Annotated in this window: 93 protein-coding genes, 2 tRNA genes and 1 pseudogene (1 of these 96 only partly in view); 50 read left to right on the top strand and 46 right to left on the bottom strand. The window is 62.1% G+C overall.

Translation table 11 applies throughout. The features are described 5' to 3' along the window. Both L0977_RS02925 and L0977_RS02930 read left to right on the top strand, forming a co-directional pair. Nucleotides 1-666, top strand: partial view of an OmpA/MotB family protein gene (locus tag L0977_RS02925; protein WP_234263209.1) — the 3' portion only. Its footprint begins 195 nt before the window's first position; the window shows 666 of its 861 coding nt (coding positions 196-861); the start codon falls outside the window, past its left edge; the stop codon is at nt 664-666. A gap of 42 nt (nt 667-708) precedes the next feature. Beyond that, a tRNA-Ala gene (locus L0977_RS02930) sits at nt 709-784 on the top strand. Nucleotides 785-1116: 332 nt separating this feature from the next. Here L0977_RS02930 and L0977_RS02935 read toward each other — a convergent pair. Genes L0977_RS02935 through L0977_RS02955 form a run of 5 tightly spaced genes read right to left on the bottom strand, consistent with a single transcriptional unit; the run spans nt 1117 to nt 5242 of the window. Continuing rightward, a complete protein-coding gene (locus tag L0977_RS02935) occupies nt 1117-2130 on the bottom strand; it encodes a Bug family tripartite tricarboxylate transporter substrate binding protein (RefSeq protein ID WP_234263210.1) in 1014 nt (337 codons plus the stop codon). A 17-nt stretch (nt 2131-2147) separates the two neighbouring features. Continuing rightward, nucleotides 2148-2945, bottom strand: a complete 798-nt coding sequence (locus L0977_RS02940; RefSeq protein ID WP_234263211.1) for an alpha/beta fold hydrolase — start codon at nt 2943-2945, stop codon at nt 2148-2150. Continuing rightward, nucleotides 2945-3775, bottom strand: a complete 831-nt coding sequence (locus L0977_RS02945; RefSeq protein WP_234263212.1) for a 2,3-dihydroxyphenylpropionate 1,2-dioxygenase — start codon at nt 3773-3775, stop codon at nt 2945-2947. The genes L0977_RS02940 and L0977_RS02945 overlap by 1 nt, the downstream gene beginning before the upstream one ends. Beyond that, a complete protein-coding gene (locus L0977_RS02950) occupies nt 3768-4088 on the bottom strand; it encodes a subunit of meta cleavage enzyme (protein ID WP_234263213.1) in 321 nt (106 codons plus the stop codon). Before L0977_RS02950 ends, L0977_RS02945 begins: the two co-directional genes overlap by 8 nt. Beyond that, entirely contained in the window at nt 4085-5242 is a 1158-nt protein-coding gene (locus tag L0977_RS02955) for an alpha/beta hydrolase family protein (protein ID WP_234263214.1), read from the bottom strand. Before L0977_RS02955 ends, L0977_RS02950 begins: the two co-directional genes overlap by 4 nt. Before the next feature lie 248 nt (nt 5243-5490). Between L0977_RS02955 and L0977_RS02960 the strand changes: the two genes are divergently transcribed. Next, nucleotides 5491-6621, top strand: coding sequence for an FAD-dependent oxidoreductase (locus tag L0977_RS02960; protein ID WP_234263215.1), 1131 nt, complete (start codon nt 5491-5493; stop codon nt 6619-6621). A 26-nt stretch (nt 6622-6647) separates the two neighbouring features. On the opposite strand, the gene L0977_RS02965 is transcribed toward L0977_RS02960, so the two are convergent. The 13 genes from L0977_RS02965 to aceA all read right to left on the bottom strand — a co-directional run bounded on the left by L0977_RS02965 (nt 6648) and on the right by aceA (nt 18909). Then, nucleotides 6648-7652, bottom strand: coding sequence for a helix-turn-helix domain-containing protein (locus L0977_RS02965; RefSeq protein WP_234263216.1), 1005 nt, complete (start codon nt 7650-7652; stop codon nt 6648-6650). Continuing rightward, complete coding sequence (locus L0977_RS25665) at nt 7591-7947, bottom strand: IS3 family transposase (RefSeq protein ID WP_442786604.1); 357 nt, start codon at nt 7945-7947, stop codon at nt 7591-7593. Before L0977_RS25665 ends, L0977_RS02965 begins: the two co-directional genes overlap by 62 nt. Nucleotides 7948-8298: 351 nt before the next feature. Then, nucleotides 8299-8375, bottom strand: a tRNA-Pro gene (locus tag L0977_RS02970). Nucleotides 8376-8410: 35 nt separating this feature from the next. After that, nucleotides 8411-8845 (bottom strand): MerR family transcriptional regulator, encoded by a 435-nt coding sequence (locus L0977_RS02975; RefSeq protein WP_234263217.1) that lies wholly within the window; start codon nt 8843-8845, stop codon nt 8411-8413. A gap of 135 nt (nt 8846-8980) precedes the next feature. Beyond that, nucleotides 8981-9307 carry an integration host factor subunit alpha gene (locus L0977_RS02980; RefSeq protein ID WP_234263218.1) on the bottom strand — a complete coding sequence of 109 codons (327 nt, stop codon included), beginning with the start codon at nt 9305-9307 and terminating at the stop codon, nt 8981-8983. A 35-nt stretch (nt 9308-9342) separates the two neighbouring features. Next, nucleotides 9343-11766, bottom strand: coding sequence for a phenylalanine--tRNA ligase subunit beta (gene pheT / locus L0977_RS02985; RefSeq protein WP_234263219.1), 2424 nt, complete (start codon nt 11764-11766; stop codon nt 9343-9345). A gap of 33 nt (nt 11767-11799) precedes the next feature. After that, nucleotides 11800-12873, bottom strand: coding sequence for a phenylalanine--tRNA ligase subunit alpha (gene pheS / locus L0977_RS02990; RefSeq protein ID WP_234263220.1), 1074 nt, complete (start codon nt 12871-12873; stop codon nt 11800-11802). Between the two features lie 122 nt (nt 12874-12995). Further along, nucleotides 12996-13358 carry a 50S ribosomal protein L20 gene (gene rplT, locus L0977_RS02995; protein WP_234263221.1) on the bottom strand — a complete coding sequence of 121 codons (363 nt, stop codon included), beginning with the start codon at nt 13356-13358 and terminating at the stop codon, nt 12996-12998. 24 nt (nt 13359-13382) lie between these two features. Then, complete coding sequence (gene rpmI, locus L0977_RS03000; RefSeq protein ID WP_234263302.1) at nt 13383-13586, bottom strand: 50S ribosomal protein L35; 204 nt, start codon at nt 13584-13586, stop codon at nt 13383-13385. A gap of 184 nt (nt 13587-13770) precedes the next feature. After that, on the bottom strand, nt 13771-14433 hold the full coding sequence (gene infC, locus L0977_RS03005; protein ID WP_234263222.1) for a translation initiation factor IF-3: 663 nt from the start codon (nt 14431-14433) through the stop codon (nt 13771-13773). A 37-nt stretch (nt 14434-14470) separates the two neighbouring features. Further along, nucleotides 14471-16378, bottom strand: coding sequence for a threonine--tRNA ligase (gene thrS / locus L0977_RS03010; protein ID WP_234263223.1), 1908 nt, complete (start codon nt 16376-16378; stop codon nt 14471-14473). 211 nt (nt 16379-16589) lie between these two features. After that, nucleotides 16590-17414, bottom strand: coding sequence for a glycosyltransferase family 2 protein (locus L0977_RS03015; protein ID WP_234263224.1), 825 nt, complete (start codon nt 17412-17414; stop codon nt 16590-16592). Nucleotides 17415-17577: 163 nt separating this feature from the next. Beyond that, the gene (aceA, locus tag L0977_RS03020) at nt 17578-18909 is read right to left on the bottom strand and encodes an isocitrate lyase (RefSeq protein ID WP_234263225.1); all 1332 of its coding nucleotides are present in this window, start codon (nt 18907-18909) and stop codon (nt 17578-17580) included. Between the two features lie 301 nt (nt 18910-19210). Here aceA and L0977_RS03025 point away from each other — a divergent pair, with 301 nt between their 5' ends. Beyond that, the gene (locus L0977_RS03025) at nt 19211-20158 is read left to right on the top strand and encodes a DMT family transporter (RefSeq protein WP_234263226.1); all 948 of its coding nucleotides are present in this window, start codon (nt 19211-19213) and stop codon (nt 20156-20158) included. Between the two features lie 20 nt (nt 20159-20178). On the opposite strand, the gene L0977_RS03030 is transcribed toward L0977_RS03025, so the two are convergent. After that, a complete protein-coding gene (locus L0977_RS03030) occupies nt 20179-20838 on the bottom strand; it encodes a sulfite exporter TauE/SafE family protein (protein WP_326491043.1) in 660 nt (219 codons plus the stop codon). Nucleotides 20839-20910: 72 nt separating this feature from the next. Then, nucleotides 20911-22290 carry an oxygen-independent coproporphyrinogen III oxidase gene (hemN, locus tag L0977_RS03035; protein WP_234263228.1) on the bottom strand — a complete coding sequence of 460 codons (1380 nt, stop codon included), beginning with the start codon at nt 22288-22290 and terminating at the stop codon, nt 20911-20913. A 180-nt stretch (nt 22291-22470) separates the two neighbouring features. Here hemN and fnr point away from each other — a divergent pair, with 180 nt between their 5' ends. Next, nucleotides 22471-23190, top strand: coding sequence for a fumarate/nitrate reduction transcriptional regulator Fnr (gene fnr / locus L0977_RS03040; protein ID WP_234263229.1), 720 nt, complete (start codon nt 22471-22473; stop codon nt 23188-23190). A gap of 50 nt (nt 23191-23240) precedes the next feature. On the opposite strand, the gene L0977_RS03045 is transcribed toward fnr, so the two are convergent. The 9 genes from L0977_RS03045 to L0977_RS03085 all read right to left on the bottom strand — a co-directional run bounded on the left by L0977_RS03045 (nt 23241) and on the right by L0977_RS03085 (nt 31293). Continuing rightward, nucleotides 23241-23549 carry a hypothetical protein gene (locus L0977_RS03045; RefSeq protein ID WP_234263230.1) on the bottom strand — a complete coding sequence of 103 codons (309 nt, stop codon included), beginning with the start codon at nt 23547-23549 and terminating at the stop codon, nt 23241-23243. Between the two features lie 61 nt (nt 23550-23610). Next, nucleotides 23611-23991: a nitrogen fixation protein FixH gene (locus L0977_RS03050; protein ID WP_234263231.1), complete on the bottom strand. Its 381-nt coding sequence runs from the start codon at nt 23989-23991 to the stop codon at nt 23611-23613. Then, a complete protein-coding gene (gene ccoG, locus L0977_RS03055; protein ID WP_234263303.1) occupies nt 23951-25363 on the bottom strand; it encodes a cytochrome c oxidase accessory protein CcoG in 1413 nt (470 codons plus the stop codon). Before ccoG ends, L0977_RS03050 begins: the two co-directional genes overlap by 41 nt. 119 nt (nt 25364-25482) lie before the next feature. After that, the gene (ccoP, locus tag L0977_RS03060) at nt 25483-26397 is read right to left on the bottom strand and encodes a cytochrome-c oxidase, cbb3-type subunit III (RefSeq protein ID WP_234263232.1); all 915 of its coding nucleotides are present in this window, start codon (nt 26395-26397) and stop codon (nt 25483-25485) included. A gap of 29 nt (nt 26398-26426) precedes the next feature. Then, nucleotides 26427-26564, bottom strand: coding sequence for a cbb3-type cytochrome oxidase subunit 3 (locus L0977_RS03065; protein WP_234263233.1), 138 nt, complete (start codon nt 26562-26564; stop codon nt 26427-26429). A gap of 12 nt (nt 26565-26576) precedes the next feature. Then, nucleotides 26577-27218 carry a cytochrome-c oxidase, cbb3-type subunit II gene (gene ccoO, locus L0977_RS03070; protein ID WP_234263234.1) on the bottom strand — a complete coding sequence of 214 codons (642 nt, stop codon included), beginning with the start codon at nt 27216-27218 and terminating at the stop codon, nt 26577-26579. Nucleotides 27219-27234: 16 nt separating this feature from the next. Next, nucleotides 27235-28680 carry a cytochrome-c oxidase, cbb3-type subunit I gene (ccoN, locus tag L0977_RS03075; RefSeq protein WP_234263235.1) on the bottom strand — a complete coding sequence of 482 codons (1446 nt, stop codon included), beginning with the start codon at nt 28678-28680 and terminating at the stop codon, nt 27235-27237. Nucleotides 28681-28748: 68 nt separating this feature from the next. After that, on the bottom strand, nt 28749-28886 hold the full coding sequence (gene ccoS, locus L0977_RS03080; protein ID WP_234263236.1) for a cbb3-type cytochrome oxidase assembly protein CcoS: 138 nt from the start codon (nt 28884-28886) through the stop codon (nt 28749-28751). Nucleotides 28887-28923: 37 nt separating this feature from the next. Beyond that, nucleotides 28924-31293 (bottom strand): heavy metal translocating P-type ATPase, encoded by a 2370-nt coding sequence (locus tag L0977_RS03085; RefSeq protein WP_234263237.1) that lies wholly within the window; start codon nt 31291-31293, stop codon nt 28924-28926. Nucleotides 31294-31406: 113 nt separating this feature from the next. Between L0977_RS03085 and L0977_RS03090 the strand changes: the two genes are divergently transcribed. After that, nucleotides 31407-31850: a universal stress protein gene (locus L0977_RS03090; protein WP_234263238.1), complete on the top strand. Its 444-nt coding sequence runs from the start codon at nt 31407-31409 to the stop codon at nt 31848-31850. A gap of 90 nt (nt 31851-31940) precedes the next feature. Here the strand turns inward: L0977_RS03090 and L0977_RS03095 are convergent, their stop codons facing one another. The 5 genes from L0977_RS03095 to L0977_RS03115 form a co-directional block, all read right to left on the bottom strand. Beyond that, nucleotides 31941-33482 (bottom strand): malonate--CoA ligase, encoded by a 1542-nt coding sequence (locus tag L0977_RS03095; protein WP_234263239.1) that lies wholly within the window; start codon nt 33480-33482, stop codon nt 31941-31943. Nucleotides 33483-33520: 38 nt separating this feature from the next. Further along, entirely contained in the window at nt 33521-34288 is a 768-nt protein-coding gene (locus tag L0977_RS03100) for an enoyl-CoA hydratase/isomerase family protein (protein ID WP_234263240.1), read from the bottom strand. Between the two features lie 3 nt (nt 34289-34291). After that, on the bottom strand, nt 34292-35113 hold the full coding sequence (gene lgt, locus L0977_RS03105; RefSeq protein ID WP_234263241.1) for a prolipoprotein diacylglyceryl transferase: 822 nt from the start codon (nt 35111-35113) through the stop codon (nt 34292-34294). A gap of 113 nt (nt 35114-35226) precedes the next feature. Beyond that, nucleotides 35227-37080: a dihydroxy-acid dehydratase gene (ilvD, locus tag L0977_RS03110; protein ID WP_234263242.1), complete on the bottom strand. Its 1854-nt coding sequence runs from the start codon at nt 37078-37080 to the stop codon at nt 35227-35229. A gap of 93 nt (nt 37081-37173) precedes the next feature. Beyond that, nucleotides 37174-37413, bottom strand: coding sequence for a TIGR04438 family Trp-rich protein (locus L0977_RS03115; protein ID WP_234263243.1), 240 nt, complete (start codon nt 37411-37413; stop codon nt 37174-37176). A 122-nt stretch (nt 37414-37535) separates the two neighbouring features. Between L0977_RS03115 and L0977_RS03120 the strand changes: the two genes are divergently transcribed. Then, complete coding sequence (locus L0977_RS03120) at nt 37536-37841, top strand: c-type cytochrome (RefSeq protein WP_234263244.1); 306 nt, start codon at nt 37536-37538, stop codon at nt 37839-37841. 92 nt (nt 37842-37933) lie between these two features. Here L0977_RS03120 and acs read toward each other — a convergent pair whose 3' ends face one another. Then, a complete protein-coding gene (gene acs, locus L0977_RS03125) occupies nt 37934-39928 on the bottom strand; it encodes an acetate--CoA ligase (protein ID WP_234263245.1) in 1995 nt (664 codons plus the stop codon). Between the two features lie 184 nt (nt 39929-40112). Between acs and L0977_RS03130 the strand changes: the two genes are divergently transcribed. After that, nucleotides 40113-40715 (top strand): TIGR00645 family protein, encoded by a 603-nt coding sequence (locus L0977_RS03130; RefSeq protein WP_234263246.1) that lies wholly within the window; start codon nt 40113-40115, stop codon nt 40713-40715. A gap of 41 nt (nt 40716-40756) precedes the next feature. Here L0977_RS03130 and fumC read toward each other — a convergent pair whose 3' ends face one another. Next, entirely contained in the window at nt 40757-42145 is a 1389-nt protein-coding gene (gene fumC, locus L0977_RS03135; RefSeq protein WP_234263247.1) for a class II fumarate hydratase, read from the bottom strand. A 161-nt stretch (nt 42146-42306) separates the two neighbouring features. Between fumC and L0977_RS03140 the strand changes: the two genes are divergently transcribed. The 3 genes from L0977_RS03140 to L0977_RS03150 all read left to right on the top strand — a co-directional run bounded on the left by L0977_RS03140 (nt 42307) and on the right by L0977_RS03150 (nt 45226). Then, the gene (locus tag L0977_RS03140) at nt 42307-43860 is read left to right on the top strand and encodes a fumarate hydratase (RefSeq protein ID WP_234263248.1); all 1554 of its coding nucleotides are present in this window, start codon (nt 42307-42309) and stop codon (nt 43858-43860) included. Next, complete coding sequence (gene murI / locus L0977_RS03145; RefSeq protein ID WP_234263249.1) at nt 43857-44678, top strand: glutamate racemase; 822 nt, start codon at nt 43857-43859, stop codon at nt 44676-44678. Before L0977_RS03140 ends, murI begins: the two co-directional genes overlap by 4 nt. 137 nt (nt 44679-44815) lie before the next feature. Further along, nucleotides 44816-45226, top strand: a complete 411-nt coding sequence (locus tag L0977_RS03150) for a DUF4332 domain-containing protein (RefSeq protein ID WP_234263250.1) — start codon at nt 44816-44818, stop codon at nt 45224-45226. 7 nt (nt 45227-45233) lie between these two features. Here L0977_RS03150 and L0977_RS03155 read toward each other — a convergent pair whose 3' ends face one another. Then, nucleotides 45234-46559 (bottom strand): MFS transporter, encoded by a 1326-nt coding sequence (locus L0977_RS03155; protein WP_234263251.1) that lies wholly within the window; start codon nt 46557-46559, stop codon nt 45234-45236. Between the two features lie 49 nt (nt 46560-46608). Next, complete coding sequence (locus tag L0977_RS03160) at nt 46609-47229, bottom strand: DUF6806 family protein (protein ID WP_234263252.1); 621 nt, start codon at nt 47227-47229, stop codon at nt 46609-46611. Between the two features lie 283 nt (nt 47230-47512). On the opposite strand from L0977_RS03160, the gene L0977_RS03165 reads away from it, so the two are divergent. From L0977_RS03165 to L0977_RS03175, 3 genes are all read left to right on the top strand, one after another. Further along, nucleotides 47513-48715: a tyrosine-type recombinase/integrase gene (locus L0977_RS03165; protein WP_234263253.1), complete on the top strand. Its 1203-nt coding sequence runs from the start codon at nt 47513-47515 to the stop codon at nt 48713-48715. A 138-nt stretch (nt 48716-48853) separates the two neighbouring features. Beyond that, the gene (locus L0977_RS03170) at nt 48854-49237 is read left to right on the top strand and encodes a type II toxin-antitoxin system RelE/ParE family toxin (RefSeq protein ID WP_234263254.1); all 384 of its coding nucleotides are present in this window, start codon (nt 48854-48856) and stop codon (nt 49235-49237) included. Then, nucleotides 49221-49523 carry a helix-turn-helix domain-containing protein gene (locus tag L0977_RS03175; protein ID WP_234263255.1) on the top strand — a complete coding sequence of 101 codons (303 nt, stop codon included), beginning with the start codon at nt 49221-49223 and terminating at the stop codon, nt 49521-49523. Before L0977_RS03170 ends, L0977_RS03175 begins: the two co-directional genes overlap by 17 nt. Before the next feature lie 295 nt (nt 49524-49818). Here L0977_RS03175 and L0977_RS03180 read toward each other — a convergent pair whose 3' ends face one another. Further along, nucleotides 49819-51222: a sigma-54 interaction domain-containing protein gene (locus L0977_RS03180; protein WP_234263256.1), complete on the bottom strand. Its 1404-nt coding sequence runs from the start codon at nt 51220-51222 to the stop codon at nt 49819-49821. Between the two features lie 503 nt (nt 51223-51725). Here L0977_RS03180 and L0977_RS03185 point away from each other — a divergent pair. From L0977_RS03185 to L0977_RS03220, 8 genes are all read left to right on the top strand, one after another. Beyond that, entirely contained in the window at nt 51726-52856 is a 1131-nt protein-coding gene (locus L0977_RS03185) for a branched-chain amino acid ABC transporter substrate-binding protein (protein ID WP_234263257.1), read from the top strand. Between the two features lie 132 nt (nt 52857-52988). Further along, nucleotides 52989-53918, top strand: a complete 930-nt coding sequence (locus L0977_RS03190; protein ID WP_234263258.1) for a branched-chain amino acid ABC transporter permease — start codon at nt 52989-52991, stop codon at nt 53916-53918. Between the two features lie 18 nt (nt 53919-53936). Continuing rightward, a complete protein-coding gene (locus L0977_RS03195) occupies nt 53937-55034 on the top strand; it encodes a branched-chain amino acid ABC transporter permease (RefSeq protein WP_234263304.1) in 1098 nt (365 codons plus the stop codon). A gap of 103 nt (nt 55035-55137) precedes the next feature. After that, entirely contained in the window at nt 55138-55908 is a 771-nt protein-coding gene (locus L0977_RS03200) for an ABC transporter ATP-binding protein (protein ID WP_234263259.1), read from the top strand. Between the two features lie 130 nt (nt 55909-56038). After that, nucleotides 56039-56794: an ABC transporter ATP-binding protein gene (locus tag L0977_RS03205; protein WP_267966311.1), complete on the top strand. Its 756-nt coding sequence runs from the start codon at nt 56039-56041 to the stop codon at nt 56792-56794. A 31-nt stretch (nt 56795-56825) separates the two neighbouring features. Next, the gene (locus L0977_RS03210; RefSeq protein ID WP_267966312.1) at nt 56826-58403 is read left to right on the top strand and encodes an AMP-binding protein; all 1578 of its coding nucleotides are present in this window, start codon (nt 56826-56828) and stop codon (nt 58401-58403) included. A gap of 15 nt (nt 58404-58418) precedes the next feature. Next, the gene (locus tag L0977_RS03215; RefSeq protein ID WP_234263261.1) at nt 58419-59183 is read left to right on the top strand and encodes an enoyl-CoA hydratase/isomerase family protein; all 765 of its coding nucleotides are present in this window, start codon (nt 58419-58421) and stop codon (nt 59181-59183) included. A 39-nt stretch (nt 59184-59222) separates the two neighbouring features. Beyond that, nucleotides 59223-59915 carry a glutathione S-transferase family protein gene (locus L0977_RS03220; RefSeq protein ID WP_234263262.1) on the top strand — a complete coding sequence of 231 codons (693 nt, stop codon included), beginning with the start codon at nt 59223-59225 and terminating at the stop codon, nt 59913-59915. A gap of 24 nt (nt 59916-59939) precedes the next feature. Here L0977_RS03220 and L0977_RS03225 read toward each other — a convergent pair whose 3' ends face one another. Both L0977_RS03225 and L0977_RS03230 read right to left on the bottom strand, forming a co-directional pair. Beyond that, nucleotides 59940-60854 (bottom strand): nucleotidyl transferase AbiEii/AbiGii toxin family protein, encoded by a 915-nt coding sequence (locus L0977_RS03225; RefSeq protein WP_234263263.1) that lies wholly within the window; start codon nt 60852-60854, stop codon nt 59940-59942. Next, on the bottom strand, nt 60851-61588 hold the full coding sequence (locus tag L0977_RS03230; protein WP_234263264.1) for a type IV toxin-antitoxin system AbiEi family antitoxin: 738 nt from the start codon (nt 61586-61588) through the stop codon (nt 60851-60853). Before L0977_RS03230 ends, L0977_RS03225 begins: the two co-directional genes overlap by 4 nt. A gap of 353 nt (nt 61589-61941) precedes the next feature. Between L0977_RS03230 and L0977_RS03235 the strand changes: the two genes are divergently transcribed. Genes L0977_RS03235 through L0977_RS03255 form a run of 5 tightly spaced genes read left to right on the top strand, consistent with a single transcriptional unit; the run spans nt 61942 to nt 72545 of the window. Next, nucleotides 61942-63474 (top strand): TIGR02677 family protein, encoded by a 1533-nt coding sequence (locus tag L0977_RS03235; protein ID WP_442786603.1) that lies wholly within the window; start codon nt 61942-61944, stop codon nt 63472-63474. Continuing rightward, a complete protein-coding gene (locus L0977_RS03240; protein ID WP_234263265.1) occupies nt 63471-64742 on the top strand; it encodes a TIGR02678 family protein in 1272 nt (423 codons plus the stop codon). Before L0977_RS03235 ends, L0977_RS03240 begins: the two co-directional genes overlap by 4 nt. Then, nucleotides 64739-68908, top strand: coding sequence for a TIGR02680 family protein (locus L0977_RS03245; protein ID WP_234263266.1), 4170 nt, complete (start codon nt 64739-64741; stop codon nt 68906-68908). Before L0977_RS03240 ends, L0977_RS03245 begins: the two co-directional genes overlap by 4 nt. 5 nt (nt 68909-68913) lie before the next feature. Then, a complete protein-coding gene (locus tag L0977_RS03250) occupies nt 68914-70215 on the top strand; it encodes a TIGR02679 family protein (protein WP_234263267.1) in 1302 nt (433 codons plus the stop codon). 56 nt (nt 70216-70271) lie between these two features. After that, a complete protein-coding gene (locus L0977_RS03255) occupies nt 70272-72545 on the top strand; it encodes a hypothetical protein (RefSeq protein WP_234263268.1) in 2274 nt (757 codons plus the stop codon). Nucleotides 72546-72790: 245 nt separating this feature from the next. Here the strand turns inward: L0977_RS03255 and L0977_RS03260 are convergent, their stop codons facing one another. Further along, entirely contained in the window at nt 72791-73336 is a 546-nt protein-coding gene (locus L0977_RS03260; RefSeq protein ID WP_234263269.1) for a hypothetical protein, read from the bottom strand. A 335-nt stretch (nt 73337-73671) separates the two neighbouring features. Further along, complete coding sequence (locus tag L0977_RS03265) at nt 73672-73878, bottom strand: hypothetical protein (protein WP_234263270.1); 207 nt, start codon at nt 73876-73878, stop codon at nt 73672-73674. 535 nt (nt 73879-74413) lie between these two features. Here L0977_RS03265 and radC point away from each other — a divergent pair. The 7 genes from radC (at nt 74414) to L0977_RS03300 (ending at nt 85608) form a co-directional block, all read left to right on the top strand. Then, on the top strand, nt 74414-74923 hold the full coding sequence (radC, locus tag L0977_RS03270; protein ID WP_234263271.1) for a RadC family protein: 510 nt from the start codon (nt 74414-74416) through the stop codon (nt 74921-74923). Between the two features lie 581 nt (nt 74924-75504). After that, nucleotides 75505-76671: a dsDNA nuclease domain-containing protein gene (locus L0977_RS03275; protein WP_234263272.1), complete on the top strand. Its 1167-nt coding sequence runs from the start codon at nt 75505-75507 to the stop codon at nt 76669-76671. Next, nucleotides 76668-77147 carry a hypothetical protein gene (locus L0977_RS03280; protein WP_234263273.1) on the top strand — a complete coding sequence of 160 codons (480 nt, stop codon included), beginning with the start codon at nt 76668-76670 and terminating at the stop codon, nt 77145-77147. The genes L0977_RS03275 and L0977_RS03280 overlap by 4 nt, the downstream gene beginning before the upstream one ends. Then, nucleotides 77144-78952 (top strand): hypothetical protein, encoded by a 1809-nt coding sequence (locus L0977_RS03285; RefSeq protein WP_234263274.1) that lies wholly within the window; start codon nt 77144-77146, stop codon nt 78950-78952. Before L0977_RS03280 ends, L0977_RS03285 begins: the two co-directional genes overlap by 4 nt. A 184-nt stretch (nt 78953-79136) precedes the next feature. After that, entirely contained in the window at nt 79137-82493 is a 3357-nt protein-coding gene (locus tag L0977_RS03290) for a DEAD/DEAH box helicase (protein WP_234263275.1), read from the top strand. Nucleotides 82494-82702: 209 nt separating this feature from the next. Beyond that, complete coding sequence (locus tag L0977_RS03295) at nt 82703-83818, top strand: DUF4062 domain-containing protein (RefSeq protein ID WP_234263276.1); 1116 nt, start codon at nt 82703-82705, stop codon at nt 83816-83818. A gap of 11 nt (nt 83819-83829) precedes the next feature. After that, nucleotides 83830-85608, top strand: a complete 1779-nt coding sequence (locus L0977_RS03300; protein WP_234263277.1) for an alkaline phosphatase family protein — start codon at nt 83830-83832, stop codon at nt 85606-85608. A 271-nt stretch (nt 85609-85879) separates the two neighbouring features. On the opposite strand, the gene L0977_RS03305 is transcribed toward L0977_RS03300, so the two are convergent. Further along, nucleotides 85880-86770: a hypothetical protein gene (locus L0977_RS03305; protein ID WP_234263278.1), complete on the bottom strand. Its 891-nt coding sequence runs from the start codon at nt 86768-86770 to the stop codon at nt 85880-85882. A gap of 660 nt (nt 86771-87430) precedes the next feature. Here L0977_RS03305 and L0977_RS03310 point away from each other — a divergent pair. Both L0977_RS03310 and L0977_RS03315 read left to right on the top strand, forming a co-directional pair. Continuing rightward, nucleotides 87431-87985: a thioesterase family protein gene (locus tag L0977_RS03310; protein ID WP_234263279.1), complete on the top strand. Its 555-nt coding sequence runs from the start codon at nt 87431-87433 to the stop codon at nt 87983-87985. Between the two features lie 206 nt (nt 87986-88191). Continuing rightward, nucleotides 88192-88539 carry a DUF2958 domain-containing protein gene (locus tag L0977_RS03315; protein ID WP_234263280.1) on the top strand — a complete coding sequence of 116 codons (348 nt, stop codon included), beginning with the start codon at nt 88192-88194 and terminating at the stop codon, nt 88537-88539. Nucleotides 88540-88572: 33 nt separating this feature from the next. Here the strand turns inward: L0977_RS03315 and L0977_RS03320 are convergent, their stop codons facing one another. After that, nucleotides 88573-89241 carry a DUF6988 family protein gene (locus tag L0977_RS03320; RefSeq protein ID WP_234263281.1) on the bottom strand — a complete coding sequence of 223 codons (669 nt, stop codon included), beginning with the start codon at nt 89239-89241 and terminating at the stop codon, nt 88573-88575. Nucleotides 89242-89775: 534 nt separating this feature from the next. Here L0977_RS03320 and L0977_RS03325 point away from each other — a divergent pair. The 4 genes from L0977_RS03325 (at nt 89776) to L0977_RS03340 (ending at nt 94855) form a co-directional block, all read left to right on the top strand. Then, nucleotides 89776-90603, top strand: a complete 828-nt coding sequence (locus L0977_RS03325) for a DUF932 domain-containing protein (protein ID WP_234263282.1) — start codon at nt 89776-89778, stop codon at nt 90601-90603. 94 nt (nt 90604-90697) lie between these two features. Continuing rightward, nucleotides 90698-92707: a ParB N-terminal domain-containing protein gene (locus L0977_RS03330; protein ID WP_234263283.1), complete on the top strand. Its 2010-nt coding sequence runs from the start codon at nt 90698-90700 to the stop codon at nt 92705-92707. 342 nt (nt 92708-93049) lie between these two features. Continuing rightward, nucleotides 93050-93805 (top strand): hypothetical protein, encoded by a 756-nt coding sequence (locus L0977_RS03335; RefSeq protein ID WP_234263284.1) that lies wholly within the window; start codon nt 93050-93052, stop codon nt 93803-93805. Nucleotides 93806-94543: 738 nt separating this feature from the next. Continuing rightward, nucleotides 94544-94855 carry a DUF736 domain-containing protein gene (locus L0977_RS03340; protein ID WP_086920778.1) on the top strand — a complete coding sequence of 104 codons (312 nt, stop codon included), beginning with the start codon at nt 94544-94546 and terminating at the stop codon, nt 94853-94855. 58 nt (nt 94856-94913) lie between these two features. Here L0977_RS03340 and L0977_RS03345 read toward each other — a convergent pair whose 3' ends face one another. After that, nucleotides 94914-95204 carry a helix-turn-helix domain-containing protein gene (locus tag L0977_RS03345; RefSeq protein WP_234263285.1) on the bottom strand — a complete coding sequence of 97 codons (291 nt, stop codon included), beginning with the start codon at nt 95202-95204 and terminating at the stop codon, nt 94914-94916. 312 nt (nt 95205-95516) lie between these two features. Between L0977_RS03345 and L0977_RS03350 the strand changes: the two genes are divergently transcribed. The 10 genes and pseudogenes from L0977_RS03350 to L0977_RS03395 form a co-directional block, all read left to right on the top strand. Then, nucleotides 95517-95870, top strand: a complete 354-nt coding sequence (locus L0977_RS03350; protein WP_234263286.1) for a DUF2958 domain-containing protein — start codon at nt 95517-95519, stop codon at nt 95868-95870. A 292-nt stretch (nt 95871-96162) separates the two neighbouring features. After that, nucleotides 96163-96984, top strand: coding sequence for a DUF2285 domain-containing protein (locus L0977_RS03355; RefSeq protein ID WP_234263287.1), 822 nt, complete (start codon nt 96163-96165; stop codon nt 96982-96984). Nucleotides 96985-97068: 84 nt separating this feature from the next. Next, the gene (locus L0977_RS03360) at nt 97069-97377 is read left to right on the top strand and encodes a helix-turn-helix transcriptional regulator (protein WP_234263288.1); all 309 of its coding nucleotides are present in this window, start codon (nt 97069-97071) and stop codon (nt 97375-97377) included. Nucleotides 97378-97412: 35 nt separating this feature from the next. Continuing rightward, the gene (locus L0977_RS03365) at nt 97413-98258 is read left to right on the top strand and encodes a replication initiator protein A (RefSeq protein ID WP_234263289.1); all 846 of its coding nucleotides are present in this window, start codon (nt 97413-97415) and stop codon (nt 98256-98258) included. Nucleotides 98259-98502: 244 nt separating this feature from the next. Then, complete coding sequence (gene parA, locus L0977_RS03370) at nt 98503-99141, top strand: ParA family partition ATPase (RefSeq protein ID WP_234263290.1); 639 nt, start codon at nt 98503-98505, stop codon at nt 99139-99141. After that, nucleotides 99138-99410, top strand: a complete 273-nt coding sequence (locus L0977_RS03375) for a chromosome partitioning protein ParB (RefSeq protein ID WP_234263291.1) — start codon at nt 99138-99140, stop codon at nt 99408-99410. The genes parA and L0977_RS03375 overlap by 4 nt, the downstream gene beginning before the upstream one ends. Continuing rightward, nucleotides 99407-99988: a DUF2840 domain-containing protein gene (locus tag L0977_RS03380; RefSeq protein WP_234263292.1), complete on the top strand. Its 582-nt coding sequence runs from the start codon at nt 99407-99409 to the stop codon at nt 99986-99988. Before L0977_RS03375 ends, L0977_RS03380 begins: the two co-directional genes overlap by 4 nt. Continuing rightward, nucleotides 99985-100536: a S26 family signal peptidase gene (locus tag L0977_RS03385; RefSeq protein WP_234263293.1), complete on the top strand. Its 552-nt coding sequence runs from the start codon at nt 99985-99987 to the stop codon at nt 100534-100536. The genes L0977_RS03380 and L0977_RS03385 overlap by 4 nt, the downstream gene beginning before the upstream one ends. 271 nt (nt 100537-100807) lie before the next feature. Next, nucleotides 100808-102763, top strand: coding sequence for a relaxase/mobilization nuclease domain-containing protein (locus tag L0977_RS03390; RefSeq protein WP_234263294.1), 1956 nt, complete (start codon nt 100808-100810; stop codon nt 102761-102763). Between the two features lie 126 nt (nt 102764-102889). After that, nucleotides 102890-103432, top strand: a pseudogene (locus L0977_RS03395) (IS5 family transposase); the annotation flags it as partial. Between the last annotated feature and the right edge of the window lie 121 nt (nt 103433-103553).

The following is a 103553-nucleotide window of genomic DNA, read 5'->3' on the forward strand; positions in this document are numbered from 1 at the left end:
TTTTCCGGACCACCCCAGTCCCACCTGCCCTCCACCGAGAGTCCCGACACCGTCACCGCAGCCACGACCGCCTCGCCGACCTCCACGCCCAGTAGCGCTGCGAACGAAGCCAGCACCAGCAACCCGCTGAACGCCGCCACCACGGCGGGCACAGGCACACCCAGCATCGTGCCACCACTGCCCCTGCCCGTGCCTCAGAGCGGGCCCACCGCTCCCGCCGCACCGCCGCCGCCGTCCCCGCTGGACCAACTCGGACGCGACGTGGAGGTGCTGCGCTCGGAACAGGGCGTGCGCCTGCGCATCAACAGCGAGCTGCTGTTCCCGTCAGGCACGGCAAGTCTCGGCGAAAGCGGGCGTCAGGCGCTGAGCCAGATCCTGCCCGCCCTCAAAGCCGAGCCCCTGATGCGCCTGACGGTAGAAGGCCACACGGACAGCACCCCGATCCACACCGAGCGCTTTCCGTCCAACTGGGAGCTGTCGGCCAGCCGGGCTGCCGCCGTGGCCCGATACCTCATCGACCAAGGCATCGCCCCCCAACACATCGAAGCGACCGGCTACGCCGACACCCGCCCGATCGCAGCCAAGGAAAACCCGGTCGACCGCGCCCGCAACCGCCGTGTGGAACTGGTGCTCGAAACCCCGAAGCCCGCGACTCCGTCACGTTGAAGCACCCCGAAGGCGCCCACCTTTGATAAGATCCAGCGTTGTGGGGACGTAGCTCAGCTGGGAGAGCGTCGCGTTCGCAATGCGAAGGTCGGGAGTTCGATCCTCCTCGTCTCCACCATGTGAATTTCCAGGGAAGTCCCAAGACGCCCCACCAAACTCAAAAAGCCCTTAGGAATCAACGCCTTGGGGCTTTTTTCTTGCCCGGAAAGCCGGGGGTGCCCACCTTCGCCTCACACGACCGACCGCTCGGCCAGGCCCCGGCACTCATCGTCCTGCACAGTGCCGGCGCCTACCAAGGAATTGCGGCATGCGAGGCCAGTTCGGGGCCGTGCATCCAGGCCAGGAAGGGCCCGCTGAGGTCGCCCCGAGGGCCATGATGGAGTGGTACACCACTTGCTGCGGAGGGTCCAGCCGGTCCACGTCCGGCAAGGCAAAGCGCGACTTCATGCTTCAGGTGGTGGTGGCGGTGAAGTTGAAGGACTTCACGATAGGTCGCCATTTTTCAATGTCCGCCTTGAGCCGGGCACCCAGATCGGCAGAACTGGTCCAGCGCAGTTCCAGGCCACGCTCCTCCATGGCCTTGACCAGCGCCGGGTTGCCCAGCGCCGACTTGAGCGCTGCGTTCAGGGCGTCGACCCTGGCCGCTGGGGTGTTGACCGGGAGGAAGAAGCCGAACCAGTCGTCGAGCACGACCTCTTTGAATCCCTGTTCCACAAAGGTGGCCACCGTGGGGGCAAAGCGGCTGCGTTTCTCGCCCGTGGTGGCCAGCAGGCGGCACTTGCCGCCGGCCACGAACGGAAGAAAGTCGCCCAGGGGGGCGCACACGGCGGCGATCTGGCCACCGACCATGTCCTGAATCGCAGGCAGAGTGCCACGGAAGGGCACATGGGTGAGCTCAGCGCCGGCCGAGCGGGCCGCCATGCCGCCCGCGAAGTGGGGCGTGGAGCCGGCAGCGGGCGAGCCGAAGTTGGCCGCACCCGGGTTCTGCTTGCACCATTTGAAGAAGTCGGCCATGGTGGTCACGCTGGCGGGCACCTGGGGACCGACCGCGAACGCCAGATCGAACACCCCGCCCATGGACACGGGGACGAAGTCCGCCACCGGGTCATAGGGGAGCTTGGCGTAGGTGTGCGGAAAGATGCCCATCATGGGCATGGGGGTCATCAGAATGGTGTTGCCGTCTGGCGCAGCGGCCTTCACCGTCGACACCGCGATCTGGCTGGCCGCCCCCACCTTGTTCTCGACCAAGACAGTGCGCGCATAGCCCGGTGAGATGGCCTCGGCCACGCGGCGCGCAAACAGGTCGACCAGGGTGCCGGGCGGTGGCCCGACGACGATCCGAGCCAGCTCGGACGGCGCTGCGGCACCTTGCGCTCGCGCCCAGGGCAGGCCGCTGGCCGAGGCAAGTGTGGCCGCCGCCAGTTGCAGGCAGCGGCGACGGGAAGGGATATGGGACGGTGTCATGGTGGTCTCCGTTGGTGTTATGGGGAAGCAGGGGAATCCATCGATTGCACGAGAAAGGCGCCCACGGTTTCCGCGAACGCCAGAGGCAGTTGCACGTTGCCGATGTGACCGGCCCCGGGCAGCGTGGTCAGGGTGACATGGGGCAGCCGGTCGGACATCAGCCGGGCCAGTGCGGGCGGAGCGGCCGCGTCGAGCTCCCCAGCCACCACCAGGGTGGGCGCGGTGATGCGGTGCAACTGGTCGAGGTGGTCCAGCCGCTGGATCGCGCCGATGGCCGCGGCGTAGCCGTCGAAAGGGGTGGACGCAATCTGCTCCGCGACCCATTGCAGCGTCATGGGTGCCGACGCCGCAAAGTCGGGTGGGAACCAGCGGCCCAGGATGCCCGGAACCTGCGCAGCCATGCCTTCGTCGGCCGCCTGTTGCAGCCGGGAGCTCCACAGGTCGCGGATGGTGGGCTCGGTACGGGCGCTGGTGTGCGCCAGCACCAGGGCCTGGGTGCGCTCGGGCCAGGCGAGCGCAAAGGCCTGCGCCACCATGCCGCCCAACGACAGCCCGACCAGGGCCGCGCGGCCCACCCCCAGGGCGTCGAGGACATGCCGGACCTCAGCGGCGTATTGGCTCAGGGTGGTGACGTCGGGCAGCACCGGGCTGCGCCCATGTCCGGGCAGGTCGACGCAGACCACCTGGAACCGGGTGGTCCACGCGGGCAACTGCGGAAGCCAGAGAGCACTGTGGGTGGCCAACGGATGCAGCAGCACAACCACGGGCGCGCCGTCCGGCCCATGCACGCTGTGAAAAAGGCGGGGAGCGCTCATCACACGCCCCCGGTGCGCCAGCGGCCGAGACCGATGCCGGTGTACCAGGCCGGCACGGCCTTGTAGTACAGGGTGTCGAAGGCGCCGCCGTCGGCCACGCCATGGGCCACCAGCCAGGTGCGCACTTCCTCGGCGCCGTTGCCGGCCTCGTGCACGCGGTGGGTCGCGTGGTCCAGCAGGCGGGCGTCGTCGCCCGCGGCCAGCAGGCGCAGGAACTCGCGGTCGAAGGCTTCGTTCACCAGGCCCATGCGGGGGGTGGCGATGTCGTGGCTCAGGCCGCCGGTGGCCAGCACGGACACCCGTTCGCAGCCGCCGTAGCTGCGCAGCGCCTGGCCCAGCAGGCGGCCCCACTGCAGCGCGCGCTTCATGGGCGGCAGCGGGGGCTGCACGCAGTTGATCAGCACCGGCACCACCACCACTTCGCGGGCGATGCCCGCCAGGTGCAGCGGCGCGAGCGTGCCGTGGTCGAGGGTCAGCGCCATCGAGAAGGCTGGGTCGAAGCCGCCTTCGAGCGCGCTGGTGATGAGGTGCCCGCCCAGTTGCACGTCGCCGCGCAGTTCGTGCTGGTCAATCTTGAGCCAGTGCTCCACCGGCGACTTCCAGGATGCCGCGGCGCCGATGCAGACCGCCGGCAGGTTGTCCAGGAAGAAGTTGTGCACATGGTCGTCCGAGACCACGACCACGGCGTCCGGACGGGCCTGCCGGATCTCTTCGCCCACCTGCCGGAAGCCGGCAAAGATGCGCTCGCGATCTTCGTCCGGTATGGCACCAGGGAAGTTGATCATCACCGGCGTGTGGCTGGTGGCGTGTACCGAAACGATCTCAGCCATGGGAGGCCTCCCCAGTCGAATCGTGGACCACCGCGCGCAGCGAGTCCAAGAACGCGGCCTCGGAAATCCGCAAGCCCAGACAGTGCGCGCGCAGCAGCAAGGGGTTGACGCCGGCGAGGTACATGGCACCGATGTCGTTGTCGCGGATCGCGGCCTTCATGGCGGCGGCCAGCGGCACCTCGGCCATGTAGGTGTCGGGGTCGACCTTGTAGCGTTGCAGGTGGCTGTCGACGTGGTGGATGTCGTAGAGCACGCGGTTCATCCAGTAGGCTTCGGCCGTCGGCATGATCTGGCGCCAGTTGCTCTGCGTCATGCGCTGCCCTTCTGGCGCAGTTGCCGCTCCAGCCAGTCCACGATGGTGGGCAGCGTCATCGGCGTCAGGCCCATATGACCCCCGGGGAACATGCGAACCGACTTGGGCCAGCCGTGGTCGAGCAGCAGGTGGATGTCGGCCACCGGGCACTGCTTGTCCTCCTTGCCGTTGACCAGCAGCAGCGGTGCGCAGGGCCGGTCCAGCAGGCCCTGATCGAGCAGCGAGAGCCGCCCGAAGCCGGCGACGTATTCGTCGTCGTTGGTGGCGCCCAGCATGCGGCTGCGGGTTTCGACCAGTTCCATCAGGTAGCTGTCCGGGTAGCGCGAGGCCTGCACCCACTCAGGCTGAAACATGTGGTGCACACCGCCACCCCAGTTGACCGCGCCGGCCAGGGCATCCGGCAGCAGGTGCGCGAGTTTGGTGGCCCAGTAGCCGCCGAAAGAGCGGCCGAAAACAGCGGGCCTGGCGCCGTCCAGATCGGGCTGCGCAGCGATCCATTGCAGCGCGGTGATGAACTGGCGCTCGGCGTCCGGCACGCCTTTGACGGGCGACTCTCCGGTGCCGGCGTTGTCCATCGCCACGGTGGCCACGCCCCGCGCCAGCAAGGCATCGCACGCGGCGGTCATCTGCTCCTTGCAGGCGTCGACACCACCCCACATCAGCACCACGGGCGGGCGCGTCACGCCCACCGGTTTGCGCACCAGCACCACCACCTGCGACCCCTCACCGGCGTGACCGGCAAAGGGGATCTCGACGCGCTCGATGGGTTCGCGCCAGTGGCGGCTAACGGCCAGGTAGGTCTCGCGCTCGGCGACCGCGCAGCGCTCCTTCGCGGGGTGATTGGGGCAAGGAAACCGCCCCATGAAGAAAAGCCCGCTGGCTTTCTGGTACAGGGCCGCAGCCCGGCCGGCGTCGCCGGCCTGTTCGGCCTGGGCGGCCTCGCTGCGCACGCGCTCGCCCAGACCGAACCAATAGCCACCCCAGGTGGCGCCGTCCAGACCGGGCACGCCGTCGATGAAGGCGGGGCCGTCGTCCAGGTCGATGGCGTTCATCGGATGAAAGCGGGAGGCCAACCGCTGGTGCATCCACCGTTTGGACTCGTCGAGGGTCTTGGGGCGGTCGGCAACATCAGCGACCGGTACAGCGTGGCTCAAGGCGGGAACTCCTGTGGTGGGGCAAGGCGGTCTTGCGGGAACTGGCAGGAGGGATCGTAGGAAAAAGAAACCCACGATGTTGTTCTGTCCGTGTAGCGCCATTTGACTGGGCCTGCGATGCGTTTTGCCTGGGATGGCGACAGGCCCCTGGTCGCATTGACGGCCCTTGTTCAGCCCACGCCTAATGCCCGCATCGGCTCCCGATCCGGGCAGCCCGGCCACTTGTCTGCATCCATTTTTCGAACACCATGAACACCTCATCCAAGCGCAGGGCCTTGATCGTTGGCGGCGGCATCGCGGGCATGTCCACCGCCATCACACTGAGAAAGATCGGCATGGCCGTGGACCTGATCGACCTCGACCCGCAGTGGCGGGTGTACGGCGCGGGCATCTCGATCACCGGCCCCACGCTGCGCGCCTTCGGGGCGCTCGGCATCCTGGATGAGGTGCGGCGCGAAGGCTTCACCGGCGACGGCATCCAGGTCTGCGATGCGCAAGGCGCACCCTCGCACGTGGTGCCCACGCCCATCGTGGCCGACGATGACGTGCCAGGCTCGGGCGGGATCATGCGCCCGGTCCTGCACCGCATCCTGTCCGAGAAGACCCTGGCCAGCGGCGCGCAGGTGCGCCTGGGCCTGACGGTGGACCGGCTGGACTCGGACGTCGACGGGATAACGGCCTGCCTGTCCGACGGGACCTCGGGACGGTACGACCTGGCGGTGGGCGCGGACGGGGTGTTTTCCAAAGTCCGGCACCTGCTGTTTCCAGAGGCACCCGGGCCGGTCTACACCGGCCAGTGTGTCTGGCGCGTGACCGTGCCGCGCCCGCCTGAGGTGGAGCGCCGCATGTTCTTTCTCGGCGGGCCGCTGAAGGTCGGGCTCACGCCGGTGTCGCGCGACGAGATGTACATGTTCGTGCTAGAGACGGGGCCAAAGCGCCCCCCCATGCCAGACGATCAGTTGCCGGGCGAACTCCAGCGCCTGCTGGCCGGTTACGGCGGCGTGCTGCGGAACGTTCGCGAGGGTTTGAATCCGTCGTCCCACGTGGTGCTGAGACCGCTGGAGGGCTTCCTGCTGCCGCGCCCCTGGGAAAGAGGCCGCGCCATCCTCATCGGCGATGCGGCGCACCCGACCACCCCGCACCTGGCCTCGGGCGCGGGCATGGCGGTGGAGGACGCCCTGGTGCTGGGCGAAGAGCTGGCCCGAAACGGATCGGTCGAGGCGGCCTTCGAGGGCTTCATGAACCGGCGCTACGAGCGCTGCCGCCTGGTGGTGGAGAACTCGCTGGAGATCGGGCGGCGCGAGCAGTCCCGTGCACCGATGCACGAGCAGGCCGAGCTGGTGGAGCGCTCGCTGCGCATCCTCGCAGAGCCCATCTGAGGCCTGCGAGCCGGGACCGCCACCGCTCAGCGGCGAATGGCCGGAACCGCGTCTGCCAGCGCCCGGGACCGACGGAACTCTCGCGGGCCGATGCCGAATTCGGCCTTGAAAGCACGACTGAAATGCGACACATTGCTGAAGCCCCAGGCGTAAGCAATCTCGCCGATGGACCGGGACCTCAGGGCCGACGCCGACAAGTCGCGGCGGCACAGCGCCAGACGCTGTTTCCACACCGACCTCATCAGCGGATGACCACCCGGCTCGTCGAACAGTTCGTAGACATGGCGCTGCGACAGGCCGACACCCCGCGCGATGGACAGCGCGCTGAGCTGGCTGTCCCAGAGGTGGTCGCGCACATAGGCCAGGATGCGCTGGCGATGCAGCGTCTTCAGCCGCGTGGGGGAAGAATCCGTTTCATCCAGCAACGTGCGTAGCGCGGGCGCCAGCAGGCGGGGCAAGGCCTCGGCAATGTCGTCGGCCGTGTCTTCGCCGATGTCGGGCACCATGGCGAACAACTGGTCCAGCAGGCCTGTGAACAGCGCGCCGGTCTTCACGCCGGGCCGGATGGCGCGCGCCGTCAGCATGTCCCAGTGCGGCAGCACCTGGCGCAGGGCCTGGGGCTCCAGATAAACCGAATGCACGGCGCTGTCGGTGGTCTGGATGTGGAAGGGCCGAGATGGGTCGATCACGAAAAAATCACCCGCCTCGACGCGGCTCTCGCGGTCACCTTGCGCCACCACGGCGGCCCCCTGCCGGTGGTACGACACCAGCAACCGGGACTCGCTCGCGTTCCGGGTCCGGGTGGACACCGTGGAATGGGCCGAGAACCGCAGTGCAGCAAAACGGAGTTTGCGACCGAAGTAGCCCTGCACCTCCGCCGTCAAGGGCGTGGCAGGCGGGCTGCTGATGGCCAGGTGCATGGCGAAGGTGGACTGCATCTCCTGCTGGAACCGCTGAGCCCGAAGTGGCTCAGGGGTGCTGTCCATCGTGAAATGACAGGCTTTGCCGGGCACGGCGGTGGCGGTTTTCATGTTGTCTCCAACGGGTCTTCTGTGCGCTGGGACCCGATGAGACATTAAAACCCGATCGGCAAAACCAGACCGACAAACGGGTTGTGCAACGCGCCCCTCCCGAACGAACCTCTGCAGCACCTGGTCTTGTCAGGCATTCATGAGCTTCCGGGATGCGACACATACGCAGTTGCAGGCCTTCGAGCCGGGACAAGCGACGCACCCGCGTCTTGCCCACCTGCCAGCCCTCCCGTTTGAGCATCACCAGAACCCTCTGGTAACCCAACCGCGGCCGGCTCATTGCGATGTCCCGGATACGTTATCGAGGCGCACTTTGGTCGCATGCCTCGCACTTGACATACCAGATCGGGCGCTGCAGCAGCGCCCGTCGGCACGAGTGGTGCACCCTCACCTTGAAGCGTGCCTGCATCCAGGCGGCCAGCTCGCGGCGCTTGGCAGCGGATACGCAATCCGCTCCTCGCTGAATCGGGACTTCTTCATCGCTTCTACCTGCCTCTCTCGGGGCCTTGGGAAGCAACCGTACCTATGGTTTTGACCCATCGCGGTTTTTCGGGGAACGTCACATATGCCGCTGAACCTGATGATCCATGGTGCGCGGCGCAACAAAAAAGCCCGAAGTCGTGAGACTCCGGGCTTTCGCAAAAAATGGTCGGCGTGGCGGGATTCGAACTCGCGACCCCTTGCACCCCATGCAAGTGCGCTACCAGGCTGCGCTACACGCCGACAAGCCTTAGATTATAGCCTGACTGAAGCCACTTTCAGAACGGCTCGTCAAGAAGATTGCGGATCTCCCTCAACTCCTGGCGAACACGGGGCAACCAGCCCCCCGGACCGTCGCTTTCAGCGCTCATCGGTGTCTGCACCAGCACCGCCTCCTGCACGGCACCCTCGGCGGACCGCTCATCGGTTGGAGCGTCATCATGCCGGTCCGGTTGGCCTGCAAGCTCCTGAAGCCGGTTGCGCGCCCCGCTGATGGTGAACCCTTGGTCGTAGAGCAGCTCGCGGATGCGCCGGATCATCAGCACCTCGTGATGCTGGTAATAGCGCCGGTTACCGCGGCGCTTCATGGGCCGCAACTGGGTGAACTCCTGCTCCCAGTACCGAAGCACATGGGGCTTCACACCACAGAGGTCGCCCACTTCACCGATGGTGAAGTAGCGTTTGGCCGGGATGGGTGGCAGCGCGTTTTCCATGAAAAATCAAGGCGATACAAGCCGAACCTTGAAATTTACTCTAAGCGCGGTGCGCTGAAACTCCAGATCGGCAAATAGGTGTCGACATGTTGTGTTCCCGCCCCTGAAGGCGGGAAAAACACCCATGCGCAGCGATCAGGCCCCGGTGATCGCAGCTTGCACCTGCTCCTTGAGCTTGGGGCTCGCATGGAAAGTGACCACGCGCCGCGCCTCGATGGCCACGGGCTCCCCGGTGCGGGGATTGCGGCCCGGGCGGGCCGCCTTGGTCCGGATCTGGAAGTTGCCGAAGCCGGAAATCTTCACGTCCGTGCCATTGACCAGGCTGTCGGTGACCAAGTCAAAAAACGCGTCGATCATGTCCTTGGACTCGCGCTTGTTCAGCCCGATCTGGTCAAACAGCAGTTCGGCCAGCTGCGCTTTGGTCAGCGCGGGCGTTTCCAGGCTTTCGACGGCCAGTTCCATGTGTGCTCCTGTGTCTTGTTGTGGTGCGGGCCAAGTCAGCGCAAGCGCGCTGCCACACCATGGGCCAGCGCCTTGAGCACCGACTGTACCGACGCTTCAATTTCGTCGTCGGTCAGTGTAGCGTCGTCCCGGCTCAGCGTCAGGCGAATCGCCAGACTCTTTTCATCTGCAGCCAGCGCACCGCTAACGCCATCGGCCTGCTTCTTGGGCCGGTACAGGTCGAACAGGGCTGCCTGCCTCAGCAGCGGCAAACCCGATGTACGGATGGTCGCCATGACGGCATCGTGCGACACCGACTCCTTGACCACGATGGCGATGTCCCGCTCCACGGGCTGGTGGCGGCTGACGGGCTGGAACACCGGGACATCGCGCCGCAGCACGGCGTCAAGCGCCAACTCGAACATCACAGGCGCCTGGACCATGTCGTAGGACTGCCGCCATTTGGGGTGCAGTTCACCCACATGCCCGATGCAGCGATCATCCAGCCACACGCTGGCGCAGCGCCCGGGGTGCATAGCGGGGTGTTCTGCGGGTTTGAAAACGGGCTGCAGCGGTGCCAGCAGCGCCTGCACATCGCCCTTGACATCGAAAAAGTCCACCAACCGATCGGCCGTTCCCCATTGCAGGCCATCCGCACCGCCATAGGCCAGGCCGGCCACGTGCATGGGCTGGTCGAAACCCGCCACGGTCGTGTCGCTGTCCACCACCGCAGCGTCCTTGCGGAACACGCGCCCCAGTTCAAAGAGCCTCACGCGCTGGGCCTTGCGATCCAGATTGAACTTGAGGACCGCGATCAGACTACCCAGGAGGGACGAGCGCATCACGCTCATCTGGCTGGCAATCGGATTGAGCAGCTTGATCGGGTCGGCATTGCCCGCAAGCTCGCGCTCCCAGCGTTCTTCGACAAAACTGAAGTTGATGGTTTCCTGGTAGCCCAGTTGTGCCAGTTGGCGGCGCACGGCAAACGGTCCCCGCTGGCTTTCGGTACGCAGCTTGGCGGTGATCGGTGCCAGTGGCGGATTGGTCGGCAATTGCTCGTAGCCGATGACCCGCGCGACCTCTTCGATCAGGTCTTCCTCGATCTGCAGGTCAAACCGGAAAGCCGGCGGTGCAACCGTGACCGTCCCGTCACCTTCGGAGACCTCGAGGCCGAGGCGGCGCAATGCGCCGGCACACTGGGCTTGTGTCACCGGCATCCCGATGACCTTGACCGCCCGCGCCACGCGCAGCGTCACCGGCTTTCCCTCCGGCAGAGCCAGGGTCTGGTCGTCCAGCGGTCCGGCCTGGCCGCCGCAGATGTCGAGCACCAGTTGCGTGATGCGCTCGATATGTTCCACCGTGGTCGACGGATCGACACCCCGCTCGAAGCGGTGACCGGCGTCGGTGCTGAAGTTGTAGCGGCGCGACCGGCCGGCAATGGCCTGCGGCCACCAGAACGCCGCCTCGATGAAGATGTTCTGCGTCTCGTCGGACACCGCCGTGGCGTCGCCTCCCATGATGCCGGCAAGCGATTCGACCTGATGGTCGTCCGCGATCACGCCCACGGCGCCGTCGACCACAACGGTATGGCCGTTGAGCAGCTTGAGTTGCTCGCCCTCACGCCCCCAGCGCACCTGCAGACCACCGTGAATTTTGTCGAGGTCAAAGATGTGTGAAGGTCGCCCCAGCTCGAACATCACGTAGTTGGAAATGTCCACCAACGGCGAAATGCTGCGCTGACCGCAGCGCGCCAGACGGTCGACCATCCAGCCCGGCGTCTGCGCCTGGGTGTTCACACCCCGCACCACTCGGCCACTGAAACGGCCGCACAGGTCACTCGCGTGCACGGTCACAGGCAGACGGTCGGCCACGCCCGCAGGAACCGGCGGGAACTCGGGCTGCAAGAGGGGGGTATCGGTCAAGGCAGACACCTCGCGCGCAATGCCGTACACGCTCAGGCAATGCGCCAGATTGGGCGTGAGCTTGAGCGTGAACAGCATGTCATCCAGCGCCAGTTGCTCGCGGATGTTGCGCCCGATCACGGCGTCGTCGTCCAACTCCAGCAGACCATGGCTCTCTTCCGAGATCTTCAGCTCCTTGGCCGAACACAACATGCCCTGGCTTTCCACGCCACGCAGCTTGCCCAGTTTGATGGCGAAGGGCTTGCCGTCTTCACCCGGAGGCAGCAAGGCGCCTACCGTCGCGCAAGGCACCTTGATGCCGGCACGGGCATTGGGTGCACCGCAGACGATGTTGAGCGGAGCACCCTGCCCCACGTCCACCTGGCACACACGCAGGCGGTCAGCGTTGGGGTGCTGCTCGGCACTCAGGATCTGCCCCACCACCACCCCCGTGAACGCGGGCGCCACGGGGTGCAGCTCTTCGACCTCCAGACCGGCCATGGTCAGGGTGTCAGCCAGTTGCTGACTGGTCAAGGACGGATTGCAGAAGGCTCGCAGCCAGGACTCGGGAAATTGCATGGAACGACTCGGTAAGCGACGACGCGAAGATGTTTACTGGAATTGCTTCAGGAAACGGATGTCGCCGTCGAAGAACAGGCGCAGATCGTTGACGCCGTAGCGCAACATGGTCAGGCGATCGGGCCCCATGCCAAAGGCAAAGCCGATGTACTTTTCGGGGTCCAGCCCCATGTTGCGCACCACGTTCGGGTGCACCTGGCCGGAGCCAGCCACTTCCAGCCACCGGCCAGCCAGCGGGCCGCTCTGGAACTGGATATCGATTTCGGCACTTGGCTCGGTGAACGGGAAAAAGCTGGGGCGAAAGCGCAGCACCAGGTCATCGCTCTCGAAGAAGGTCCTGCAGAAGTCGGTAAAGACCACTTTCAGATCCTTGAAGCTCACATTCGCACCGATCCAGAGACCTTCGCACTGGTGGAACATGGGCGAGTGGGTCGCGTCGCTGTCCACCCGGTAGGTACGCCCAGGAGCAATCACCCGAATCTCGGGCATGTCACCACCAAAAAGTTGGCCGGAACGCGGATCGAAACCGTTCCCGTGCTTGCGCACGTGCGCATGCGCATACCGGATCTGCATGGGGCTGGTATGCGGCCGCAGAGGCAGCAGCAACCCATCGGCACTGCGGCCGTCCACATAGAACGTGTCCTGCATGGAACGCGCCGGGTGGTTGGGCGGGTTGTTCAGGGCTGTGAAGCTGAACCAGTCGGTTTCGATCTCGGGACCATCGGCCACATCGAACCCCTGGGAGGCAAAGATCGCCTCAATGCGCTCCATCGTCAGACTGACCGGATGCAAGCCACCTTGCCCGCGCTGGCGCCCCGGCAGAGTCACATCGAGCGCTTCGGCTTTCAGCTGAACCTGCAACTCGGCATCGGCCAGGGCTTGGCGCCGCTCGGTCAACGCCGCTTCAATCGCCTGCTTGGCCACATTGATCGCTGCCCCCCGGGTCTTTTTCTCATCGACCGACAAGGCAGCCATGCCCTTCATCAGCTCCGTGATGCGGCCCGACTTGCCCAGGTACAGCGCCTTGGCATTTTCGAGATCGGCCGGTGTGGTGGCCTGGGCAAACGCACCCCGGGCACCGTCCACCAGAACATCCAACTCGTTCATGTGTGTCTTTCGGCAAAACAATGAAAAAGGGGCTGAAGCCGGCGGCAAACCGCTCAAGCCTCAACCCCTTCAAACGACGTGACCGCCAAGCTACCGAAGAGGCAGCCCTCGGCCGTCGGAAATCAAGCGGCGGCCAGCTTGGCTTTGACTTGTTCCACGATGCTGTTGAAGGCAGCAACGTCGTTGACGGCCAGATCGGCCAGAACCTTGCGGTCGATGGCGATCTCGGCTTTCTTCAGGCCATTGGCGAACTGGCTGTACGTCAGGCCGCAAGCACGGGCACCAGCGTTGATACGCGCAATCCACAGTTGGCGGAAAACGCGCTTCTTGGTACGGCGATCACGGTAGGCGTATTGGCCCGCCTTCATCACCGCCTGCTTGGCGATGCGGAAGACGTTGCCGCGACGGCCGCGGAAACCCTTGGCCAGAGCCAGAACTTTCTTGTGTCGGGCGCGAGCCGTGACACCACGTTTGACGCGAGGCATGTGTGTTCTCCTTGTTCGTCGTGATTACAGGCCAGCCGAGGGCAGCATCTGTGCCATGTGACCCATGTTGGTCTCATGCACCGTCACCGCACCGCGAAGGTGGCGCTTGTTCTTGGTGGTCTTCTTGGTCAGGATGTGACGTTTGAAGGCTTGACCGCGCTTGACGGTCCCACCCGGACGAACGCGAAAACGCTTTTTCGCGCTGCTCTTGGTCTTCATTTTGGGCATTCTCATGCTCCTGTTTTGTTTGTGCTCGTGAGGCGCCGCGAACCTTCCGCGAACTTGTTGGCCCCGAGACACTTCTGATGAGGCTCCCGAAAGAGCCCCCGATCGGCCATGGTTTTCACCCTGGCCTGCGATGAAAAGGCCCGAAGACCTTATCACCCCTTTCTGTTCAACCGACCTGCCTCAATCAGGCGGCCTGCCCAGCTGGCGCTTCAGCCGCCTTGGGAGCGGAACCACCACCAGCCTTCTTGCGTCCAGGCGCGATCATCATGATCATTTGCCGCCCTTCCAGCTTGGGGAACTGCTCGACGATGATCGCATCACCCAGGTCGTCCCGGATGCGATTCAGCAGTGCGAGACCCAACTCCTGGTGGGTGATTTCGCGACCGCGAAACCGCAGCGTGATCTTGCATTTATCACCGTCGTCCAGAAAACGGCGGATGTTGCGCATCTTGATGTTGTAGTCGCCGTCGTCGGTACCGGGACGGAACTTGACTTCCTTGATCTCGATGACCGTCTGCTTGGCCTTGGCCTCAGCCGCCTTCTTCTGCTCCTGGTACTTGAACTTGCCGTAGTCCATCAGCCGGCAAACCGGCGGAGTGGCCGTTGCCGCAATTTCCACCAGATCCACATCCAGCTCACCGGCCATGCGCAACGCCTCTTGGAGACTCACGATGCCCAGTGGCTCGTTTTCCGGTCCATTGAGGCGAACCTCCGGAGCCATGATTTCTCGGTTCAGGCGGTGTGCACGCTCTTCACGCTGGCGGCGGTCGCGAAAATTGGTAGCTATGGCGGTTTCCTTGGATGGGCAAGTTAAAAAAACGGCGACATCCCCATCGGGGACGCACATACGAAGGAAGCAACAGCCTATGCGGCTCCGGAAGGATTTACACCTTGGAAGCTATATCTGCCGCCACAAGCCTGGAGAAGTCCTCCAGCGGCATGACACCGAGGTCTTTGTTGCCTCGCGCCCGCACGGCCACGGCTCCAGCAGCTTTCTCTTTGTCGCCCACGACAAGGATAAAAGGCAGCTTTTGCAACGCGTGCTCCCGTATTTTATACGTAATTTTTTCGTTGCGCAGATCAAGAGCCACCCTAAGCCCTTGATTTTGCAGCATTTCGGTGATTTCGCGACAGTAATCGGCTTGGGAATCGGTGATATTGAGCACCGCCACCTGCACAGGGGCCAGCCATGCAGGCAGCGCGCCCGCATGCTGTTCGATCAAGATACCGATGAAACGCTCCAAGCTGCCGACAATGGCCCGGTGCAGCATGACAGGGCGATGGCGGCTGCCATCCTCACCGACAAACTCCGCATCCAGGCGCTCCGGCAGATTGGGATCGACCTGGATCGTGCCGCACTGCCATTCGCGCCCCAGCGCATCCTTGAGCGTGTACTCGATCTTGGGCCCGTAGAAAGCCCCCTCACCCGGCAGATAAGTGAACTCGCACCCCGACGCCCGCAAACCCTCGGCCAGCGCCGCCTCGGCCTTGTCCCAGCTCTCCTCGGTCCCGATCCGTTTTTCCGGGCGGGTGGACAGCTTGTAGATGATGTCGGTGAAGCCGAAGTCTTTGTAGACCTTCTGCAGCAGTGTGGTGAACGCCTGGACCTCACCCTGGATCATGTCTTCCGTGCAGAAGATGTGACCATCGTCCTGCGTGAAAGCGCGTACGCGCATGATGCCGTGCAGACCACCCGTGGGCTCGTTGCGGTGACAGGCGCCAAACTCGCCATAGCGCAGCGGCAGGTCGCGATAGCTCTTGATACCCTGCTTGTAGATCAGGATGTGACCAGGGCAGTTCATCGGCTTGAGCGCGTACTCGCGCTTTTCCGACTCGGTGGTGAACATGTTCTCGCGGTACTTGTCCCAGTGGCCCGTCTTCTCCCACAGCGACTTGTCGAGAATCTGCGGCCCCTTCACTTCCTGGTAGCCGTTCTCACGGTACACCTTGCGCATGTACTGCTCGACCTCTTGCCAGATCACCCAACCCTTGGGGTGCCAGAACACGGTCCCCGGGGAATGCTCGTCAAGGTGGAACAGGTCCAGCTCGCGGCCGATCTTTCGGTGATCGCGCTTCTCGGCCTCCTCCAGCATGGTCAGGTACTGCTGCAGATCGTCCTTGCTCGCCCAAGCCGTGCCATAGATGCGCTGCAGCATCTCGTTGCGATGATCGCCGCGCCAGTAAGCGCCCGCCACCTTCATCAGCTTGAAGTGCTTGAGCTTGCCCGTACTCGGCACGTGCGGCCCCCGGCAAAGGTCTTCGAACGCCCCTTCGCGATAGAGCGACACGTCTTCGTTGCTGGGAATGCTGGCGATGATCTCGGCCTTGTAATGCTCACCCAAACCCTTGAAGTACGCCACCGCCTCGTCACGCGGCAGCACACGGCGCACCACAGGCTCGTCCTTGGCGGCGAGTTCGGTCATGCGCTTTTCGAGCGCCACCAAATCTTCGGGCGTGAAGGGGCGCTTGTAGGAGAAGTCGTAATAGAAGCCGTTGTCGATCACCGGACCGATAGTGACCTGTGCCTCGGGAAACAGTTCCTTGACCGCATAAGCCAGCAAATGCGCGGTCGAGTGACGGATCACCTCAAGACCATCGGCATCTTTGGCCGTGACGATGGACAACGGGCTGTCCTGGCTGATGAGGTGGCTGGTATCCACCATCTTGTCACCGATCTTGCCGGCCAACGCAGCCTTGGCCAGGCCACTGCCGATCGAGGCAGCGACATCGGCGACCGTGACCGGCCCGGGAAACTCGCGTTGGGAACCATCGGGAAGCGTGATGTGCAACATGGCGTATCCGAAAAACAAAAAGCGCGGCAGAGGCCGCGCTAGGAGAGGGAGGAGCAAGAAATCGGGCAGGCGCGAACTGCAGGCCTCAAAGGGCCAGAAAAACCACCTCCGGTGTAGTTCGCGGTGTCATAACCTGAATGCCTTTCTCGATCTTGCTGATCAAACTGCCTTGCATTCTCTCATACATCGGCCAACCGCTATCACCCGATGCTCAGCCGAGCGGATGCCCCGGAGCCCCCTCTCGTGCGTCCGCGTACCAGCCGAGGAGCACCGACCAGGAAGGATGTTTGTCACGCAACAGAACATGGGCACGCCGGTTGGCCACCAAGAGCTCGGGCGTTTTGGCGCCGTTAGAGCTTCCCTGCCCCATGTGATAGACGAGCGAGTCTTTGACGCACACCACCCGCCGGCCAGCCAGAATCGTGCGGTAGCTGAAATCCGTCTCCTGTCCGTAGTAGACAAACGATTCGTCAAAATAGCCCAGACTGACCATCCAGTCCCTGCGCACGCCATAGCAATACCCATAGCCGTAAGGATCGTCCAGAACGATGGAGGGAAGCTGGCTCGCAAGGGCATCCATCTGGGCCTCGATAAGGCTTCCTGCTGCGTCAAAAACCTCAGGCGCATCGAGCGCCTGCAATCTGGAGCAAGGATCCCCCGCGCCACCACCCCGGTAGGGCATCGAGGGGCTGGCAACCGCGACCGACGGCATGTCCAAGGCACGCAGCAGCGCACTGGCCCAGCCGGCGCCGCAAATGATGTCCGGATTGACGAAACACAGGTACGGCGCCCGCGACTGTCTGGCAAACGCATTCCAGATCTGCGTGAGGCTGCGGTTGTCCGCGTTGTTGTCGATCACGGTCAACCGGTAGGGCACATCCGTTTTGGCACGAATGCTGTCGATGGCCGCTCGCTCGAACGCCTCGCTCCGGTATGTGACCATGAGGATGTCAAGCACAGGCGCGTCGTCGGGCGCCCCCTTTTCCCGACCATGGGTGTCCTGACAGGAAGCAAGGAATATCGAAAGATTGTTCATGTAACGGGACCAGCGATCGGCAGCGACGGAATATAAACCCCTCCTGCCATGCCACACACCCCGCACGACACAGCACCTGGAAGGCCTGCGACCATCACCGCATGCAAACAAACAAGCCCAAGGCTCACGCCTTGGGCTTGAGATGCCCGACTGATGCCGTGGATCAGTGGAACTGCTCTTCTTCGGTCGAACCGGTCAGCGCCTTGACGCTGGACGAGCCACCCTGGATCACCGTGGTCACGTCGTCAAAGTAGCCTGCGCCGACTTCCTGCTGGTGCGACACGAAGGTGTAGCCCTTCTCACGAGCGGCGAACTCAGGCTCTTGCACCATTTCCGTGTAGTGCTTCATGCCTTCGCCCCGGGCGTAGGCATGGGCGAACTGGAAGGTCTGGAACCAGTTGATGTGGATACCGGCCAGGGTGATGAACTGGAACTTGTAGCCCAGCGCGGACAGGTCTTCCTGGAAGGAAGCGATCTGTTTTTCGTTGAGGTTCTTCTTCCAGTTGAACGAGGGCGAGCAGTTGTAGCTCAGCAGCTTGCCGGGGCAGGCAGCATGCACGGCCTGGGCGAATTCGCGGGCGAAGCCGATGTCGGGCACGCCAGTTTCACACCACACCAGATCGGCGTAGGGGGCGTAGGCCACGCCGCGGCTGATGGACTGCTCCAGACCGTTCTTGACGCGGAAGAAGCCTTCCTGCGTGCGCTCCCCGGTGAGGAAGGGCTTGTCGTTGGCATCGTGGTCGCTGGTGATCAGGTTGGCGGCCTCGGCATCGGTGCGGGCCAGCACGATGGTCGGCACGCCCATCACGTCGGCGGCGAAGCGCGCGGCGATCAGCTTCTCCACGGCCTCCTGCGTCGGCACCAGCACCTTGCCACCCATGTGGCCACATTTTTTGACCGCAGCCAATTGGTCTTCAAAGTGCACGCCAGAGGCGCCGGCAGCGATCATGTTCTTCATCAGCTCGAAGGCGTTCAGCACGCCGCCGAAACCGGCCTCTGCATCGGCCACGATGGGCAGGAAGTAGTCGATGAACTCAGCGCTGCCCGGCTCGACACCACGGCCCCACTGGATTTCGTCAGCGCGTTTGAAGGTGTTGTTGATGCGGCGAACCATGGTCGGCACGGAGTCGTAGGCGTACAGCGACTGATCCGGGTACATGGTTTCCGAGGTGTTGCCGTCGGCAGCGACTTGCCAGCCCGACAGATACACGGCTTCCAGGCCGGCCTTGGCCTGCTGCATGGCTTGACCAGCGGTGATCGCGCCGAAAGCATTCACGTAGCCCTTCTTGGCGCCGCCGTTGATCTTGTCCCAGAGTTTTTCCGCACCACGCTGAGCCAGCGTGTATTCGGGCTGCAGGCTGCCGCGCAGACGAACCACATCGGCCGCGGTGTAGCCACGCTTGACGCCCTTCCAACGGGGGTTGTTGGCCCAGTCTTTTTCGAGGGCTTCGATCTGCTGCTGACGGCTGAGTTGCTCTTTCAGGGATTGGGGCATGTCGGGACTCCGTGAGGTTGGTGAAGAGGTCGATCAGCTCAGGCCTTGCTGGCTGTGTCGATGGCTTCACTTTAAGTCTTATAGAAGACACAGGAAAGCTCTTATGTCTTATACAAGACTTTTTTATTCTCTTTTAAATCAAAGACATTTCAACAATTTTTCTCAATACAAAATTTGTTTTCTTGTATTGAGAAATTTTTCCGCAATGCAGCACAAATACTTCCACAATACAAAATTTAACTTTCTCATTGTGGAAGGCACTCATGGAGGCGCGTCCCCGCTTGAGGCATGATGCGCAGCCATGTCGGCCCTCCCCGTTGTCGCAACCGCTCCCCGTTGGCTGGCCTACGGGGCCTTGGCCCTGAGCATGTCGCTCGTTGGCAGCTATGTGGCCTTGTCCAAGCCGTTGGTGGCCATATTTCCGGTGTTTCTGCTGGCCTGGTTGCGTTTTGGTATCGGCGGTTTGGCGATGGCATCCTGGCTGCGCCGTCCGGCAGACGAGCCCCCCATCACACCGCGGGTAAAACGCCTGCTGTTCCTGGAATCGTTTCTGGGCAATTTCCTCTTTTCCATCTGCATGTTGTTTGGCGTGCGCTTGACCACCGCCGTGGCGGCCGGCGTGGTGATGTCTGCCATTCCCGCGGTCGTGGCCATCCTCAGCGCCCTCTTCCTCAAAGAGCGCATTGGTCACCGTACCTCAGCAGCCATCGCCTGTGCCGCCATCGGCATCGCTCTGTTTTCGTTGCAGAAACCGATACACGACGATGCGCTCGCGGCGACTGCCAGTCAATTTGCCGGGGTATCCCTGACCGTGTGGGGCAACCTGCTCGTTTTTGCCGCCGTGGTCTGCGAAGCCTCCTATGTTGTGATCGGCAAACGCTTGACCGAAGGGCTTGGCCCCAAACGCATCTCGGCCATCATCAACCTCTGGGGCTTTGCCCTGGTGACCCCCCTGGGGCTCTGGGCCGCTTTCTCCTTTGATTTCGGCAGTGTGTCAATGGGGCTGTGGGCGCTGTTGGTCTTCTATGCCCTGGCTGCAAGCATGTGGACCGTCTGGCTGTGGATGACCGGCCTGAAGACGGTGCCTGCGTCTCGGGCTGGTGTGTTTACCGTCATGCTGCCGGTGAGTGCCGCGGCGGTTGGCGTGCTGTTCATGGGCGAGCGCCTGTCATCGCTGCAGGTGTTGGCTTTCGTCATTGCCTTGCTCGGCCTTGTTCTGGCCACCCTGCCTGCACGCCGCCCGAACTGAAGGTATCTCAAGACCTTCGGTCAAAGACACCACAAGCCGGTAGGCTGCGTGATGCCCATCCAGAGCGCCCACCCGGATGTGAGAGCCAGCGCCAAGCCTGCCAGCCGAATCGCCCAGCCCCCCGAAGCGCCACCCCGGACACGCAACAACAACCACGGACCTGCCGTGAGCGACAGCGAAGTGCCCGCCGAAAACAAGGCCATGATCAGCGCCCCATCGAGCGCACTGGCCGACAAAGAAGCCATGAGCAACGCCGAGTAGAGCAGCCCACAAGGCATCAGCGCCCAGGCCACCCCAAGCACCACCGGAGCCTTGCTGCCCATGCCTGCGAGCACCGGCCGGGCACGGCGCCAGACCCCCTGCCCCAGATCCTCGATCCAGCCGGGCTGGCGCGCGCGCCATATCAGCGTCACACCCAGAAGCAGCGCCGCCACGTGAAACATGGTCCACACCGGGCGAACCACCTGGGTGTTGGTTCCCAGCCAAGCGAGGCCTTGCACAGACCCCGCAGCGAAAGCACCGAACAGGGCGTACCCCACCATGCGGCTGACCTGGAAGGACCACAAAGCCTGTGTACTCCGTGAACCGGCTGCGCGGCTGATGCCGGCGCAGGCAGCCCCACACATGGCCACGCAGTGCGGGCCACCGACCACGCCCATGAACAGGGCTGTCAAAGCCATCGAGGTCTGCATGGAAGCACTCTAGCAGGCGAACACGGGGGCGTCACCGCACCCCGACATGCCCGTTGCCCATCAGATGATCTTGGAAAAGCGTGCGCGATCGATGTCGCCTTGCAGGTACTTGTCAAAAACCATGGCAATCGCCCGCACCAGGTACCAACCGGTGGCTGTGACCTCGATCCCAGCGCTGTTGATCTTGAGCAACCCTTGTTCGACCAGCCCGTCCAGGGTTTCCAGCTCACGGGCGAAGTAGGTCGAAAAATCGATCAGATGTCCCAGCTCGATGGATTCGAACTGCACCGCCCCCTGGCACATGATGGACATGATGACCGAGCGACGCAGCAGGTCATCGCGCGACAAGGCCAACCCCCGCACGATAGGCAAGCGCCCCTGGTCCAGCGCATCGTAATAGTCTTCCAGGGTCTTGGCATTCTGGCTGTAGGTGGCGCCAATACGGCCAATGGCCGACACCCCGAGCGCAATGAGATCGCAGTCGGGCTGCGTGCTGTAGCCCTGGAAGTTGCGATGCAGACGCCCTTGTCGCTTGGCCACGGCGAGCGCATCGCCAGGCAAGGCGAAATGGTCCATGCCCACATACACGTACCCTGCATCGCTCATCGCATCGAGCGACATCGACAGCATGGACAGTTTGTCTCCCGGGCTGGGCAACTCGGCCGCGACGATGCGCCGCTGAGGTTTGAAGCGCGTGGGCAGATGGGCGTATGCGTACAACGCAATGCGGTCAGGGCGCAGCTCGTTAACCTGGGCAAGCGTTCGAGCAAACGATTCCGGTGTCTGCAGCGGCAGACCGTAAATCAGGTCCACATTGACCGACTCGAACCCGATCTTGCGGGCAGTATCGACCAATGCAAACACCTGCTCTGCGGGCTGCACGCGATGCACCGCCTTCTGCACGGCCGGATCGAAGTCCTGCACCCCGAAGCTCAGGCGGTTGAAGCCCAGGCGTGCCAGTGTCTGCAAGCGCTGGCTGGTAACGGTACGCGGATCCACCTCGATCGAGTACTCCCCGCCGGGCACCAGCGTGAAATTGCGGCGCAGCATGGTCATCAAATCTTCCAGCTCCGGGTCGGACAGGAAGGTAGGGGTGCCGCCCCCCAGATGCAACTGCGAAACGTTGTGCCCTTTGCCAAAATGCTGAACCTGCAGTTCGACTTCGCGGGTCAGGTAGCGCAGATACTCGGCAGCACGCTCATGGTGTTTGGTGATGACCTTGTTGCAGGCACAGTAGTAGCACACCGACTCGCAGAACGGGACATGCACATACAGTGACAGCGGCAACGCCAACGAGCCTGCTCGACGCTGTTCAAGAGCCCTGACGTAATCTGCCTCGGTGAACGCCTCCACGAAGCGGTCGGCGGTCGGATACGAGGTGTATCGGGGACCTGGAATGTCGAATCGCTTGAGCAATTCGTCGGATATGGCGTGACTCACTGGCAGTTCTCCACTTGGGCGTTCCAATGTGCCTCAGTGGGTTGGCACGGCCCTTGATCTTGGTCAAAAGAGACCGCGCGTACGGGGTTATCCCCACACCCAACGCCTTGATGGCACTGGGATTTCTCGACACCCTCCCATCCATGGGTTAAGCTTCGAGCGCCAATTGGCGGAAGATTTATGGACGTCCAAAGCATCAAAGTCGCCTGTTCGAGCTGCAACCTTCGCGAGCTGTGTCTGCCCATGGGCCTGAGTACAGACGAGATGAGCAAACTCGACAGTGTGGTTTCCACCCGTCGACGCATCAAGCGGGGAACAGCCCTCTTCAATGTGGGTGACAAGTTCACCTCCCTCTACGCGGTCCGCTCGGGGTTTTTCAAGACTTGCGTCACCACGGCTGATGGCCGCGATCAGGTCACCGGCTTCCAGATGACTGGCGAGATCATCGGTCTGGACGGCATCGTGAGCGACCGTCACTCCTGCGATGCAATCGCCCTGGAGGATGCCGAGGTCTGTGTGATGCCTTTTGATCAGGTCGAAGAACTCTCACGCGAATTCACGACCTTGCAGCACCATGTGCACAAGATCATGAGCCGCGAGATCGTGCGCGATCACTCGGTCATGCTGCTGCTGGGCAGCATGCGTGCCGAGGAGCGGCTGGCGGCCTTTCTGCTGAACCTGGTGCAGCGCCTGCATGCACGCGGCTTCTCGCAGTCCGAGCTCATCCTGCGCATGACGCGAGAAGAGATCGGTAGCTACTTGGGCATGAAGCTCGAAACGGTCAGCCGCACGTTTTCGAAATTCGTCGACGAAGGCATCATCGACGTCAAGCAGCGCTATGTGCACATCAAGAACACCGACGGCCTGAGGTTGATCGTCAATCCAGGCACCTGCCGCTGACTGGCATCTGACATCTCACCCCAAGCCCTTCGGTGCACCGAAGGGCTTTTTTATGACTGTGCCGGATCCCCTGCATGCGGGTGGCGGACACAGCCTTCGGGCCGCTGGTCCTCCGGCACAGGACAACGGTTCACCTCCAGCGGCGACATGGCGAGCAATGTGGTCAGCGCACTCGACGTCAGCGTGATGGCCCAGAAGCCAAAAAAGGCCAGGGTATAGACCGCTTGCCGGGACAATGCCACAGGTTCACCAAACCAGTGCAGGTCGTGCGGATCCACCATGGCAAACACCAGCATTTCCAGCACGGCGGCGGCCAGAAATGATGGCCACCCTACCCACATCCATCGCTGCGCTTTCATCGTCGGTCTCCTCTACGCACGAAGTCGAGATTCGGGGTCGACGGGCTCGCCCCCGAAAGGCTCAGCGCTCAGGCGCCTCACCGGGCACCACGGGGGATGCCGCATGGTTGCGGGCCTGTCCGGCCGGCTGCATTTTGACAAGCGCGTCCACCCGCTCCTTTCCCTGCAGTGCTTTGGCAGCAGCCAGATCCCGCTCGTATTCGACCTTGTCGAGCACAGGATCTTGGTTGCAGTAGGCAATCACCGCTGTGGCAATGCCTGCCACCACAACAGCCATCGGCCCCCCCAGTACCAGCCACATATGAGGGACCCGCCACCACGGGATAGGTGCAGAGGCAGGAGGCGTTTTCTGAGGGGAGTTCATGACCCAGTCCATGTGGTTGATGTGGTGAGGTTTCAGTTTATCGAGGAACCAGAAAGACAGCCTTTTCGGCGACTGCATCGGTCGGCTTCTCAGACGAGCGCACGAGAAAACGAATGGGGTGCGAACCGGGCTCTGCAGCATCCGGAGGAATTTGCACACGAACGGCGACCGAACGCACCTCAGTAGGCAGCACATCCACCCACCGATCCGACGCAATCACGATATCCGGCAGTCCGTCCACATCGAGAAAATAGCGTTGCGGGTGTTCAGTCGCGTTCATGACCTGCAAGCGGAACACATTCTCGATCCGCCCTTGCTCCACCATGCGAGCCAGTGCTCCACGATCACGGATCACATCCACTTTCAGCGGGGTGCGTAAATAAAGGCTGACCAGTAAGGCCGCCGTGATAGCCCCCAATGCCGCGGTATAGACCAGCACCCGGGGTCGGAAGGCGCGCCGGATCATCGCCTGCCGACTCCAGCCTTGTGCCACGCCGTTTTGTGTGGAATACCGGATCAGGCCACGCGGATACCCAACCTTGTCCATGACCTCGTCGCACACATCAATGCAGGCACCACAACCGATGCACTCGTATTGCAAACCCTTGCGAATGTCGATTCCGGTCGGACACACCTGCACGCACAGCGTGCAGTCGACACACGACCCCAAGCCAAGCGCTTTCGGGTCGGCCTTCTTGGAGCGCGCCCCACGTGGTTCACCGCGCGCTTCGTCGTAGGTCACGATCATCGTGTCCGGATCGAACATCGCACTCTGGAAGCGGGCATACGGGCACATGTACTTGCACACCTGCTCACGCAGAAAACCCGCATTGCCATAGGTCGCCAGACCGTAGAAAAACACCCAGAAGGTCTGCCACGGCCCCAGCGAAGCCATCAGCGTCAGCGAGCCCAGTTCGCGAATGGGGGTGAAATACCCGACAAAGGTAAAGCCCGTCCAGAGGGAAAAGATGAGCCAGAGCAGGTGCTTGAGGCCACGCTTGCCCACTTTGGCCACAGACATCGGGGCTTCATCGAGCCTCAGCCGGGCCGAGCGCTCCCCCTCCACCCTTTTCTCTATCCAAAGGAATATTTCTGTGTAGACCGTCTGGGGACAGGCATAACCACACCAGAGACGCCCCGCCACCGCCGTGAAAAGGAACAAGGCCAGCGCTGAAATGACCAGCAACCCTGTCAGATAGATGAAGTCCTGGGGATAGAGCACCAGTCCAAAGAGGAAGAACCGACGGGACTCCAGATCAAAGAGAACCGCTTGGCGGGCATTCCACTGCAGCCATGGCACCCCATAAAAAGCGATCTGGGTCACCCACACCAAAGCCCAGCGCCACTTGGTAAAGAGACCGAAAACAGACCGGGGCTGGATCTTCTTTTGGGAGACGTAAAGCGAAAGCACGGCCTCATCACCGCCACCTGCGGGCGACCGGGACGTCACCTTGTCAGCGGAAGACTCTTGAGACAAAGCACTCGCTGCTGGGGGATGAGAACTCACAAAGGCACTTTAAAAAAAGAAAACCCCAGGCATGAGATCTCATGCCTGGGGTCGATGAGGGCTTACTGTGCCGTACCGGGTTTGGTCGACAGGCCCCACACATACGACGCGAGCACGTTGATCTGCGCCTCGTTCAACAACGCCGATTGAGCCGGCATGTGGTTGGTGAAACCATTGTTGACCGCACGGACGATGGCATCCTCACCCCAACCATGCAACCAGGTGCCATCAGTGAGGTTGGGGGCCCCCATGGCATGCATGCCCTTGCCATCAGGTCCGTGGCAAGCAGCACAGGCCGCAAACTTCTCCTTGCCCAACGTGGCGCGGACCGAATCGTTGGGACTGCCGGAGAGGCTCAGCACGTAGTGCGCCAGGTTACGGACATCTTCTGCCGAACCCACTGCTGCCGCCATGGGAGGCATCACACCGGTACGGCCGTTGGCAATGGTGGTCTTGATGTACTCATGGCCCGTACCGCCCAGCCAGTCACCATCGGTCAGATTGGGAAAGCTCTTGGAGCCTCGGGCGTCCGAACCATGGCACTGCGCGCAATAGTTCATGAACAGGCGCTCACCGATGGCCCGTGCTTCAGGATCGGCCACCATCTGCTCCGGGGTCATGCCGGTGAATTTGGCATACACCGGGGCAATGGCATCCTCGGCCTTCTTGACCTCGGTCGCATGCTGACCCTGCGACGACCAGCCCAGGGCCCCCTGGAACTTGCCGAACATGGGGTACAACGCACCATAGATCAGCGCAAACACAACGGTGATGATGAACAGGTAGACCCACCACTTGGGCAGCGGGTTGTTCATTTCCTTAAGGTCCACGTCCCAGACGTGACCAGTGGTATTGTCGGCATGGGTCGCAGCTTTGGTGGTGCCGCTGACCCACAGCAGGATTGCACAGGCAATGATGCTGACCAGGGCGAGGCCGCCGACGTAGATATGCCAGAAGTCGCTGGTGAAATCGCTCATGATGATTCTCTTGATCGTGGGGCGGGTCTTCAGTCTTCCTGGAAGGGCAGCCGGGCTGCCTCTTCAAAGTCGGCCTGGTTTCGCTTGGACCAGGCCCAGACCACAATGCCGACGAAGGTCAGCAGGCTGATCGCCGTGACGATGCTGCGAAGGTCGTTGATGTCCATGTCGTCACTCCTTCACTGCTGAGCCAGCTTGGCCGCACTGCGCGCGGTACCCAGCACTTGCAAGTAGGCGATCAGAGCGTCCAGCTCGGTCTTGCCCTTGACCTCGTCCACCGACTGGGCAATCTCCTCGTCCGTGTACGGAGCGCCCAGCATGCGCAACACTTCCATGCGCTTGGGCAGACCTTCAGCCTTGACCGTCTTCTTCTCCAGCCAGGGGTAGGCGGGCATGTTCGACTCCGGCACCACATCCCGCGGGTTGTGCAGATGCAAGCGGTGCCATTCGTCGCTGTAACGGCCACCAACGCGGGCCAGATCCGGACCGGTGCGCTTGGAGCCCCACTGGAAGGGCCGGTCGTAGACGAATTCACCCGCCACCGAGTACGGGCCATAACGCAGCGTCTCGGCCTGGAACGGGCGAATCATCTGCGAGTGGCAGTTGTAGCAGCCTTCCTTGACATAGATGTCACGACCGGCCACCTGCAGCGCGGTATAGGGCTTGAGCCCCTCGATCGGCTGCGTGGTCGACTTCTGGAAGAACAGCGGCACGATTTCCACCAGACCACCCACAGCCACCACGAGGGTGATCAGGACGATCATCAGAAAGTTGCTGGTCTCGATCCGGGCGTGGCCGGTCAGCTTTTCATTGCTAGCCATTTTGTTGTTCTCCTGATCAGGCGTGGGCAGGGTTGACGGCGATCACGGGCGCGTTCACGGCGCGGCCTTGCAGAGCCGTCATCACCACGTTCCAGAGCATCACGATCATGCCGGTCAGGTACAGCACGCCGCCAAGCAGACGGATCACGTAGAACGGGAAGGTGGCCTTGACAGATTCGACAAAGGTGTAGGTCAGGCTGCCATCGGGGTTGACCGAGCGCCACATCAGACCTTGCATCACACCGGCGATCCACATGGCAGCGATGTACAGCACGATACCGATGGTGGCGATCCAGAAGTGCAGTTCGATGGCGGGCACCGAATACATCTTCTTCTGACCGAACAGGCGCGGAATCAGGTAGTACAGCGAGCCCATGGACACCAGACCCACCCAGCCCAGAGCACCGGAGTGCACGTGACCCACCGTCCAGTCGGTGTAGTGCGACAGCGCGTTGACTGTCTTGATGGACATCATCGGGCCTTCGAAGGTGGACATGCCGTAGAACGACAGCGACACGATCAGGAAGCGCAGGATGGGGTCGTCACGCAGCTTGTGCCAGGCACCCGAGAGCGTCATGATCCCGTTGATCATGCCGCCCCAGCTGGGCGCGAGGAGGATGAGGGAGAACACCATGCCCAGAGACTGCGCCCAGTCAGGCAGCGCGGTGTAGTGCAGATGGTGGGGGCCGGCCCACATGTAGGTGAAGATCAGGGCCCAGAAGTGCACGATCGACAGGCGATACGAATACACGGGACGCTCGGCCTGCTTGGGGATGAAGTAATACATCATGCCCAGGAAAGCGGCGGTCAGGAAGAAGCCCACGGCGTTGTGGCCGTACCACCATTGCACCATCGCGTCCTGCACCCCGGCGTAGGCAGAGTACGACTTGAACAGTTCGACCGGCACGGCCGCGCTGTTGACGATGTGCAGCAGCGCCACGGCGATGATGAAAGCGCCGAAGAACCAGTTGGCCACATAGATGTGCTTGACCTTGCGAATACCGACCGTGCCGAAGAACACGATGGCGTAGGCCACCCAGGTCACCGCGATCAGGATGTCAATCGGCCATTCCAGTTCGGCGTATTCCTTGCCGGATGTAATTCCCAGCGGCAGGGTGATCACCGCAGAAACGATGACGATGTTCCAGCCAATGAACGTGAACCACGCCAGCGCATTGGAGAACAACGGGGTGTGACAAGTCCGCTGGACAACGTAGTAGCTCGTCGCGAACAGCACACACCCTCCGAAGGCGAAGATCACCGCATTGGTGTGCAGCGGTCGCAAGCGGCCGTAGGTGATCCATTCGATCCCCATGTTGAGCTCGGGCCACGTCAGCTGGGCCGCGATGATCACGCCCACCAGCATCCCCACCACGCCATAAATCACGGCAGCGATGGAGAACCAGCGAACCACGCTGTCGTTGTAGACCGCCGGTTGGCCGGTCTTTGTTGTCACGGACATACAGAACTCCTCGTAAATGTCACCAGCGGGAGTGTCGTTTTCGGCACCCCCTGCCGCCTTGACGTAAGTCAATCGCCTCTGAGAACCCGCTCGCCCTCGCGCTCGATGTTGTCGAATTGCCCCGACTGCAAAGCCCACCAGAACACGCCGATGATGACAAAGACCAGCAGGACGGAAAGCGGAATAAGCAAGTACAGAATGTCCATGGTCAAACCCAGGTTGAGTTGATGAGCGAAAGCCTTCTCAGGCCCGCGCCCGCGTGGAGCCCGCCAGACGCAAGGCATTGCCGATCACCAGGAGGGAACTGCCTGCCATGCCCAGGCCGGCCAGCCACGGGGGCATCCAGCCAACCAGCGCCATCGGAATGCTCACCGCGTTGTACAGCGCGGCCCACACCAGGTTCTGCCGCACGATGCGCATGGTGGAACGGGCTTGGCGCAACGTCAAGACCACATCCATCAGACGCCCGCCCTGAATGATGTAATCGGACTGGGCCTGCGCGAGCGCTGCGGCGTGCCCCAATGCAAATGACGTGTGTGCACGTGCCAGCACCGGGCCGTCGTTGAGACCATCGCCCACCATCGCCACACGGCGCCCTTTTGCCTGAAGGGCTTCCAGCTCGGCGAGCTTGCGTTCTGGTGTTGCACCCGCAATCACAGCGCCCACACCCACCTCACGCCCAACCCGCTCCGCGGCTGCCTGGCGATCTCCCGACAACAGCCAAGTCTGGACACCCAAATCGTGCAAGGCGGCCACCGTTGCCCGGGCATCTTCGCGCAGCCCCTCTCGCAGCTCGAAAGTGGCCAACCACCCGTCGGCATCGGCCAGATAAGCTTTTGGGGTCTCGTTGGCGGTATCCGCAGCCAGCCCACAGAAGCTGGCAGAGCCGAGGCGGACGAGCGTCCCGTCGGCCCTCAGGGCTTGCAAGCCCTGGCCAGCCAGTTCACGACAATCTCCACGCGCTGAAGGAGCACCCTCCATCGGGTTCGCCAGCTTGGCGGCCGCCACAATGCCACGCGAAACCGGATGAAGAGAACCTTGCGCAAGCTCAGCGGCCAGCGACAGAACCATGGCTGACGTCCATCCTTCGCGAGCCCGGACACTTTCGAGTTCGAGACGATCATGAGTAAGCGTGCCGGTCTTGTCGAACACCACCGCGTCGATGCCCGCCAACGACTCGAAGGCCTGCAAGCGCCGCACAAGCGTTCCGCGCCGTGCCAACGCCCCCGCCGAAGTCAGCATGGCCGCCGGCGTGGCCAGCGACAAGGCACAGGGGCAGGTCACGATGAGCACCGCCACGGCAACCGCCAACGCCTTGCTGTGGTCGATCTGCCACCAATACCAGCCGGCAAACAACGCACTGAGCAGCACGATAACCAGAAATGGGGCCGCAATGCGATCAGCCAGAACGGCCAAACGGGGCTTGTCCGTGGAAGCCTTTTCCATCAACGCCACGATCTGGGCAAAACGGGTATCGCGCCCCAGACGGTCCACGCGCATCAGCACGGGCCCGGCAAGATTGAAGCTGCCCGCCACCACCGACTCGCCCGCCGAGCGCGTCACCGGATGCGACTCACCGGTGAGCAGCGTCTCGTCCACCGTGGCGGAATCGCTGAGGATGGCGCCGTCCCCCGGAAAGGCCTGCCCCGCGCTGACCCGCACCACATCACCAACGGACAAGCGCCGCACCGACACGGTTTCGAAGCGCCCTTCCGCCGCCTGACGATCGCAGACCTCGGGCAACCGGTTCATGAGCGTGTCCAGTGCCCCCGCCGTGCGATCACGCGCCTTGTGTTCCAGGTAACGTCCACCCAGGAGGAAAAACACGAACATGGTGAGCGAATCGAACCACACCTCGTGTCCCCAGGGACCGGATGGATCGAACGTGGCCGCCGTGCTCACCAAAAAAGTGACCAGGATGCCGATGGACACCGGCGTGTCCATCCCGACACGCCCCAGGCGCAGATCGCGCCAGGCATTGCGGAAGAACGGGCCGCTGGCGAATGTCACAACAGGCACACTGAGGATCCAGCTCGCCCAGCGCAACAGTTGCTCCAGATCGGCGGGCATCTCGCCGGGTTTGGCCACATACGCCGGCCATGCGTACATCATGACCTGCATGTTGCAGAAACCCGCCACGAACAGCCGCCACAGCGCCATGCGCGTCTCGCGCAAGCGCTCACTGATGGACAGCGCCTGCTGCAACGGCAGGAGGCGATACCCTGTGCGCCCCACGGCCTGCGCCAAATCGGAGAGTCTCGCCTGTGCCGGATCCCAGCGCAGGGTCAACCGGCGGGTGGCTGCATGCACCCGGGCGCTTTCCACGCCTGGCAGATCCTGCAGCGCACATTCGACGGTGTCGGCACAGGCGGCACAGTACATGCCCTGAACCAGCAGCACCGACTGCGCCACACCCGCTTCGCCAGGCGACGCTTCGGCCGCCGGTTCGTACGTGGTGAACTCCTGCTGCTCCACAGGGTCATCGAGCACGGTGAAGTCATCGGTCACCGTCAACGGCCCCCGGTGCGCACCAAACACGTCATCGACCGGCTCCCCGGCCGGGAGACTGTCTGGTGAGGGGCCCACCGGGGGCACGGCGAGGGCCTTGTTCATGGGCCGGGAGCGTACTTCAGGGTCCGAAACCGGGGCTTGACATATATCAACCGGGGTGGAACCCTGTGTGCGTAACCTGTTGTCTGTCTTCACCATATTCCCAGGAGATCTCGATGTACAAGCGCATTCTGGTCGCGACCGATGGGTCAAAACTGTCCAATCTGGCCGTCGAACACGCCATTGGACTGGCCGACATCACCGGCGCTGAAATCGTGGCCGTCAAAGTCGTTCCCCGCTACCCGCAGACCTACTTTGAAGGGGGCGTGGCATTGGCGGCCGCCGAAGTGGCCAAGATCGAGAAGCAATGGCAGGACGAAGCCATGGAAGCGGTCAATGCCGTCAAGTCAGCCGGTCAGAAACGGGAGGTCAAGGTCAAGCCCATCACCGTCAAGTCCGACCTGATTGCCGAAGCCATCATCTCGGCCGCCAAGCGCAACAAGGTGGATCTGATTGTGATGGCCTCGCATGGACGCAAAGGCCTCAAGCGGCTGTTGCTGGGCAGTGAGACCCAACAGGTGCTGACGCACTCGCACATCCCGGTGCTCGTGTTGAGATAACAGCCCAACACCCACACGCTGCCCGCAACCACCTTGATGGAACTGTGCGGGCAGCCTCCTTGAGGGCTGCGCCCACTCGGCGAAAGCCTCTTACCCGAAGAGGCCCCTGTACTGCTCGCGCAGCAGGTTTTTCTGTACCTTGCCCATGGTGTTGCGCGGCAGTTCGGTCACGACCACGCAGTGCTTGGGAATCTTGAAGTTGGCCAGACGTACTTTGAGATCGGCCAGCACCGGCTCTGGGTCAATATCCGCACCCTGACGGCCAATCACAACGGCCACGCCGACCTCGCCAAAATCCGGATGCGGTACCCCCACCACCGCGCTCTCGGCCACCCCCGGCATCTCGTTGATAACGGATTCGATCTCGGCTGGATAGACGTTGTAGCCACCGGAGATGATCAGGTCCTTGCTACGCCCCACGATCGTCACATAACCATCGGCATCGATCCGGCCCACATCGCCCGTCTTGAAAAAACCGTCGGCGGTGAACTCTTCCGCAGTCTTCTCTGGCATGCGCCAGTAGCCCCGGAACACATTCGGACCGCACACCTGAATTCCGCCGATCTCACCGCTCGCCACACCCTGCCCCGCCTCGTCCACCACACGCAGATCGACACCCGGTAAGGGAAAGCCCACCGTTCCGCCCCGGCGCTCGGTAGCATCGGCATGGCGCGGGTCCACGCCACAGGGGTTGGACGTGAGCATGACCGTCTCGCTCATGCCATAACGCTCCAGGATGGTGTGGCCGGTGCATGTCTGCCAATCGCGAAAGGTCTCAACCAGCAGGGGTGCTGACCCTGAGATGAACAACCTCATGCGCGCCGCTTGCGCCTGGGTGAGCGCCGGCTCGGACAGCATGCGCACGTACAGCGTGGGTACGCCCATGAACACGGTGGCTTCCGGCAGTTTTTCAACAACCCGCTTCGGATCGAACTTCGACAGCCAGATCATCCGGCTGCCATTGATGAGCGCACCATGAATGGCCACGAAAAGGCCGTGCACATGGAAGATGGGCAGCGCATGGATCAGCACATCGTCGGGTTGCCACTGCCAGTAGTCCCGCAGCACCTGCGCATTGCTCAGCAGATTGCCGTGCGAGAGCATGGCGCCTTTGCTGCGTCCGGTGGTACCGCTGGTATAGAGAATCGCGGCCAGATCGTCGGCTTTCCGAACCGCCGGCGCATGGCTGTCCGGCATGGGGGCAGCACGGTCCAGCAAGCTGCCCGTGCGGTCTTCACCCAAGGTGAACACATAGCGGGTGCCTGCCTGAAAGGCCAGCTTGCTCACCCAACCGTGGTTCGCCGGCGCGCACACCACCACCGCCGGCTCGGCATTGCCGATGAAGTACGCGATTTCTGCCTGCCGATAAGCGGTATTCAGGGGCAGGAACACGTGACCGGCACGCAGCGTGGCCAGGTACAACACCAAGGCCTCGACCGATTTCTCCACCTGCACGGCAATGCGCGAATGCGCTGGCAGATCGAGCGCATCCAGCAGATTCGCCATCATGGCGGTGGCCCGGTCGAGATCACGCCAGCTGTAGCGCAGGCCGTCATCGGTCTCGATGGCGAGGGCGTGCAGATCGGCAGGAAAGGACGCGCGCAGCGCACTGAAAAGGTTCTGGTTTTCCATGAATTCTCCTGGGATGACCGGCGCGCCGAAAGGCCTGCTCAAAACGCCGGTGACCGCTTCGCCATGAACGCACCAATGCCCTCGCGGTGTTCCGCACTGTCCGCATAGGCATAGGCTTCGGACAACAAAGACTCGGCGGATCGGCCACTCGCCAATGCTCGCAATGTGCGCTTGTTCAGACGTGCCGCTTGCGGCGCCCAACGCGCCAGGTGTTGCACACGCTGGACCACATCGCTGACGACCTCCGCATCGGGCAGCACAGCCTGCACAAAACCACGCCGGAGCATCTCGGCAGCATCGAGCACCACCGCCTCCAGCAACATCTGCCGCGCCGTTGCCAGCCCGGCTTCACGCGCCACGAGCTCGGCCTCCCGCGGCGCCATGGGAAAGCCCAGCTTCGCGATGGGTGCGCCGAACTTCGCCCCCTCGCCGGCAATCCGTATATCGCAGCAACTGGCGATTTCCACCCCCGCCCCCATGCAGTTGCCTTCAATCTGCGCAATCAGCGGCAGGTCGCAATCCAGCATGGCCTGCAGACCACCCCAGACGTCGTTCTCATGGAAATCGCGCAACCCCGCTTCGTCGAAGCGAAAACCCGGGTATTCAGAAATGTCGCCCCCGGCGCAGAAATGCCCTTGATCGCCACACACGATCACGCCGCGCAGATCATCACGCGCCTGCAAGGCGACGAACGTGGTGCGCAAGTCGCGCCACATGCTGCGCGACATGGCATTGAACCGCCCCGGATGCGAAAGCACCACCCGCGCCACCGCCCCTTCGATGAGCAACAGAACCTGGCCCGCCATGCCTCAGCCCCGGGCGGGCACCAGCGCCCGACGGCCCGCCCAGACCCACAGCGCCATACCCGCTAGCACCATGGGCACGCACAACCACTGGCCCATGCTGAGTCCGAGCGACAGCAGGCCCAGATGGGCGTCAGGCTCGCGGAAAAACTCCACCACGAAGCGCAGCACGCCATACCCCATGAGGAACAGGGCCGACACCTGCCCCATGGGCCTGGGCCGCCGCGCAAACAGCCACAGCACCACAAACAGCAACAGCCCTTCGAGCAGGAACTGGTAGACCTGCGACGGGTGGCGCGGCAGCTCCCCCGCGCCCCTGAACACCATGCCCCAGGGCAATGAAGGATCGGCCACGCGCCCCCAGAGCTCGCCGTTGATGAAATTGCCTACGCGGCCTGCAGCCAGACCGGTGGGCACACAGGGCGCGACAAAATCCATCACCTGAAGCCAGGGTCGCTGACGGCTGCGGGCGTACCAGACCATGGCCACCAGCACACCCAGCATGCCACCGTGGAAGCTCATGCCACCTTGCCAGACCGCAAAAACCTCCAACGGGTGTGCGAGGTAGTACGCAGGCTTGTAGAACAGGCAGTACCCCAGGCGACCGCCCACCACCACGCCCAGCACCCCCAGGAAAAGGATGTCTTCGACATCCCGGGCGGACCAAGGGCGAGGCCCGGTCATGGAAGCATAGGGTTCATGCTTGAGACGAGCGCGCCCCAGCAACATGAACAACGCGAACGCGGCCAGATAGGTCAGGCCGTACCAGTGAACCGCCACCGGGCCGAGCTCAAGGGCGATGGGATTGATCTGCGGGTGAATCAGCATGCCCGAGATTGTGCCGGACTCTGTGGCAAGAACCCGGCCATGCGCAGGCCGCAGTGCGCATGGGCCCCCACCCGGCGCCGGGCCGCCGTACAGCGGCCACGACGCCTTGCGGCTTACAGTTGGGAAAGGTCGCGCACCGCGCCCTTGTCGGCACTGGTGGCCAGCAGTGCGTAGGCTTTCAGCGCGGCACTCACCTTGCGCGGGCGTGGCTCGGCCGGCTTCCAACCCTTGGCATCTTGTTCGGTTCGGCGGCGGGCCAACTCTTCATCGCTCAGCAGCACGTTGATCGTGCGGCTGGGAATGTCGATGCGAATGCGGTCGCCGGTGCGCACCAGGCCGATGTTGCCGCCAGCCGCAGCCTCGGGCGAGCAGTGCCCAATGGACAACCCCGAAGTGCCGCCCGAAAAGCGGCCATCGGTCAGCAAGGCGCAGGCCTTGCCCAGGCCCTTGCTCTTAATATAGCTCGTGGGGTAGAGCATCTCCTGCATGCCAGGACCGCCCTTCGGGCCCTCGTAGCGCACCACGACCACGTCACCCGCCTTGACCTGGTCATTCAAGATGTGGTCCACCGCCTCATCCTGGCTCTCCACCACATGGGCGGGCCCCTCAAAAACGAGCAGACTGTCGTCCACGCCGGCGGTTTTCACCACACAGCCGTTCTGCGCGATATTGCCGGTCAGCACGGCCAAGCCACCTTCCCGGCTGAATGCGTGGTCCACACTGCGAATGCAGCCGTCGGCCCGATCCAGATCCAGGCTGGGCCAGCGTGTGGCCTGGCTGAAAGCCACCTGGCTGGGAATGCCAGCCGGACCAGCCTTGTAGAAAGTCTGCACCGCCTCGTCGTTGCTGACCGCGATGTCCCATTGGGCCAACGCATCACCGAGGGTCTTGGCATGCACGGTGGGCGCATCCAGGTGCAGCTTGCCACCGCGCGCCAGTTCACCCAGGATGGCCATGATGCCGCCCGCACGGTGCACGTCTTCGATGTGGTACTTGTTGGTATTGGGTGCGACTTTGCACAGCTGGGGCACGCTGCGCGAGAGGCGGTCGATGTCGGTCATCGTGAAGTCGATGCCAGCCTCTTGCGCCGCAGCCAGGATGTGCAGGATGGTGTTGGTGCTGCCGCCCATGGCGATATCGAGCGTCATCGCATTTTCGAAGGCCTTTTTGCCGATGCTGCGCGGCAGCACGCTGGCATCGTCGCCTTCGTAATAGCGCTTGGCCAGTGCCACGATCAGGTGACCAGCCCGCTTGAACAGGCTTTCGCGATCGGCATGGGTGGCCACCACGGTGCCATTGCCCGGCAGCGACAGGCCCAGGGCCTCGGTCAGGCAGTTCATCGAGTTGGCGGTGAACATGCCGGAACAACTGCCGCAGGTGGGGCAAGCGCTGCGCTCGATCTCGGCCACGTCGGCATCGCTCACCTTGCTGTCGGCTGCCATCACCATGGCATCGATCAGGTCGAGTTTTTTGATTTCGATGGTCTGGGTCACCGGATTGGCCAGACGCACCTTGCCTGCTTCCATCGGGCCGCCGCTGACGAACACCACCGGGATGTTCAGCCGCATGGCAGCCATCAGCATGCCGGGCGTGATCTTGTCGCAGTTGGAGATGCACACCAGCGCGTCGGCGCAGTGGGCGTTGACCATGTATTCCACCGAGTCGGCAATGATGTCGCGACTGGGCAGCGAGTACAGCATGCCGTCGTGACCCATGGCGATACCATCATCCACCGCGATGGTGTTGAACTCCTTGGCGACACCACCAGCAGCCTCGATCTCGCGCGCCACCAGTTGGCCCAGGTCCTTCAGGTGCACATGGCCGGGAACAAACTGGGTAAAGCTGTTGGCGATGGCGATGATGGGCTTGGCAAAGTCCTCATCCTTCATGCCGGTGGCGCGCCACAGCGAGCGCGCACCAGCCATGTTGCGGCCAGCGGTGGAGGTCTTGGAACGGTAAGCAGGCATGTCGGAGCAAAAAGTGGGGACGGGGGGACTCTGGATTATCGGTCACGCACCAAAGCCCTGCTGTCCCATCCCGTTCCCGGGATTACCCTGCCCTCAATGGCGGCGCTTGTGCAAGCCCAGCGATTCGCGGTGCTTTTCGATGCGGTCGCGCTTTTTCTGCTCGATCTTCTCGGCGGCCTTGCGTTTGGTGTAACCCGAACTGTCGGCCCAGACCCACCACAAAGCGGCCAAACCGAACGGAACCAGCACCCACCACCAGGAGATTTCAGCCAGAAAGCCGAACTCCAGGAACTTGAGAAGCGCCATCAGCAGACCCAGAATCAACAAATACATCACATCCTCCGGTAAAGCACCCGTGAAGCCGGCAAGAAGCTGTAACCACGCGTATCGAAGCCCGGGCGACTGGGTAGAATTGGCTCGTGAGATTCACACTTCCATTCCAGAGGAATAACCCCATGAAACGTGCTCTCCTGATTATGGCCGCTGTGGCCGCCATCTCTGCCCCTGCCATGGCCGATGAAGCGCTGGCCAAGAGCAAGAACTGCATGGCCTGCCACGCCGTCGACAAGAAACTGGTGGGGCCCGCCTACAAGGATGTGGCCAAAAAATACGCCGGTGACGCCAAGGCTGCCGATGCACTGGCCGCCAAAGTGATCAAGGGGGGCTCGGGCGTGTGGGGCGCCATCCCGATGCCCGCCAACCCCCAGGTCAGCGAAGCCGACGCCAAAAAGCTCGTGGCCTGGATCCTGAGTCAGAAATAAGCCACTCGCTTGTCCAGCAAAAAGCCCGCCAATGGCGGGCTTTTTGCTGCAGTGAAGGCCCCACCCACAGACGCAGATCGGGGCAGGATTTCTCAGTTGGTCTTGGCGAGCTGCTCCAGGATGGCCGGGTTTTCCAGCGTCGAGGTGTCCTGGGTAATGGCTTCCCCCTTAGCGATTGAGCGCAGCAGGCGGCGCATGATCTTGCCCGAACGGGTCTTGGGCAGGTTCTCGCCAAAGCGGATGTCCTTCGGCTTGGCGATCGGACCAATTTCCTTGCCTACCCAGTTGCGCAGTTCGTTGGCCAGCGCCTTGGCCTCGTCCCCCGTGGGCAGCGGGCGCTTGAGCACCACGAACGCCACGATGGCTTCGCCGGTCAGGTCGTCCGGGCGTCCCACGACGGCGGCTTCGGCCACCAGATCGGACTTGGCCACCAAAGCCGACTCGATCTCCATGGTGCCCATACGGTGGCCCGAAACGTTCAGCACATCGTCGATGCGGCCGGTGATGCGGAAATAACCGCGATCAGCGCTGCGTACCGCACCATCGCCAGCCAAGTAGTAGCCCTTGAGTTCTTCCGGGAAGTAGCTTTTCTTGAAACGCTCCGGGTCACCCCAGATGGTGCGGATCATCGAAGGCCAGGGCTTCTTCACCACCAGGATGCCACCCGATCCATTGGGCACGTCGTTGCCCGTCTCGTCGACGATGGCGGTGGCGATGCCCGGCAGTGGCAAAGTGCAAGACCCCGGCACCAGCGGCGTGGCGCCCGGCAGCGGGGTGATCATGTGCCCCCCCGTTTCGGTCTGCCAGAAGGTATCGACGATGGGGCAACGCTCACCGCCAACGTTTTTGTAGTACCACATCCAGGCTTCCGGATTGATCGGCTCACCCACCGAACCCATGATGCGGAGCGAGCCGAGGTTCCAGTTCTTCGGATGCACCTTCTCGTCACTGTCCGAAGCCTTGATGAGCGAGCGGATGGCCGTGGGTGCCGTGTAGAAGATCGTGCACTGGTGCTTCTCGATCATCTGCCAGAAGCGGCCTGCGTTCGGATAGGTCGGTACGCCTTCGAACACGATCTGCGTCGCACCGGCGGCCAACGGGCCGTAGGCCACGTAGCTGTGGCCGGTGATCCAGCCGATGTCGGCCGTGCACCAGAACACATCTTCCGGTTTGATGTCGAAGGTCCAGTCCATGGTGAGCCGGGTCCACAGCAGGTAGCCGCCCGTGCTGTGCTGCACCCCCTTGGGTTTGCCCGTGGAGCCGGAGGTGTAGAGCACGAACAACGGATGCTCGGCGCCCACCGGCTCGGCCGCACAATCGGTCGACTGCCCGGCCAGGGCATCGCTCATCGTGATGTCGCGGCCGGCAACCATGTTCACGGCGGTCTTGGTGCGCTCATAGACGATCACCGTCTGGATCGACTCACAGCCGCCCAGACCCAGCGCCTCGTCAACGATGGCCTTGAGCGGCAGTTCCTTGCCACCACGCATCTGGTAGTTGGCCGTGACCACCGCCACGGCGCCCACGTCCTGAATGCGCTCCTGCAGCGCCTTGGCGGAGAAGCCCCCGAACACCACGCTGTGGGTGGCACCGATCCGAGCGCAAGCCTGCATGGCCACCACACCCTCGATGGTCATCGGCATGTAGATGACCACACGGTCACCCTTCTTCACACCCCGTGCTTTCAGCGCATTGGCGAACTGGGCCACCTTGGCCAGCAGTTCCTTGTACGTGACTTTCGTGACAGCGCCGTCGTCGGCTTCAAAAATGATGGCGGTCTTGTCTTCGACCGGCGTACCGATGTGCCGGTCGAGGCAGTTGTACGAGGCATTGAGCTCGCCATCCTGGAACCACTTATAGAACGGCTTGTTCGACGCGTCGAGCACCTGGGTAAACGGCTTACTCCAAACCAGGTTTTCGCGCGCCTGGCGGGCCCAGAAACCTTCAAAGTCCTTGTCGGCTTCGGCGCACAGTGCCTCGTAGGCACCCATGCCGGCAATCCGCGCTGCCTTGACCGTGGCTTCACTGGGTTCGAAAACGCGGTTCTCGACCAGGGTGGATTCGATCGCCGATGACGGTGTGGACATGCGTTGTCTCCTCAGATGTTGCAGGGAACCAAAAGACCGGCCGAAATGTGCGCAAAGGCTCTTACGAGCCACTTACATGCTGCGGCGCAACACACGCGCAGACGGCCTGCTCGTGCACCTCGCAGACCTACAATACCGCCAGTTTTGCCGCCTTGCGGCAGCCCATTTTCCATTGTCTCCGCCCATGAACCCTCCCGTCAAAACCCCGGGCACCACGCGCGCGCTGCCCAACCTGATTTTTGCCAGCCGCTGGCTGCAACTGCCGCTGTACATCGGCCTGATCGCTGCCCAGGCCATCTACGTCTTCCACTTCTGGGTGGAGCTCGTGCACCTGATCGAAGCGGCCTTCGGCAGTGAGGTCGCACTGCACAAGCTGGTCGAGAGCATCGGCTACAAATCGGACGTGGAAATCACCGGCCTGAACGAGACGGTCATCATGCTGGTGGTACTGGCGCTCATCGACGTGGTGATGATCAGCAACCTGCTCATCATGGTCATCGTGGGCGGCTACGAGACCTTCGTCAGCCGCATGAACCTGCAGGACCACCCGGACCAGCCCGAATGGCTTAGCCACGTCAATGCGTCGGTGCTCAAAGTGAAGCTGGCCACCGCCATCATTGGCATCAGCTCCATCCATCTGCTCAAGACCTTCATCAACGCCGGCAACTACTCGGAAAAGGTGCTGATGTGGCAGACGCTGATCCATGTGGTCTTCCTGCTCAGCGCGATGGCCATCGCCGCCACCGACCGCATCATGCATCCGGTGGCAGACACCCCCGATCACTGACCCCAGATGACGCCTGCCAGCGCTTGCGCTGGCAGCGCCGATCAACGGCCGACCATGTGCTCGGCCACCACCCATTCATCAAACTGCTCGGCCGTAACGTAGCCCGACGCGATCGCAGCATCGCGCAGACTGGTGCCTTCCCTGTGGCCCTTTTTGGCGATGGCAGCGGCTTTGTCGTAGCCAATGTGCGGGTTCAGCGCAGTGACCAGCATCAGCGACTGTTTGACCAGGTGATCGATCCGCTCCAGGTTGGGCTCTATGCCCACCGCGCAGTGGTCGTTGAAGCTGACCATGCCATCGGCCAGCAGCCGCACACTCTGCAGGAAGTTGTGGGCCACCACCGGGCGGAACACGTTCAGCTCGAAGTTGCCCGACATGCCACCGATGTTGATCGCCACATCGTTGCCCATGACCTGTGCCGCCAACATGGTCAGCGCCTCGCTCTGCGTCGGGTTCACCTTGCCCGGCATGATGGACGAGCCGGGCTCGTTCTCGGGAATGCGGATCTCACCGATCCCGCTGCGCGGGCCGCTGGCCAGCCAGCGCACGTCGTTGGCGATCTTGGTCAGGCTCGCCGCCAGGGTCTTGAGCGCACCGTGCGCGTGCACCAGCGCGTCTTGGGAAGCCAATGCTTCGAACTTGTTGGGCGCGCTCACAAACGGCAGCCCGGTGATGCGGGCCAGTTCCTGCGCCACACCTTCGGCATAGCCCTTGGGCGCATTCAGCCCCGTGCCGACGGCCGTGCCGCCCAGCGCCAGTTCGTGCAGATGCGGCAACGCGGCCAGCACATGCTTCTTGCCATGCTCCAGTTGCGCCACCCAACCCGAGATCTCCTGGCCCAGTGTGAGGGGCGTGGCGTCCTGCAGATGCGTGCGGCCGATCTTGACGATGTGGTCGAAGTCCCGGGCCTTTTGCGCCAGGGTCTTTGACAGCACGTCAATGGCAGGCAGCAGCCGGTTCGTCAGCGCATCCACCGCGGCCACGTGCGAAGCCGTGGGAAACACGTCGTTGGACGACTGGCTCTTGTTCACGTCGTCGTTGGGATGCACCAGCCGCCCCTCCCCGCGCTCCCCGCCCAGCAGTTCGCTGGCCCGGTTGGCGATCACCTCATTGAGGTTCATGTTGGTCTGCGTGCCCGATCCTGTCTGCCAGACCACGAGCGGAAATTCATCAGGATGCCGCCCGTCGATGACCTCCTGCGCCGCCGCGACGATGACATCCTTTTTCTTCGCGTCGAGCAGCCCCAGCGCATGGTTGACGGCGGCCGAGGCGCGCTTGACCTGCGCCAGCGCCCTGATGATCTCGCGCGGCTGCTTCTCGCCCGAGATATCGAAGTTCTGCAACGAGCGTTGGGTCTGCGCGCCCCACAGCCTGTCGGCAGGCACTTCGATGGGTCCAAAGGTGTCTTTTTCGGTACGAGTCGTGCTCATGGCAAGGTGATTGGCAGGGTCAGAGGAAGGTGATTCACATTATTGCAAACACGAACCATTCCCAAACACTACAACCCCAGAAAGCCTACCGGTGCAGGGCAAGCACAGCGTCAGGGCGGCAGCGATAATTCTCAGGTTCTGTCCCCAACGAAGACCCCACCATGACCACGACCATCCGCTACCACGACCTCGTGGAGTCCATCGCTGCGTCGCTGCAGTACATCAGCTACTACCACCCCGCCGACTACATTGCCCACCTGGCCCGCGCCTACGAGCGCGAGCAAAGCCCGGCGGCCAAGGACGCAATGGCGCAGATCCTCACCAACTCGAAGATGAGCGCCACCGGACACCGCCCGATCTGTCAGGACACCGGCATCGTCAACGTGTTCCTCAAGATCGGCATGGACGTGCGCTGGGAGGGCTTCCCCGCCGGACTGGAAGACGCCATCAACGACGGCGTGCGCCGTGGCTACAACCACCCCGACAACATGCTGCGCGCCTCGGTCGTGGGCGACCCGCAGTTCGCGCGCAAGAACACCAAGGACAACACACCGGCGGTGATCTTCACCCAGATCGTTCCCGGCAACAAGGTGGACATCACCGTCGCTGCCAAGGGGGGTGGCTCCGAGAACAAGTCCAAGATGATCATGATGAACCCGAGCGACAACCTGGTCGACTGGGTGCTCAAGACCGTGCCCACCATGGGCGCCGGCTGGTGCCCGCCGGGCATGCTGGGCATCGGCATCGGTGGCACCGCCGAAAAGGCCGTGCTGCTGGCCAAGGAAAGCCTGATGGACGACCTGAACATGTACGAGCTGCAGCAGAAAGCCGCGCGCAGCGAGAAGCTCGATCAGGTCGAGGAACTGCGCCTGGAGCTGTACGAGAAGGTCAACGCGCTGGGCATCGGCGCACAGGGCCTGGGCGGCCTGGCCACGGTGCTCGACGTCAAGATCAAGATGTACCCCACCCACGCGGCCTCCAAGCCCGTGGCCATGATCCCCAACTGCGCGGCCACACGCCACGCCCACTTTGTGCTCGACGGTTCGGGCCCGGTGTACCTGGAAGCGCCCTCGCTCGACCTGTGGCCCAAGATCGACTGGGCACCCGACTACAACAAGAGCAAGAAGGTCAACCTCGACACGCTCACCAAGGAAGAAGTGGCGAGCTGGAAGCCCGGCGACACGTTGCTGCTCAACGGCAAGATGCTCACCGGCCGCGACGCCGCGCACAAGCGCATCCAGGACATGCTGGCCAAGGGCGAGCCACTGCCTGTCGACTTCACCAACCGCGTCATCTACTACGTCGGCCCGGTCGATCCGGTGAAGGACGAAGCCGTCGGCCCCGCCGGCCCGACCACCGCCACGCGCATGGACAAGTTCACCGACATGATGCTGGAGCAGACCGGCCTGATCGCCATGATCGGCAAGGCCGAGCGTGGCCCGGTCGCCATCGAAAGCATCAAGAACCACAAGAGCGCCTACCTCATGGCCGTCGGTGGCGCGGCGTACCTCGTCTCCAAGGCCATCAAGACCGCCAAGGTCGTGGGCTTTGAAGACCTGGGCATGGAAGCCATCTACGAATTCGATGTGGTCGACATGCCGGTGACCGTGGCCGTGGACGCGGGCGGTACCAGCGCCCACATCACCGGCCCGGCCGAATGGCAAAAGCGCATCGCCACCGGCGAGTTCAAGGGCATCGAGGTCGCCGCCGCTTGAGCCCGCCTGGCTACACCGTGGGTGTCTACGACAGCGGGGTGGGCGGCCTGAGTGTGCTGCGCGCCCTGCTGGTGGCCATCCCGGAAGCGCATTTCGTCTACGTGGCTGACCAAGCGTACGCCCCGTATGGTGAGCGCGGTGCGGCGGCAGTCACGGAACGTGCGCACCGCATCACAGCAGGGCTGCGGCGCGACTACCCGCTGGATGCACTGGTCGTGGCCTGCAACACGGCCACCGCACAGGCCATTGACCACCTGCGTCAGACCCACCACGACCTGCCCATCGTCGGCGTCGAGCCGGCGCTGAAACCCGCTGCCGCGCTCACTGCCACCGGGCACATCGGCGTACTCGCTACCCGAGGAACGGTGGAAAGCGCGCGTTTCCACCAACTGCAACAGCGGCTGCAAAAGGGCGATGGCAGCGGACCACACTTTCACAGCCAGGCCTGCGACGGCCTCGCCCAGGCCATTGAACGCGATGACACGGCGCTGATCCAGACCCTGTGCGAGCGCTACGTCCATGCGGTACAAGCCACTGTCCCCTCACCCCAGCAGATCGACACCTGGGTCCTGGGCTGCACCCATTACCTGTTTGCGGCCGACATCCTGCGCCCTCTGTGCGGCGGCCAGGCGCACTTGATAGAAACCGGCACACCGGTGGCGCGGCGCACCCGGGAGGTACTGCTCGCGCTCCGTCCGAGCCCCGCCCATGCGCATGCTTCGCTGACCCTGCTCAGCACGGCCGATCCCACCATGCTGGCCCGGCTCGCCCACCGCTGGCTCGGGGTTCCCGAACAGGCGCAGCTGTGGCAAGCCTGACGCACGGCCCCTTCGCCAATGTGAACTCCGGCACAGGCCGACGCAGCTTCTGCCAGCCCTCTGGTCAGCCCGCCAGGGTTTCAGTACATTGCGCGAAGGGCCCCGCCGGGGCGTCTTCTCCGTGGAAAGGACTTTGTATGGCCAACCGCAAGATCATCGATGTCGAAGGCATCGGTCCCGTCATCGCCGACAAACTGACCCAGGCCGGCGCCAAGGACACCGACAGTCTGCTTACCCAGACGCGAACCCCGGCGCTGCGCAAAGCTCTGGCCGAAAAGACGGGCCTGAGCGAAAAGCAGGTTCTCAAGTTCGCCAACATGGTCGACCTCTACCGGGTCAATGGCATTGGCTCCGAATACGCCGAACTGCTGGAAGCCGCCGGCGTGGACACGGTGCCAGAACTGGCCAGGCGCCGGCCGGACAACCTGCACCAGGCACTCATTGCCGCCAACACAGCGCGCAAGATGGTACGGCGATTGCCCACCGAGACCGAAGTCGCTCGCTGGGTGGAAGAGGCCAAGGGGCTGCCACGGGCCCTGTCCTACTGAGCCGGCTTCAATCCCCTCCCGACGGCCTGGATGGCTGCAGGGCGCGCTGACGGCCGCGCTGCATGTCCACCGGCTGCAGCAGGGCCAGCCCCACCAGAAACAGCACGGCCGTAAAGCCGATCGCCAGCCGCTGGTTGCCCCCTGTGGCCCAAGTGATCACCCCGTAACTCAGGGGCCCCAGAATGCTGGCCAAGCGAATGGCAAATGTCCACAGGCCATAAAACTCAGCCAAGCGGGCGGGCGGTGCCAACACCCCCGCCATGGCCCGACCGGCCGATTGGCTGGAGCCCATGCACAGGCCGGCGATGACGGCGGCCCACCAGAACCCCCCTTTGGTGGTCGTCAGCGCCGCGATGATGCAAGTAACGGCCCACCCTATCAACGTGATGCCCAAGGCCCGTTTGTGGCCCAGGCGGTCCTGGCCATAGCCAAACACGAACGCTCCGAGCATGGCCGCGATGTTGAGCACGAAGATCAACGCCATGGTCTCCTGCTGGGCGAACCCCACCACCTGCTCCGCATAGATGGCGGCCAGCGCTACCGCCACGGCAACCCCACCTTGGTACGCGACGGCACATCCCAGCAACCACAGGAAATCACGGTACTGCCGTGCTTCGCGCAGGGTCTGACCCAGTTGCCGCAAGGAGCTTCGCCAGCCCAGCGCCACGGAGGCAGAGGCCGTCTCGGCTGCCGGGCGCTCACGCACCAGCGCGAATGTGACACCGGCGGACAGCCCGAAAGTCACCGCCGTGATGAGCATGGTGACGGGCACAAAGCGGTCGGCCGACTGCCCCTGTGCCTGGGCCCACAACACATAGGCCAGGCTCAGCCCCAGCGCCAACATACCCCCCAGATAGCCCAGACTCCAGCCCCAGCCACTGACACGCCCCATCGCTTCTGGTCGCGCCAACTCGGGAAGGAACGCCGCCACCAGAGATTCACCCCAGGCGTAACAGGCGTTCGACACCACCACCAGCACCAACGCGAGCACAACCCCCCCCGGCTGTACCCCGGCCAACGCGGCGGTGCTGAGCACGCAACCCGCCGTCACGATCATGAGCAGTCGCTTTTTGGCAGCCCGCCGGTCGGCCCAGGCCCCCATCACAGGAATCGAGAGCATCACCAGCGCATTGGACAGACTCAGCGCCGCTGTCCAGGCAAACGTGGACCAAGGACGGCCTCCGGCCACGGCGCCCACGAAATAGGCGGCGAACACCGCCGTCAGCACCACCGTTGTGTATCCGGAATTGGCGAAGTCGTACATCGCCCAACCGAACACTTCGCGCCGCCGCACGCCAGGATTCAGCGCATCGGCGGCGAACAGTGCCTTCATTGACCAGCCCGGTTGCGCGCAGAGTCAGGCTGGAGCGGATTGCCGCCGTTCAATGCAGATGGCGGGGTTTGCGAGGGCCGCCATGCGATGGGCCACCGTGACCACGAGGCGGTTTGCCCAGTTGCATGGAGCTCACCAGATCGTCAAAACGCTGAGTGAACAGCTTGTCAATTGCGGCCACCACGTCACCGAGTTCGGTGGCATCGAAATGGCGCTCCATGACATGCACCACATCCTGGACCAGCAGATCACGCTGGACCTGCATGATGGCAGCGGGTGTCGGCCCGACGAAACACATCATGAAATCGTCACGTGCCTCTGCATCCTCGGGTGCTTCGTCCTCGTCGAACTCGGTATCGTAGAAAGACACCTCCAGGGGGGCTCCTGCAGCCGCAATCTCGTTGAGACCCATGCAGGCATCCTCGATCACCTGACGGAAGTCTTCGTCGCCCGGGACGGTCCAGCAGATCTGCAGCAAGTGGTCTCCGGCGTCGAACCGGATGCCGGGTTCATCTTCATAGGCACTCTCGGCCGCAGCGGCCAAAGAGCGGGCGCCCGCGTACTGCCAAAGAGGCTTGAGCGCCTCTTGAATCTGCTCGTACGCCACATCCTCGCGCAGCGACACATCGCCATGCACATGGATTTCAAAGGGGGCGTTGTATCGGGTCATGGAAACTCACTGTACCGGTGAAACCGGAAAAAACCTAGCGCAGGATGCCGTGGTGCCCCGGACCGGAATCGAACCGGTACGCCCGGTTAGAGGCGGCGGATTTTAAGCAACAGCATACGGTCCGCATCGGGTGTACTCCCGGCCTGGATACAGCTTGCCGCAGCAGGTTTTCCGCAGGGCTAAAGGTTTAGATCATATCCCGGTGTGCGATGCAAACCGCCCCGGTTCCCATTCGCTTGGCTCCTAGCCGGCTCCTGGAATCGGCGCCTTTCAGGAGCACCTTATGGCAAAGATCAAGCTGACAAAGAGCCTCATTGACGCTGCGCAGGCCAAAACCTGCGATGTTGAACTCCGGGATACGCTTGTTCCCGGCTTCCTGTGCAAGATTACACCTGCTGGGCGCAAGGTGTTCATGCTTCAGTACCGCACAAACTCGGGCGTACGCCGCAAGCCGGCGCTCGGGCAATTCGGCGAGTTGACCGTCGATCAGGCCCGATCCTTGGCGCAGGACTGGTTGGCCGAAGTACGGCACGGAGGTGATCCCGGGCATGACAAGACGGAGGCCCGCAGGGCACCGACGGTCAAGGAGCTTTGTGTGCGCTTCATGGAGGATCACTCCAAAGTACGCAACAAGCCGAGCACCCAGCAAAGCTACCAGTACCAGATCGACAGCCATATCCTTCCCGCCTTTGGCAGCAAGAAGGCCCATGAGGTCACTCGACTGGACATGATCGCGCTGATGAAGCGCATGGAGAAGTCCCCGACTCAGGCCAATCGTGTGTTGGCCTGCCTGCGCAAGATGTTCAACTTGGCCGAGTTCTGGGGCTACCGATCAGACGGTTCCAATCCCTGCCGCCATGTGCCCAAGTTCCCGGAAAAAGGCTCGACCCGCCTTATTACCGATGAGCAAATGGTCAAACTGTTCGCGTATCTGGACAAAGCAGAGGCCAAGGGACTGGAGCATCCCATCTACCTTCTTGCCATCCGCTTGCAGTTTGAGTTCGCAGCCCGTATGTCAGAGATCCTGCTCTTGCAGTGGGATTGGCTCGACTTGACCAATGGTCGGGTCGTCTGGCCAGACAGCAAGACCGGCGACATGTCCAAGCCGTTGAGCGTCGAGGCACGCCGCCTGCTGGAGAGCGCGCCGCGCTATGGCAGTTCGCCATTCGTTTGTCCAGCCATTCTCAACCAAGACAAGCCACTCAGTCCCCACGCTTACTACAACGCATGGCGGCGCATCCTTGATCGCGCCGGCGTGCCGCGGGTGGGAACCCACGGCATCCGCCACCGTTCGGCGACGGACATTGCCAACTCTGGCATCCCGGTCAAGGTCGGCATGGCGCTGACCGCACACAAGACCGTGGCGATGTTCATGCGTTACGTCCACACCGAGGATGATCCGGTGCGTAAAGCGGCCGATCTGGTGGCGACCCGGCGCAAGTCAGTCGTCAGCACTCGCCAAGGACCAAATCAGGTGGCCACATGATCACTGGCCAGCAACTAGCCCCGTTGGTCCTGCTCGTTATGTCAGCGTTCTACCAACGGGCACAACGCCCTGCCCCACACGTGTATCGTGCTTGGGCATGGAAAAACTACCCGTATCGGGTATAGTTTGGAGGTCAAGATGACGCGTATCCTCAAGCGGAAGGACTTTGTGCGGTGGCAAGCCAACGAAAAGCTGCCAGACGCCGCCTTGTGCAAAGCGGTTCAGGAGATGGAAGACGGTCTGATTGACGCGGACTTGGGCGGCTTCCTCTACAAGAAGCGGGTTGCCCGTCCCGGCGGCGGCAAGAGCGGCGGGTACCGAACGCTGCTGTCGGCGAGGATCGGTAACCGCTACGTGTTCCTGCATGGGTTCCCCAAAAGCGACAAGGCGAACATCACGCAGGGCGAGAAGAAGGCCTTGCAGTTCGCCGGCAAGGTGTTCCTGGAACTTTCCGCCGAGGCCTTGTCGAAGGCACTGCAGTCGGGTGTGATATTGGAGGTGCATTGTGAGCAAGATCATTGAATCCCTGCGTGGTGACCTGGCTGCGCTCCACGCAGCAGGAGCGATCAGCAAGGTGACGATGCGCAAGTTCGACGCGATCTGCCCGCCGCCGGTCAGGGAGTTTGGTGCAGCAGACATCAAGCGCCTGCGCGAAACCTTGAAGTTCAGTCAGCCGGTGTTTGCACTTCATCTGCACACATCGGCTTCGACCGTGCGCAAATGGGAGCAAGGTGAAACCCATCCCACAGGGCCGGCACTCAAACTCCTCAATGTCATTGCCGACAAAGGTTTGCAGGCAATCATCTGATACCAGGCAAGCGGAACACACCGCTTCCGCAATGGTTCCTCGGCATCCCATCAATCGCAGCGAGTCCGGGCCGCGAACTTGGCATCGAGCATCTTCTGTTCGAGCCATTCAAAGAGTTGCTGCAGAACGCCACTCATGTTTCCACTATGCGTCACCGCAGTGTGTGTTGAGTAGCACTGGCGTCATGTCGCAGGCCCTTGCCAGTCAGCCACCGTCGTCTGCGCCACCAAATGCTCCGCGTAATGGTGACGCAGTCACCCGTCCAGAGCATCTCCGCTTGCGCCAGCACTGAGCCTCAGGCTTGCGAACGCCGTCTCTCCAAGGAAATGCCGTACTTTTTAACTTTGGCGTAGACGGACGGCTTAGAGATGCCCAGAATTTTGGCCGCCTGGGTAAGGTTGAAGCCTGTGTATCGAACGGCCGTCTCTATCGCCGCTCGCTCGGCAGCCTCCAGCGAGATAGGTGGGGAGTCTGTCAGTTGTATGGGGGTCTCATCAACTGATACAGAAGGTGTGAACAAGCTCAACGCCGTGACGTCCACCTCCTGATGGTCGCAAAGATTGACGGCACGCTCCATCGAGTTCTCCAACTCCCTGATGTTGCCTGGCCAAGAGTACGTTTGAAGGCTTGCCATCGCTTGTGCCGAAATGCCATACACGCTCTTGTTCAGTAGCGAAGAGTACTTTGCGAGGAAGTGGTACGCCAGCAGCGGAATGTCAATCTGCCTGTTGCGTAATGGCGGAATTTCTATCTCGATGACATTGCAGCGGTAGTACAAGTCCTCTCGAAACGCGCGATTGAGCACCATGTGCTGCAGGTTCTGGTTGCTGGCCGAGACGATGCGCACATCGACAGGAATCCCTCGCGTATCGCCGACTCGCACCACCTCACGTTCCTGCAGCACGCGCAGCAGCTTTGCCTGCACGTCAATCGGGAGCTCCGAAATCTCGTCCAAGAAAATCGTGCCTCCCGAAGCAGCTTCAAACTTTCCGGGGCGTCCTTCTCTGCGTGCCCCAGTGAAGCTTCCCGACGCGTACCCAAAGAGCTCGCTCTCTATGAGATCGCGGGGCAGCGCCGCGCAGTTAATGGCAATAAACGCCCCCTCATGACGGGGACTCGCATTGTGTATGGCTTGCGCAAACATTTCCTTGCCAACGCCACTCTCCCCCGAGAGCAGCACGTTGGTAGCACCACGAGCTGCCTTTCTTGCGCTCAGTACTGCCCCTGCCAATGCGGGGCTTTGCCCGATGATGTCTTCAAACCGATACCGAGCGTGCGACCCCGAGATGTGCTGAGCCAAGGTCCTGACCCGTTGAATCTCACGAAACGTGTTGACCACGGAGACCACTTTCCCGGTTTCATCCTTGATAGGTATGGCTGTGTCGACAAGGTGGAGATGAAGAGACGGCGACGTAATGATCAGCTCTCTGTCGATGTAGCCATTGCCGCTGTCAAAAACGGGTTCCACAACTGTTTGGAAGTCAACAAGGCTGCTAAGCGGTCGCCCAATGGCGGACTCCGGAGAGATGTGCAGTAAGCGCGCGGCGGTTCTGTTGATGTGGCGCACGACAGTGCCAGGCTCAAGCACGAGCAGGCCATCGGCAATGTGGTCGACGATGGCCTGCTGCTCTTCGACCAGACGCGCCTGATGCTGGCCATCGAGGAGCAGCTCAAGGGTAGTTGTCAGTGTAGCCTCCAAGTACCCAAGCAGAGCCTTCTGCTCAGCAGTGAAGCTGGTGCTTGTCGTACTCGCAGTGAGATATGCGATTGCGCTACCAGCCACGGCAAGCGGAGATGAATAGGCCCTCGGGGTGAGCGTCGAAGGCGGTTCGGACCGCAATCTCAAGTTCAGCACCCCGCTCGTTCGGACCAGCGAAGCGGCGTCTCGCCAAACAGCGTGCTCCTGGAGCACTGCAAGCAACGGATGGCCTGGCTGAGCCGCTTCACGTACGGTCGTCGGCCCTCTTTTAGGCTTCTTCGCGAGCGCCGGCTTTGGCTTCATGGTGTTAAATGTTAATTTATTTTACGTTAACTTTTTTAACGTACGTAAGAATTATAAAACACAAATTTAGCGGTTCGTCCGAATTATCTGCTTTCGGCCCTGTTTTTGGTGGTTTTCGGCTGGCATGCACATTGCGATGCATACGGTAGCGGGCAAGAGCACGCTGACCAAAGTGACAACCAAACGAAACAGGAACTGCAATGAAAAATTTGTGCTGCATCTCGTTGATAGGCTGTGCATTCGCGTATTCCTCGAATGTGCTCGCCCAGGAAGTGACCGTGCGCATCGGTCACGTCGGACCGATATCGGGACCCCAAGCTCACTATGGCAAGGACAATGAAAACGGCGTCCGCATGGCCATCGACGATTTGAACGCGAAGAAAGTCAAGATTGGCGGGAAGACCGCGAAGTTTGTGCTCGCGGCCGAGGACGACGCAGCTGACCCGAAACAAGGTACTGCTGCTGCGCAGAAGCTCTGCGACGCGAATGTCAGTGGCGTGGTCGGACACCTGAATTCGGGCACCACTTTGCCCGCAGCCCGCATCTACAGCGACTGTGGGATTCCGAACGTCACGCCCTCTGCGACCAACCCCCAAATCACCAAGCAAGGCTTCAAGACCACATTCCGAGTTCTTGCTAACGACAATGCGCTGGGCGAGGGCGTCGTCAAGTACGCAGCATCGCAGCTGAAGCTGAAGCGCATTGCCGTCATCGACGACAGAACGGCGTACGGCTCCGGGATGGCTGAGGTGGTGAAGAAGGCGGCCGTGGCGGCGGGTCTGCAGGTGGTGGATGAGCAGTTCACCAACGACAAGGCCTACGACTTCATGGCAATCCTGACCGCAGTGAAGACCAAGCAGCCCGATGGCATCTTCTTCGCTGGCTTCGATGCACAAGCCGGCCCGATGCTGCGCCAGATGGAGCAGCTGGGCATGACGAACATCAAGTTCATGGGCGGCGACGGTGTGTGCACGGAGAAGCTGATTGAGCTTGCTGCTGGTGCGAAGACGCTTGGAAACGTCGTGTGCGCCGAAGGCGGCTCCTCCCTCGCCAAGATGCCTGGCGGTACCGCGTGGAAAGCACGCTACGACCAGCGGTTCCCTGGGCAGTTTCAGGTGTATTCCCCCTATGCCTACGACGCCGCAATGATGCTGGCCGACGCAATGGTGAAGGCGGGCTCTTCCGACCCGGCGGTGTACCTGCCGACCTTTGCCAAGAGCAGCTATCAAGGCGTCACGGCACTGATTGCCTTTGATGCGATTGGAGAGCTCAAGAGCCCTTCCATCACGTTGTATCAATACGCGAGCAACAAGAAATTGGTGCTGAACTAATCGCACCTCCCGCCTGAACCCTGGTCCTCACACGCTCGTGTGAAGACCAGGGCTGCCCAGCGTTCGCTGGTCAATCGCGCCATCAACGCGTGGACGGCTACTTAAAACAAACTTCAGAGTCAACTGTTCTCCATGGAAGCATTGGTACAGCAGATCATCAACGGTCTGGTCCTGGGCAGTATGTACGCGCTTGTTGCGCTCGGGTACACGATGGTCTACGGCATCATCGGCCTCATCAACTTCGCGCACGGCGACGTGCTCATGGTCGGCGCACTGACCAGCTGGACCATCATCGGGTGGATGAGCAGTGCCTCGCCCGACATGCCCGGCTGGCTGCAGCTGCTGGTGGCCACCCTCATCGCCATGGTGGTGTGCGGCGCGCTGAACTACAGCATCGAGAAGCTGGCCTACCGGCCGCTGCGCAATTCGCCCCGGCTGGCACCGCTGATCACCGCCATCGGCATGTCGCTGCTCTTGCAGACCTTTGCCATGATCATCTGGGAACCCAACCCCAAGGCCTATCCGGCAACGCTCTCGCGCGAGCCGATCGAACTGGCCGGTGCGGTGATCTCGGTGACGCAGATCACCATCCTGGCCACCACCGTGCTGACGCTGGCTTTCCTGATGTGGCTGGTCAACAAGACCAACCTGGGCCGGGCCATGCGCGCCACGGCCGAAAACCCGCGCGTGGCCGCCCTTATGGGCATCAAGCCCGACATGGTGATTTCGGCCACCTTCATCATCGGCGCCATGCTGGCCGCCATCGCCGGCGTGATGTGGGCGTCCAACTACGGCACGGTGCAGCACGCCATGGGCTTCATGCCCGGTCTCAAGGCGTTTGTGGCCGCGGTCATGGGCGGCATCGGCAACCTGGCCGGTGCGGTGGTCGGCGGTATTGCGCTGGGGCTGATCGAATCGCTGGGTGCAGGCTACCTGGGCCAGCTCACCGGCGGTGTGCTGGGCAGCCAGTACGTGGACATCTTCGCCTTCATCGTGCTGGCTCTGGTGCTCACGCTGCGCCCCTCGGGCCTGCTGGGTGAACGTGTGGCCGACCGTGCCTGACCGGGGAGAGATCACATGATGACCAACCTGAAACCCGGCAAGCTGCTGGCCATTGCCATTGCCACCCTCGCGCTTCTGGCGCTGCCCATCCTTTTGCAGGCGACGGGCAGCAACTCGTGGGCGCGCATCGTCGACATCGCGCTGCTGTACGTGCTGCTGTCGCTGGGCCTGAACATTGTGGTCGGCTATGCCGGCCTGCTGGACCTGGGCTACATCGCCTTCTTTGCCGTCGGTGCCTACCTCTACGGTTTGCTGGCGTCGCCGCACCTGTCGGAAACCTTCCCGGCCATCCAGGCCATGTTCCCCAACGGGGTGCACATCAACATCTGGGTGGTGATGATTGTGGCCGCCGTGGTGGCGGGCGTCGTCGGCATGATCCTGGGCGCCCCGACGCTCAAGCTGCGCGGCGATTACCTGGCCATCATCACGCTGGGCTTCGGCGAAATCATCCGCATCTTCATGCTCAACCTGGACCGTCCGGTGAACATCACCAACGGCCCCAAGGGATTGAGCCAGATCGACGCGCTGACGGTCTTTGGCATCAACATGGGGCAGCGGCAGACGATCGCCATTGGTGACTGGAGCTACACCTTCCAGCCGGTGACGATGTACTACTACCTGTTCCTGTTCTTCGTGGTGCTGTCGGTGATCCTCTCGTACCGGCTGCAGGACTCGCGCATCGGCCGCGCCTGGATGGCCGTGCGCGAAGACGAGATCGCCGCCAAGGCCATGGGCCTGAACACCCGCAACCTCAAGCTGCTGGCCTTCGGCATGGGCGCCACCTTCGGCGGCATGTCGGGTGTGCTGTTCGCATCGTTCCAGCGTTTCGTCTCGCCTGAATCGTTCTCGCTGATGGAGTCCGTCATGGTCGTGGCCATGGTGGTGCTTGGTGGTCTGGGCCACATCCCCGGCGTGATCCTGGGTGCCCTGGTGCTGGCCGGTCTGCCCGAGGTGCTGCGCCACGTGGCCGGTCCGCTGACCGAAGCCACCGGCGGCCGCCTGGGCCCTGAGATCCTGCGTCAGCTGCTGATTGCGCTGGCCATGGTGGTGGTCATGCTGTTGCGTCCGAAGGGCCTTTGGCCCGCGCCCGAACACGGCAAGTCCCTGGCGAAGTGAGTGGAGCACAAGAACATGAGCGCAGCGCAGAACCGCTTCCAGCAAGCGAACGCCCCCGTGGGGGGCAGTGAGTACACGCCAGTGACGAACGTGGGGGCACACCATGCATGAAACCATTCTCAAAGTCGCCAACGTCTCCAAGCGCTTCGGCGGTCTGCAAGCCCTCAGCGATGTGGGTATTGAAATCAAACGCGGTCAGGTCTACGGCCTGATCGGTCCCAACGGCGCCGGCAAGACCACGTTCTTCAACGTGCTGACGGGCCTGTACACGCCCGACAGCGGTTCGTTTGAACTCGCCGGCAAGGCCTACACGCCGACCGCTGTGCACGAAGTGGCCAAGGCCGGCATCGCCCGCACCTTCCAGAACATCCGCCTGTTCCCCGAAATGACGGCGCTGGAGAACGTGATGGTCGGGCGCCACGTGCGCACCCATTCGGGGCTGATCGGCGCGGTGCTGCGCACCCCCTCTTTCAAGAAGGAAGAAGCCGAGATCACCGCCCGTGCCAAAGAACTGCTGGAGTACGTGGGCATTGCCAAGTTCGCCGACTACAAGTCACGCACGCTGAGCTACGGTGACCAGCGCCGCTTGGAAATCGCCCGCGCCCTGGCGACCGACCCGCAGCTGATCGCGCTGGACGAACCGGCAGCCGGCATGAACGCCACCGAAAAGGTGCAGTTGCGCGAACTGATCGACCGCATCCGCAACGACAACCGCACCATCCTGCTGATTGAGCATGACGTGAAACTGGTGATGGGCCTGTGCGACCGCGTGACGGTGCTGGACTACGGCAAGCAGCTGTCGTCGGGCACGCCCGCCGAGGTGCAGAACGACCCCAAGGTGATCGAGGCCTACCTCGGTACTGGCGGAGGATGAGCACCCCCCGCGCCGCGCTGCGCGCGTCACCCCCCAAGGGGCAACATCTGCGGCCCGGCAAAGCCGGTTCCGCGATGTTCTCGGTTGAGGCAGTTCGCACCGGACGGTGCAACGAAGAAGGATTCTGGATATGGCAAACACACTCCTGAAAGTCAGCGGCCTGAAGGTGTCGTACGGTGGCATCAAGGCCGTCAAGGGCATCGACATGGAGGTGCGCGAGGGCGAGCTGATCACGCTGATCGGCTCCAACGGCGCCGGCAAGACCACCACCATGAAGGCGATCACCGGGTCGCTGGGCGTCGAGGCGGGCAGCATCGAGTACCTGGGACAGCCGATCAAGGGCCAGGGCGCCTGGGACCTGGTCAAGCAGGGCCTGGCCATGGTGCCGGAAGGCCGCGGCATCTTCACCCGCATGACCATCACCGAAAACCTGCAGATGGGCGCCTACATCCGCTCCGACAAGGACGGGATCGCCAACGACATCGAGCGCATGTTCGGCATCTTTCCGCGGCTGAAGGAACGCAAGGACCAGTTGGCCGGCACCATGTCAGGGGGTGAGCAGCAGATGCTGGCGATGGCTCGCGCGCTGATGAGCCAACCCAAGGTGTTGCTGCTGGACGAGCCCTCGATGGGTCTGTCGCCGATCATGGTGGACAAGATCTTCGAGGTCGTGCGCGACGTGTCCGCCCAGGGCGTGACCATCGTGCTGGTGGAGCAGAACGCCCAGCGCGCCCTGCAGATCGCCGACCGCGGCTACGTCATGGACTCCGGCGAAATCATCATGACCGGGGTTGGGCGCGACATGCTCGATAACCCCAAAGTTCAGGCCGCGTATCTTGGCGAGAGCGTAACAGGCATGCCAGAGGCCAATATCCATCATCACTGAAAGTAACTCTCTACAGAGAATGGGATGCACTATGTTGAATCAGCGACAGCAATCCTTGGGGGCGGAGCTTCGCCAAGCGGCGAAAGACTCGCCCAACCGGACATTCCTGCGCATGCAGGGTGTCGAGATGACGTTCTGGGAGGTCAACGACCTGTCGGACAAAGTTGCGTCCGGCTTGGCGGCGATGGGTGTCAAGCAAGGCGATAACGTGAGCCTGATGCTTCCAAACTGCCCGGAATTCGTGGTGGTTTGGTTTGCACTGTCAAAACTGGGCGCCGTTGCCGCACCCGTGAACACGTCGTTCCGTGGGCAAGTGCTCTTGAGCTCTATTGATTTGGTCGAGAGCCGCTTGCTGATTGCTCACGACTCGCTTGCTGAGCAGTGGCAGGAACAGATGTCCATGTTCAGCACCATCCGCCAGGTCGTCCTGGTGGGAGGTGAGACTGCGCAGCTCGCCAAGGGAGTAATGCCCTACAGGTCATTGTCGTCCATGGGAGCATTCTCTCCAGTTGTCTCAATCGCTCAACCGATTTCATCCTCAGACCTGTGCCTCCTGCTGTACACATCCGGAACAACTGGTCGCTCCAAGGCCGCGATGATTCCCCATAGGTACGTGCTGGCACAGGCCGATGGCGTTATCGAAGGGCTCGGTCTTCGGGATGATGATGTCCTTTACTGCCCCTACCCTCTCTTTCATCTCGACGCTGCCGTGATGACGGTAGCGCCCGCTCTGCGCCTGCGCTGCATCGCCGCCATTGGCGAACGATTTAGTGTGTCGCGCTACTGGGACGAAATGAGACAGTTCAAGGCCACTGTGTTCGACTTCATGGGTGCCACGCTGACGATGTTGTGGAAACAGCCACGAGGACCTGGCGACCGCGACCACCACGCCCGACTGGGCTGGGGAGTCCCGATGCCGTCCTGGGCACCCGAGTTCGAAGAACGCTTCGGGTGCCGCCTAGTCGAGCTGTACGGGTCTACCGAGGTGGGAACAATCATCTACACACCTCAGGATGAGCCTCCGCGAAAGGGTGCTTGCGGACGACTGGCGCCGCAATGGGAGGCGCAGCTTCACGATGGAGAAGGCTTTCCGGTTCCCGCAGGCTCAGTGGGTGAGCTCGTGGTGCGCCCGAGAGAGCCGGATGTCATCATGCGTGGCTACTACGGCATGCCCAACGAGACCCTCGCGGCGTTCAGGAACCAGTGGTTCCATACGGGTGATTTGCTGCGCCAAGATGCGGACGGGTACTTTTACTTCGTTGGGCGGAGCAAAGACATTGTGCGTCGTCGAGGGGAAAACATATCTTCAGCCGAAGTGGAAATGGGTCTTGAAACCCATCCCGACGTTCTCGAAGCTGCTGTTTTCGGCGTACCCAGCGAAATGACCGAGGAAGACGTCATGGCGTGCGTCTCGCTGCGCGAAGGGGCTAAGTCATCTGCCGAGGACCTGACCAACCATTGTGCGCAAGTCATGGCGCGCTTCATGGTCCCCCGATACATCCGACTCCTCAGCGTCCTGCCCAAGACGCCTACGGACAAGGTCGAGAAATTCAAACTATCCCAGATCGGCATCACTGCCGACACGTGGGACCGCGAGCGTAAGAACTAACCCAGGAGAACTCAGATGAAATATGCAACCTTGAACAGTGTGGGCCCCGTTAGCGTTGTAACGCTAAATCGTCCTGAGCGGCTCAATGCCATCGGGAAAGAGCTCTTGCGCGACTTCCATGAAGCAATAGTGTCGGCTCAGGCGGACCCCAATACCCGAGCCATTGTGCTCACAGGAGCGGGCCGGGCATTCTGCGCGGGTGATGACCTGAAGGAGTTCGATGACCAGACCACCTCCTCCGAGTCCATAGCCAGCATGTGCGATGACATCCAACAGATTACACGCGACATCATGTTTGGGACCAAGCTGGTCGTTGGTGCTGTGCATGGATACGCGGTAGGCGGTGGGTTTGAATGGATGCTGAACTGTGACCTGGTGGTCGCCGCTGATGACCTGGTTTGCTTCTTCCCAGAGATGCAACTCGGCCACTTTGTCACGGGGGGTGTCACGCATCTTCTGCCTCAGACTCTTGGCTATCAACGAGCCATGGAATTGATGGTGCTCGGGGACCGCGTGAATGCAGCCAAGCTCCAACAACTGGGCTTGGTCAATCGTGTGGTGCCGAAGGACGCGATGCTTGAGACGGCGATGACGATGGCCAATGCAGTGGCAAGCAGGTCTGCCTTCTCCACAGGTCTGCTCAAGAAGATGCTGACCTCGCAACTGAGCCCGTTCCTTGCCTCCGCACTTGAGTTGGAGCGCCAGGCCGCCATGGCGTGCTTCGGGAATGCAGATACCGCTGAGCGCATCCAGAATTTCACTTCGAAGAAGTGGTCCTGAAGAACGCCAGCACAGCGAAACTGCAAAGAAGGTGACGCGATGATGGTATTGCACCACTGCATGAGTGCGCGCTCGTTCCGGGCGCTGTGGATGCTGGAGGAGCTGGGCGTGCCCTACGAATTGCGCATGTTGGAGTTTCCTCCGCGTGCGCGCGCCAGGCACTTTCTTCAGGAGAATCCTCTGGGCACCGTCCCTCTTTTCACTGATGGCGATGTTCGAATGACAGAGTCAGCGGCGATATGCCAATACCTAGCCACCCGATTCAACGGAGCGGGTCTGGCTGTCAGCACGGAGGACGAAAGCTATGGCGCCTACCTGAACTGGCTGCACATGAGCGACGCCACGTTGACCTTTCCGCAGACTATCGTGCTTCGCTACCGACACTTTGAGCCGCATGAACGGCGACAACCGGAGGTGGCAGCGGACTATGAAAAATGGTTCCTTGGGAGACTGCGCGCCGTGGACGCGGCTCTTGAGCACGAGGCGTTTCTCTGTGCAGGGCGGTTTACAGCAGCGGATGTGGCGGTCGGCTACGCCTTGCTGTTGGCGCAGCATCTCGAACTTCATACGTCGTTCTCAAGTCGGGTACAGAGCTATTGGGACCTTCTCCAGCAACGGCGAGGATACCGGCGCGCTCATGAAATTCAGTTGGACTCTGCGAGACAGCAGTCAGTGAGCCTCACCGCGGCACCCGACCTTCGACCGTTCCCAGCAGGGGTACCCTCTGTTTGATGGAATGCTTTGGTGCGAATTTTCTTAGCCACTCAGCCGAGCGGCCAACAGGTCGGCCTGCTCGGCAAACTTCTTCGCATTGGTCCTCTGCAACTGCGCCAGGTTCTGCAGCTTCCATCGCACGCCCGGCAGATGTTCGAGGTGGTCGATGCCCAGCCGTGCCCACTCGGGTGTACCGGCAACCAGCGAGAGCAGAAAAAGCCGTTCCTCCTCGTCCAGTCCTAACTGGATCTCGCGCACAAGGCGCTCACGGGCGGCCAGCAATGCGTCCAACGGCACCGGCTCCGCCGTCATGCCCTGAAAGTTGTGCGTGAAGTCGTACTGGATGTTCCGCAGCGGTGGGAACAGCACCTCGTGCACCGGACGGTTGCTGCTGGCCAGGTAGACCACAAAGGTGCGCCGGATGCTGGGTGTTATGCCTTCGTGCGAAAAAAGCTGCATCACGTCGAACAGGTCGCGGGGATGCTGCCGATCCAGCGCCGCCACCAGCTTGCCGCCGTAAACGTCTTCCAGCGAGACCACCGGGATCTCAAGGTCGGCCATCAGCACATCACGTGCGGTCGGCGTGAGCGAGGCTTGGCGCACCGGCAGCACGGTGCCCCGCATCACGAAATTCACTTCGATCTTGACCTGTACGGGTCCACGCCGCACCAACAGCTTTGTCTCCCCCTCTGCTGCCGCCGGCGCGTGCACCTGCAAGCCCTGTTTCTTCAAGCGCTCAGCCGCTTGCCGGATGGCCTCATTGATGCGAACCAGCGCCTTGTCACGTGGCAGCGTGTGGTCGGGAAAGACCAGATCAAGGTCCACCGACAGGCGCGGCATGTCGCGCACGAAGAGGTTGATCGCGGTTCCACCCTTCAGCGCGAACGTGTCGTCCACGAATACCAGCGGCGCCACCTGCGTCAGCAGGCGCGCGGTATCAAGATAGGTCTGATTCATCGTTTTAGCACCAGCAGGCCGTCGGCCGATCGGGACACCCAGGGCCGGTCGCTGCCCGTCGGTAGCGTGGCCGGATCGAGCTTGGCTGCCCAGGGCAACGATGCCTCGCGGCCGAGTTGCAGGCAGAGCCGTACTGTCTTGACGCTCGTGCAGCGCTGCAGCAGTTCGCGCAGCACGTCGACGCGAAGGCTGTAGGCGCTTTCCACGAGCTCGCGCGCCTCCTGCAACGGCTGGCGGACACCTACGTCGCTCAGCAACTCCAGCAGTGCGCGCTCCGGCGCCGATACCTGCGGCGCTCCGCTACGTTTCTCGAACGGCCCGGCGTGCAGCAAGGCGCTAGGCGGCTCATCGAAGAGCCGCTTGCGGTGGTACTCGGCCGGAAAGCGCTCGGTGAACCATTCGGGCAGGCGCCCTGCCGCCCAGCCATAGAGCTGCAGCACCGGCTGCTGCGCCACATACTGGCGCACGCCGTACCAGTCCAGCGCCGACTTGCCGCCTACGTGCAAGCCTTTGAGGCGACGCTGCAGCAGGGTCAGGCTCGGATACAGCCCTAGGGTGTCGTTGGGCCGGCAGAAGACCCCGCGCGCCAAGCGCGTGAGCCAGCCCGCGCGCACATAGTGCACGGCCAGATCCGCAGAGATGCCAAGCGCCGCCAGGTCCTCCGAGGTCAGCGGCATCCCCGGCGGCAGGCGGGTATAGAGTGCATTTAGTTTACTCGTTCCAGTCGTAGCCATACTGCGATTCAAACACTTTATTCAAACTTCAGTCAACTTGAAATGCGATTTTGAATCGTAGCCAGACTACGACAATATAACTTATTCAAAATAACCAGACCACCCGTCGACAGCCAAGCAAGAAATCCGCACCAATCCGCCCGACGCTGTGTGTCCTTCGCTGGTTGCGGTGGGGCTCTTGATTGAGCGGCACTGCACATCGACCCAGTCGCGAGAAACGAAGCCTCCAGAAAAGACCGATATCTTCGTGCCCTGCACACCGTGACAGAACGGTGTCGGCCCGCTCCTGCCTGACATCCCGTTACTCCGGTTACTATTTGCCGAGCAAGGGGAACGAAGGAGGAGCACATCCAGTGCTGACAACAAACACGGCAGCAGAACTGTTTCGGCACCTGAGTGCGGAGAAAGCCGTGCTCTACCGCAGCATCATGGACGTATTCGCGGCAGCCAAGCGGCAGTATCGTCTCCAGTTGAGGCCGGATGAGGTCCTCGCTGAAGCCAACTGGTCCGGTTCCCCCCCGCGCCTTGAAGAAGTGAGCAGCGCCTTGGCCCAACTGGCTGAGTGGGGCAACCTTGAATCCCAGCCCGACACCGCGCGCGTATCGTCGTTGAACGACTTCTATCGTGCCCGCTTTCTCTATCGCCTGTCCCACGGGGGCGAGGCAGTGGAAGCCGGTCTGATGGTCTTTTACCAGACCCTGTACCGTCGCGCCGAACTGCAGACCGTTGCCCTGGAAGACATCACCAGCCGCCTTCTGGCGTTGCGTCAACTGGTTGACGACACCACATCACCCGATGGTCTTGACGTCGCCAAGATGCATGAGGTTCTGCGCGATCTGGTCCGCGTTTTTGAGGACCTGGCCGAAAACGCACAAGCCTTCATGGCCGGTGTGGCTCGCAGCCTTGAGCTGCAGCAGGCGGATGCGAACGCCGTCGTCACCTACAAGCGGCGGCTGATCGACTATCTCGAACGGTTCATGGGCGATCTGGTCCGCCGTTCAGAAGCGATTGCCCAGCTCATTCAATACCTCTCCTCCCGCATCGATCACATCTTTCTGCAGATTGCCGAGCGCGAGGCCACCGACGCGGCGCCGGGTGATACCCAAGACCAGATGGACGAAAAAATGCGTCGCTGGCAGGGCTGGCGAGAGCGATGGAAAGGACTGCAAGGCTGGTTCCTGTCAACGGGTACAGAGCCACCTCAGGCGGAACTGCTGCGTGCCCGGGCACGGGCTGCAATCCCCCAACTGTTGGGCGCCATCGCAGCCATGAACGAGCGGCGCAGCGGACGCAGCGACCGTTCGGCGGACTTTCGGATGCTGGCCCAGTGGTTTGCAGCCTGCGAAACAGAGAGCGAAGCGCACCGCCTTGCGCGTGCAGCTTTTGCACTCCAGCCTGCCCGACACTTTTCGCTAAACCCTCAGTCTGAAGACGACATCCCCGCGAGCACCAGCTGGCTGGATGCGCCGCCTTTGCAGATCAGCCCGCGTTTGCGTGAGTACGGAGAAGCAGCGCCCCGTGGCCCACTGGCCCGGGTGCGTGACCGCAGCGAAGAACGGGCGCTGATGGCACAACAGCTCTCGGAAGAATCGCGCCAGGTGGAGGCGGCACGGCAGCGTCTGGCCACCGGTCAACCAATCAAGCTCTCTGAACTGGGCGATCTGGACACACACGCGTTTGGCCTGTTCCTCAGCCTGCTCGGTGAAGCACTGGCCGAGCAGGCACATCCGGATCAGACCGTGGAACGCCAAACCGGTGACGGACTACTCCACATACGGATGGAGCCCCTGGCGGCGGACAGTCGTGCTCGCATCTCCACATTCAGCGGTGTGTTCTCGGGTCGCGATCACCTGCTCACGATCTCCCTGACTCAGGAGTCGATGTGAACATTCGCGTTGCGCCACGACAAGACAGCCAGCGCATTGGGGATCTCCAGAAGGCGCAGCAGCAGGACGAGTTCAGCAGAGGCTTGCGTGCACTGTTGATGCGCCCCCTGATGGCAGCAGGACACGAGGACTTTCCTTCCGTGCGGCGCCAGGCCGAACGGTTGAGAGAGTGGTTTTCCCGGGAAACCGGCTGGCCTTTGCACGTGGACCGCGAGGGAGCGCGGCTGTTCAAGCGCCCCGCCAATCTCAGCGACGACACGAGAGGAATGCCTGCATATGACAAGCGCCGCTATGTGTTGCTCTGCCTGGCCTGTGCGGTGCTTGAGCGTGCCGATCCCCAGATCACCCTTCAACTGCTGGGCGAACGCGTGATGCTGTTGGCGTCAGAAGCCACGCTGCAATCGCGAGGCTTTGAGTTCACGCTTCGCACCGCCGCAGATCGGCGTGACCTGGTCGCTGTCTGCAGAACCTTGCTTGAGTACGGTGTCTTGCAACGCGTTGCAGGGGAGGAAGAAGGCTTCATTCACGATGGCAATGGCACCCAGCACGACGCGCTCTACGACGTGCAACGGCGAATGCTAGCAGGCATGCTGGCCGCTGTGCGTGGTCCCTCGACCTGGCGCTCCGAGGATGCACCCATTGAGTTCGAGAACCGCCTGCGGTCTCTGGTTGTCGAACACCAGGTCGAGAGCGAACAAGGGCGACGTGACACCTTGCGCCATCACCTTGCTCGGCGCCTGCTGGACGATCCAGTGATCTACACCGCCTCGCTCGATCCGGATGCGCAAGCGTATTTCATCAATCAGCGAGGCACCATGGCCAGCCGCCTCTGCGAAGCCGCCGCCCTGACCGCTGAGCAACGTGCCGAAGGGCTGGCGCTGACCGACGAGTCCGGTCAGTTGACCGATGTCTCGATGCCAGCAGAAGGCACCGAAGCGCATGCCACGCTGCTGGTAGCCGAACATCTTGCCCAGCGTCTGCGTCTCGATTCCGGATCTGCAGGAACCACGGACGAAGCGGTTGCAGCTTTCTTGCGTGGCGCCGTCGAGCGGTATGGCCGCTATTGGCGAAAGTCGGTACGGGAGCCCGGCGCGGAACGGGAACTGGCCGACATCGCTCTTGACAGGCTCTACAAGCTCCAACTGGTCCACCGCGAGGAAGGTTGGATTCATCCACGCCCAGCCATCGCAAGATTTGCGCTCGGAGAAACCCAGGTGCGCCCGCCCACATCGCGCCCTGGCCGTCCAGATACGCTTTTTGACGAATGACAGACGCCCTCTTCACTCCATCACCGCCACATCGCCCTGCCCTCCCCGAACCTCAGCGGGAGCGCTGGCAGCCACTGAGGCTGGGTCTGGTCGAACTCTTTCACTACGACAGCGAGGAATTCTGGTTCAGGGACGGCCATCTGCTCCTGCGAGGCAACAACGGAACAGGCAAATCCAAGGTGCTTTCGCTGACCTTGCCATTCTTGTTCGATGCCCAGTTGCGGCCATCACGCATTGAGCCCGATGGCGACAACGGGAAGAGGATGGCCTGGAACCTGCTGATGAGTTCCTATCAGCGACGCATCGGCTACACCTGGATCGAATTTGGTCGCCGGACCGCAGATGGTGTTTCTCACTACCTCACCCTGGGTGCCGGCCTGTCGGCAGCGGTGGGGAAAACACAGGTGGACAGTTGGTTTTTCATCCTTGAAGGTGGGCCAAACGGTGCCGATCCCCGCATTGGTCAGGATATCTGGCTCACCAATGAGCAGAAGATGGTCCTTACCCGGGAGCGCTTGCGCGAAGCGGTTGAAGGGCAAGGTCGAGGCAAGATTTTCGAAAACGCCCACAGCTACCGCCGCGCAGTCGATGAACGCTTGTTCCAGATAGGGACCAAGCGCTATGAAGCGCTGATGGACACCTTGATCCAGCTTCGCCAGCCTCAGTTGTCAAAAAAGCCGGACGAAGCAGGGCTGTCGCATGCATTGACAGAGGCGCTACCGCCCATGCCGATCGAGTTGCTCAGCGATGTGGCTGAGGCCCTCAACCAGTTGGAGGAGGATCGAATCCAATTGGAGGACATCCGTTCACTGGAACGGGCCATCAAACACTTCGAGCAGCGATATCGCACATATGCAGGTACGGTGACGCGACGTCAAACGCGAGAGCTCAGGCAGGCCCAGACGGGGTTCGACAAGGCGAGCGAAGGACGCAACAAGGCCCATGCGGACTTGAAGGATGCCCAGGACGCAGAGGATCAGGCCCAAAAAGATCACACGGAGACCAAAGAGCTTCTGGCGGCGGCACGGACACGCCTGGAAACCCTTCAAAGCGATCCGGCCAATCAAGACGCCAACCGCCTGAGTCATGCGGAAACCGATGCAAAGGATCGGAAGAAAGAAGCCGAAGCTGCTCAAGCGCTTCGCGATCAGGCCCGAACAAACCTGACCCGTGAGGAGGAACGCAGCCGCCACTCGAACCAGCGCTCAGCGGAGGCCAAGAGCGAGCTCCTGACCACACGCAGCCGCTGCGCCGAAGCGGCAGAAGCAGCGGGCACAGGATCCACGCTATTGGACAACCTTCTGGTCACGCTCGCGCCGGAAGAGCTGCCCCAATTGGCGTCTGTAGAAATCGCACGAGCAACAACTTTGCTGCGCGAGGCAACCAGCAAACGCCGTGAGGACATTCGTCACCTGGAGTCGCGACATACGACGGTGAATGTCAAGCAACAGGCTCTGGTCAATCTGCAGGCCTCGCAACGTGATCGCCAGGCAGAGCTGGAAGAAGCAGCAGAGCGACGGGCCGCGGCCGACCTGAATACCGAAACGACTGGCAACGAACTGATCGACGCTTGGCACATCCATTGCTCCAACCTGGTCCATCTGCACCTTGACCAAGTTGCACCACTGGAACAACTTGTCGATTGGGTTGCACGTCCAGAAGGTGCAAACCCCATTCAAGAGGCATTGACCGAGGCGTATCGGCAATCGACCCAACGCCATGCCGCTCAGCACTCGGCGTTGACCACCCAACAGAACACCCTCCAGTCCGAACAGGAAACGCTCAGCACTGAAAGGGATCGGCTGCTCGCCGGCCACGATGCGGTTCCCACGCCTCCAGCCATGCGGGCAGCGGGGGTCCGTGATGGACGCCCGGGGGCTCCGTTGTGGCGACTGGTGGACTTTCAGTCTGAGCTGGACGCGAAGCAGCGTGCGGGATTGGAGGCCGCACTTGAAGCCTCGGGCCTGTTGGACGCTTGGCTGTCGCCCGACGGCGCATTGACCGACACCAATGGTGTGCAGTTGCTTGACAGCTCATGGGTACGTCGCCCGCCGATCCCTGGCCACAACCTTGCGAGCGCGCTGCACCCCGATGTCCCTGACGACAGCGCAGTGACCGCTGAACTGGTTGCGTCCTTGCTTGCCACCGTAGCGTATGGGTCGGAAGATCACGGCGAGAGCGAGTCGTGGGTCAGCGAGCAAGGTGGTTACCGCTTGGGTACCCTCGCCGGCGCCTGGCAGAAGCCACAGGCCGTCTACATTGGTCACACAGCCCGCGCGAACGCACGACAACGCCGCCTCGACGAGATTGCGGACCGTCTGGGCGAGATCGACATCCTGCTGGAAGAGTTGCAACAAAAATTCCTGCGCCTCACGCAGGATGGACAAGAGGCGGAGCGCGAATGGAAGGGCGCACCGTCCGACCATCTGCTGCGCGCGGCAATTCTCGCTGCAGCCAGTGCGGAGCGGGAGGTGCTCCAGGCCCGTCAGCGTCTTGACGCTGCTGATGCCCAATGTCGAACCGCTGAAGCGGAACTTCAGTCCGCCCGAGAGACCTTGGAACGCGACGCCGCTGACCTTCAACTGCCCTCGGTGTTTGCGGACTTGTCGCCCATCAACGAAGCATTGGACCGATTCGCCAACGCTCATCAGCAACTGGCCCTGGCAACACGGGAATGGTGCAGTGCCTGGCCCGAGTACCAGACGCAACAGGAGCGTGAGAAAGAGGCTATGGAGGCCTTGAGCGAACGGGCGGCGTCGCTCCTCACTGCCAGCGAGCGAGCAGCTGAGTCTGCGGCGCGCTATGAGGTCCTGAAAGGAATGATCGGCGCCAAGGTTGACACGCTGCGTCAACAACTGCGCGATGCGTCCGCAGAGGTCTTGATCGCTGATGGAGCGTGGGAGGCCGCCCGGTCCGTTCTGACCAAGGCGAGCGAGAAGCGCGCGGTGGCGGCAAGCCAAGCAGACTCCGCCGATGCCGTGCTGACTGAGCGAGCGGCCACCCGCGCGCACGCCATAGAGCGCCTGCAGCGCTTCACTGAGAGCAGCTTGCTGGCGTCCGCGCTACCGGATTTTCCGGTTCCGGACGGGAACATCCCCTGGACCATTGACCCGGCTCTGAACCTCGCTCGCCGGGCCGAACAGGCACTCGCCCACATCGCGGACGATGAGGCGGCATGGAGTCGTATTCAACGGCAGATCGCTGAAGACCTGACAGCGTTGCAGCGATCACTCAGTTCGCTGGGCCATCAGGCGACCTCGGAACCCAATGACTGGGGATTCTCTGTTCATGTCATCTACCTGAACAGGCCTGAGCGACCCGATGCCCTGTCCAATCGGCTGGCCGACGAGATCGCGCAACGCAGCGAGCTGCTCACCGCCAAAGAGCGAGAGGTTCTGGAAAACCACTTGCAGGCGGAAATCGCTGCCGAGATTCAGCGCCTGATGCGCGCGGCCGACAAGCAGGTGGATGCCATCAATGAGGAGCTCCGCAAACGCCCCACGTCCACGGGGGTACGCTACCGCTTGCAATGGCTCCCCCTGACACCTGAACAGGGCGCACCCACCGGTCTTGAAGTCGCCCGCGAACGCTTGCTCAACCGAAGTGCCGACATGTGGTCGGCTGAAGACCGCAGCGTGGTGGGTGCCATGCTTCAGCAGCAAATCGCCGCGGAGCGCGCACAAGCAGACGCCGGCACCACAGGTTCAAGCCTGGTTGAGCAGTTGGCAAAAGCTCTGGACTATCGCCGCTGGCATCGGTTCAGCGTGCAAAGGCATCAGGATGGTCAGTGGCGCAAGCTCTCTGGTCCAGCCTCCAGCGGGGAACGCGCACTCGGTCTGACTGTTCCCTTGTTTGCGGCCATTTCCAGCTTCTATGGGCGAGGAGGCAGCCCACTTGCACCTCGCCTGATGCTGCTCGATGAAGCGTTTGCAGGCATCGACGACGCGGCCCGAGCACATTGCATGGGACTGATACGCGAGTTCGATCTGGATTTCGTGATCACCAGTGAGCGCGAGTGGGCCTGCTACGCAGAGCTTCCAGGCGTATCGATCTGCCAGCTCCAACGCCGCGAAGGCGTGGACGCGGTCTTCGTCTCTCGTTGGGCCTGGGATGGTCGAGCCAAGCGACGGGAAGACGACCCGGACCGCCGCTTTTCCACGCAGTGATCCACATGGCGAACGATCCCAGTATTGATCCAAGGCTGATCCGAAGGCTCGGGGGTACCGAGCTTGCTGGATTGCGACAGCGGATGAGGCGGCATTTCGAGCGGCATGGACGCGGCTCAGAAAAAACAGGCTTTCACCTGACCAGCCTGAGCGCCGTTGAATACGAGGCTTTGGCTCTGCTCATTGGTCTCCCACCCCGCCCCACCCGATCTGTCCGAATCGACGTTGCTCAATTCGACACTGCTTTGCAAGAAGCAGGCATGGCCAACTCGCTTCATGAAGCCTTGGAAGCACTGGATGGCCCCATCGTGAACCGAACAGAGGCCAAAGCCGAACTGCAGTTACGCTGGTCCAGCGTCACTGACGGTCAAGGGCTTCACCCCTCGCTGTGCGCGTGGTTGCAGGGATCATCAGCCGTCGGCCTACTCAAGCGGGTGTCCAAACAAGAGCCCCAAACCGCTCACTTACTGCTACAGCAAGCGCACGTGGTCTTGCAGCGCCTGCCAGCCCAGGGTTTGACACGCGCCCAACTGGCCGCCGATGCGCTCGGCAATGCCCATGCCCTCGATAATGGACAAGCCGTAGCTACGGTTGTGTTGGCCGCATTGCAACATGGCGCCAGCACCGATGAACAGGAGCAATCCCCTTCTGAGGAAGCCACAGATGAAGCAGATGGCGCTCGTCGACCCAGCGAACGGGCGCGAGATATCTGGGCTCGATCGGGCGTGCTCGTCAACGAGTTGGCCCGCCCCGCTCTGTTTCTGAATTTGCCAGTTCGCACTCCGTCAAACGCGCCGGCCGCACCAGGTGAACCAGGCTATCTTTCTCTGCGTCGGCTCTTGAGAACGCCCCCTGCCTGGGATGTTGCGGATCAGATCATCTACGTCTGCGAGAACCCCAACATCGTCTCGATTGCTGCGGACCGTTTGGGTGCTGCATGTGCCCCACTGGTGTGCACCGACGGCATGCCTGCGGCAGCGCAGCGTGTGCTGTTGAAACAGCTGTCAGACGCAGGGGCCCAGCTGCGGTATCACGGTGACTTTGACTGGGCCGGTATTCACATCGCTAACAACGTCATGAAGCTCTGCAGATGCGGCCCTTGGCGCTTTGGGAGCGAACACTACTTACAGGCACTCGAAACAGCGCCGCCTAAAGATCGAGATCTGGAGGAAACCGCAGTTGCAGCGTCTTGGGACCAGGCATTGACCGAGTCGATGCAGTCACATGGAATTTCCATCGCTGAGGAGGCTGTTGCGTCCCTGCTGGTCAACGATCTACGGCAATCCATGCCGCTGCCGGTCGGTTGAACTTGGCACGATGAGTATTCGCAACAGACAAAATTGACAAGAAGGAGCGCGACCGAATGAATACCCAAGCACAGGGACTGATATCCGACCTTGCCCTTCACACACTGGGATGGAAGGCCTTTCAGGACCTTTGCGCGCAGGTCTGTGCCGAGGTCCTGAGCACCACTGTGTCTATCTACCGCGAAGCCCAAGATGGTGGACAGGATGCGGTCTTTCTTGGAAAACGTTCAACACCGGACTCCGTCGTTGCGGAGATCACCGTTCAGTGCAAATTCAGCAGCAAAGCGGAACATCGCCTGAGACCCAGTGACATTGACCCGGAGTTGGAAACGATTCGTGCATTGGTCCAAAACGGACAAGCACACGCGTACTACTTCATCACCAGCCTCGGCGTGGACGCCCCGGTTGCAGCCACCATTCGCACCAAGCTACTCGAAGCCGGAGTCAAAGAGCCGCATGTTCTCGGCCGAGAATGGTTAACACTCCAGATCCGCCAAAGCGCGCGATTGAGAGCCTTGGTACCACGGGTATATGGACTGGGCGACCTGTCCATCATTCTGGATGAACGCTGCGTTCACCAAACTCAAGCCCTTTTGGGCCACATGCTGCCAAGCCTCAGTGTCTATGTTCCGACGGCTGCTCATCGAAGTGCCGTGCGGGTGCTATCCGATCACGGCATTGTGCTGTTACTCGGCCCACCCGCCACTGGAAAGTCCATGCTGGCCGCCATTTTGGCAACGACGGCCATTGATGGCGATGGTCACCAATGTCTCAAATGCGAGGGTCCGCTTGAACTGATTGAGCGGTGGAACCCACATGAGAAAGGCCGCCTGTACTGGATTGACGATGCATTCGGGCCGAACCAACTGCGCAGCGACTACATCGACAGCTGGATCAGCGCGATACCCAAAGTGAAAGCCGCGATCGATAGTGGCAATCGCTTCATCTTGACCTCACGCAACCACATATGGAACGCAGCCAAGGTCAAACTTGGCACACGGAACCATCCTCTCTTTGAGGACGGGCGCGCGGTGGTCGATGTCGGTAGCCTCAGCCCCGATGAGAGGGAGCAGATCGTCTATAACCATGTGAAGGCGGGAAATCAGGCCCAGCCATGGAAACGACGTGTGAAGCCTTATTTGGGCTCGATCGCATCCAATCCGCAACTCCTCCCTGAGATCGCCCGTCGTCTGGGCGACAACAGCTACACCAAAGGCCTGGTCGATGTCCCAACGGATCTCGTCAAATTTGTTGCCGAGCCAGCGGAGTTCCTCAAGCACACCATCCTTGAGTTGACCGACCCACAACAGGCGGCCTTGACACTTGTCTTTCTCTGGCGCTCGCGGCTGCCGTTGCAGGAAATTTCCGGCGAAGAAACCAAACACGTCGCCGACAAATACGGTGTCACTATCGCTGCTATGGTTGATGCCCTCCCACAGTTGGAAGGGGCATTTCTCAATCGGCGACGGGAAGACAACCAAGACTTTTGGAGCTTCATCCATCCAACATTTGCGGATGCCATCAGCAGCATCTTGAGCACCCGCCCCGACCTCGTCGATTTGTATCTCAGAGGTACTCCTGTGGTGACCCTCTTGAACGAAGCGGTGTGCGATGGCGCGGAGCCTATTCCTGATGCAGTCGTAATTCCCGCATCGGCCACCGAGCATCTTGTCACTCGCTTGGTCGGCACGCCAAATGAACTGAACTCCAATCGGGATCTCTTTGACTTTTTGACCCACCGCGCGTCTGAGTCTGCACTGAGGGCCGTATTGACAAAAGACCCCAGCATCTTGGACAGAACAGACTCAAACTACTGGAGAGTGACTTGGAGCCGGCGAATCCAGCTCCTCGCTCGAGTGAACCGACTCGGCTTGCTGCCGTCAGGTTTGCGAGATGAGGTGTCCGATGAGCTTGAGAGCGCCGCGCTCAACGAGTTTGATGCCTCGTTCCTGAATAAAGACGAGGTACTGGCCTTGATGCACCCATCCAGCTTGGTCCGAATGACAACCCGCTTGGTCGACCTTCTCGATGACGGGGTGCCACAGCGCATCAAAGAGTTGGTCGAGACGACAGAGCCTGACACCGATTTGGTCGACCACTTCGACGATATCCAGAGTTTTGTTGCTCGGCTTCAAGAGGCGTTCGATGAAGAGGCATCTTCTCAGCAGAAGCTTCTCTCGCTGAGTGAGCAAATCAAGGCGGCAATAGAAGTCGCCTCGAAGCGCAAAAAAGACGAAGACGACGAGGAATTTTGGCCCAACATCACTCCGGCGAAGGTCACCACAGCACCTCGCAAAGGCCGATCTGTCTTCAGTGATGTGGACGAATGAGGTTCTGGAAACTGAAATCAAGACAGAACTCGGGCAACTCCAATGCGGCATTCAGGTTTGCTGGGGAGATGCGATGCTTCCTGAACGGATCGCTCCCGATGGCGTGAAAACCTGGTTGGCACGCTACGTAGTCTCTGGCGTCCAGAAGCAGACTTGGCTTCATCCTCCGCACAGCAGTGGTGGAGACGAAAAACACATGTCACGGGCGCAGGCCAGCGCTGATAACGCCCAATAAGTGCAGCTATTTATGTTGCAAGAGCCTGCGGAATTCGTAGGCCCGGCACTTCCACCAAGTCTTGACCGACGCGGAAAACTTCTTGAACACCGCCACCGAGCTGAACATCGAGCATTACCAGTAAGTCCCCAAGATCTGCATATTGCATTTTCAGGCCGAGCCTCTCACGTCTCGCACCCAGGTCGGTTTCCGATCGCTTCACGCCCCACTGCTCTGTGTATGCGCTGCTGGAATTTGTGCCGCGCGAAACTGGGACAAGCCTGATGTACTTGTAGCCACGAAGTTGTGCCATTCGCCGGTTGTACATATGAGCCAGCACCTTGCCCTCTACAACATCGTTTCCGAAGGCGGCAACGTACGCTTGACGATAGCGGGTGTAGTTGTGGCTTACCCATACTTGTCTTTTTTCAAAGAACACATCAGATCGCTGATGGGTCCAAATTGGAAGGCGTTCGTCTCGAGGTGGCGGTGGGTCAATCGCCACGAGAAGTGCGCGACCGGGAGAGAGTACTTTGACAATGTCGCCGATGTGCTCAGAGATTGCCGCCTCGTCCACAGCAACGATTGGGACATGCAGGCACTCCGGGAGTCCCCACTGGCGAATTGCCTGAAAGTACGCGGGCTCGTTTCGAGTGCGAGGCATTCTCATCTGGCGTCGTACGCAATGAAGTTGTCCCGATGGCAGATGTAGGCCAAGGCATGGACGTAGCCTGGACTGCTGCACAAATCGGCGAGATCACCAAAGACAGCAGACTCTGCCCTTTTGGCTTTGTGTGGATCGGGCCTTGTGGCGCTGTTGTTGGACATGGCGAAGAGGGTTCTGTTGAAACTGAACGGTTGCTCACATGACCTGCGCGGCGACCGATCGCTGGGGTGATGGGTCGGTCAGGATCACCTTTCAGAAAGCTCAGCGGAAGCCGAACGCGTTCTTTCGACCCGGCTGCCATTGACGAACACTTCATCGCCCACGGCCTCGATCAGGATCTCGCCGTAGCGACTCTCCCAGACGTAGCGCAACACACCGGCGGTGGCCAGGGGCAGATCGTCGCTGCGTTCTTGGATCCGCAGCAGCACTTCCTGGAGCACGGGAGCATTCATGCAGGGATCTCGTAGGGTGCAGGCATAGGCTGTTCAGAACCAGCGCCAGACGCGGCGCAGCCATTCCGAACGGCGCTGGAAGCGGGGTTGGTAAAGCTGACGGAATTCATGGTGCATGGGCTTCTCCTTGTTAGTACTGTAATTTTATCCAGTCTTTCTGGCAAGCCCTGATTTTTGAACTGAAGGACGGTTTGTCAGCCCAGGGATTCGTGCGTCCCGGCTGGCGCCGTCGGGCTGCCCGGGCGTTGCCCCGAGCCAGGCGGAGCCCGTCTCGGCCGTTCGGCGGGAATCCCTGACGCCTCCGGCAAGCCTGTGCTGCCTGCGCGCTGTGCTTGCCCTGGTACGCGTGAGGTGCGTGGGTGGGGGCGTCTTGCTGTTCCCTTCACCGTAGCACGCCGTTCTCGGCGTCAAGGTCGGCGCGCCCTGCCCTGCGGTGGTGCGCTGGCGTCCTGCGGCCGTCTTCGAACCTTGACCCCTGCGCTGCGCCGTGCAGGTGCCGGTCTCGGGCAATCCCGCCCGATTCACGGAGCCGGCCATGGCACACGATCTCTTCTCCTTCGATCCTTCCGTTCTTCTGGTTCGCGACACCGCGGGCGAATACCGCCCGGCGCAGACCGACGAGGTGCTGCAGGCGGCGCAACGCATCCTGCGACAACAACTGGGCGAGCGGGCACTGTTCGACTCACCGCAGGCGGTGCGGGAGTTCCTGAAGGTGAAGCTGGGTGTGCTGGAGCACGAGGTGTTCGCGGTCCTGATGCTGGATTCGCAGAACCGACTGATCGAGTACGTGGAACTCTTCCGGGGCACGGTGAGCCAGACCTCGGTCTATCCACGGGAGGTGGTCAAGGAGTGCCTGGCCCGCAATGCGGCCGCCCTGGTTCTGGTGCACAACCACCCCTCGGGGGTGGCCGAGCCGTCCCGGGCCGATGAGCACCTGACACAGACGCTCAAGTCGGCTTTGTCGCTGGTGGACGTGCGGGTGCTGGACCACATGATCGTGGCGGGCGACCAGGTCCTTTCGATGGCCGAATGTGGACGGCTGTGAACCCCGGGGGCGCAGCCCCCCTTTTTTGCTCCGCCGAGGCATCGGAGTGACCTGAGGAGTCCCTCCAGGGGTCGAGCAGCGCCCCATCCCGCCGCGCTGGTTTGGCGCCCAGGAGTGCCGCCGAGCAGGCAATGCTTGACCTGCAAGACGCCGAAGCCACAGTGCATTGGTCCAGTGGTTTCTGCGCAGATCGATCGGCACGTGCCTCGATGTGGGTCTCCAAGACGAACCCGGTTTCGCGCGTGGTTTTCGTCTATAGGGTCTGAAGTGCGGCGATTGTTGCCTTTCGAAAGGCGCTGCCGAACTGACGCTGAAGACCTGCGACCCCTCACTACCTTTCATAGAGTCACGCTGAGCGATTAGCCAGATAACTGTATATTTGCACAGTGACTTTCTCCATCTACACCACCGCCTCAAGGTGCAGTGAACATCCGCTCGCTATGCCTGTGGCCGCGTGCGTCCGGCTTTTCCAGCGCACCAGCCTACCGAACGTAGAAGCCGGGAATCAAGTTCTGGCGTTTGCGTTCGCAAATCTGTTACAAACGGTGAGCGCGAATAGCGGGGAGTACACAAAAGAATCCATGGACACTATCCATGACAAAGCGCCGCGGGAGACAGCCGGGCGCACCACGGTTACGCGATTCCGAATGCAGTTCCAGGCTGCCGCCTACGCGGCGCTTGAGATTCTGAGCGGCAAAGAGGTCGACCGTGTCTACTGCGACTATCACGATGACTTCGTCGTGCGCCGAACCGTTGCTGGCGTCGTCGAGTACCACTTCTTCCAGGTCAAGACCAAGGGCAAGGCCAATCAGCAATGGGACGTGGCCGAGGTCTTCTCGCTTAAGAAGAAGGGCGCGCTCGACACTGAAGAGAAGCTGGAAGCGATTCGAAAGAGCATCGCCGGCAAGCTCTTTGTGCACACCGTCGAGTTCGGCGAGCAATGCCGCAGAATCACGGTACTCAGCAATGTGCACTTCGATGACGACGTTCACGAAGTCGTTGCAGACCTAGCCGCAGGGTCATCCAGCAAGAAGTACATCAGCCAGTTCATCAGCAAGTTTGCTGACATAGTTTCTCCTGGCAAGCCAATGTTGCCAGAGGAAGTCGAGGCAGCTCGGAAGAAGTTGTCGCTGCTGGCGAACGTTCAGCATATCGGCGACACGCTCGAGGCCTTTGCCATGGCCGCGCACAAAGCAATCTGGCAGCACAGCGAAATCGAGCTCCACCAGCACGAGGTCGAACGCATTGCCAACAGCTTGGTAGCGCTCGTCGAGGAAAAGTCCTGTGCTCCGATCAACGGCCTATCCAAGTCCGGTATCGACACGGTGGCCAGTGTCGGCCTAGAGGACCTGCTCAAGGTCCTTAGCATCTCCACGCAGGTGTATCAGACCCTTTTGGCAGGGGGTGACCCTGGAGCCATCAAGTCCGCATCCATCCTTCAGCGGAAGCTGAAAGAGGTCGGCGCCACCGACTCGATGATTGAGGCAGCTTCACGCGCCAAGGTTTCCTGGGATGTCTGGGTGCGGAGCGCGCGGCATGGATCTCCCGACTTCACCTTCAACGTGCTGCTCGAAGAAATTGATAGCAAGTGCAAGCTTTGGCTACTTGCCGGCGGTGCAATCTCAGACCTTGAGAATTTCGTCCAAGGCGTTCTGGACTCGCCCATAGGCAACAAATTCCCGGCATTGAATACCGACCTTGTATTCGGAGCGTTCTGCGCCTCGGTCGTTAGAAGGTTGACGCGATGAGCGCAGCCGATTTCTTCAGTGAGGCAAAGCGGCTCAACCTGAAGCTGCAGATATCCGGAGATGGGCCGTCCCCGGCGCACACGCTCGACAACGAGGCGCTGTTTCAGCTGCCCCTACTTGCCATGACCATCTTGGCATTATCGAAGGGGCTATCCAAGCCCGAGCTACCAGAGATTGGTCAGCTGGTGGGCGAGTGCTTGGAGCGTACTGTCGCTGGGTTCAAAGGTTCGTCGCAGGATATTGGATGGTCCGGCAACCTTCGCATCAGGACGATCAAGGCACTCACGTTCCTAGAGTCGACCGGGCAGGTCACCATTGACAGAGCGACGCGCCGAGTCTCGGCGACCGACCTCGGTAAGAAGGTCTACAACGACGCCATAAACGGCGAAAGCCTCTTGGCTGTCTCCATGAAAACAATTGAGCTCAGCTATCAGTACATTAGAGATGAAGCGCGAGTCAGGGGGGAAGTAAATTGAGGCTGAAGTCGCTGCAAATCGAACCTCTGGGCCAAGCGGGTTGGGAAAGCTCGTTGCTGGAGTTTGGTCACCGGACCACAATGTTGTTCGCTCCAAACGGAAGCGGGAAGTCGCCGGTCATCCGCGCTCTCGCGTCGGCACTCGGTTTTCCAAATAAGTTTCGGAACGACATCCTTGAGAAATGCAAGGCAGTTGTTCTGCATGCAGAGTCTGAAGGTAAGCCGCTGACGATCCGCCGGGTAATCGGGGCGACGAACAACGAGTTCTACGCGACGATTGATTTCGATGGCGAGCAGACGGAGCATCATGCGGAGGGTTCCTTCTCCATTGAGCTGTTCAGACTGCTTGGGCTCAAGCCTCCACGGCTTGTCTCGAATAAGGGAGGGGAAGCACAGCCTTACATCTCCACGCTGCTGCCAGTTTTCTACTTGATTCAGGGTTATGGATATTCCGCCGCATATCGGTCGCCCAACCCGTTCATTGAAGACCAGTTCGCGGAGATGGTCCGCTTCGCCTTTGGCCTGAATCCCAAGCACTCCTACGAGGTCAAGAAAAGCCTTATCGAGGAGAAGAGCGCCCTCGAAGCACAAACGCGCAAGATCGTGGGGGCGCAGCGGGTGCTGGAGTATCAAAGCCGCGGAGTTGACGCCAGCGACGCCAACCAAGAGGTGTTGCAGCGGACTGTGGACGACTTGACCCGGCAGATCGACGCGCTTCGTGCATCTGTCGATGCCAAAGGTACTGCCAGTTCTACGCTCTCGGAGATTCTGCGCCAGAAGGATTTCCAGATCAGGGCCAAACAGGTGGAGCTCTTCGACTTGCAGAACCGTATTGCAGGCATCGAGACCATCCGAGCTGAGATAGATGGCGAGGTCAAGACGCTTGGCCTGAACGAAGAGGCCCGGCGAGTCTTCACCTCGTTTCAGGAAATCTGTCGCGTGCCGAATTGCGGGCTATTCCTGGGCAGCACCGAGTCGTATGGGAAAAACCTTCTGTACCTCAAGGATCAAATCAAAGACCTCGAGCGCAACAGCATTCGCGCCGAGATTCGCGTCGAACAGCTGCAAGAGCGTCTAGGCGAGCTGGGCGCAGAGCGTCAGACACTTGTCGACAGCCTCGACTCGCCTACCACTTCTGGTGTCGATCAGCTGGTGACAGCTGTTAAGGGACTCACCAAGCAGCTTGTCGACGTGCAATCTGAACTTGGCCGTATATCTGCGCTAAAGAACGAGCGCTCGAAGCTGTTTGAGCTGGAGAAGGAACGGGACCGAATTCAGGACCGCATCGACGCACTATCCAACACGGGCAGAGCCGACAACGACTTCAAGAGGTTACGGTTGACCCTGCGCGAACTCACCGTCAAGTGGATGCAGACGCTGGTGACGCAGAACGTGTCGACGAACGTCGATATAGATTTGAACCTTCGGTTCACGTTCGGTGGCGAAACGATAGAGACCATAGGCAGCGGCGGCACTAGCAGCACGACGATTCGTCTGGTCTTAGCCATACATGCAGCCTTGTTTGAGGCGTACCTATCAGATAAGTCGCGCCCGTTCCGCATCCTAATCCTCGACACCCCGAAGCAAGAAGAACTCCATACCGCCGACCTGGCGCAGTACCTTAGGGAGCTGGAGAAAATGTGCGAAGCGAACAATGCTCAGCTCGTGTTCTCGTCCACCGAGTACGACCATCCGACTGGACCGAAGGACAAGCGTTGGCTTCCTGAATATCATGGCCCGGACAAGCCGATGTACCTTGGACGGCGCGAGGATTTATTGGCCGATGGCCTATTGACGAATCGGTAAGAGCCAGGTCTTGTTGGCAGTAAACAGTCGTTCTGAGTAGCCACAGAACATCTGACGGTCTGCAGCAGCGCGTGCAACTCTTCGTTGGTGGACGCAGCCGCCTCGATGAAGGTGGGTGCGCCATTGGCGCCGCACCGCTACACCCCTTCCAGCACCAGGCAGCGCATGGACTTACGTAAGATTGATGAGTTTTGCTCGCTATGAGTACGATGCGCGAATACAGAACGGAGGCAGGGGAATGGTCACAGAAGCGGATTTCGCTGCGGCAACGCGCCTGCGCCTGCCGACAAGATATGCCTTCCAGAACCGGGACGGCGTAATCGACGCCTCATGCATCGGGCGTGCGAGCGCGGTTTATCCGGCCACCGTCGTTGCCCATCGATCCAGAGGCCCGAATTTCAAACGCCTCAAGGCGACCACTGAAGACGGCGCTGTCTACGCCATCGATTTGATGGTCAATGGATTTGACTTCACCGATCTGGCTCCTGCCGGGGTGCTACGCGGGACTGATGGTGAGGTTATAGACGGAATACTTGAAATCGCGGAAGCGCGCTTCCGGGAAGTCGAAGACAGCTTGGCTGAAGGCAACCGGCTGAGGGCTGAGGCCCATGCATCATGGCGAGGCGGGATCAACTACGTCTCCGAGCTTGTTGCAGTTGAGGGGCACGCCGCTAGGCCTGGCTTGCGCGCACCTCAAATCGGCGCGCTCCACGCGATAGCGGCGCACTGGAGTTTGAGCAAAGACCCGGCCATCATTGTGATGCCCACAGGGACGGGGAAGACGGAGGTCATGCTGGCCATCACCGTCGAATCGCGCGGTGATCGCATCTTGGTCATAGTGCCCACAGACGCGCTGCGGCAGCAGACTGCAGATAAGTTCAGGGAGTACGGGCTCCTGAGGAAATTGGGCATCGTCACTGACGTGCTCAATCCGGTCGTGGGCGTACTGACAGGAAAGCCCACCGCGGCCCAGTTCGACGCGCTGCGAAGCTGCAACATTGTGGTGACCACGATGGCCTCCATCAGCCGAGGCGACGAGAATGAGCAAAAAGCGTTTGCAGCACTCTTCAGTGAAGTCTTCTTCGATGAGGCGCACCATGCGCAAGCGACAACCTGGAACAGGTTCTCAAGTTATTGCGCTCATGCTCGAATGCTGTTGTTCACCGCTACGCCATTCCGGGAAGACGGCAAGGCGTTGAACGGGAAGATCATCTACAACTACCCACTTCAGCTTGCCCAAGAGAACGAGTTCTTCAAGCCGATCCAGTTCCTTCAAGTCTTTGAGCCGGACAGCTCTGTGGCCGATCTGCGGATCGCCGAGAAAGCCGTAGAGAGACTGAGGGCCGATCTGGCAAGCGGCTTAGACCACATGCTGCTGGCGAGAGCCAACACGATTGGTCAAGCTAAGGACCTGTTTGACAACATCTACAGCGCAGTGTTTCCGGACCTGAACCCGGTCCTCGTCCACAGCTACACGAAGGGTCGCGAACAGATTCTTCGGAATATCCGAAGCGGTGAGCACAGGATCGTGATCTGCGTGGACATGTTCGGCGAAGGATTTGACTTGCCGCAACTCAAAGTGGCCGCGCTGCACTCCGTCCACAAGAGCCTGGGCATCACGCTGCAGTTTATTGGTCGCTTCGCTCGTGCGGCCGACAATGTCGGGGACGCAAGTTTCGTAGCAAATACTGCTGAAGACGGCGTGCCTGAAGCCCTTGAAAGCCTCTATCAAGAAGATGCTGATTGGAACAACCTGCTGTCGGACTTGAGTTATGACGCAATCGACCCGCAGGCGAGGCTGTCGGAGCTTGTGGAAAACCTTCAACCACTGGAGGAAGTTGCGACAGAACTGGAGATATCTACGCTCACGATGAACCCGAAGCTGAGCACGGAGGTGTTTCGCGTCACGGACTTCGACCACACCGGGTATGCAAATGCATTTCGACCGAGCCAGGTCATTTATCAACCGATCTTCAGTCAGCAAGACAAGATGCTGGTCTTCATTGTCAATCAGAAAGACAAGGTTGACTGGACAGACTCCCGTGACATCGTCATCGATACCTGGGACCTTTTTATCGCCTTCTATGACGAGGAAAAAGGCCTTCTCTTTATTAACAGTTCCCGCAAGTATTTCGCGTGGAAGCTGGCTCAAAGTCTCTCGACTGACCCGCAACCGGTTCGCGATGAGGAGGTGTTCAGGGCTTTCAGCAATCTGCGCCGAATGACGCTGCACAGCGTGGGTTTGACGGGCTTGAGCCGGAATGTCAGATACCAGATGTTTGCTGGCCTCGATGTCCGTGACGCTATCGATCCCGTGCTGCAGCAGGACAAGATGAAGTCGAACGTCATGGGCGTAGGCTACGAAGACGGAAAGAGGGTGAGCATTGGGTGCTCACGTAAAGGAAAAATCTGGTCCCTTCAGACGGACTCTCTGGCCGGTTGGAGAGATTGGTGCCGAGACCTGGGGGTCAAGCTCTCAAACGAGAACATCGAGCCCAACGACTTCCTCAAGTACACCCTCGTTCCTGAGTTGCGTAAAGGCGGCGTGCTTCCCGATGAGCACGCGATGATGATCGACTGGCCCGATCAGCTCTTCGAGTCGGCGAGTTTCAAGATCACGGTTGTGCACGGAGAAAACAAATACAGTTTTCATGAGTGTCAGCTAGATCTTGTCGAGTGGACCCCGGCAGGTAACGAGTTCACGTTCAAGCTGAAGGCTGGCAGTGAAGTCGAGACTGTGTTCAAGATGACGCTAGTCCCCGAAGGAGAAGCTCAGGGACTGTTCTATTCGATTGTGCGGGTCGAAGGACCTGATGTCAGCATCGAGGCCTTCAATAAGACTGATCTGGCGGTTGACTTCTTCACGACCAACCCACCTCTCGTACGACTTGCAGATGGCTCGCAACTCTCGGGCGAAATACTGCTGAAACCGCGTGAAGAACTAGCGGAGGTTTATGACCAAGAGCTGATCGCTCCGCTGGCGTGGGGCGACACGCTCCAAAATCAGGAAAGCCGATGGAAAGATGGCGCGCTGCGCCCCCGCTCGATTCAGCAAAAATTTATCGAGCACCTGGAGCAAGGGCCTTCGGCGTTCATCATTGATGACGACGATGCCGGGGAAAGCGCGGACATCGTAGCTATTGAAGATGGGGAGCAGACCATCACTGTGACTTTATGGCACTGCAAGTATTCCTCTGGAGCCGCGCCTGGAAACCGCGTGAAAGACCTCTACGAGGTCTGCGGCCAAGCGCAAAAATCGACCAAGTGGACATGGAATTTTCCTAACTTGGTTGCTCATCTCACAGAGCGTGAGACCAAGCATCGCGCGGGTCGCCCGACGCGCTTTGTTCGCGGAAGTCTGGACAGGCTCGTTGTGCTGAGAAAGGCGTCGCGACGCAAGTACGTTGTCTTTCGCGTCGGTATTGTTCAACCGGGGCTGTCCAAGGCGGGCATCGAGAATGACCACCTTGCCATTCTTGGCTCTACGAGCCTCTTTCTCCGCACCGTCACAAACCATCCTCTAGTAGTGATATCAAGCTGATGGGGCAGTCGCTGCCGGGCGCTTGCAAGCTGAGATCGATCGCGACCATGGTCTTTGGGCTGGTCAGCGAATGGAATGCGATGCAGCGGACGTTCACCGTGGTAAGCCTGGACTTCCGCTATCAGCCTTCATCTGACCTTCGAACATCGGATGGCAGCAGTGCAGCAATATCCGAAGTTCATCAGTAGATAGTCAAATAGGAGCACTTCTTGGCCAAATCTCTTATTCGGGTAATGCTCTCCAGCAGATGCTTGGACGCCTTCCCAACCGGCAGCAAGACGACATTGACCGACCTGCGCAAGGAGCTGAAAGCCGAGATCGAGTCCACCCAAGTGCTGGGCCGAAAGCTGTTCGAGGTCTGGATCAACGAAGACGCCCCGCCGGCCGAAGGCACGCAGGATAGCTGGGATACCTGCCTGCAGGCCGTGCGCGATTGCGACGTGCTCATTGTGTTGTCCAATGGCAATGCGGGCTGGGCCGCTGGCGACCAGGACATCGGCATCTGCCACGCCGAATACATGGAGGGCCTTCGTTCGGCCCAGGCCAAGGTGCGCCTGGTGGCATTGCCAGCAGTGGCCGACGCTAAAGGCGCAGCAATCGAGCGCAACCGGCGCTTCCAGGACTATCTCTCGCGACAGACCGCCTTCCGAGGCGGCGAAGTGAAAACCGTTGCGGAGGCAAAGAAGCGCGTGTTCGAGGCGCTCTCGGATGCCGTGATCTCGCTAGCGCAACGGGGCGTGCAGGCCGGCGCATCGACCCGCTTCGATGTCGGCGCGGCGCTGGACTGGACCCGGCTCGACTTCCGTCAGCGAAAGATGGCCATGGAATCGACGCTCAAGACGGCCCTGGGTGGGCTGAAGGGCGCCAGAGCGATGGACGGCGGTGTGGTGGTCAACTTGGATGGCAAGGATGTAGCGGTGGTGGTTCACGCGATTCCGGCCTCGTTCAGCGTGGCCGCCGCGCGCGAGTTGGTGGGACGACCCTTTCTAGAGGATCACCAGCGCATCGACTTGCTGGCTTCGGCGCACGGGCCACTGCATCTGATTGCCTGTCACCGAGGCGCGACGGAAACTCAGGCCACGTCGCTATTGGGATTCCCGGACGCGACGGTGGTGAGCGGCCCCTTTGGGGTTTTCGTGGCCGATGACGTGCAGAAGGTGCAATTTGCCTTCTTGGCCAACTGCCGAGATGACTCACAGACGCGGCACGCCAGTCAACGGTTCTTTGAATGGTTGCAACAGACGGGTGAGGCAGTGCTGGTGGCGCGCCGGGCGGTGTCTCGCGCCCGGATCGTCAAGGTGGTGGCGAAGGAAATGAACGCCTGAGGGGACTGAACATGAATGAAAAGGATCTGCTGCTGGGCCCCGTGTTGTCGTTCCGCGGCATCGGCAAAGGCGATGTCTGGAGGGTGAGCGCGCTGGTGGGCCTGAAGGTGAGCGCGGCCGTGCCGGCGCTGGAGGTGGATGGCAAAGCGTGTCCCGCACCGAAGGAGTTGTTGGCCATCCACGGCGAACGCTACATGCGCTACGACCTCTCCTGCAAGGTGTTGAAGAACGAGCGCACGGTGAGTTACGGCATTCCAGGCGGGCTGACGTGGAACATGACAGTGCCGGGCAAGGACTTTTCGCCGCGCATGGCCTATGTGTCGTGCAACGGGTTTTCCGACCCGGCTGTGATGCGAAAGCTCATCCGCACGTCGGACGCGGTATGGGAAGACCTACTCTACAGCCACGACCGTGCGCTGCGCAGGAAGCAAGGGTCAGGCGAAGTTAAGCTGCTGGACAAGGAGCAGCTATGGCACGAAAAGCGCATCCACGACAAGGGGCTGCAACGCTTTCATTTAATGCTCATGGGGGGCGACCAGATCTACTTTGATTCGATCTGGGAAGACATCAAGACACTGCGGCAGTGGGTGGCTTTGCCTCGGCAGGCGCAGTTGGAGTTCAAGGTCACCAAGGCGCTCGAGCGCGAGATCGAGGCCTATTACTTCGGGCTGTACAAGCAACGCTGGCTGCCCACTGAGAGAAGGCCTTGGTCGTCGCCTACGGCCACGCTTGACGCGAGTGCAGCGATGGCATCCATCCCTACGGTGATGATGTGGGACGACCACGACATCTTCGACGGCTGGGGTTCGTATAGCTGCGAGATGCAGAACAGCCCGCTCTTTCAAACGCTGTTCCGGCAAGCCCGACGCGCCTTCTGGGTGTTTCAGATGCAGCATGCATTAACCGACTTACCCGAGTTGGAAGACACGACTCCGACAGGTTTTTCTCGCCAGGACCCACTGCTCAAGCCCATCACATGGAGCCAGGTTCTCGCCAAGGATGGGCTGGCGCTACCCCTGCTGGACGGCCAGCCCGGCTTCACGTCGGCCTATGCCATTGGGCCGGTGGCCATCGTGGCGGCCGACTTGCGCACCGAGCGCTCGCGGGCGCAGGTGATGGGCTCGGACACCTGGAGCCAGATCAAGAAATGGACCGGCAACCTGGAATCCGGCACGGGCGCACAACCTAAGAGCGCCTGCCAGCACTTACTGTTCTTGTCCTCGGTGCCCGTGGTGCATCCCAAGCTGCCCCTGGCCGAGTCGCTGATGGACAAGTTCGGGCAAGACCACGTTACGGACAGCAATGCCGACGACTTGAAGGATCACTGGTCCCACGACGACCACGAAGGTGAGCGCAAGCGCCTTCTGGAAGTGTTTTCTCACTTGGCGCGCGACAAGAAGATCCGTGTGTCTCTTGTGTCGGGCGACGTGCACGTCGCGGCCTGGGGTACGGCCTACCGGAAAGACTTGCCCGCTTCAGAAACCTGGTCGCAGATCCATCAGTTCACCTCGTCGGCTGTAGTTCACCCTTCGCTCATGGGCGTGATGGAACGGCTGTTCCTATCCTGGATGAACAGCAATGCAAAGCAACCTCAAAACATCGACGTGCAGTACGTGGCGGAGGTGATGCCGTTCCCCGGGCACGACAAGCACATCATGGCAGCGCGTAACTGGCTGGCCCTGGAGTTGGACCTGGGCTCAGCCGAGGGGTGCAAGCTGTGGGCCACCTGGCGATGCGAAACTGAAACCAGCTTTTCGAATCACTTGCTCGCAGTCGCACCCATTGCATGAATCTCGAGTTGAATCTGCAAGAGAAGTACACCACAGGCACAAAGGATACTTGCGATCCAGCTGCACACGTGTGGCATCCGCGAAGCCCGTGGCGGAGGTGTTGCGGTGCGCCTCGCACCCCGACCTGTCGTTCGCCAGGGAGTTGCAACCACTAAACGAAAACGAGCGTCGTCGAGGCCGGCTCTGCGGCGACTCCTGACACGCCGTTCAGCCGGGTGGCTGTCCCGCTCGCTGTTATAGATTCGAGGGTCGATGGGGCTCGCTTCGAGGTTCAGGATGCAGCAAGTCTTGTGTTGCTCGGATCAAGGCTGACGGCAACGCTGAGAACCCATTCACGCCAAACATCAAAGTCCTCACTGACCTTGCCGGATACGTCTCGAAGCCCATCCAAGTGCGCCACATAGCTCAGGAGCAGCTGTGACGACTGCCAGTTCTGTGCCTCACGCAGCAGCGCATCTCGCCGGGCTTTCTCCGCAGCATCTCTCCTCTGAACCTCTTCCCTGACCCTTTGCTCCTCTGCCCGGCGGCGAGCCGCCTCTTCTTGTACCTCACGCTGCTTCCCCCATCTGGCCACAGCTTCCAGAGAGCCACGGTGACGGACTTCGGCAGCAGAAAGAATCTCGGGCCACCTGGTCTCCAAAGACGTCGCGGACGTGTCATTCAAGATTGTCTCGCCAAGGCCCATCTGCTCAATGCCAAGGCAAAGGCGTCCTGTCGGACCCAACGTTTTCACGTATTCCTTTTCACGCGAGTACGAGTTGATCCTGTCGAAACGGGTACCAGCGTCAAGTTTCTCGGTCAACCTGATGCTGATGTGTGCCTCGCCTCGCTTCGCGATCAAGCGCTCCATTTGATCGGCGAACGTGAGCTGAAAGCCGAATTTTTCGAGCTCTGCGACCAGCGAGCTCAACAAGCGCAATGCTCGCTTATAGGTCATGAGCGAAACCCGGATCGCGGTCTTTCTATGGGTCGCCGCAAGAATCTGACCACGGTCACAGAAGTGTTTCCAGCTATAGAAGGGCGGTGCGGCACCTCGATACTGTCGCCCTGGATGGGCCTCTTCCCATTCGTGCTTCGCTTTTCTCTGAAATGCTTCCGCTGCCTCTTTTTCGTATTTGGGAAGCAATGCCCGGATCAGAGGATGAAGTGCCAACGGCTGCATCGCATCAGATCGCTCAGGTGATGGCAGCGGCATTTCACTTCGATCTGATTTTGGATTTTGATCAAACGATGTCTGCCTGGAACGTCGCGCTCCCTTCCGATGCCGACGCTCAACAACCTCGTCCTCGGCGGCAGCGGCGACGGGAGGAAGAGAAGGTCTGGGGACATTGTGGCCAGCAGCAAGCCTGGCCCAGTGGCCTCTCGCTGGTATCGGAATGCCCAGTTTCACACACACCTGTCGAAGCCCCGGGCCTGACAGGCCGTAGCGTCTGCTGAGATGAATCATGGGGACAGACCAAACCTCGGTGTAGAGCTGTTCCCGTTCTGGTATCGAACTCATCGCGCGCTCCAAAGGGTTCCATGCTTTCGCCAGCGTCGAACTTCATGATGCCATGTGCTTCCACCTGTCGAGTTTTCGCCGGGACTCCGGGAACCGGGAACGGCAGAATGTCAGCACCCACCCTGTCACGAGCTCTGCTGCTCCGTATATGCGACGAAACGCTGCAGTGGGCCATAGCCTTATGAAGATGGGAGTGTTTGTCACGGGCGTCAAGCCAGCTACGCTGGAGCACGCCTGGCTGGGTTGAAGACGCGACGCATCCGAACGAGGATCGAGCGCTGTTCCGGTCACCCCGCTTTGACGCGGGGTTTCGGAGAGCGAGTGCACGTCGTCAACCCATTTCCCAGTTCCATGAATCACCAAGGCATCAGTGAAATTTCCTTTGAAGAAACCTACGGCGTGCCACCGGAGCAGACGGCTCGGGCGCTGTTCTCCAGGCTCCCGCATGGGAGCGACTATGCGCAGAGGCTGATCGAATGCCTGGCAACCGGATATCTGGTCGCAGTCGTCGAATCCATCTGTATCCGCGAGATGCATCGATACGTGGATGCCGACTCGGAGGTCGTGGTGGGCCGGACGATCGAACTGGAGCACAAGGGGCCGATCCCACCCGGATCAACCCTGAAGCTGCGGGGATGGGTTGAACGCCTGGGGCAGCGAAGCGCGAAATTCTTCGTTCAGGCATCCGACGACCACGAGATGGTCTGCGAAGGCTCCGTCATTCTGGTGGTGGCTCCACGAGCGCCGATGGAGTCGCGCATTGCCGTGAAAGTCGATGCGCTCACGACGAAATCAGACGGAGACATGGTTGACAGCGCCCTCGGCTGGCGTGCTCCGCCTGAGTTGCCCCGTCGCCAGGAATCGCAGATTTCCTGAACGCACTCCGCCCAATCGGAGCATCTGGGCAGTGGGGGCTGGCTTGCTGTTGCACCCAGCGTGCCACACCGTTCTCGCCGTCAAGGTCGGCGCGCAACTGCGCTGCGCTGGCGGCCTGGGCGGCCGTCTTCGAACCTTGACCGCTGCGCTGCGCCGTGACCCGGAGGCTGCGGGCAATCCCGCCCGGCATTCCTTTGGAGTTCACCATGAACGCACTCATCACCGACGAGCAGCGCGTGCTGCTGCTGTCCAACGGCCGCGAATCGTTGCAGAACCCTGACTCCGACCCGGCACCCGTGGTCAAGCTGTTCACACCCGACGCCGGCGCGACCTGGCTGCTGACCGAAATCGACCCGGAGGACCATGACCATGCATTCGGTCTGTGCGACCTGGGCCTGGGGGCGCCAGAGCTTGGCTGGGTCAGTCTGCAGGAGCTGGCCACCGTGCGCGGTCGGCTCGGGTTACCGGTTGAGCGCGATCTGCACTTTCGCGCCGAAAAGCGCCTGAGCGCCTACGCGCGGGACGCACGGCTGGCTGGGCGCATCATCGTCTGACCAACCACCAGGGCGTCACGGACGCCCTGGTTTTCAGGGTTTCAGCAGATCCGGCAGGCAGTCGGCGAACGCCGGCTGGATCTTGCTCATCGGATTGGCGATGGCTTCGTCGCCCGTGAGGATGGCCATGGTCATGCCGGTCATGGTGCTCAGGGCGTTGGAGTTGCGCAGCACCTGCAGGGCCAGGTGCACGGGGAAACCATCGGCGCTGCGTCGCAGCGGGTGGATGCCGCCGTGCACGAAGGAGTTCATGGCGTTCCAGGACACGTCCTTGAACTGGGTCAGCATCTGGTGGGCTGCGGCAGGAACGCCCTGCCCGACTCGCTTGCCGATCTGATCGATCATCTCCTTTGCGCTGGGCAGGTTCTTGGCGGCCTGCTCGGCTTCGAGCGTGAGCGGGGCCGACAGCTTCTCGATGGCGGCATCGCTGGCCGCATAGATGAGCCACATTGAGCGGGTCAGGGCCTCGAACTGCAGCCGCATCAGACTGACCGCCGAGGTGGGCATGCCCAGTGCCATCAAGGCGCGCAAGGCAGTCCCGTGTTCCATGGCCACCACGCACATGCCCAGTGCAGCCTCGCCACGCGCAGATCCATCGAACGCGGCGTCGTCGAGCAGCTCGTTCAGCCGTTCGTGCAAGGCATCCGAGCGCAGCAGCATCTGCTCCAGGGGATCGGGGTGGTTCTCGTCTTTCTCGGTCATGCCGTCATCGTAGAGCGCTCAATGCAACCGGACGTCTCCGGCCCTGTGATTGCGGCCGGCCGCGCTGTCGTGCTGCGCACCGAGCCCTCAGTCCCTGCAGTCCCGCGGTCTCGTCCCTGGCGGGCTTCCATCGTTCCCTCCCTCCGGTCGGCTGACGCCTTCGGCCCGGCCTGACACCCGGGCCTGCGCGCTGCGCTTGCGTGGGGTCGGCGCCACCTGCGGCCAGGGGCCACTGGCGCCCTCTTCCTTCGTCCATCACCACTTCCGCGACCGTAGCCCGCCACCCGGTGCCGTCAAGGCGCGCCAGGCCGTGTCCTCGGCTGCGCCTGCGGGCCGCACCAGCCCTGGCGCTTGCCTCCCTGACGGCACCGGGCGGCGCGCTCCTTGGGTCGCGGGCGATGAACTCAGGAAAGACGGTGGCGAAGGGGCCGGCCCAGGTCTTTGCGCCGACCCCACCGGAAGACCCGAAAAGGGCTCTGAATCTAGGAATCCGGTGGGGGTTTTCAACAGCCAGCTTCATTTGGAGAAATGACCATGCAACTTGCTTCCCGCTTCGCACCGCGTTCGCCGGTGCTGCGTTCCGAGTCCCCTCTGTCGGATGACCAGATCCGCGCCGTGGCGCCATCGATCTTTGCCGAGGCGCCGCACGGCAGCCGCTCCGAGCGCTACAGCTACATCCCCACCGCCACCGTGCTGCAGGAGTTGCGCGGCGAGGGCTTCCAGCCCTTCATGGTGTGCCAGACCCGCGTGCGCCACGACGACCGGCGCGAATTCACCAAGCACCTCATCCGGCTTCGCCATGCCAGCCAGATCAATGGCCGCGAGGCCAACGAAATCATCCTGCTCAACTCGCACGACGGCACCAGCAGCTACCAGATGCTGGCCGGCATGCTGCGTTTTGTCTGCCAGAACGGGCTGGTGTGCGGCGACACCGTGGCCGACGTGCGCGTGCCACACAAGGGCGATGTGGCCGCCCAGGTGATCGATGGAGCCTACACCGTGCTGCAAGGCTTCGGGCAGGCACAAGAATCGCGCGAGGCCATGCAGGCCGTGGCGCTGGACGCGGGCGAATCGGAGGTGTTCGCGCGCGCCGCGCTGGCCCTCAAGTACGAGGACACCGAGAAGGCCGCACCCGTCACCGAGTCGCAAATCCTGATGCCACGCCGCCACGACGACGACCGGCGCGACCTGTGGAGCGTGTTCAACCGCACCCAGGAAAACCTGATCAAGGGCGGGCTGACCGGCCGCAGCGCCAACGGGCGCCGCCAGAGCACCCGTCCCGTCCAGGGCATCGACCAGAACCTGCGCCTGAACCGCGCTCTGTGGCTGCTGGCCGATGGCATGCGCCAGCTCAAAGCCTGAATCCGAACCCAGGCGGCGCGCAGGGCCAGGCCCTGCCGCCGCCCTCCCCTCACCACTCATCCCGTTTCACATCTCAACCGACAGGAGTTTCACCATGAACGCACTCACCGATTCCGAAACCCAGGCCCTACACGCCATACCCGCACCGCAGTTGCCCGCCCAGCCCTCGCAGCAAATGCTGCTCGTACCGCTGTCGCGGCTGCGCCCGTCGCGCCGCAACGTGCGCAAGACGGCGGGCCCATCCATCGAAGCGCTGGCCGCCAGCATCGAGCGCGTGGGCCTGCTGCAAAACCTCACCGTCACCCTGGCTGCTGACGGCGCGCTCTACGAAGTGGTGGCCGGAGGTCGCCGCTTCGCCGCCCTCAAGCTGCTGGCCAAGAAGCGCCGCATCGTCAAGGATTGGGACGTGCCCTGCCTGCTGGTGGCCGACGGCAGCGCGCGCACCGCCAGCCTGACCGAGAACGTGCAGCGCGAGGCCATGCACCCCGCAGAACAATTCAAAGCCTTCGCCGCCCTGGTCGCCGAGGGGCGCCCGGTGGAAGACATCGCGGCCGACTTCGGCGTCACGCCGCTGGTGGTACAGCGCCGCCTCAGGCTCGCCAACGTCTCGCCCCGCCTGATGACCGACTACCGCGCCGACGCCATCAGCCTGGACCAGTTGATGGCCTTGGCCGTCACCGATGACCACGCCGCCCAGGAAGCCGCGTTCTATGACGCACCCGAATGGCAGCGCAGCCCGGGGGCGCTCCGGCAGCGCCTGACCGAACGGGAAATCGGCGCCGACCATGCGCTGGTGCGCTTCGTCGGGCTGGACGCCTACACCGCTGCCGGAGGTGGCATCCGCCGCGACCTGTTCGCCGATGACGAGGCCACCGGCACCACCCTGACCGATGCTGCGCTGCTGGAACGGTTGGTGCGCGACAAGCTGGAGACACTGGCCGAGCCTGTGCGCGCCGAGGGATGGGCCTGGGTGAATGCGGTGCCGCACCTGAGCCCTGCCGAGCGGCAGGCGTTCCAGGGTGCACCGCGTCAGCGCCGTGAACCCACCGCGAAGGAGGCACGGCGCATTGCCGTGCTGCAAGGTCGCCTTGACCGCACCGATGCCACACTCGAAGAAGCCTACGACGCGGACGACGAAGACAGGGCCGAAACCTTGCACCAGCGCCGCGAGGCCCTGACGGCCGAGCTGGAAGCTGTGCAGTCCCAACTGAGCGACCACGCGCCCGAGGTCCGCGCCATGGCCGGGGTCATCGTCACGCTGAACCGTGAGGGGCAGCCCCTGATGCATCGGGGACTGTTGCGCGAAGCCGAAGCCAAGGCGCTGCGCGCGCTGGACGCTGCGCGTCAACGCGCCGCCAACGGCCAAACCCCTTGCGACGATGGTGTCGATTCGGACGGATCGACCACGGGTGACACGCCGCGCAGCGCCGAACACCTGTCCGACCGGCTGGCGCAGCGCTTGAGCGCGCACCACACCGCAGCCCTGCAGATTGAGATCGCCCGCCATCCGCAGGTGGCGCTGGCTTCGCTGGTTCACATCCTGGTGCAGCAGGCCCTGCAGGGCGGCTATCGCAACGCCCTGCCTCTGGGCTTGCGCCTGAGCCTGCGTGATCGGCTGGAAGACCTGGCACCCGACTGGCCCGAGTCGCCCGCCGTGCTCGCGCTGGGCGAACTGCGGCAGGCTTGGTCCGACCAGTTGCCGCAGGACCCGGGCGAGCTGTTCGCCAAGTTGCTGGCGATGCCCCAGGATGAGCTGGTGCAACTGCTGGCGCTGTGTACCGCCCCGGCGGTGGACGTGGTGACGCCACGCGCCACCGCCAGCCAGCCCGGCGCTGAACTGGCGCAGGCGCTGGGCCTTGACATGGCCGCTTGGTGGAAGCCCACGGCGGACAGCTATTTTCAGCACGTGCCCAAGGCCTCGATCCTGCAAGCGGTAGCGCAGTTCGCGCCGAATGAGGTGCCCCGCCTGTCCAAGCTCAAGAAGGCCGAGATTGCGCAGGAGGCCGAGCGACTGGCCGAGGGCAGCGGTTGGATGCCCGCCGTGTTCCGTCGCAAGGTGCCAGAAGTAGTGAAGCACACCGAGGCAGAAGCGTCCGGCGATTGACGCGGGCAGTCTGCAAAGCGCTACAAGATCCCCGGCGCTTTCCGTCCGGGGCCTTGTCGCTTCCGACTTGGGTGCGCGGAGCATGGGCTGAACGAAGCATCAAAAGCGCCACGCCGCCGCCTTAGATCAGGCAGCGGCGTGGCGGCGCGCAAGGTCTTGCGCGGGCACTTCCTGCCAACGCGTTCGGCGTCAGCGCATAGAATGCATGGACAGTCGCGTGATACTGGACCTGCTGCCGGGTCAAACCACGCACACCCTGTTCCCTTTCTGTTTTCAGACCGATCCAATTCCTCTGGTCGGTGTGTAATCGGCAGTCATCGACCATGCACAAAGGAATTTGGCATGTCTGATTCGACATTCTTCGTCTCCAAAGCGGCGCTGCGCAATCTCAAGCATGGCGCCCAGTCCCGCGCTCGCGGTGTTCGGTCTTCTCATCTCAGCGAGGCCCTTGCGTCGGCTCTCGGCTTCAGAACGCATGCTGCGCTGCGCGCTGCGCTGGATGGTCGAACGACCGTCGAGGTCTCCAAACCCAGTAATGCGCGAATGGTCCAGCGGCTCCACCAGTTGGGCTACACGAGCATCGAACAAGGTCAGCGGATCGTTCCTGAGCTTGACCAGTCCTACTTCGTGTTCCGCAACGCGCCGTTGCGCAAGGTTCGCAGCGCACGCTGGTGGGCCTGGCGCAACCTGATGGCGATGGGTATCAATGCCGGTCTGGAGCAGCGACTTTTTGGCCTCGCTCCCTCGGAAAACTGGTGGCAGGGAGGTCACCCGGATGGGCGGAAATGCCATCAATACGCCTACCGCTTTATGGCCGCCGGAAACATGCCGGCGGTGGCCAGTGTGAAATCCAACGAACATGACGAGATCTCCATCTGCGTCATGGTCAACCCGAAGCGCGACGATGTGATGCCCGAGTGGTACCTCGGCCTGGGCTCAGCCAATGCAACGGCCCACGGTTGGCTCGAACGCAAACTCGGAGCTTGGATTCAGGAAGGTAGCCAAGCCTTCCATTGCAAGCGCGATCTCAAACCGCTGCTGGTGGACCTGGACATCGAGCCTGCAGGGTATTCGGACCAGGGCAGCTTCATCCTGTAACGTGGGTCGGGGCGTTCGACATGTCCGGTTTCGGGCGTGTCGGCGCCCAGCGCCGCCAGGCTCTCGGGCTGCGCCCCGTGCCGTCATAGCCGTCACGGCCCTTCGGCTTCGATCCTTCACGCCTGCGCGCTGCGCTTGCCTGGGGGGGCGGAGTGTTCGTGCGCCGGCATCCGGCTCTGCATGACCCGCCATATGAGCCGGGTGCTACGCCCTTGCTCGCTGCGCTGGGTTGCTTGGCATGCCGTTCTCCCTCACGCTGGCGGGCAGTTGGCCGAGGTGATCGCTACATACCGCATGGGTATTGGCACTGTACTGGTCGAACCTGACAGGCGACGTGCGATGCAAGGCGCCGGGTCGATGCTGCAGTGGCTTCTCGCGTCGTCGCGACTCTGACCAATAGCGCAAGGGTAGTGGCCGCTGAAGTCTTGCCGGAGGCGTGATGAACGTGCTCGGCCATGAGGCTTTCGGGAAAGGTGCATCCCAGGCGTCCTTGTCTCGTCGTGAATCCTGGCGGGGTCGCGGCTGCGCCTCGGGCTTGATGGCCGCAACCGTACGGCCCAAGAAATTTCCCCTCCGCTGCGCGGATTCCTCGCGAGGCAAATTTCCCGTGCCTGCCGGTCCTCCACGCTGTTGCGGCCCCTTCGCTGCGCTGTGGGGTGCGGCCCGCCCGTCCCCCGCCTGACGGATCACAACAAGGACGCGATGGGCGCGACCTTGGTAACCCGAAAGGAAATCATCATGGCCAACATCGGCACCTTCACCGCTCAGAACGACGGCTTCATCGGCACCGTTCGCACCCTCACGCTCAACGTCAAGGTCAAGTTCGTGCGCAACGACAAGGGCAGCGAGAACGCCCCCGACTACCGCATCCAGGCCGGCACCGGTTACGACATCGGCGCCGCCTGGAAGAAGGTCAGCCAGTCCGAGCGCCCCTACCTCTCGGTGACGCTGGATGACCCCTCGTTCCCGGCCACCATCTATGCCCGCCTGATCGAGGAAGAAGACGGCACGCACAACCTGATCTGGTCGCGCAGCAAGCCCACGGCCTGACGGCCGGTCCGATCCCGCCGCCCTGGCGGGATCGCTGCTGCAGGCAAAGCCTGCAGTCTCAGGCCGCGGCCGAACCCAGTTGGGCTTCGGTCGCGGCCATCAGGTCGGTCGCACCGCACTCCAGCGCCGCCGCGATCTTGAAGATCAGCGGCAGCGAGGGAATGTGCTCGCCGCGCTCGATCTTGCCCATGTGCGAGCGCTCGATGCCCGCGCGGTGCGCCAGCGCCTCCTGCGCCATGCCCTGCCCCGAGCGCAGCGCACGCACCGCCGCGCCGAAGGCTTGCGCCAGTTCGGCATCGAAGGTGGTGGCACCGGCCGGACGGCCAGCCTGGACAGGACGCTTCTGCATGGACAGAAGCGTCCTGTCGAGAGACAATTAAAACCACGTTATATTTAACTCATTAACGATTTTCGCTGCCGCTTTGGTGAATCTCCGTATGGGTTTTTTCGTGCTTTTACGTAACACTCGTGTGTCCACGTAAACCCCCAAAGCCGCATTGGCTCATTCGAGCATTCACGTTATGCCGACTTTCAGCCTTCGTGCAAGGGTGCTTTTCTGCAAAAGCGCCTCTGCGCCTTTGCAGGGAGACACGAAAGCGGCTTTGCGATTCGGTGCTTCTGATGCAACTCGTGTTCCCGCACAGCGCCACGCACCCTGACCATGCCGACTGAACCCCTTGTGACCGACGAGCAGCGCGCGCAGTTGCTGGAGAACGGACATGCTCGCGCCGCTGACGCGCAGGTCGACCTGTGGCCCGTGGTACGTCTTTTCACGCCGGACGCGCACGCGACCTGGCTGCTCGCAGCGCTCGACCCAGCCGATGGCGACACCGCTTGGGGTCTGTGCGACGTGGGCATCGGCATGCCCGAGCTGGGCAGCATCAAGCTGTCGGACCTCGCGACCATCGTCGGCCCTCAGCGGATACCGGTGCGGCGCGACCTGCACTTCCATGCCGTGCGGCCGATGTGGGAATACCTGCGGCTGGCACAGGCCAACGGCTCGATCACGGATTGAGCAAAGGATCGACGTGCGCGTCAGACCCTATGGGTCCGACTGCTGCTGATGCCATTCCCGGTCACGATCCAGACCGAAATGGACATGACAAACACTCTGCATCACGCCATGGTCAGTCTTGCCGCGATGGTCTTCCACCACGTGGCCGTCGCTTCGGGCGCGATCTTGGCGAGCCCGGCCACGATCGGACGATGAAGCACCGCACAGCCCTTCACGACCGGATCACAGACCGATAAACCGTAGCCCTTGCCGACCGATGCGACGCTCCCGCACAAGAACAGGGAGTTCGCATATGGTCCATCTCGACGACGGCCAGTTGGCCGCCCGGCCGCCGCCCTGGCACGCCAGCGCGGCGTACCTCTACGTGCTGCACCTGGACGGCCCGGCTCTGGCCTGGGAGTACCTGCGGCGCCACCCCAGCTACCGCCAGGCCTGGCACACGCGGGCGGCTGACGGCGCGCAGCCCTGGGGCTTGCGCACACTAGAAGACCCAGGGCTGGATGCGCGCGAAGCGCTGCCCGACTGGCTCAACGCCCGGGCCTGCACCATTTGCGTGATACCCGACGATGACCCTGCACCCGAGGCTTCCCCTTTTGAACTCTGGCGCCTGCCGGGTCGCAAGCAGTTGCAGCACGATGGCCGAGGCCTTGTGCTCGCCGCGCGCTGGCCCGGCTGTTGTGTGCGCCTGATGCTGGCGCCCGAGTTGCACGACGGCATGCCGCACGCCTTCGCCATGCGCGCCTGCCAGGAGCCTTGCGTGCGTTACCGTAACTTGGCGAACGATCTGGACCAGTTGGCCGCCGCCAGTCTCTTCGAGCCCTCGGCCGCAACGCGTCCACGGCCCAGCCAAAGTGCCCTGCAGGCAGTGCTGACCCTGCAGGCACTGGACGCCAATCAGGCAGGCGCCTCGCTGCGCGAGATTGCCGAAGGGCTGTTCGGCTCGACAGGGGTCGCATCCGACTGGCACGCCGACAGTGCCCTGCGCGCCCGCGTGCGGCGCCTGGTGCAGCGCGGCCGATCTCTGATGGATGGCGGCTACCGCGAGCTGGCCGGGATCGATCCGCTCGGCTCTCCTTCCCGGGGACGAAACAGGCTCACCCCAGATCGTCCCTGAGCAGAACGCCCGCGTTTCCTGAGACTGCCTCCACCCGCCTGCAACCCCGCAGGCGGGCCTTCCTGACCGATGGAGGCGCCTCTCATGCGACCCTTTCCCTTGCGGCCTGCTGCTGCACCCACTCACACGCCACACACTTCCACGCAAGCTGCAGCCAAGCCGCAGCCGCCGCGCTACCTCACCAACGACGAGGCCGCCGGCTACCTGCGCCTGTCGCCGCGCACGCTGGAGAAACAGCGCGTCATCGGCGGCGGACCGCGCTTCCGCAAGTTCGGCCGGCGCGTCATGTACGCCGTCACCGACCTCGACACCTGGGCCGACCAGCGCAGCTTCGAGGCCACGTCCGACCCCGAGTACGCCGAGCACCACTCGGCCGACAGCCGTGCGCGCTGAGGGGCGCTACGCGCCCTCCCCCGTTCCTACGGCCGATGACCTTGCCTGCGCCACGCTCCCAGCGCCCGGAGGAACAGCTCGACCTGTTCCGCGCGCTGCCGGGCGACATGGCGCCGCGCGACAGCCAGGACCTGATGGCCTACCCCTTCTTCTCACTGGCCAAGTCCCGTCGCACCAAGCCCATCGACTTTCGCAGCGGCAACGTCGCCATCCGCGTGGAAGGCACGCAGGAACACGGCATCGCAACCATCTGGGACGCCGACATCCTCATCTGGGCCGCCAGCCAGATTGTGGAAGCGCGCGACGCCGGCATCACCACCTCGCGCCTCATGCGCGCCCGGCCCTACGAAATCCTGCGCTTCATCGGGCGCGGGGTCTCGCTGCGCGACTACCAGCGTCTCAAAGCGGCTCTCGACCGGCTGCAGTCCACCACGGTGGCCACGTCCATCCGCGAGACCACCGGGCGGCGCCTGCACCGGTTTTCGTGGATCAACGAATGGAAGGAACTGGCCGACGCCCGCGGTACGCCGCTGGGCATCGAGCTGATCCTGCCGGACTGGTTCTACGCGGGCGTGCTGGATGCCGCTCTGGTGCTGACCATCGATCCGGCCTACTTCGACCTCACCGGCGGCATCGAGCGCTGGCTCTACCGCCTGGTGCGCAAACACGGCGGGCACCAGCCCGCTGGCTGGCAGTTCGACTTCAAGCACCTGCACCGCAAATCGGGCAGCACGGCCAAGCCGCACGACTTCGCCTGCGATCTGCGCGCCCTGGTAGCACGGCAGTCCATGCCCGGCTACCGCCTGGGCATTTTCCGCATGCCGGGCACGGGCGCCGAAGTGCTGACGTTTCGGCCGGTGCCGCCCACGGCACGGGGATAAGCGGTTCATGGCCTGTGGACGGGCTCGTGCCATCGGGCGTGTGCAGCCACGTGCCATCAGGCGTGTGTCCATCGTGCCATCAGGCGTGCCTATCGGCCGCCAGCCCAATGGCGGCGCGGCTTTGCACCGGCCGTAACTGCCCTAACCAGATTCATCTAACTGGTGGTGGGAGCGCGCCGTTTCGGTGGACAAGTGACGACCGGCACGCCGCTGCCACCACGCTACGAGCAGACGGGGCCACGCGATGATCCTGGCCCTGCTCAACCAGAAAGGCGGCGTGGGAAAGACCACGCTGGCCACCCACATCGCGGGCGAGCTCACGCTGCGCGGTCAGCAGGTGGTGCTGCTCGATGCCGATCCGCAAGGCTCGGCACTGGACTGGACCCAGCGCCGCAGCCAGCAGGGCCTGCCCCGGCTTTTCAGCGCCGTCGGCCTGGCCCGCGAAACCCTGCACCAGGAGGCGCCGGAACTCGCCCGGCGGGTCGATCACGTCGTCATCGACGGCCCGCCGCGCATCGCGGCGCTGGCGCGCTCCGCCTTGCTGGCTGCTGACCGTGTGGTCATCCCGGTGCAACCCAGCCCCTACGACCTGTGGGCCAGCGCCGAAATGGTGGCGTTGATCCGCGAAGCCCAGGTGTTCCGCCCGGCACTGCGCGCGGCCTTTGTCATCAATAGGCGCGTGAGCACCACCGTCATCGGCCGCGAAGCGCGCCAGGCGCTGGCGGAACAGCCGCTGCCCGCGCTGCGTTCTGAAGTGCACCAGCGCATCGTTTTCGCCGACAGCGTGGCCGCCGGCCGGCTCGCTTGTGAAATCTCGCCCGACAGCGCTGCTGCGCGCGAGGTGGCCGCACTGGTCGATGAACTGCTGCGGTGGCCGTCATGACGGAAGAACGCACGCAGCGTGGCAAGCGCATCGCAATTGGCTCGCGTCCGCCGGCCAACCCGCAGGCTGAGGCATGGGTGCGTCAGGGCGATGGCGAAAACCTGCAGAAAGGCGACCTTTTCACCGCCCGCCTGACGCTGGACGTTACGCCCGACATGCGCGCGCGCATCAAGGTCTCGGCGTTCACCCAAGGCACCACCGTGGCCGAGTTGCTGCGCGCCTTGCTGGAGCGCGAATTCCCTCAATCCCGTTCGGAGACATCCCCATGAACATGCAATCCACGCCCGATGGCACGGTCGCGCACGGCGCAGCACATTCGCCGCTGCCGCAGCCTCTTGCGCTGCAGCGCAACCCGGCCGGCACCCCGCCGCTGACCCGCGTCTCGCTGGCCTATGTCCATGAGAGGTTCAACCTCTACCTGCGCTTTGGCCAACCCGAGCGCACGGTGCAGCTCGACCACTGGCGGCGCTGCGCCGTCTTCAAACCAATGGCCATGTTCTGCCGCGTGCGCTGGCAGGCCAATGACCATGGCACGACGCTGTGGCAGTTGATGGTGCTGCAGGCCGGCAATCCGCTGGATACCTTGCAGCGCCTGCCCGGCGTGCGCCCGGGGGCACGCCTGTTGCTGCACGCCGAAGGCGAACTGAAGGTGCGCACAGTGCTGCAGCAGATCGACGCCATCGAGGCCCTAGGCATCGACGCTTGCACCGTCGCCCCCGCGTACTGGGGCATGCTGGGCAACCGCCTGCCGGCCTGGACTTCTGGACCCTCGGCCGCTCCGCTGCAATTGCCTGCCTACACCGCCGAGCGTCACGCCGCAGCATTGACCACAAGGGACTTGCAATGAGCAGCTCGCGTGCTTCCTTCCTTGCGCTCAGCAGCGCGGCGGCCGTCGCATTGACAGCACTTGCCTGGGCCTCATTCGCCAAGCCTTTGCCGCGCTTGGTCTACAACCCGTCAGACAGCGTTCCGGTGGGCTGGTACAGCGTCAAGCCGCTGGAGCAGGACCCCACTCAGCAGCCAACTGAGCTGCAGGTCGGAAGCATCGTGCTCGTCCACCTGCCTGCCGAAGCCGCTGCACTGGCCGCGCAGCGCGACTACCTGCCGCTGCACGTGCCGTTGCTCAAGCGCGTGGGCGCCGTACCACCACAACGGGTATGCATCACCGGCCGGGTTGTGCGCATCGACGGGCACACCGTGGCCACCGCATTGAGCGTAGACCGCATGGGCCGCCCGCTGCATGACTGGTCGCAATGCCGCCGCCTGCAGGCTGACGAGGTTTTCCTTCTCAGCACGGCAAATCCGGCATCGTTTGACAGCCGCTACTTCGGGCCGGTGCGCACCGTCGATGTGATCGGCATTGCGCAGACGCTGTGGCTGCAGGAGCAGCCATGACGGCCGCACGACGGCAGTCGTCGCTGCCACCGGTGCATCGCCTCACCGTGCCCACCGGCCCGGTGGACGGCGTGAATGCGCGGGGAAAGATGCAGGGCAAGATAAAAGGTCGCGGCACCCGGCCGCCTGAAAACCCTGTCTGCACGTGGGGGTGGCGCGGCACGCTCCAGGGAGCCGCAGCGTGCCGCGAGAGTGCGCAATGCCGCATGGGTATTGGAGAAGGCGCGTGCTTCGCCCGCTTGACTGCGCCGGTCTTGGATGGAGTCGCCCGATGAGCCGCAGCAATGACCACCACTTTCGGATCCGCCCCGGCACGCCGAAACAGCGCGGCGACGCCTTCATCAATAAGGTGCTGCGCCAGACCAACAAGGCCGGAGCCAAGCTCGGCAATACGATTGATAAAGCCGGCCAGCGGCCGGGTTCCCGGCTGGGGCGAGGCCACGTCGCGGCCCGTTTCGCCGGGGCCTCGCTCACGCCCAACGCTCGCCGCGTGACGATCAAGGCGCGACTGGTCCATCTGGCCAAGGCCGGTCCGCGCTCAGCCGCTACGCACCTGCGCTACATCGAACGCGAAGGGGTTGATCGCCAAGGCGGGCCGGGCCACGCCTATGGCCCGACGACAGACGCGGCGGACACCGCCGCTTTCGAGGAGCGCGGACGCGAGGATCGCCACCAATTCCGCTTCATCGTCTCACCGGAAGACGCCGAACAGCTCGATGACCTGCGCACCTATACCCGGCACCTGATGGCGCAGATGGAGGCCGACCTTGGCACGCGACTGGACTGGGTAGCGGTGGACCACTGGAACACTGACAACCCACACACGCACGTCGTCCTGTGTGGTAAGGATGACACCAATAAAGACCTCATCATCTCGCGTGACTACATCGCCGAGGGGATGCGCCACCGGGCCGCCGAACTGGCGACTGAATGGCTGGGACCGCGCACCGAATTGGAGATCCACCGCACCATGCAGCGCGAAGTCGATCAGGAGCGGTGGACGGGGTTGGATCGCACCTTGCAGCGCGTGGCCATGGACGGCCTTGTGGGTGCGGAGACGCTGGCCGAGCCCCGGCTGCAACGCCAGCGGCAAGTGCTAATCGGGCGCCTACAGCGGTTGCGGAGCATGGGTCTGGCAAACGAGCAACTACCCGGCACTTGGGCCATCCATGCAGAGGCTGAACCCACGCTGCGAGCCATGGGCGAACGCGGAGACATCATCTGCACCATGCAGCGCGCCATGAGTGGAAAGCAACGCGAGCTGGCCGTGTTCCAGCCCAGCGAGGATGGCCGCGCCATTGTCGGCCGGGTGATCGGCAAGGGACTGGCCGACGAAATGTATGACAAAGGCTATCTGATCGTCGATGGCACGGATGGCAAGGCGCACTACGTCGCGCTGCCGCCGCGGTCGGAACTGGAGCAATACCCAACCGGCGCCGTGGTGGAGGTGAAAGGTTCGACCGACATGCGCGCGGCCGACCGGAACATCGCAGCGCTGTCGGTGGACGGCATCTATCGCACCGACCATCACCTTGCGCTTGCGCAGAGCCAGGCTACGCCCGACCGTGACCCGCGCGACGTAGTGGCGGCGCATGTGCGCCGGCTCGAAGCCCTGCGTCGCGCCGGCATCGTGGAGCGTGTCAACGAAGGCGTCTGGCGCGTACCCGACGGCCTGGCCGAGCGCGGCCGTCAGTACGACGCGCAGCGTCTGGGCGGTGGCGTGTCCGTGGAACTGAAATCACACTTGCCCATCGAGCAGCAGGCTCGTGTGATCGGCGCGACCTGGCTGGATCAGCAGTTGATCGGCGGCGGTAATGGGCTGGGCGACGTGGGCTTTGGCAGCGAGGTCAAGGATGCACTGCAACAGCGTGCCGAGTTTTTGGTCGAACAGGGGCTGGCAGAGCGACGCGGGAAGCGTGTGATTTTGGCGCGCAATCTGTTGGCGACGTTACGCGGACGCGAGTTGGCAAAGGCCGCACAGGACATTGCGGCTGAAACCGGACGGGAACATCGCCCGGTGACAGATGGCAACCGCGTTGCTGGCATCTATCGCCGCAGCATCATGCTCGCCAGCGGGCGCTTCGCGATGCTTGATGACGGCGTGGGGTTCAGTTTGGTGCCGTGGAGGTCGGTAATCGAGCCTTGGCTAGGACAGAAACTCGCAGTGTCTGTGCACGGCAACCAAGTCTCCTGGGAGTTCAGGCGGCAGTTGGGGACAGTGATATAGATCAACGATGATTACCTGATAGGTACCGACACGTCAGAACAGAAATTGAGGCTTCTCCCACTACACTGGCCTAAGGAAGGTCTGCACAACCCCTGCGCCCTTGGCCCGATGTGAGACATTGACGGCATGAAACAGATGAGCCTGGGCGAGAGCGGATTCGAGCGCAAAACCAAGAGGACGCGCAAGCGCGAGTTCCTCGATGAGATGAATCTGGTGGTGCCTTGGACCGAGCTGGTGTCGCTGATCGCTCCGCACGCGCCCGCACCAGGTGCCAAGGGTGGACGCCCACCGTTTGCCGTCGAGACCATGCTGCGCATTCATTTCATCCAGCAGTGGTTCAATCTCTCGGACCCGGCGATGGAGGAAGCGCTGTACGACATGGCGCTGTTCCGCGAGTTCGTGGGTCTGGATGCCGGGGAAGACAACCTGCCCGACGAGAGCACCATTCTTCGGTTCCGCCACCTGCTCGAAGCCCACAACCTGAGCTTGCAGATCCTGGCCACTGTCAACGCCACGCTGGCGGCCAAGGGTTTGCTGCTCAAGAGCGGGACCGTGGTCGATGCCACGCTCATTGCCGCGCCGAGTTCGACCAAGAACAGCCTCGGCGAACGCGACCCCGAGATGCACCAGACCAAGAAAGGCAATCAGTGGCACTTTGGAATGAAAGCCGTGAGCGTCCAGTCAACCCATCTTGACCGGCCGCAAGCGGCTCATTTGGACTGCTACTTTGCACCGATGTAGGCCACGCACTCCACGAGGTTGAGGCAGGCCAGCAGCAGGTACTTCTCGG

The organism is Hydrogenophaga sp. NFH-34 (genome assembly GCF_021401345.1).
GTDB classification, from domain to species: domain Bacteria; phylum Pseudomonadota; class Gammaproteobacteria; order Burkholderiales; family Burkholderiaceae_C; genus Hydrogenophaga; species Hydrogenophaga electricum.

What these genes read in the sequence shown, in the direction of transcription:
- L0977_RS02935 (WP_234263210.1), bottom strand. Translation starts at nt 2,130, where the DNA reads ATGACACCGTCCCATATCCCTTCCCGTCGCCGCTGCCTGCAACTGGCG.
- L0977_RS02940 (WP_234263211.1), bottom strand. Translation starts at nt 2,945, where the DNA reads ATGAGCGCTCCCCGCCTTTTTCACAGCGTGCATGGGCCGGACGGCGCG.
- L0977_RS02945 (WP_234263212.1), bottom strand. Translation starts at nt 3,775, where the DNA reads ATGGCTGAGATCGTTTCGGTACACGCCACCAGCCACACGCCGGTGATG.
- L0977_RS02950 (WP_234263213.1), bottom strand. Translation starts at nt 4,088, where the DNA reads ATGACGCAGAGCAACTGGCGCCAGATCATGCCGACGGCCGAAGCCTAC.
- L0977_RS02960 (WP_234263215.1), top strand. Translation starts at nt 5,491, where the DNA reads ATGAACACCTCATCCAAGCGCAGGGCCTTGATCGTTGGCGGCGGCATC.
- L0977_RS02965 (WP_234263216.1), bottom strand. Translation starts at nt 7,652, where the DNA reads ATGAAAACCGCCACCGCCGTGCCCGGCAAAGCCTGTCATTTCACGATG.
- L0977_RS02975 (WP_234263217.1), bottom strand. Translation starts at nt 8,845, where the DNA reads ATGGAAAACGCGCTGCCACCCATCCCGGCCAAACGCTACTTCACCATC.
- L0977_RS02980 (WP_234263218.1), bottom strand. Translation starts at nt 9,307, where the DNA reads ATGGAACTGGCCGTCGAAAGCCTGGAAACGCCCGCGCTGACCAAAGCG.
- pheT (WP_234263219.1), bottom strand. Translation starts at nt 11,766, where the DNA reads ATGCAATTTCCCGAGTCCTGGCTGCGAGCCTTCTGCAATCCGTCCTTG.
- pheS (WP_234263220.1), bottom strand. Translation starts at nt 12,873, where the DNA reads ATGAACGAGTTGGATGTTCTGGTGGACGGTGCCCGGGGTGCGTTTGCC.
- rplT (WP_234263221.1), bottom strand. Translation starts at nt 13,358, where the DNA reads ATGCCTCGCGTCAAACGTGGTGTCACGGCTCGCGCCCGACACAAGAAA.
- rpmI (WP_234263302.1), bottom strand. Translation starts at nt 13,586, where the DNA reads ATGCCCAAAATGAAGACCAAGAGCAGCGCGAAAAAGCGTTTTCGCGTT.
- infC (WP_234263222.1), bottom strand. Translation starts at nt 14,433, where the DNA reads ATGTGCGTCCCCGATGGGGATGTCGCCGTTTTTTTAACTTGCCCATCC.
- thrS (WP_234263223.1), bottom strand. Translation starts at nt 16,378, where the DNA reads ATGTTGCACATCACGCTTCCCGATGGTTCCCAACGCGAGTTTCCCGGG.
- L0977_RS03015 (WP_234263224.1), bottom strand. Translation starts at nt 17,414, where the DNA reads ATGAACAATCTTTCGATATTCCTTGCTTCCTGTCAGGACACCCATGGT.
- aceA (WP_234263225.1), bottom strand. Translation starts at nt 18,909, where the DNA reads ATGCCCCAATCCCTGAAAGAGCAACTCAGCCGTCAGCAGCAGATCGAA.
- L0977_RS03025 (WP_234263226.1), top strand. Translation starts at nt 19,211, where the DNA reads ATGTCGGCCCTCCCCGTTGTCGCAACCGCTCCCCGTTGGCTGGCCTAC.
- L0977_RS03030 (WP_326491043.1), bottom strand. Translation starts at nt 20,838, where the DNA reads ATGGCTTTGACAGCCCTGTTCATGGGCGTGGTCGGTGGCCCGCACTGC.
- fnr (WP_234263229.1), top strand. Translation starts at nt 22,471, where the DNA reads ATGGACGTCCAAAGCATCAAAGTCGCCTGTTCGAGCTGCAACCTTCGC.
- L0977_RS03045 (WP_234263230.1), bottom strand. Translation starts at nt 23,549, where the DNA reads ATGAAAGCGCAGCGATGGATGTGGGTAGGGTGGCCATCATTTCTGGCC.
- L0977_RS03050 (WP_234263231.1), bottom strand. Translation starts at nt 23,991, where the DNA reads ATGCAGTCGCCGAAAAGGCTGTCTTTCTGGTTCCTCGATAAACTGAAA.
- ccoP (WP_234263232.1), bottom strand. Translation starts at nt 26,397, where the DNA reads ATGAGCGATTTCACCAGCGACTTCTGGCATATCTACGTCGGCGGCCTC.
- L0977_RS03065 (WP_234263233.1), bottom strand. Translation starts at nt 26,564, where the DNA reads ATGGACATCAACGACCTTCGCAGCATCGTCACGGCGATCAGCCTGCTG.
- ccoO (WP_234263234.1), bottom strand. Translation starts at nt 27,218, where the DNA reads ATGGCTAGCAATGAAAAGCTGACCGGCCACGCCCGGATCGAGACCAGC.
- ccoN (WP_234263235.1), bottom strand. Translation starts at nt 28,680, where the DNA reads ATGTCCGTGACAACAAAGACCGGCCAACCGGCGGTCTACAACGACAGC.
- ccoS (WP_234263236.1), bottom strand. Translation starts at nt 28,886, where the DNA reads ATGGACATTCTGTACTTGCTTATTCCGCTTTCCGTCCTGCTGGTCTTT.
- L0977_RS03085 (WP_234263237.1), bottom strand. Translation starts at nt 31,293, where the DNA reads ATGAACAAGGCCCTCGCCGTGCCCCCGGTGGGCCCCTCACCAGACAGT.
- L0977_RS03090 (WP_234263238.1), top strand. Translation starts at nt 31,407, where the DNA reads ATGTACAAGCGCATTCTGGTCGCGACCGATGGGTCAAAACTGTCCAAT.
- L0977_RS03095 (WP_234263239.1), bottom strand. Translation starts at nt 33,482, where the DNA reads ATGGAAAACCAGAACCTTTTCAGTGCGCTGCGCGCGTCCTTTCCTGCC.
- L0977_RS03100 (WP_234263240.1), bottom strand. Translation starts at nt 34,288, where the DNA reads ATGGCGGGCCAGGTTCTGTTGCTCATCGAAGGGGCGGTGGCGCGGGTG.
- lgt (WP_234263241.1), bottom strand. Translation starts at nt 35,113, where the DNA reads ATGCTGATTCACCCGCAGATCAATCCCATCGCCCTTGAGCTCGGCCCG.
- ilvD (WP_234263242.1), bottom strand. Translation starts at nt 37,080, where the DNA reads ATGCCTGCTTACCGTTCCAAGACCTCCACCGCTGGCCGCAACATGGCT.
- L0977_RS03115 (WP_234263243.1), bottom strand. Translation starts at nt 37,413, where the DNA reads ATGTATTTGTTGATTCTGGGTCTGCTGATGGCGCTTCTCAAGTTCCTG.
- L0977_RS03120 (WP_234263244.1), top strand. Translation starts at nt 37,536, where the DNA reads ATGAAACGTGCTCTCCTGATTATGGCCGCTGTGGCCGCCATCTCTGCC.
- acs (WP_234263245.1), bottom strand. Translation starts at nt 39,928, where the DNA reads ATGTCCACACCGTCATCGGCGATCGAATCCACCCTGGTCGAGAACCGC.
- L0977_RS03130 (WP_234263246.1), top strand. Translation starts at nt 40,113, where the DNA reads ATGAACCCTCCCGTCAAAACCCCGGGCACCACGCGCGCGCTGCCCAAC.
- fumC (WP_234263247.1), bottom strand. Translation starts at nt 42,145, where the DNA reads ATGAGCACGACTCGTACCGAAAAAGACACCTTTGGACCCATCGAAGTG.
- L0977_RS03140 (WP_234263248.1), top strand. Translation starts at nt 42,307, where the DNA reads ATGACCACGACCATCCGCTACCACGACCTCGTGGAGTCCATCGCTGCG.
- L0977_RS03150 (WP_234263250.1), top strand. Translation starts at nt 44,816, where the DNA reads ATGGCCAACCGCAAGATCATCGATGTCGAAGGCATCGGTCCCGTCATC.
- L0977_RS03155 (WP_234263251.1), bottom strand. Translation starts at nt 46,559, where the DNA reads ATGAAGGCACTGTTCGCCGCCGATGCGCTGAATCCTGGCGTGCGGCGG.
- L0977_RS03160 (WP_234263252.1), bottom strand. Translation starts at nt 47,229, where the DNA reads ATGACCCGATACAACGCCCCCTTTGAAATCCATGTGCATGGCGATGTG.
- L0977_RS03165 (WP_234263253.1), top strand. Translation starts at nt 47,513, where the DNA reads ATGGCAAAGATCAAGCTGACAAAGAGCCTCATTGACGCTGCGCAGGCC.
- L0977_RS03170 (WP_234263254.1), top strand. Translation starts at nt 48,854, where the DNA reads ATGACGCGTATCCTCAAGCGGAAGGACTTTGTGCGGTGGCAAGCCAAC.
- L0977_RS03185 (WP_234263257.1), top strand. Translation starts at nt 51,726, where the DNA reads ATGAAAAATTTGTGCTGCATCTCGTTGATAGGCTGTGCATTCGCGTAT.
- L0977_RS03190 (WP_234263258.1), top strand. Translation starts at nt 52,989, where the DNA reads ATGGAAGCATTGGTACAGCAGATCATCAACGGTCTGGTCCTGGGCAGT.
- L0977_RS03195 (WP_234263304.1), top strand. Translation starts at nt 53,937, where the DNA reads ATGACCAACCTGAAACCCGGCAAGCTGCTGGCCATTGCCATTGCCACC.
- L0977_RS03200 (WP_234263259.1), top strand. Translation starts at nt 55,138, where the DNA reads ATGCATGAAACCATTCTCAAAGTCGCCAACGTCTCCAAGCGCTTCGGC.
- L0977_RS03205 (WP_267966311.1), top strand. Translation starts at nt 56,039, where the DNA reads ATGGCAAACACACTCCTGAAAGTCAGCGGCCTGAAGGTGTCGTACGGT.
- L0977_RS03210 (WP_267966312.1), top strand. Translation starts at nt 56,826, where the DNA reads ATGTTGAATCAGCGACAGCAATCCTTGGGGGCGGAGCTTCGCCAAGCG.
- L0977_RS03215 (WP_234263261.1), top strand. Translation starts at nt 58,419, where the DNA reads ATGAAATATGCAACCTTGAACAGTGTGGGCCCCGTTAGCGTTGTAACG.
- L0977_RS03220 (WP_234263262.1), top strand. Translation starts at nt 59,223, where the DNA reads ATGATGGTATTGCACCACTGCATGAGTGCGCGCTCGTTCCGGGCGCTG.
- L0977_RS03225 (WP_234263263.1), bottom strand. Translation starts at nt 60,854, where the DNA reads ATGAATCAGACCTATCTTGATACCGCGCGCCTGCTGACGCAGGTGGCG.
- L0977_RS03230 (WP_234263264.1), bottom strand. Translation starts at nt 61,588, where the DNA reads ATGGCTACGACTGGAACGAGTAAACTAAATGCACTCTATACCCGCCTG.
- L0977_RS03245 (WP_234263266.1), top strand. Translation starts at nt 64,739, where the DNA reads ATGACAGACGCCCTCTTCACTCCATCACCGCCACATCGCCCTGCCCTC.
- L0977_RS03250 (WP_234263267.1), top strand. Translation starts at nt 68,914, where the DNA reads ATGGCGAACGATCCCAGTATTGATCCAAGGCTGATCCGAAGGCTCGGG.
- L0977_RS03255 (WP_234263268.1), top strand. Translation starts at nt 70,272, where the DNA reads ATGAATACCCAAGCACAGGGACTGATATCCGACCTTGCCCTTCACACA.
- L0977_RS03265 (WP_234263270.1), bottom strand. Translation starts at nt 73,878, where the DNA reads ATGAATGCTCCCGTGCTCCAGGAAGTGCTGCTGCGGATCCAAGAACGC.
- radC (WP_234263271.1), top strand. Translation starts at nt 74,414, where the DNA reads ATGGCACACGATCTCTTCTCCTTCGATCCTTCCGTTCTTCTGGTTCGC.
- L0977_RS03275 (WP_234263272.1), top strand. Translation starts at nt 75,505, where the DNA reads ATGGACACTATCCATGACAAAGCGCCGCGGGAGACAGCCGGGCGCACC.
- L0977_RS03280 (WP_234263273.1), top strand. Translation starts at nt 76,668, where the DNA reads ATGAGCGCAGCCGATTTCTTCAGTGAGGCAAAGCGGCTCAACCTGAAG.
- L0977_RS03290 (WP_234263275.1), top strand. Translation starts at nt 79,137, where the DNA reads ATGAGTTTTGCTCGCTATGAGTACGATGCGCGAATACAGAACGGAGGC.
- L0977_RS03300 (WP_234263277.1), top strand. Translation starts at nt 83,830, where the DNA reads ATGAATGAAAAGGATCTGCTGCTGGGCCCCGTGTTGTCGTTCCGCGGC.
- L0977_RS03305 (WP_234263278.1), bottom strand. Translation starts at nt 86,770, where the DNA reads ATGCAGCCGTTGGCACTTCATCCTCTGATCCGGGCATTGCTTCCCAAA.
- L0977_RS03315 (WP_234263280.1), top strand. Translation starts at nt 88,192, where the DNA reads ATGAACGCACTCATCACCGACGAGCAGCGCGTGCTGCTGCTGTCCAAC.
- L0977_RS03320 (WP_234263281.1), bottom strand. Translation starts at nt 89,241, where the DNA reads ATGACCGAGAAAGACGAGAACCACCCCGATCCCCTGGAGCAGATGCTG.
- L0977_RS03325 (WP_234263282.1), top strand. Translation starts at nt 89,776, where the DNA reads ATGCAACTTGCTTCCCGCTTCGCACCGCGTTCGCCGGTGCTGCGTTCC.
- L0977_RS03330 (WP_234263283.1), top strand. Translation starts at nt 90,698, where the DNA reads ATGAACGCACTCACCGATTCCGAAACCCAGGCCCTACACGCCATACCC.
- L0977_RS03335 (WP_234263284.1), top strand. Translation starts at nt 93,050, where the DNA reads ATGTCTGATTCGACATTCTTCGTCTCCAAAGCGGCGCTGCGCAATCTC.
- L0977_RS03340 (WP_086920778.1), top strand. Translation starts at nt 94,544, where the DNA reads ATGGCCAACATCGGCACCTTCACCGCTCAGAACGACGGCTTCATCGGC.
- L0977_RS03345 (WP_234263285.1), bottom strand. Translation starts at nt 95,204, where the DNA reads ATGCAGAAGCGTCCTGTCCAGGCTGGCCGTCCGGCCGGTGCCACCACC.
- L0977_RS03350 (WP_234263286.1), top strand. Translation starts at nt 95,517, where the DNA reads ATGCCGACTGAACCCCTTGTGACCGACGAGCAGCGCGCGCAGTTGCTG.
- L0977_RS03355 (WP_234263287.1), top strand. Translation starts at nt 96,163, where the DNA reads ATGGTCCATCTCGACGACGGCCAGTTGGCCGCCCGGCCGCCGCCCTGG.
- L0977_RS03360 (WP_234263288.1), top strand. Translation starts at nt 97,069, where the DNA reads ATGCGACCCTTTCCCTTGCGGCCTGCTGCTGCACCCACTCACACGCCA.
- L0977_RS03365 (WP_234263289.1), top strand. Translation starts at nt 97,413, where the DNA reads ATGACCTTGCCTGCGCCACGCTCCCAGCGCCCGGAGGAACAGCTCGAC.
- parA (WP_234263290.1), top strand. Translation starts at nt 98,503, where the DNA reads ATGATCCTGGCCCTGCTCAACCAGAAAGGCGGCGTGGGAAAGACCACG.
- L0977_RS03375 (WP_234263291.1), top strand. Translation starts at nt 99,138, where the DNA reads ATGACGGAAGAACGCACGCAGCGTGGCAAGCGCATCGCAATTGGCTCG.
- L0977_RS03380 (WP_234263292.1), top strand. Translation starts at nt 99,407, where the DNA reads ATGAACATGCAATCCACGCCCGATGGCACGGTCGCGCACGGCGCAGCA.
- L0977_RS03385 (WP_234263293.1), top strand. Translation starts at nt 99,985, where the DNA reads ATGAGCAGCTCGCGTGCTTCCTTCCTTGCGCTCAGCAGCGCGGCGGCC.
- L0977_RS03390 (WP_234263294.1), top strand. Translation starts at nt 100,808, where the DNA reads ATGAGCCGCAGCAATGACCACCACTTTCGGATCCGCCCCGGCACGCCG.